Origin of the sequence: Streptomyces sp. Act143 (genome assembly GCF_003143935.1) — a bacterium.
Classification (GTDB): domain Bacteria; phylum Actinomycetota; class Actinomycetes; order Streptomycetales; family Streptomycetaceae; genus Streptomyces.
The window spans coordinates 8,333,507-8,448,849 of record NZ_QFRX01000001.1; the positions used below are offsets into that span (position 1 = coordinate 8,333,507).

General features: G+C 70.8%; 98 protein-coding genes and 2 pseudogenes (1 of these 100 cut by a window edge). 59 read left to right on the top strand and 41 right to left on the bottom strand.

Annotation, left to right across the window (positions count from 1 at the left end; genetic code table 11):
• A partial coding sequence (locus DI272_RS44960) for a hypothetical protein (RefSeq protein ID WP_219933869.1) occupies positions 1–339 on the bottom strand: 339 nt, incomplete at its 3' end.
• A gap of 302 nt (positions 340–641) precedes the next feature.
• A complete protein-coding gene (locus DI272_RS38105; protein ID WP_109499736.1) occupies positions 642–1,328 on the bottom strand; it encodes a DUF4097 family beta strand repeat-containing protein in 687 nt (228 codons plus the stop codon).
• A gap of 399 nt (positions 1,329–1,727) precedes the next feature.
• On the opposite strand from DI272_RS38105, the gene DI272_RS38110 reads away from it, so the two are divergent.
• Positions 1,728–2,351, top strand: coding sequence for a hypothetical protein (locus DI272_RS38110; RefSeq protein WP_109499737.1), 624 nt, complete (start codon positions 1,728–1,730; stop codon positions 2,349–2,351).
• Between the two features lie 103 nt (positions 2,352–2,454).
• Here the strand turns inward: DI272_RS38110 and DI272_RS38115 are convergent, their stop codons facing one another.
• Entirely contained in the window at positions 2,455–3,459 is a 1,005-nt protein-coding gene (locus DI272_RS38115) for a hypothetical protein (RefSeq protein ID WP_109501257.1), read from the bottom strand.
• Between the two features lie 387 nt (positions 3,460–3,846).
• Here DI272_RS38115 and DI272_RS38120 point away from each other — a divergent pair, with 387 nt between their 5' ends.
• From DI272_RS38120 to DI272_RS38155, 8 genes are all read left to right on the top strand, one after another.
• A complete protein-coding gene (locus DI272_RS38120) occupies positions 3,847–5,895 on the top strand; it encodes an AAA family ATPase (protein WP_181387448.1) in 2,049 nt (682 codons plus the stop codon).
• A gap of 114 nt (positions 5,896–6,009) precedes the next feature.
• Positions 6,010–7,641 carry an FAD-dependent oxidoreductase gene (locus DI272_RS38125; protein WP_109499739.1) on the top strand — a complete coding sequence of 544 codons (1,632 nt, stop codon included), beginning with the start codon at positions 6,010–6,012 and terminating at the stop codon, positions 7,639–7,641.
• Positions 7,634–9,655: an ATP-binding protein gene (locus DI272_RS38130; RefSeq protein WP_219933870.1), complete on the top strand. Its 2,022-nt coding sequence runs from the start codon at positions 7,634–7,636 to the stop codon at positions 9,653–9,655. Before DI272_RS38125 ends, DI272_RS38130 begins: the two co-directional genes overlap by 8 nt.
• A 407-nt stretch (positions 9,656–10,062) precedes the next feature.
• Positions 10,063–11,901 carry an MFS transporter gene (locus DI272_RS38135; protein WP_109499741.1) on the top strand — a complete coding sequence of 613 codons (1,839 nt, stop codon included), beginning with the start codon at positions 10,063–10,065 and terminating at the stop codon, positions 11,899–11,901.
• A gap of 61 nt (positions 11,902–11,962) precedes the next feature.
• Positions 11,963–13,315 carry a carotenoid oxygenase family protein gene (locus DI272_RS38140; protein WP_109499742.1) on the top strand — a complete coding sequence of 451 codons (1,353 nt, stop codon included), beginning with the start codon at positions 11,963–11,965 and terminating at the stop codon, positions 13,313–13,315.
• 152 nt (positions 13,316–13,467) lie between these two features.
• On the top strand, positions 13,468–14,025 hold the full coding sequence (locus tag DI272_RS38145; RefSeq protein ID WP_109499743.1) for a hypothetical protein: 558 nt from the start codon (positions 13,468–13,470) through the stop codon (positions 14,023–14,025).
• Positions 14,025–14,405: a hypothetical protein gene (locus DI272_RS38150; RefSeq protein WP_109499744.1), complete on the top strand. Its 381-nt coding sequence runs from the start codon at positions 14,025–14,027 to the stop codon at positions 14,403–14,405. The genes DI272_RS38145 and DI272_RS38150 overlap by 1 nt, the downstream gene beginning before the upstream one ends.
• Positions 14,402–15,961 carry a multicopper oxidase family protein gene (locus DI272_RS38155; RefSeq protein ID WP_109499745.1) on the top strand — a complete coding sequence of 520 codons (1,560 nt, stop codon included), beginning with the start codon at positions 14,402–14,404 and terminating at the stop codon, positions 15,959–15,961. Before DI272_RS38150 ends, DI272_RS38155 begins: the two co-directional genes overlap by 4 nt.
• A gap of 184 nt (positions 15,962–16,145) precedes the next feature.
• Here the strand turns inward: DI272_RS38155 and DI272_RS38160 are convergent, their stop codons facing one another.
• Entirely contained in the window at positions 16,146–17,027 is an 882-nt protein-coding gene (locus DI272_RS38160; protein WP_109499746.1) for an SDR family oxidoreductase, read from the bottom strand.
• A gap of 88 nt (positions 17,028–17,115) precedes the next feature.
• On the opposite strand from DI272_RS38160, the gene DI272_RS38165 reads away from it, so the two are divergent.
• Positions 17,116–17,694: a TetR/AcrR family transcriptional regulator gene (locus tag DI272_RS38165; protein WP_109501258.1), complete on the top strand. Its 579-nt coding sequence runs from the start codon at positions 17,116–17,118 to the stop codon at positions 17,692–17,694.
• A gap of 448 nt (positions 17,695–18,142) precedes the next feature.
• Here DI272_RS38165 and DI272_RS38170 read toward each other — a convergent pair whose 3' ends face one another.
• Positions 18,143–18,451, bottom strand: a complete 309-nt coding sequence (locus tag DI272_RS38170) for a hypothetical protein (RefSeq protein WP_375138091.1) — start codon at positions 18,449–18,451, stop codon at positions 18,143–18,145.
• Between the two features lie 249 nt (positions 18,452–18,700).
• On the opposite strand from DI272_RS38170, the gene DI272_RS46095 reads away from it, so the two are divergent.
• Entirely contained in the window at positions 18,701–19,396 is a 696-nt protein-coding gene (locus DI272_RS46095) for a CBS domain-containing protein (RefSeq protein ID WP_309221687.1), read from the top strand.
• Between the two features lie 501 nt (positions 19,397–19,897).
• Complete coding sequence (locus tag DI272_RS38180; protein WP_109499747.1) at positions 19,898–20,671, top strand: calcium-binding protein; 774 nt, start codon at positions 19,898–19,900, stop codon at positions 20,669–20,671.
• Between the two features lie 122 nt (positions 20,672–20,793).
• On the opposite strand, the gene DI272_RS38185 is transcribed toward DI272_RS38180, so the two are convergent.
• The 3 genes from DI272_RS38185 to DI272_RS38195 form a co-directional block, all read right to left on the bottom strand.
• Entirely contained in the window at positions 20,794–23,865 is a 3,072-nt protein-coding gene (locus DI272_RS38185; RefSeq protein ID WP_109499748.1) for an FG-GAP-like repeat-containing protein, read from the bottom strand.
• A 213-nt stretch (positions 23,866–24,078) separates the two neighbouring features.
• A complete protein-coding gene (locus DI272_RS38190; protein WP_109499749.1) occupies positions 24,079–24,798 on the bottom strand; it encodes a response regulator transcription factor in 720 nt (239 codons plus the stop codon).
• Entirely contained in the window at positions 24,795–26,039 is a 1,245-nt protein-coding gene (locus DI272_RS38195; RefSeq protein WP_109499750.1) for a sensor histidine kinase, read from the bottom strand. Before DI272_RS38195 ends, DI272_RS38190 begins: the two co-directional genes overlap by 4 nt.
• Positions 26,040–26,215: 176 nt before the next feature.
• Here DI272_RS38195 and DI272_RS38200 point away from each other — a divergent pair, with 176 nt between their 5' ends.
• Both DI272_RS38200 and DI272_RS38205 read left to right on the top strand, forming a co-directional pair.
• Complete coding sequence (locus tag DI272_RS38200; RefSeq protein WP_109499751.1) at positions 26,216–28,717, top strand: ABC transporter permease; 2,502 nt, start codon at positions 26,216–26,218, stop codon at positions 28,715–28,717.
• A gap of 271 nt (positions 28,718–28,988) precedes the next feature.
• Positions 28,989–31,163 carry an MMPL family transporter gene (locus DI272_RS38205; RefSeq protein WP_109499752.1) on the top strand — a complete coding sequence of 725 codons (2,175 nt, stop codon included), beginning with the start codon at positions 28,989–28,991 and terminating at the stop codon, positions 31,161–31,163.
• 409 nt (positions 31,164–31,572) lie between these two features.
• Here DI272_RS38205 and DI272_RS46325 read toward each other — a convergent pair.
• A pseudogene (locus tag DI272_RS46325) lies at positions 31,573–31,811 on the bottom strand (hypothetical protein).
• A gap of 180 nt (positions 31,812–31,991) precedes the next feature.
• Between DI272_RS46325 and DI272_RS38220 the strand changes: the two are divergent.
• Both DI272_RS38220 and DI272_RS45760 read left to right on the top strand, forming a co-directional pair.
• Entirely contained in the window at positions 31,992–32,585 is a 594-nt protein-coding gene (locus DI272_RS38220) for an SMI1/KNR4 family protein (protein WP_109499754.1), read from the top strand.
• A 135-nt stretch (positions 32,586–32,720) separates the two neighbouring features.
• Positions 32,721–33,251 carry a hypothetical protein gene (locus tag DI272_RS45760; RefSeq protein WP_258314796.1) on the top strand — a complete coding sequence of 177 codons (531 nt, stop codon included), beginning with the start codon at positions 32,721–32,723 and terminating at the stop codon, positions 33,249–33,251.
• Between the two features lie 121 nt (positions 33,252–33,372).
• On the opposite strand, the gene DI272_RS38230 is transcribed toward DI272_RS45760, so the two are convergent.
• The 3 genes from DI272_RS38230 to DI272_RS38240 form a co-directional block, all read right to left on the bottom strand.
• Complete coding sequence (locus DI272_RS38230; RefSeq protein WP_258314797.1) at positions 33,373–33,813, bottom strand: hypothetical protein; 441 nt, start codon at positions 33,811–33,813, stop codon at positions 33,373–33,375.
• Positions 33,814–34,026: 213 nt separating this feature from the next.
• A complete protein-coding gene (locus DI272_RS46330; RefSeq protein ID WP_109499756.1) occupies positions 34,027–34,218 on the bottom strand; it encodes a KOW motif-containing protein in 192 nt (63 codons plus the stop codon).
• A gap of 375 nt (positions 34,219–34,593) precedes the next feature.
• Entirely contained in the window at positions 34,594–35,475 is an 882-nt protein-coding gene (locus DI272_RS38240) for a helix-turn-helix domain-containing protein (RefSeq protein ID WP_109499757.1), read from the bottom strand.
• Between the two features lie 178 nt (positions 35,476–35,653).
• On the opposite strand from DI272_RS38240, the gene DI272_RS38245 reads away from it, so the two are divergent.
• Positions 35,654–36,430, top strand: coding sequence for an SDR family oxidoreductase (locus DI272_RS38245; protein ID WP_109499758.1), 777 nt, complete (start codon positions 35,654–35,656; stop codon positions 36,428–36,430).
• Positions 36,431–36,558: 128 nt separating this feature from the next.
• Here the strand turns inward: DI272_RS38245 and DI272_RS38250 are convergent, their stop codons facing one another.
• Together DI272_RS38250 and DI272_RS38255 are read right to left on the bottom strand one after the other, a co-directional pair.
• Positions 36,559–37,290: a nuclear transport factor 2 family protein gene (locus DI272_RS38250; protein WP_109499759.1), complete on the bottom strand. Its 732-nt coding sequence runs from the start codon at positions 37,288–37,290 to the stop codon at positions 36,559–36,561.
• 126 nt (positions 37,291–37,416) lie between these two features.
• The gene (locus DI272_RS38255; RefSeq protein WP_109499760.1) at positions 37,417–38,106 is read right to left on the bottom strand and encodes a hypothetical protein; all 690 of its coding nucleotides are present in this window, start codon (positions 38,104–38,106) and stop codon (positions 37,417–37,419) included.
• A 380-nt stretch (positions 38,107–38,486) separates the two neighbouring features.
• Between DI272_RS38255 and DI272_RS38260 the strand changes: the two genes are divergently transcribed.
• Together DI272_RS38260 and DI272_RS38265 are read left to right on the top strand one after the other, a co-directional pair.
• Positions 38,487–39,053, top strand: a complete 567-nt coding sequence (locus DI272_RS38260; RefSeq protein WP_258314798.1) for an ester cyclase — start codon at positions 38,487–38,489, stop codon at positions 39,051–39,053.
• A 228-nt stretch (positions 39,054–39,281) separates the two neighbouring features.
• Complete coding sequence (locus tag DI272_RS38265; protein WP_109499762.1) at positions 39,282–40,430, top strand: glycosyltransferase; 1,149 nt, start codon at positions 39,282–39,284, stop codon at positions 40,428–40,430.
• Here DI272_RS38265 and DI272_RS38270 read toward each other — a convergent pair.
• The 3 genes from DI272_RS38270 to DI272_RS38280 all read right to left on the bottom strand — a co-directional run bounded on the left by DI272_RS38270 (position 40,424) and on the right by DI272_RS38280 (position 42,639).
• The gene (locus DI272_RS38270) at positions 40,424–40,879 is read right to left on the bottom strand and encodes a MarR family winged helix-turn-helix transcriptional regulator (RefSeq protein ID WP_109501261.1); all 456 of its coding nucleotides are present in this window, start codon (positions 40,877–40,879) and stop codon (positions 40,424–40,426) included. The genes DI272_RS38265 and DI272_RS38270 overlap by 7 nt on opposite strands.
• A gap of 169 nt (positions 40,880–41,048) precedes the next feature.
• A complete protein-coding gene (locus DI272_RS38275; protein WP_109499763.1) occupies positions 41,049–41,654 on the bottom strand; it encodes a hypothetical protein in 606 nt (201 codons plus the stop codon).
• A gap of 184 nt (positions 41,655–41,838) precedes the next feature.
• On the bottom strand, positions 41,839–42,639 hold the full coding sequence (locus DI272_RS38280) for an MBL fold metallo-hydrolase (protein WP_109499764.1): 801 nt from the start codon (positions 42,637–42,639) through the stop codon (positions 41,839–41,841).
• Positions 42,640–42,974: 335 nt separating this feature from the next.
• Here DI272_RS38280 and DI272_RS38285 point away from each other — a divergent pair, with 335 nt between their 5' ends.
• Entirely contained in the window at positions 42,975–44,006 is a 1,032-nt protein-coding gene (locus DI272_RS38285) for a nitronate monooxygenase (RefSeq protein WP_109499765.1), read from the top strand.
• Positions 44,007–44,088: 82 nt separating this feature from the next.
• Here DI272_RS38285 and DI272_RS38290 read toward each other — a convergent pair whose 3' ends face one another.
• Both DI272_RS38290 and DI272_RS38295 read right to left on the bottom strand, forming a co-directional pair.
• Complete coding sequence (locus tag DI272_RS38290) at positions 44,089–44,802, bottom strand: SDR family NAD(P)-dependent oxidoreductase (protein WP_109499766.1); 714 nt, start codon at positions 44,800–44,802, stop codon at positions 44,089–44,091.
• 190 nt (positions 44,803–44,992) lie between these two features.
• The gene (locus tag DI272_RS38295; protein WP_109499767.1) at positions 44,993–46,009 is read right to left on the bottom strand and encodes an alcohol dehydrogenase catalytic domain-containing protein; all 1,017 of its coding nucleotides are present in this window, start codon (positions 46,007–46,009) and stop codon (positions 44,993–44,995) included.
• A gap of 316 nt (positions 46,010–46,325) precedes the next feature.
• Here DI272_RS38295 and DI272_RS38300 point away from each other — a divergent pair, with 316 nt between their 5' ends.
• The 6 genes and pseudogenes from DI272_RS38300 to DI272_RS38325 all read left to right on the top strand — a co-directional run bounded on the left by DI272_RS38300 (position 46,326) and on the right by DI272_RS38325 (position 50,685).
• Entirely contained in the window at positions 46,326–46,898 is a 573-nt protein-coding gene (locus DI272_RS38300) for a TetR/AcrR family transcriptional regulator (RefSeq protein WP_109499768.1), read from the top strand.
• A gap of 123 nt (positions 46,899–47,021) precedes the next feature.
• A complete protein-coding gene (wrbA, locus tag DI272_RS38305; protein WP_109499769.1) occupies positions 47,022–47,636 on the top strand; it encodes an NAD(P)H:quinone oxidoreductase in 615 nt (204 codons plus the stop codon).
• Between the two features lie 181 nt (positions 47,637–47,817).
• Positions 47,818–48,111 (top strand): muconolactone Delta-isomerase family protein, encoded by a 294-nt coding sequence (locus tag DI272_RS38310; RefSeq protein WP_109499770.1) that lies wholly within the window; start codon positions 47,818–47,820, stop codon positions 48,109–48,111.
• A 34-nt stretch (positions 48,112–48,145) separates the two neighbouring features.
• Positions 48,146–48,517 (top strand): SgcJ/EcaC family oxidoreductase, encoded by a 372-nt coding sequence (locus tag DI272_RS38315; protein ID WP_109499771.1) that lies wholly within the window; start codon positions 48,146–48,148, stop codon positions 48,515–48,517.
• Positions 48,518–48,601: 84 nt separating this feature from the next.
• Positions 48,602–48,880 (top strand): annotated as a pseudogene (locus DI272_RS38320) (formate dehydrogenase); the annotation flags it as partial.
• Positions 48,881–49,017: 137 nt separating this feature from the next.
• Positions 49,018–50,685, top strand: coding sequence for an MFS transporter (locus tag DI272_RS38325; RefSeq protein WP_109499772.1), 1,668 nt, complete (start codon positions 49,018–49,020; stop codon positions 50,683–50,685).
• A 161-nt stretch (positions 50,686–50,846) separates the two neighbouring features.
• Here the strand turns inward: DI272_RS38325 and DI272_RS38330 are convergent, their stop codons facing one another.
• Together DI272_RS38330 and DI272_RS38335 are read right to left on the bottom strand one after the other, a co-directional pair.
• On the bottom strand, positions 50,847–52,283 hold the full coding sequence (locus DI272_RS38330; protein ID WP_109499773.1) for an NAD(P)/FAD-dependent oxidoreductase: 1,437 nt from the start codon (positions 52,281–52,283) through the stop codon (positions 50,847–50,849).
• A gap of 222 nt (positions 52,284–52,505) precedes the next feature.
• Complete coding sequence (locus DI272_RS38335) at positions 52,506–53,123, bottom strand: TetR/AcrR family transcriptional regulator (RefSeq protein WP_109499774.1); 618 nt, start codon at positions 53,121–53,123, stop codon at positions 52,506–52,508.
• 296 nt (positions 53,124–53,419) lie between these two features.
• Between DI272_RS38335 and DI272_RS38340 the strand changes: the two genes are divergently transcribed.
• Together DI272_RS38340 and DI272_RS38345 are read left to right on the top strand one after the other, a co-directional pair.
• Positions 53,420–54,565: a YbfB/YjiJ family MFS transporter gene (locus DI272_RS38340; RefSeq protein WP_109501262.1), complete on the top strand. Its 1,146-nt coding sequence runs from the start codon at positions 53,420–53,422 to the stop codon at positions 54,563–54,565.
• 257 nt (positions 54,566–54,822) lie between these two features.
• Complete coding sequence (locus DI272_RS38345; protein ID WP_109499775.1) at positions 54,823–55,374, top strand: YbhB/YbcL family Raf kinase inhibitor-like protein; 552 nt, start codon at positions 54,823–54,825, stop codon at positions 55,372–55,374.
• Between the two features lie 78 nt (positions 55,375–55,452).
• Here DI272_RS38345 and DI272_RS38350 read toward each other — a convergent pair whose 3' ends face one another.
• The 6 genes from DI272_RS38350 to DI272_RS38375 form a co-directional block, all read right to left on the bottom strand.
• Positions 55,453–56,106, bottom strand: coding sequence for a DsbA family protein (locus DI272_RS38350; protein WP_109499776.1), 654 nt, complete (start codon positions 56,104–56,106; stop codon positions 55,453–55,455).
• Positions 56,107–56,155: 49 nt separating this feature from the next.
• Positions 56,156–56,995 (bottom strand): oxidoreductase, encoded by an 840-nt coding sequence (locus DI272_RS38355; RefSeq protein ID WP_109499777.1) that lies wholly within the window; start codon positions 56,993–56,995, stop codon positions 56,156–56,158.
• Between the two features lie 118 nt (positions 56,996–57,113).
• On the bottom strand, positions 57,114–58,454 hold the full coding sequence (locus DI272_RS38360) for an MFS transporter (protein WP_109499778.1): 1,341 nt from the start codon (positions 58,452–58,454) through the stop codon (positions 57,114–57,116).
• A 300-nt stretch (positions 58,455–58,754) separates the two neighbouring features.
• Entirely contained in the window at positions 58,755–60,140 is a 1,386-nt protein-coding gene (locus DI272_RS38365) for an NAD(P)/FAD-dependent oxidoreductase (RefSeq protein ID WP_109499779.1), read from the bottom strand.
• 254 nt (positions 60,141–60,394) lie between these two features.
• Positions 60,395–61,726: an epoxide hydrolase family protein gene (locus DI272_RS38370; RefSeq protein ID WP_109499780.1), complete on the bottom strand. Its 1,332-nt coding sequence runs from the start codon at positions 61,724–61,726 to the stop codon at positions 60,395–60,397.
• Between the two features lie 52 nt (positions 61,727–61,778).
• Positions 61,779–62,399, bottom strand: coding sequence for a redoxin domain-containing protein (locus tag DI272_RS38375; RefSeq protein ID WP_109499781.1), 621 nt, complete (start codon positions 62,397–62,399; stop codon positions 61,779–61,781).
• 591 nt (positions 62,400–62,990) lie between these two features.
• Between DI272_RS38375 and DI272_RS38380 the strand changes: the two genes are divergently transcribed.
• The 3 genes from DI272_RS38380 to DI272_RS38390 all read left to right on the top strand — a co-directional run bounded on the left by DI272_RS38380 (position 62,991) and on the right by DI272_RS38390 (position 65,463).
• Positions 62,991–63,755, top strand: coding sequence for an SDR family NAD(P)-dependent oxidoreductase (locus DI272_RS38380; protein ID WP_109499782.1), 765 nt, complete (start codon positions 62,991–62,993; stop codon positions 63,753–63,755).
• A 185-nt stretch (positions 63,756–63,940) separates the two neighbouring features.
• Positions 63,941–64,636: a type 1 glutamine amidotransferase domain-containing protein gene (locus tag DI272_RS38385; protein ID WP_109499783.1), complete on the top strand. Its 696-nt coding sequence runs from the start codon at positions 63,941–63,943 to the stop codon at positions 64,634–64,636.
• A 221-nt stretch (positions 64,637–64,857) separates the two neighbouring features.
• Positions 64,858–65,463 (top strand): VOC family protein, encoded by a 606-nt coding sequence (locus DI272_RS38390; RefSeq protein WP_309221688.1) that lies wholly within the window; start codon positions 64,858–64,860, stop codon positions 65,461–65,463.
• A 99-nt stretch (positions 65,464–65,562) separates the two neighbouring features.
• Here DI272_RS38390 and DI272_RS38395 read toward each other — a convergent pair whose 3' ends face one another.
• Entirely contained in the window at positions 65,563–68,340 is a 2,778-nt protein-coding gene (locus DI272_RS38395) for an AAA family ATPase (RefSeq protein ID WP_258314799.1), read from the bottom strand.
• 259 nt (positions 68,341–68,599) lie between these two features.
• On the opposite strand from DI272_RS38395, the gene DI272_RS38400 reads away from it, so the two are divergent.
• On the top strand, positions 68,600–69,625 hold the full coding sequence (locus DI272_RS38400; protein ID WP_109501263.1) for an alcohol dehydrogenase: 1,026 nt from the start codon (positions 68,600–68,602) through the stop codon (positions 69,623–69,625).
• Between the two features lie 102 nt (positions 69,626–69,727).
• Here the strand turns inward: DI272_RS38400 and DI272_RS38405 are convergent, their stop codons facing one another.
• Together DI272_RS38405 and DI272_RS38410 are read right to left on the bottom strand one after the other, a co-directional pair.
• Positions 69,728–70,198, bottom strand: a complete 471-nt coding sequence (locus DI272_RS38405; RefSeq protein ID WP_109499786.1) for an SsgA family sporulation/cell division regulator — start codon at positions 70,196–70,198, stop codon at positions 69,728–69,730.
• Complete coding sequence (locus DI272_RS38410; RefSeq protein ID WP_258314800.1) at positions 70,195–70,494, bottom strand: WhiB family transcriptional regulator; 300 nt, start codon at positions 70,492–70,494, stop codon at positions 70,195–70,197. Before DI272_RS38410 ends, DI272_RS38405 begins: the two co-directional genes overlap by 4 nt.
• 226 nt (positions 70,495–70,720) lie before the next feature.
• Here DI272_RS38410 and DI272_RS38415 point away from each other — a divergent pair, with 226 nt between their 5' ends.
• The 3 genes from DI272_RS38415 to DI272_RS38425 all read left to right on the top strand — a co-directional run bounded on the left by DI272_RS38415 (position 70,721) and on the right by DI272_RS38425 (position 77,973).
• A complete protein-coding gene (locus tag DI272_RS38415) occupies positions 70,721–73,513 on the top strand; it encodes an AAA family ATPase (RefSeq protein WP_258314801.1) in 2,793 nt (930 codons plus the stop codon).
• Positions 73,514–74,114: 601 nt separating this feature from the next.
• Entirely contained in the window at positions 74,115–77,006 is a 2,892-nt protein-coding gene (locus DI272_RS38420; RefSeq protein WP_109499789.1) for a LuxR family transcriptional regulator, read from the top strand.
• Between the two features lie 199 nt (positions 77,007–77,205).
• Complete coding sequence (locus tag DI272_RS38425) at positions 77,206–77,973, top strand: SDR family NAD(P)-dependent oxidoreductase (RefSeq protein WP_109499790.1); 768 nt, start codon at positions 77,206–77,208, stop codon at positions 77,971–77,973.
• 86 nt (positions 77,974–78,059) lie between these two features.
• Here DI272_RS38425 and DI272_RS38430 read toward each other — a convergent pair whose 3' ends face one another.
• On the bottom strand, positions 78,060–80,867 hold the full coding sequence (locus DI272_RS38430; protein WP_109499791.1) for an AAA family ATPase: 2,808 nt from the start codon (positions 80,865–80,867) through the stop codon (positions 78,060–78,062).
• Between the two features lie 369 nt (positions 80,868–81,236).
• A complete protein-coding gene (locus tag DI272_RS38435) occupies positions 81,237–83,996 on the bottom strand; it encodes an AAA family ATPase (RefSeq protein ID WP_109499792.1) in 2,760 nt (919 codons plus the stop codon).
• A gap of 504 nt (positions 83,997–84,500) precedes the next feature.
• Here DI272_RS38435 and DI272_RS38440 point away from each other — a divergent pair.
• Positions 84,501–85,997 carry an MFS transporter gene (locus DI272_RS38440; RefSeq protein ID WP_109499793.1) on the top strand — a complete coding sequence of 499 codons (1,497 nt, stop codon included), beginning with the start codon at positions 84,501–84,503 and terminating at the stop codon, positions 85,995–85,997.
• Between the two features lie 142 nt (positions 85,998–86,139).
• Positions 86,140–86,784, top strand: a complete 645-nt coding sequence (locus DI272_RS38445; RefSeq protein ID WP_109501264.1) for a DsbA family oxidoreductase — start codon at positions 86,140–86,142, stop codon at positions 86,782–86,784.
• Positions 86,785–87,040: 256 nt separating this feature from the next.
• On the opposite strand, the gene DI272_RS38450 is transcribed toward DI272_RS38445, so the two are convergent.
• Positions 87,041–87,454, bottom strand: a complete 414-nt coding sequence (locus DI272_RS38450) for a nuclear transport factor 2 family protein (protein ID WP_181387450.1) — start codon at positions 87,452–87,454, stop codon at positions 87,041–87,043.
• A 263-nt stretch (positions 87,455–87,717) separates the two neighbouring features.
• Between DI272_RS38450 and mraY the strand changes: the two genes are divergently transcribed.
• The 8 genes from mraY (at position 87,718) to DI272_RS38490 (ending at position 94,922) form a co-directional block, all read left to right on the top strand.
• Complete coding sequence (mraY, locus tag DI272_RS38455) at positions 87,718–88,773, top strand: phospho-N-acetylmuramoyl-pentapeptide-transferase (RefSeq protein ID WP_109499795.1); 1,056 nt, start codon at positions 87,718–87,720, stop codon at positions 88,771–88,773.
• Between the two features lie 203 nt (positions 88,774–88,976).
• Positions 88,977–89,726 carry a 1-acyl-sn-glycerol-3-phosphate acyltransferase gene (locus tag DI272_RS38460; RefSeq protein WP_109499796.1) on the top strand — a complete coding sequence of 250 codons (750 nt, stop codon included), beginning with the start codon at positions 88,977–88,979 and terminating at the stop codon, positions 89,724–89,726.
• Positions 89,727–90,045: 319 nt separating this feature from the next.
• Positions 90,046–90,807 (top strand): SDR family NAD(P)-dependent oxidoreductase, encoded by a 762-nt coding sequence (locus DI272_RS38465; protein ID WP_109499797.1) that lies wholly within the window; start codon positions 90,046–90,048, stop codon positions 90,805–90,807.
• Positions 90,808–90,828: 21 nt separating this feature from the next.
• Positions 90,829–91,239: a VOC family protein gene (locus DI272_RS38470; protein ID WP_109499798.1), complete on the top strand. Its 411-nt coding sequence runs from the start codon at positions 90,829–90,831 to the stop codon at positions 91,237–91,239.
• Positions 91,240–91,363: 124 nt separating this feature from the next.
• A complete protein-coding gene (locus DI272_RS38475) occupies positions 91,364–92,128 on the top strand; it encodes an SDR family NAD(P)-dependent oxidoreductase (RefSeq protein WP_109499799.1) in 765 nt (254 codons plus the stop codon).
• A 136-nt stretch (positions 92,129–92,264) separates the two neighbouring features.
• Positions 92,265–93,245, top strand: a complete 981-nt coding sequence (locus tag DI272_RS38480) for an aldo/keto reductase (RefSeq protein WP_109499800.1) — start codon at positions 92,265–92,267, stop codon at positions 93,243–93,245.
• A 118-nt stretch (positions 93,246–93,363) separates the two neighbouring features.
• The gene (locus DI272_RS38485) at positions 93,364–94,191 is read left to right on the top strand and encodes an NAD(P)-dependent oxidoreductase (RefSeq protein ID WP_109499801.1); all 828 of its coding nucleotides are present in this window, start codon (positions 93,364–93,366) and stop codon (positions 94,189–94,191) included.
• A 143-nt stretch (positions 94,192–94,334) separates the two neighbouring features.
• Complete coding sequence (locus DI272_RS38490) at positions 94,335–94,922, top strand: TetR/AcrR family transcriptional regulator (RefSeq protein WP_219933872.1); 588 nt, start codon at positions 94,335–94,337, stop codon at positions 94,920–94,922.
• A 55-nt stretch (positions 94,923–94,977) separates the two neighbouring features.
• Here the strand turns inward: DI272_RS38490 and DI272_RS38495 are convergent, their stop codons facing one another.
• Positions 94,978–96,096 carry an aminotransferase class V-fold PLP-dependent enzyme gene (locus tag DI272_RS38495; protein ID WP_109499802.1) on the bottom strand — a complete coding sequence of 373 codons (1,119 nt, stop codon included), beginning with the start codon at positions 96,094–96,096 and terminating at the stop codon, positions 94,978–94,980.
• A gap of 421 nt (positions 96,097–96,517) precedes the next feature.
• Entirely contained in the window at positions 96,518–96,622 is a 105-nt protein-coding gene (locus DI272_RS44965; protein ID WP_146238422.1) for a carboxypeptidase-like regulatory domain-containing protein, read from the bottom strand.
• Between the two features lie 198 nt (positions 96,623–96,820).
• Between DI272_RS44965 and DI272_RS38500 the strand changes: the two genes are divergently transcribed.
• Both DI272_RS38500 and DI272_RS38505 read left to right on the top strand, forming a co-directional pair.
• Positions 96,821–98,002: an amidohydrolase family protein gene (locus DI272_RS38500; RefSeq protein WP_258314802.1), complete on the top strand. Its 1,182-nt coding sequence runs from the start codon at positions 96,821–96,823 to the stop codon at positions 98,000–98,002.
• Positions 98,003–98,249: 247 nt separating this feature from the next.
• Positions 98,250–99,431 (top strand): MalY/PatB family protein, encoded by a 1,182-nt coding sequence (locus DI272_RS38505; RefSeq protein WP_109499803.1) that lies wholly within the window; start codon positions 98,250–98,252, stop codon positions 99,429–99,431.
• Positions 99,432–99,779: 348 nt separating this feature from the next.
• Here the strand turns inward: DI272_RS38505 and DI272_RS38510 are convergent, their stop codons facing one another.
• Positions 99,780–100,898, bottom strand: coding sequence for a pyridoxal phosphate-dependent aminotransferase (locus tag DI272_RS38510; protein ID WP_109499804.1), 1,119 nt, complete (start codon positions 100,896–100,898; stop codon positions 99,780–99,782).
• 333 nt (positions 100,899–101,231) lie between these two features.
• Between DI272_RS38510 and DI272_RS38515 the strand changes: the two genes are divergently transcribed.
• The 4 genes from DI272_RS38515 to DI272_RS38530 all read left to right on the top strand — a co-directional run bounded on the left by DI272_RS38515 (position 101,232) and on the right by DI272_RS38530 (position 104,800).
• Positions 101,232–101,783, top strand: coding sequence for a CD3072 family TudS-related putative desulfidase (locus tag DI272_RS38515; RefSeq protein ID WP_109499805.1), 552 nt, complete (start codon positions 101,232–101,234; stop codon positions 101,781–101,783).
• A 533-nt stretch (positions 101,784–102,316) separates the two neighbouring features.
• A complete protein-coding gene (locus DI272_RS38520) occupies positions 102,317–102,787 on the top strand; it encodes an SsgA family sporulation/cell division regulator (protein ID WP_109499806.1) in 471 nt (156 codons plus the stop codon).
• A 121-nt stretch (positions 102,788–102,908) separates the two neighbouring features.
• On the top strand, positions 102,909–103,757 hold the full coding sequence (locus tag DI272_RS38525; RefSeq protein WP_181387451.1) for an enoyl-CoA hydratase/isomerase family protein: 849 nt from the start codon (positions 102,909–102,911) through the stop codon (positions 103,755–103,757).
• A gap of 53 nt (positions 103,758–103,810) precedes the next feature.
• Positions 103,811–104,800 (top strand): MIP/aquaporin family protein, encoded by a 990-nt coding sequence (locus DI272_RS38530; RefSeq protein ID WP_109501267.1) that lies wholly within the window; start codon positions 103,811–103,813, stop codon positions 104,798–104,800.
• A 7-nt stretch (positions 104,801–104,807) separates the two neighbouring features.
• On the opposite strand, the gene DI272_RS38535 is transcribed toward DI272_RS38530, so the two are convergent.
• Entirely contained in the window at positions 104,808–105,182 is a 375-nt protein-coding gene (locus DI272_RS38535; protein ID WP_181387452.1) for a nuclear transport factor 2 family protein, read from the bottom strand.
• Between the two features lie 337 nt (positions 105,183–105,519).
• Between DI272_RS38535 and DI272_RS38540 the strand changes: the two genes are divergently transcribed.
• The 3 genes from DI272_RS38540 (at position 105,520) to DI272_RS38550 (ending at position 108,226) form a co-directional block, all read left to right on the top strand.
• Complete coding sequence (locus tag DI272_RS38540) at positions 105,520–106,716, top strand: cytochrome P450 (RefSeq protein ID WP_181387453.1); 1,197 nt, start codon at positions 105,520–105,522, stop codon at positions 106,714–106,716.
• An 82-nt stretch (positions 106,717–106,798) separates the two neighbouring features.
• Positions 106,799–107,569: an aldo/keto reductase gene (locus tag DI272_RS38545; RefSeq protein ID WP_258314803.1), complete on the top strand. Its 771-nt coding sequence runs from the start codon at positions 106,799–106,801 to the stop codon at positions 107,567–107,569.
• A gap of 96 nt (positions 107,570–107,665) precedes the next feature.
• A complete protein-coding gene (locus DI272_RS38550; RefSeq protein ID WP_109499810.1) occupies positions 107,666–108,226 on the top strand; it encodes an NADPH-dependent FMN reductase in 561 nt (186 codons plus the stop codon).
• 278 nt (positions 108,227–108,504) lie between these two features.
• On the opposite strand, the gene DI272_RS38555 is transcribed toward DI272_RS38550, so the two are convergent.
• Complete coding sequence (locus DI272_RS38555; protein WP_109499811.1) at positions 108,505–108,978, bottom strand: MarR family winged helix-turn-helix transcriptional regulator; 474 nt, start codon at positions 108,976–108,978, stop codon at positions 108,505–108,507.
• Positions 108,979–109,099: 121 nt separating this feature from the next.
• Between DI272_RS38555 and DI272_RS44765 the strand changes: the two genes are divergently transcribed.
• From DI272_RS44765 to DI272_RS38565, 3 genes are all read left to right on the top strand, one after another.
• On the top strand, positions 109,100–109,276 hold the full coding sequence (locus tag DI272_RS44765) for a hypothetical protein (protein WP_181387454.1): 177 nt from the start codon (positions 109,100–109,102) through the stop codon (positions 109,274–109,276).
• Complete coding sequence (locus DI272_RS38560) at positions 109,269–110,300, top strand: LLM class flavin-dependent oxidoreductase (RefSeq protein WP_109499812.1); 1,032 nt, start codon at positions 109,269–109,271, stop codon at positions 110,298–110,300. The genes DI272_RS44765 and DI272_RS38560 overlap by 8 nt, the downstream gene beginning before the upstream one ends.
• Before the next feature lie 160 nt (positions 110,301–110,460).
• Entirely contained in the window at positions 110,461–111,270 is an 810-nt protein-coding gene (locus tag DI272_RS38565; protein ID WP_109499813.1) for an enoyl-CoA hydratase/isomerase family protein, read from the top strand.
• A 263-nt stretch (positions 111,271–111,533) separates the two neighbouring features.
• On the opposite strand, the gene DI272_RS38570 is transcribed toward DI272_RS38565, so the two are convergent.
• The 3 genes from DI272_RS38570 to DI272_RS38580 form a co-directional block, all read right to left on the bottom strand.
• On the bottom strand, positions 111,534–112,352 hold the full coding sequence (locus DI272_RS38570) for an enoyl-CoA hydratase/isomerase family protein (RefSeq protein ID WP_109499814.1): 819 nt from the start codon (positions 112,350–112,352) through the stop codon (positions 111,534–111,536).
• Between the two features lie 78 nt (positions 112,353–112,430).
• Complete coding sequence (locus DI272_RS38575; protein WP_146238423.1) at positions 112,431–112,748, bottom strand: hypothetical protein; 318 nt, start codon at positions 112,746–112,748, stop codon at positions 112,431–112,433.
• 100 nt (positions 112,749–112,848) lie between these two features.
• Positions 112,849–114,084 (bottom strand): MFS transporter, encoded by a 1,236-nt coding sequence (locus tag DI272_RS38580; RefSeq protein WP_109501268.1) that lies wholly within the window; start codon positions 114,082–114,084, stop codon positions 112,849–112,851.
• A 313-nt stretch (positions 114,085–114,397) separates the two neighbouring features.
• On the opposite strand from DI272_RS38580, the gene DI272_RS38585 reads away from it, so the two are divergent.
• Complete coding sequence (locus DI272_RS38585) at positions 114,398–115,015, top strand: ester cyclase (protein ID WP_109499816.1); 618 nt, start codon at positions 114,398–114,400, stop codon at positions 115,013–115,015.
• Positions 115,016–115,124: 109 nt separating this feature from the next.
• Positions 115,125–115,343 carry the 5' portion of an SDR family NAD(P)-dependent oxidoreductase gene (locus DI272_RS38590; protein ID WP_109499817.1) on the top strand. 546 nt of this gene lie beyond the right edge of the window, so only the first 219 of its 765 coding nucleotides appear in the window; the start codon lies at positions 115,125–115,127; its stop codon lies off the right edge, out of view.

Consider the following 115,343-nt stretch of genomic DNA (forward strand, 5'->3'; position numbering starts at 1 on the left):
GTCTCGTTCTCCCACGTCGGTCGTGTAGAAGTGATCCCCGCTGGCCGGACTGAACATCCGGAACAGAGCGGTATGGTCTATTCCGGTGGCGGCGCTCGGCGTCCAGCAGGCTATGCCTTCATCTACGTATCCAAGGCTGGATACGGCATTGGCGCGCTCCGCTGCAGACGTGGTATAGAAATGATCACCCAAGGAACGCATAGCAGGACCTCCCCCTGAGCTCGTCAGGAGGAGGATGGTCGCGATATTCATATCGCGCAAGAGGGCGGGGAGACTCACATCTTCTTCCCCGGGTGGATCATTGATATTGAGTCTGAACGGTTGACTGGCATATCTCATTGAGGGCTTATTGGGCCAGCTCGAACAACCTAGGATTGGGTTACTTAAACGGCGTAGACGTATCAGCGTTGCGCTGGGTGGTGACGGAGTGAATCTGCCTACACCGATGTCTCCGGTCGAGACCTGAGTGTCTGCTTGCGCCGGTGGTCGCGATAGTCACCGTCGCCACGTTGAACATCGTTCGCGACCAAGGCTCCAGCCATATCAACGCGCAACGGACGGACACTGGCGGAGTTTCACGGAGCGTCACAGATCACCGGTTCTGACACAGCTTCTCAGAGTCGCCAGGCGCGTGCTCCTTGTCAGAGGCTGCGGGCGGTGATGTCGCCGTAGGACGTGGTGGCGCGGATGGTCAGGCCGGCACCGGCACCGTTGCTGAGGCTGTTGCTGACCCGGCCGTAGGAGGTGCCGGCGTCGAGCGCGGCGGAGATGCCGCGGGCGGCGCTGACGGTGATGTCGCCGTGCTGGGTGGTGAGTTCGACGGCACCCTGGTGGGCCTCGGCGATGGTCAGGTCGCCCCGCTGGGTGCTGATCTTCGCGTCACCGACCAGTCGGCCGAGGAGGACGTCCCCGTCGAGGACGGTGAGGCGTGTGTCGCCGGCCTCGTCGATCTTGACCTGCCCCTGCCCGCCGTCGAAGACCACGTCGCCGAGCCGCCCGACCCCACGGAACTCGGCAGCCGCGGCCTTGGCCTCGACGCGCGAACCGGCGGGCAGCTGAACGGTGACCTCGACGGCTCCGGAGGGGCCGAGGTACTGGTTCTTCGCCGCCGGCGCCGTGACGCGCAGGACGCCGTCTTCGTACCCGACCTGGATCTGCCCGGCCGCCTTCACGTCCCGGCTCTTGCCGGGGTGCACGGGCCGGACCTCGACGACGGTGTCGGCACGCTCGGCGGCGATGACCTGGATGCGCCCGGCGGGGATGTCCAGGAGGGCCGCGATGGGGGCGGGGGTGTCGAACTTCTGCGCGGTGCTCAGCTTCTGCTGCATGTCGTCATTCCTTCGACTCGTTGTTTCTGATGAAGGAAACGCTACGTTGCATTCAGGAAATCGGCTACAGAGAAGTTGCGCAGAAACCCAATCTGTGCAGCTCAAACCCTATAAATCGTTGCAACACCTATAGATAGAACGCAACGAACCAGACAACAAGTGTTGCAATGAGATGAAAGTGAACGCAAGAGCGCACGCCCGGAGCGGCTATCCCAGGTACTGGATATACGTGCAGGTCAGAGGGGGTGGGATGGTTCCACCCTGTCTGATCGGCCGTAGGTTGTTGCGCCCGGCTGCTGTGATCGCTGATGCTCTGGGTGTCGCCCCGACAGGCCCGCACTGACCAGCCGGCCTCGCCGCGGCATCCGCATCCACGCACCTACGTACGGGGGAACACCCATGTCCATGCGCATCCGAGCGAACGCCCTCACCGCACTCACCGTCGCCGCCCTCGCGGCGGGCACCCTGCTGACCGCACCCTCCGCGGGCGCCGCGCCGAAGGCCGCCGCGCCGAAGTTCCTGTCGGCGTCCCAGCTGCCGCCGCACCCGTCGTCGTCGTGGACGGCCGGGCCGGTCACCGAAGGGTTCCCGGAGGAACTCGGCTTCTGTGTGAGCACGGAGGGCGTGCTCTCCTACGACTACCGGCACCGCACCTTCCGCACCGACCTGGACGCCAGTGCCGTGCAGTTGACGGTGGTGACGGGCACGGCCGCCCAGGCGAAGGCCCTGGCGAAGCACTACGACGACCTGATCCGCACCTGCGCCGAGCGCATCGAGAAGGCCTCGCCGGACACCAAGGCCGAGGGCCGGGACTACGGGAAGCTGAAGGTCGAGGAGGGCGCCCGCGTCCGCGGCCTGCACACCGAGACGTCCTGGGGCGCGAACGACGTCGACCTGCTGTCGGTCGGGCGGGACGGCAGGACCGTCACTGTCGTGCAGTGGGGACAGATGGGCGACTTCAAGGGCGCGCCTGTGACCGCGTTCAAGAAGACCACGACCACGGCGGTCAACAAGCTGTACTGAGCGGGCGGCCGGCCGCGCCCGAAGCGCGGCCGGCGGCGCCCCTACAGAGCCAGCCGCCCCCTACGGCCCTCCTATGACCCCCTGTAAGGCCCCCTACGGCCCCTTACAGGGCAGTGTCCTCGTCAGCGAGATCGCTCATGCCGAGCCCGGCATCGCCATCGGCCATCGCCGGCCCGCCGAGGAAGCCGTTCATGAGCTCGTCCAGGTCGAGCGTCGTGGCACCGGCCGGGGCGGTGGGCCTGGCGCCCTCGCGCATCCGCAGGGTCAGGCCGAACTTCTTCACGTCGGCGTTCTCGGCCAGCTTGGCGAGGTCGACGTCGACCTGGGCCAGCTCACCGTTCTTGAGGGTGAAGTCCGCCGTGACCTTGGCGTTGGGAGCGTCCTTCAGGTCCTTGTCCGTGGGCAGCTCCATGCCCGGCGGCAGGTCCTTGACCACGGGCCGGATCTCACCGAGGAGTTCGGTGATCAGCGTGCGGAAGGGAGCGGTGGCGGTGACGTGCTCGGTGCCGTCCTCGCCACCGGTCGTCTTGAACTCCACCTTGCGGGCGATGACTTCGCGCAGGGCTTTGACGAGCTTCTTCTGCGTCTTGGCGTCGAGGGACGCCGCGGGACCGCCCCCGGCCTCCTCGCCCCCGCCGCCGGCGGCCCGGTCCATCTCCTTGGTGTTGAACTTGACCCACTTGCCCTCGATGACGTCCTTCATCGCCCCGGCCTCCGGGGGCAGGTCGTCAGGGTTCGGCAGGGGGATGGGCATCGTCTTGCCCAGGGCGTCCATGTCGGCACGGATGTAGGTGTAGTCGCCGATCACCCGGTACTCGACAAGGTCGCCGTCCGGGGTGCTGACCTTCACGGCCGTGCCGACGAGGTCCTTCTCCCCGGACTTCTCGAGCGGCTTCTTCGACTGCACGGTCACCGCGATCTTCGCGCCGCTGAGCAACTCGGCGACCTCGTCCGGGATCTCCTCCCCGGGCTCGGGGTCGGACGCGGCGTCCAGCGCCTTCAATGACGCCACGTCCGTGTTCAGATCGACCTCGAAGGAGAGCGTGTTCTTCGCGCCGAGCTTGTCGAAGGCCTGGTTGAGCTTCCTGCCGGCAGACAGCTGCTCCACCGTTCCGCAGGCGGCGGAGCCCGCGAGGACGGCACCGACGACGGCGGTGGCGGTCAGGGTCTTGCGTAGGGCGTTGATGATGTCTCTCCTCGTGGCTGCGATCACAACGTGATCGATCAGAAGACTCACCACCCACTCACAGGGTTGCCCTGCCCGCCGCACATCCCCTGCCCGTCTCACACCGCCTGACCAGGCCGGTCGCCCAGGTGATGGCCCTGCCGCCGCTCAGGGGCAGCGACATCCGCCTCGTCGTCCACCCAGCTCTTCCGTGATGCCGCGCCCGAGACTGCGATGACTCCCGTTGGCCGTGCTGGCCTGAGCCTGGAGCGAGGACTCCTGACGGGGCAGCAACTATGTGGGCGCGTGGGCTGCTCCTATATTGCTGCAGTGAGCAAGGATTCGGGGAGTTTGGCGGACCGTCTGAGATGGGCGCGGGAACGCGCCTTCGTGGGCCGGTCCGAGGAGATCGCGGTGTTCCGCAGGGCTTTGGCCGGTGAGGCGGATGCCGCTGCGGTCATCTACGTGCACGGTCCGGGCGGGGTGGGCAAATCGACACTGCTGCGGCGCTTCGCGGACGAGAGCCGGGACGCGGGCAGGCCCGTCGTCGAGGTGAACGGCCGACTCGTCGACCCCTCTCCCGCGGGATTCGAGTCCGAGACCGCCGGGTCGCCGGTGGACGCGGTCCTGCTCATCGACGCGTTCGAGCACTGTCAGGGGCTGGAGATGTGGCTCTACGAGCGGTTCCTGCCCTCGCTGCCGCAGCAGACCCTGGTGGTGGTGGCCGGCCGGGAGGGGCCGAGCCCGTCCTGGACCTCCCAGCTGGCGTGGAGCGAGCTTCTGGCCGTCGTACCGCTGGGCGACCTCGACCCGTCGGACGCCGAACGGCTGCTGGAGCTGCGGGCCGTGGCACCGGCCGTGCGGGCGCAGGTGCTCGCGTTCGCGGGCGGTCATCCGCTGGCTCTCAGCCTGGCCGCCAGCGTCGCGGCGGACGGGTACGGTGCCCGCTGGGCACCGACACCGGACGTGCTGACCTTCCTGCTCTCGCAACTGGTGGGGGAGGTGCCCACACAGGTGCACCGGCTCGCCCTGGAAGTGGCGGCGCACGCGATGACCACCACCGAGGGGCTGCTGCGCGCGGTGGTGGGGGAGGACCGGGGCGCCGAGATGTTCACCTGGCTGCGCCGCCTGCCGGTCGCCGACTGGGGCCGGCAGGGGATGTTCCTGCACGACCTGGTGAGTGACGCGATCGACACCGACCTGCGCTGGCGTGACCCGCAGGGCTACGAGGAGATGCACCGGCGGGTCGGCCACCACCTGCTGGAACAGGCCCGTACCGCGTCCCCGGCGGCGGCAATGGTGGCGATCCGCGAACTGAGCTACATCAAGAGGTACGGGTCGATGGGCTCGTACTTCCAGATGCGCCGCGAAGGCGACTTCCACGAGGACACGCTGCGCCCGGGGGACCACGACGCCGTCCGGCGGCTCATAGTGCAGGCGGAGGGGCCCGAATCGGCGGCGATCGTGGACTTCTGGCTGGAACGGCAGCCGGAGGCGTTCTGGATCTACCGGGAGACGGTGACGGGCGAGCCGGTCGCGTTCATGACGTGGCTGCGCCTGTCGGAACCACGCGCCGACGAGACGGCCGCCGACCCGGTGCTCGCCCAGATGTGGGAACACGTGGGCCGCACGAGCCCGTTGCGTGCGGGCGAGCACGCCATGCTGGCCCGGTTCTTCATCTACCCGCCCGCCTACTACGAGATCTCCCCGGTACTGCACCTGATGCAGCTGCGCGTCTGCGCCGACTGGATCCGCTCGGCCGGCCTGGCCTGGTCGTTCATCATCAGCCCCTACCCGCGGCTGTGGGAGCAGCTGATGGAGCACCTCGGCCACGAGGCGGCCACCGCGCTGGACTGGCCGAACGGGCACACCTACACGCTGTTCGCGTGCGACTGGCGTACCACGCCGCTGTCGATCTGGTTCGACCGGACCCAGCCCGGGGGCCTCACCGACGAGGCGTCCACGCCCACGACCGGCGCCCCCACCGCCACGCTGACGCGCGCCGAGTTCGATGCCGCCGTACGCGACGCGCTGCGCGACTGGCACCGCGAGGACGCCATCGCGGCCAGCCCGCTGTGCCGCGCGCGGATGGTCACCATTCAGCCGGGCTACGTCGCCGAGCACGCCGCGCAGATGCTGCGTGAGCTGCTCACCGATGCCGTGGACTCATTGAGCGTCGACCCGCGCGAAGCCAAGCTGCACCGCGTTCTGGCCACGACCTATTTCCACCGGGTGCCCAACCAGATGATCGCGGCCGAGCGGCTGAGCCTGCCCTACAGCACCTACCGCAGGCACCGCCAACGCGGGCTGGAGCGCGTGTGCGAACTGCTGTGGAAGCGCGAGACGGCCGAGCGCTCACTACCCGTCTCCCACCTGTGACACCACGTGGACCGACCGTGAAGTGAGCACCAGGTGAGCAGTCACCGGTCTCGTAGGTGAGCACCACCGCGGCCGAGAGTCACCTCCGAAGGACGCAGAGTCCAGGAGGTCGACATGACGCAGAGACAGACACAGACGCAGACGCAGACGCAGACGCAGACGCAGACGCAGACGCAGACGGACGTGATCGTGATCGGGGCGGGCCCGGTCGGCTTGGCGGCGGCGATGCTGCTGGCCGGGCGCGGGCTGGTCGTGACCGTGCTGGACAAGGACGGTGCGCAGCCCGGCGGTCCGGATGCCGTCGGGCGGGCGTGGCGGGAGTGGCACAGACCGGGGGTGAACCAGTTTCGCCAGCCGCACGTCCTGCTGCCCGCGGGTGCCGCCGTGCTGCGCTCTTCCCTGCCGAACGTGGTCGCGGAGTTGCGGGAGCTCGGTGCGCTCTCGCTCAACATCCTCGAGGGGGCCTGGCGGTTGCCCGCGCTCGGGGGGCGCCGCCCCGGCGACGAGCGCTACGACACACTCACCGCCCGTCGGCCGGTGCTGGAGGCCGCGTTCGCCGCGGCCGCCGCGCGGACCCCCGGAGTCACCGTCCGCCGCCACATCGCGGTGAGCGGTCTCCTGGCGGGCGCCGAACGGATACCCGGACGCCCGCACGTCGTCGGCGTCACCACGCAGGACGGCGAGGAGATCCACGCACCGCTGGTGGTGGACGCGGGCGGCAGGAACACACCCGTGGGCGCGCTGCTGGCACGGCTCGGCGGACCACCACCCGTCAGCGAACAGGCCGATGCCGGGTTCGTCTACTACTCGCGTTCCTTCCGCAGCGCCACCGGTACGCCACCGCCTCCGGCCGCCTGGCCACTGGTCCACCACGACGGACTGTCCAGCATCGTGCTCCCGGGCGATGACGGCACCTGGTCGCTGAGCCTGGTCGTCTCCAGCCGGGACCGGGCCCTGCGGGCCCTGCGCGACCCAAGGGCCTGGGAACGGGCCGTGGCGCTGTTCCCGACACTGGCCGGGCGGACGGACGGCGAGCCGCTCACCGGGGTCCAGGCGATGGGAGGCCTGCACAGCCGAAGCCGGCGTACGGTCGTCGAGGGCGTCCCCGTGGTCACCGGTCTGCTCAGCGTGGGAGACGCCCGGGCGGCCACCGACCCGCAGTTCGGGCTGGGCCTGTCCCTGGGGCTGACGCATGCGCGCGTGCTGAGCGAGGTGATCGGCGCAGCCGGCACACAGGACCCGGTCGGGCTCGCACTGCGCTTCGACGAAGCCACCGAGCAGACGGTCATGCCGGTCCACCAGCGGCTGCGGCACTGGGACACACACCGGCTGGCGGAGATCGACGCGCTGCTCGCCGGCCGGCGTTACGAGACCGAGGACCCCGGTTGGCACCTCGGCAATGCCTTGGACGCGCTCAAGCTGTCCGACCCCGACGTGCTGCGCGCGATGGCCGACGTGGCGTGCGGACTGGCCGCCCCCGAGGCCGCGTTCTCCGCTCCCGCGGTGTCGGGCAGGGCAGCGGCCCTGATGAGCGCGAACGGCGCGAGCAACGGGTACGGGACCCGGCCGGGACCGGCCCGCGCCGAGGTACTGGCCGCTGTGGGCGCCGTGGAACGGTGCTTCACCGATTCCGGCGGCACCGCCGCGGCGGGCGCAGCGCCCGGAACCGTGAAGGTGACAGGAACGAGCATGACGGCCGGTCAGACCGGTTTCGGCATCGACGGCGGTCACGATGACGGTGAGTGAAACGCCCCTGTCGGACCGGTCCTGGAAGGGGCGGCTCAGCCGTGCGAGGGAGCGCGCCTTCGTCGGACGGGTCCGCGAGCTCCAGCGGTTCGAGGCCGCGCTCGGCGGCGACGAGGAGGGGCCGCTGGCGTTCTACCTCTACGGCGCCGGCGGGATAGGGAAGTCGGCGCTGGTGCGGCGCATGGGCGACTTGGCCGCGGACGCGGGCCGGCAGGTCGTGCAGCTCGACGGGCGCTTCGTCGACCGGGACCCGGCCGCGTTCGAGCGCGCCGCCGCCCCTTTCGTGGCCGTGCCCGGCACGGTGCTCCTCCTCGACTCGTTCGAACACTGCCAGTGGCTGGAGGACTGGCTGTGGCAGAGGTTCCTGCCGCGGGCGGCCGACGGTGCGCTGGCCGTGGTGGCGGGCAGGTTCGCGCCGCAGCCGCAGTGGATGGCCGACCCCGCCTGGTCGGGACTGCTCGCCGTACGGGAGTTGGACGTCCTGTCGGAGCGGGAGGCCCTGGATCTGCTGGCCGCGGCGGCCGTCCGGCCGGAGCGGCTGAACCAGGTGCTGCGGTTCGCGGGCGGCAACCCGCTGGCGCTCACACTGGGCGCCGCGGATGCGGCGGCCGGGAGCACCTCCGCCGACGGCACTCCGTCGGCGGACGTACTGCGCACCCTGCTCGCCGGGCTGATCGGCGAAGTCCCCACCCCGGCGCACCGGCGTGCACTGGAAGTGGCGGCCCAGGCTCCCTGCACCAGCGAGGAACTGCTGGCCGCCGTCCTCGCCGACGAGGACGTCGGTGACCTGTTCACCTGGCTGCGTGACCTGCCGTTCATGGAATCGGCGGCGGCGGGCCTGTACCCGCACGACGCCGCCCGCGGAACCCTCATGGCCGACCTGCGGTGGCGGGCCCCCAACGCCTTCAGCGCGATGCGGCACCGGCTGGCCGAGGAATACCTGCGGCTGCTGCGCGAAGCACCGGAGGAACGGGTCCGTGCCATCACCGACGAGCTGTTCTACCTGTTCCAGGATGTCGAGGTGCTGGCGCGGCTGCGCGTGCGGCCGACCATCGACAACGAGGTGCACGAGAGCGTCCTCGACCCTGCCGACCACGCGCTCGTCCTCGGCATGGCCGAGGAGACCGAGGGGCCGGAGTCCGCCGAACTGGTGCGGTTCTGGCTGGCGCGGCAGCCGGAACGGTTCAGTGTCTACCGGCTCATCTCCACCGGCCGGATCGTCGCCTTCACCGCCCATCTGGTGCTTCCGTACCCGCCGGACGAGACCGAGGTGGCCCGCGATCCGGTCGTCGCGGCGGCCTGGCAGTACGGCGAGCGGACCTCGCCCGTCCGGGACGGGGAGCACATCGCCGTCACCCGCTTCTCGATCTATCCGGAGCTGTACCAGGTCCGTTCACGCGTCGTCGACCTGGCGAACTCGCGAGTCCAGGCGGAGGCCGCCCGCGCCCGCGGCAGGACACACGGATTCCTCGTCTACCACGATCACGAGGCATGGGCCGAGCAGTTGCGCGGCGTGCTGGCCGACAGCGGCGAACGGCCTGTCGTCGGCGGCCGTACCTACGGCCTGTTCACCATCGACTGGCGCAAGATCCCCGTCGAGTCATGGCTGCGGCACCTCATCAACGCCACCGAGATGCCTGCCCTGTCGGGGCCTTCGGGCGTCTCCCGCACCGTCTTCGAGCAAGGGGTCCGCGAGGCGCTCAGGCACTGGCGTTCACCGTCGGTGTTCGGCTCCTGCGCGCTGCTGCGCAGCCGGCTCGTCGCCGACTCGGCCGAGCCGGTGGAGGACTTGCGGACGCTGCTGCGCGACGCCGTGGAAGCGGTCGCGGCGAACCCGCACGGGGCGCGGGCCAGAGATGTCCTGGCCACCACCTACTTCTCCGGCGCGCCCACCCAGGAGGCCGCCGCCCGGCGGCTGAGCCTGCCGTTCGGCACCTACCGGCGCCACCTGCGTCAGGGCCTGGACCTGCTGTGCGAGGCGCTGTGGCAGCGGGAGATGTACGGCCCGCACTGAACGGTCCGCACTGAACGGCCCGCCCCGCGGCGGACGGTGGCCGCGACCAGCGGCGAAGTGCCGCGTACAGCGAGGGACACGCGTCGACAGCCGTGGACAGAAGTGGACGGTTCCCGGACCGGACCGGGCTGGGAACCGGACACCGATCAACGGCACGGTGACGGCCATGCAGAGATCACCGCCGCACCGGCCCGGACACCTGGACACCCGGGCGCACGAGCCCACACGACGCTGCCGAGCAGGCGGACGTCCACCGATTCCTCCCTGCTGCGGAGTCCGGCGACCGGCCGGAGAGCAGTGACCGGCCGGAGAGCAGTGACCGGCCGGAGAGCAGTGACCGGGCGCACGCGCCGCTCTTCCTCTCGCACCGAAGCGAGTGTTCCACCACCCACCTACGGAGTTCAGTCATGCGCAAGACAGCCACGGGCACAGCGCTCGCGGCCTTGGCCGCGGCGCAGTTCCTCGTCGTGCTCGGCAACTCGATCGTGAACGTGGCGCTTCCGCAGATCCGGACCGGCGCCGGCCTGTCGGACGGAGCGACGACCTGGGTCGTCAACGCCTACGGCCTGGCCTTCGGCGCGCTGCTGCTGGCCGGAGGGCGCGCCGCCGATCTGCTGGGGCACCGCAGGAGTCTGCTGGGCGGTCTGGCGGTCTTCGGGACGGCCTCCGCCGTGGCGGGCGCGGCCTCGTCGGCGGGCGTGCTGATCGCCGCCCGGGCCGTGCAGGGTGTGGGCGCGGCGGCCGTCGCGCCGGCGGCACTGGCCGTGCTGCTCGGACTCTTCCCGCCAGGGCCCGGGCGGGGCAAAGCGTTCGGGGTGTGGGGCGCGGTCTCGGGCGCGGGAGGCGCCGCCGGGGTGCTCCTGGGCGGGCTCCTCGCCCAAACCTGGGGCTGGCGTGCCCTCTTCTTCACCGTCGCCGGCGGAACCTTCGCCGTCCTGCTCGCCGTCGCGGTCCGCACTCCGCGATCCCGGGACCGCGGAGGCGGACGATTCGACCTGCTCGGCACCTTCACCGTCACCCTGTCCCTGACAGCCCTGGTGTGGGGACTGGCCGGGGCACGCGAGCAGGGCTGGACCGACGGACGTGTCCAGGGCGCCTTCGCCCTGGCCGCGGTCCTCGGCGCCGTGTTCGTGCTCGCCGAACGACGCCACCCCGACCCGCTGGTCCCCGCGCGGCTGTTCGAGGGCGGCCGGGTGGCCGCGGCCAACGTCCTGATGGCCCTGTTCGGATCGGTGTGGATCGCACTGTTCTTCTTCCTGCCGCTCTATCAGCAGGAAGTGCTGGGCGCAGGACCGCTGCTCACCGGTCTCGGTCAGCTCCCGCTCGCCGGCGCCGTCATGCTCGGCTCCGCCCTGGCCCCCCGGATCACCACCCGGATCGGCGTCTCCCGTGCCCTGCCGGCCGCAGTGCTCGTCGAGGCCGCCGGAATGCTGTGGCTGTCGCGGATCAGCGCCGACGGCTCCTACCTCGCCGACGTGCTCGGCCCGAGCGTCCTGATCGGGCTCGGTCTGAGCATCGCGTTCATCCAGCTCACCGACGTGTCCGTCGACGGCGTGGCCAAGGCCGACTCCGGTCTCGCCGGCGGACTGGTGAACACCACCCGGCAGGTCGGCGGGGCCGTCGGCCTCGCGCTCCTGGCCACCCTCGCCGGCTCCCTCACCGCCCGCTCCTCCCTCCCGCACCCGGAAGCCCTCACCGACGGCTACCGCGCCGCCTTCGCCGTCTCGGCCGCCGTCCTCCTCGCCACGGCCCTCCTGGCCGTCCCCCTGACCCGCACCACCCGTTCCCCCGAAAGGAAGTCCGCCATGCGCACCATCGACGAATCCGCCCCCGTGGTCGTCCGCCTGTCCACCGTCATCGACGCACCGCTGGAGAAGGTCTGGGCACTGCACACCGACATCGACGCCTGGCCGAACTGGAACGCCGACATCGACCAGGCCGTCCTGACCGGCCCCGTCGCGCCCGGCAGCTCCTTCCGCTGGAAGACCCACGGTCTGGACATCGACTCCACCGTCTACGAGGTCGTCCCCGGCGAGCGCATCGTGTGGGGCGGTCCGTCCAGCGGCATCGACGGCATCCACGTCTGGTCCTTCACCGCCGACGGCGACCGCGTCACCGTCAGCACCGAGGAGTCCTGGAGCGGCGCCCCCGTCGACGCCGCCACCGAACAGCTCGGCCAGGCCCTGCACGCCTCCCTCGAGAACTGGCTCGCCGCCCTGAAGGGCCGCGCGGAGCAGACCGCCTGACCATGCCCCGTCTGCCCGCGCGCCGACCGCAGGTGGCGCGGACAAGGAAGAGGAATCCACCATGAGCACGAACGACAAGCCCTATCTGATCGGCCACTACGCCCCGGCCGTGGACGAGATCACCGCCACGGGCCTGACCGTCGAGGGCCACCTGCCGCCGGAACTGAACGGCCGGCTCGTCCGCAACAGCCACAACCCCAAGCCGGGCGTCACCCCGACCCACTGGTTCAAGGGCAGCGGCATGGTCCACGGCGTCAGGCTGCGTGACGGCAGGGCCGAGTGGTACCGCAACCGCTGGGTCCGCACCCCCGCCCTCGACGGCGCCCCCTACATGACCGAGCACGGCCCCGACCTGACCGCCAGCCCCGCCGGCACCCACGTCATCGAGCACGGCGGACGCCTCCTGGCGCTGTGCGAGGCGAACTTCCCGTTCGAGCTGAACGCCGACCTGGAGACCGTCGGCGCCTACGACTTCGACGGCACACTGCGCAGCGCGATGACCGCCCACCCCAAGACGGATCCGGTCACCGGCGAACTCCACTTCTTCGGCTCCTCGCCGTTCCCGCCGTATCTCATCTACTACATCGCCGATGCCAAGGGCCAGATCATCCACAGCGCCGAGATACCCGGTGCCACCGCCTCCCTCAAGCACGACTTCGCCCTCACCCGCCACCACGTGGTGTTCGTCGAAGGGTCGGTCACCTTCGACCCCACCGAGCACTCCGGCATCCCCTACGCGTGGAGCGACGAACAGCCCTCCCGCATCGGTGTCATGCCCCGTACCGCCGACGGCGCCGGCCGGATCCGGTGGCTCTCCATCGAGCCCGGCAACATGCTCCACGCCTCCAACGCCTACGAGGACGCCCACGGCCGCATCGTCCTGGAAGGCCCCACCGTCGACCGGGAAGGCTTCCAGCTGTCCTGGAACTGGTGGGTCGGCGCTCCCGGCCGCGGAACCGAGCCCAACACCCGCTCCTACACCCGCCGCTGGGTGATCGACCTGGAGCGCGGCAGCGTCGACGAGCAGATCATCGACGACCTCGCCGTGGAGTTCCCGACCCTCAACGAGGACTACCTGGGCGTCGAGAACCGCTACCAGTACGCCGTCTCCTTCCCCGATCAGGACGGCAACGGCGGCTACGGCATCGTCAAGTACGACCGCTCCACCGGTGCCCGCCGCGTCCACCAGGCCGGCGACGCCCGCCTGCCCAGCGAGGCGGTGTTCGTGCCCGCCGCCGGCGCCACCAACGAGGACGACGGCTATCTCCTGACCGTCGTCTCCGACCTCAAGCAGGACTCCTCCCGCCTCCTGGTCCTGGACGCCTCCGGACTCGACCAGGTCGCCGCGGTCCACCTGCCGCGCCGTGTCACCGGAGGCATCCACGGCTCCTGGATCCCCGACGCCGACCTGTAGTCCGCCCCGGGGGCGGCCCTCGCGGGCCGCCCCCTCCCCGAGAAAGCCACCCCGAGAAAGCCACCCCGAGAAAGCCACCCCGAGAAAGCCACCCCGAGAAAGCCACCTCGAGAAAGCCACCCCGAGAAAGCCACCCCGAGAAAGGACCTCGCATGTCCCTGGACGCCATCCTCCTCGCCGTCCACGTGCTCGCCGCTGTCACCATCCTCACCGCCCTCGTCACCGACTGGATCGGAGTGCTCGCGCTACGAGGCGCCGGCACCACCCAGCAGGCCAGGGAGGGACTGAAAGCCCTGGAGGCGTCGGCAGTTTTCGGCGTCTGGGGCAGGCTCGCCTCCCTGGCCGCCGGTCTCACCCTGGCCGTCACCGCCTGGTCGTGGGAGGGCTGGATCATCACCGGGATCGTCGGCTGGGTCGTACTCGTCCTCCTCGGCGAACCCCTGACCGGCAAGGACCTGCGCCGTATGGTCGCGGGCGCCCGCGAGGCCGGGGACGAACTCCCCGCCGGGCTCGCCGCCCGTATCCACGACCCGCGCCTGTGGAACTCCGTCCTCACCCGGACCGGCATCCTCGCGGCCCTCGCGGTGTGCATGTTCGGCAAGCCCGGTCTGCTCACCGGAATCGCCCTGCTGATCTGCGGACACCTGGCCGGACTGGCCGCGGCCCGACTCACGGCCCGCCACCCGCTGAGCCCGAGCGGAGCGCACTGATGCTCATCGCCCTGCGCGTCACCGCCGTCCTCCACGCGGTCGCCTACGCCGTGCAGCCGATCCTCGCCGGCATGTTCCTGTCCGGACGCGACAACGCCATCGGCAGCCACGGCGACAACGCCGCCATCGTCAGCACCCTCGCCCTCGTGCTGGCCGTCATGGCCGCGGTCGCCCGGCGCAAGCGCCTGGCCGGACCCTACGTCCTGCCCATCGCGGCCACCGTCTTCGTGCTGGAGATCGTGCAGCTGACCGCCGGTATGGACCACGTCATGTGGCTGCACATCCCGCTCGGCGTCGGCCTGTTCGCCGCCGTGATCGCCACATTGCCTCTCGTCCTCGCCGCCAAGTCCGTCAAGTCCGTCCAAGAGGACCGCACATGACCAGCCTCACCCGCCGCAGCCTGCTCAAGGGCGCGGGCCTCGCCCTGGCCCCCACGGTCCTCAGCGCCTGCGCGGGCAACGGGGGCTCCATCGGGCCCGGCACCCTCACCAGCGCCGCCCGGCTCCCCAAGCCCTACACGGTGCCCCTGCCCGTCCCCACCCCGGCCAAGCCCGTCCGCTCCTCCGCCGCCGGCGACCACTACGACATGACCCTCAGGGAGTCCACCGCCGAGATCCTGCCGGGCTACGCCACCACCATCTGGGGCTACGACGGAACCTTCCCCGGCACCTGTCTGACGGCCCGGTCCGGCACCCCGTTGGTCCTGCGCCAGACCAACCTGCTGCCCGTCCCCACCGCCACGCACCTGCACGGCGGGATCACCCCACCCGCACAGGACGGCTTCCCCACCGACCTGCTCTACCCCCGAAGCCTCGCCCGTCTCGCCGCCGGTCACCGCGGCGGCGGCCACCACTCCGGGCACACCACGATGCACGACCCGCTCGCCCAGGTGAGCACCCACCAGCGCACCTACACCTTCCCCATGCGGCAGCGCGCCGGCATGCTCTGGTACCACGACCACCGCATGGACTTCACCGGAGCTCAGGTCTGGAAGGGACTTGCCGGGATGTGTGTCGTCCGCGACGAGGAGGAGGACCGGCTCCCCCTGCCGCGCGGCGACCAGGAGATCCCCCTGTTCCTGTGCGACCGGGCCTTCGACGCCGACGGGCAACTCGCCTACCCCGCCACCGATCCGACCCTGCTCGGTGCCCCGGGCACCGACGAGTCCGTCATGGGCGGTGCCCAGGGCGACGTGATCCTCGTCAACGGCGCCCCATGGCCCTACCTGGAAGTCGCGGCCGTCCGCTACCGGCTGAGGCTGGTCAACGCCTCCAACGCCCGCCGCTACGAACTGCGCCTCGACGGCCCCGCGGACAGCCGGTTCCTCCAGATCGGCGGGGACGGTGGCCTCCTCGAAGCGCCCGTGCGCCACACCACGCTGCGGATCTCGCCGGCCGAACGCTTCGACGTCGTCGTCGACTTCTCCCGTTACGCCGTCGGCTCCACCGTCACTCTCGTCAACCTCGCCGACACCGGCCGGGCCGGCCGCGTCATGAGGTTCCATGTGACCCGCAAGGCCGCGGACGACTCCGCGATCCCCGAGCGGCTGTCCGACGTCCCTCCGCTCACACCGGACGGCGCCCACCGCCAACTGGTCTTCTCCCGCAACGGTTCCCAGTGGCAGATCAACGGCAGACCCTTCGATCCTGCCGTCCCGCACCTGCGGCCGGCTTTCGGCACCACCGAGCACTGGACTGTCCTCAGCGTCGAGCGACACCCCTTCCACCTGCACGGAGCCTTCTTCCAGGTGCTCGGCCGCGGCTCCGCGGGGCCGGGCCCCTACGACGGGGGCTGGAAGGACACCGTGGAACTCTCACCCGGCGCCGAGATCCACCTCGCCGTCCGCTTCGACGCCTACCGAGGCCGCTACCTCGCCCACTGCCACAACCTCGAGCACGAGGACATGGCCATGATGGCCACGCTCCAAGTCGCCTGAGGCGGGCGCCGGCGTGATCACCCACGGTGATCAACGGGCTGCTGCCCCGGATCCACACCGGCACCCCCTGACGGGACCTGCCCGACCGGCTCTGGACGAGAAGGTGGCGTCGGGGGATGGGCGGGACCGGTTCGCAGCGGGCCGTCGGCTTGGCGGGCTTCGATCGAACCGGATGCGTCGCCGATCAGGGCTGGACGTTCTCCAGATCCTCCAACAGGCTGGGATGCTTGGGCTCCCAGCCGAGTGCCTGCCGGGTGTACGCGCTGGACGAGGGCTGGTCGCTCGCGAAGATCTGGCCGAGGGGACCGTAGGTCTCCGCCGGCACCGACTCCACCGGCACCCCCAGCCGCCGGCCGATGACCGCGGCGATGTCGCGAACCGCGTCCCCTTCGTCGGCCACGGCATGCCAGGAGGTACCCGCTTCCGCCCGTTCCAGGGCGAGCCGGAAGAGGACGGCCGCGTCGAGCGCGTGCACGGCCGGCCAGCGCTGCGCGCCGTCACCGGGATAACCGGACACCCCACTGCGGCGAGCGATGTCCGTCAGCAGCCCGGCGAACCCGCCGAACCCCTGGTTGTGCACGGTCCGCGGCAGCCGTACGGCACTGCTGCGGACTCCGCGCGAGGACAGCCCCAGAACCGACATGACGGAACGCCCGCGACCGCCGACCGGCCCCTCGGTCATCAGCGGGTCGGCCTCGGTGGAGGCGCGGCCGGGGACGTGGGGCGTACCCGAGCAGGTGACGAAGGGACGGCCGGTGCCGACGAGCGCATCGCCGAGAGCCGCGAGGGCGGCACCCTCCTCCGCGACCGACTTCGCGACGGCGTCGGCGCTGCTGAAGTCGTGGCCGAAAGCGAGGTGGATCACCCCGTCGGCCCGGGCGGTACCGGCGCGCAGACTGTCCAGGTCGGCGAGGGACCCCCGCAGGGCCTCGGCACCGGCCGCCTCCACGGCCTGCGCGGATGCGTCGGAGCGAGCGAGTGCGAGGACGGTGTGACCGTTGCCGAGCAGTTCGGCGACGACGGCGGAACCGATCAGACCGGTGCCACCGGTGACGAAAACGCGCATGGGAAAGCTCCCCAGGAGTGATGGGACTCTTGTCCCATCACCCTACTCCAGTGACGGGACAAGAGTCCCATCACTTAGGATGGCGACCATGGCCAGATGGGAACCAGGCGCCCGCGAACGCCTCGTAGTGGCTGCCGTCGACCTGTTCACCGAGCAGGGGTACGACGCCACGACGGTCGCGCAGATCGCCGAACGCGCAGGAGTCACCAAGAGCACCTTCTTCCGGCACTTCCCCGACAAGCGCGAGCTGCTGGTGGCCGGCCAGGAGACCCTGAGCAGACTGCTGACCGAGGGAATCGCCGAAGCCCCCGCCGACGCCAGCCCACTCGAAGCGGTCGCCGCCGGCCTGGAACGCGCATCCAGCGCCATGGGCCCCATGAGCCGCGAACTCGCCCCGCGCCTGAAGGCAGCCGTCGCCGCCAGCGCCGAACTCCAGGAACGCGACGCCCTCAAGAGCGTCAGCCTCGCAGCCGCGATGACGAACGCCCTGACCGCCCGCGGCACCCCCGACCCGATCGCGGCCCTGGCGGGCGAACTGGGCGTCCTCGCCTTCAAACGCGGATACGCCCAATGGTCCGAAGCCGACCGCGACGACAAGGACGAGCTCGCCGTTCACACCCTGGCGGCCCTGAACGAACTACGCGCAGCAAGCACCTCACTGGGCTGACCGACCCCAGGTCACCGGCATCAAGCCGCCCTCCTGGAAACACCGGCACCACCGTCTCCGACGAGGCCCGAGCCCGAGCCCGTGCCTTCTTGCAGCGCCTCGGACAGGAACAGCAAACCGAGTGATCCGCGTCCTGCTCGACCCCACTTGCATCCAGGCCCTCACCGAGGGCGACGAACTCCTCAACGGCCCGTACGGCGACGCCAGTTACGGCTACGCCGCGATCGTCCTCCCCGCCCCTGCTGCCCGCCACCGTCACCGAACGCAAGAACCCAGGCGCAGGCCAGGCGACCCTCGGCCGCCGTTTCACCACCGCCACCGACTTCACCCCCGCGCACGCCCTGGTGACCGGAACATTGCGACAAATGCGACCATCTAGGCCCATGGATGTGAAGTGGCGGGCTGGGCCGGTGTGAGGGGCCAGTTGCCAGCAGACGGCGGGCTTCTGTCACGGTGAGCGAAACCAGGGTGGAACCGCTTCTGCATCCCCCTTTGCCACTGCCTGTGCTGCCATGTCCGCGATGAAGGCATGCGCAATCATGGCCAGGGTGATGTGCCTCATCCAGCCGACGTAGCGGCGGACTTCGTACTGGTCCAGGCCGCACTCGTTCTTCGCGGCCTGGAAGCCTTCCTCAATCGCCCACCGACGCCCGGCAATGCGCATGTTCGGGCGGCAGGCGCGTCGCGCTGGCGGCGCCGCCCTATCCTCGGCGGACGCGTAGTGCAGTCCGTCGTAGGTCTTGAGTCGAACGAACATCGTTCCCCTCTTCTGCACAGGAGGCACAGGACGTGTTGCGCTCCCGGCGTCCCATCCCATGCGACTGCAGTGCCCTCCCCGCCTCAAAGGGCCCTTTGCCCACACGAAAGGGCCATTCGGCCCTGGAAACAGGGCCCTGTGCCCACCCGGCGGACCCCGCGGTGCCCTAGCTGCCAGCCCCGCTCCGTGCAGACAGTGGTAGCGAGCAGACTCACCTGCCCGTACTAGGGATCGGAAGGATGACCTGCCATGCCTGAACCCAACCCCGCCAGTGGCGATGGCCTCGTGCACCGCTGGCTGGCGAAGATCGGCAACACCATGCTCGGCACCTTCCTGCGCGCCGCCGTCGCGACTTTCCTCGGCCTGATGCTTGCCGACCTGGCCGCCGGCGGCAGTGCTCACTACGGCAACTGGCAGATGTGGCTATACGGGGCACTCGCCGCCGCTGCCGCGCCGTTGCTGCGCTGGATCAACCCCTCGGACCACAGCTACGGTCTCAAAAGCGAGCGGAGGGTGAAGAAGACGGCAGCACGGGACATCATGCACCTGGGCGCCGAGTGCGTCGGCGAGCAGGAGACGCTGCTGAACGCCGCACAGCGCATGGCAGACCAGGAGATCGGCTCGCTGCTGATCTGCGGGAAAAACCAGCACGTCCGCGGCATCGTTACGGACCGGGACATCGTGGTCGAGTGCGTGGCGCAGGGCCGCGATCCGCAGACCATGACTGCAGGGGAGCTGGCCGAGGATCAGACGTTGTTCAGTGTCGGGCCCGCGGCGGACGTGAGCGAGGTGCTGGAGGCCATGGAGGACCACCTGGTGCGCCGACTGCCGGTGGTAGGGAAGAGCGGGCAGCCGGTCGGGATCATCAGTGAGGCCGATCTCGCCCGAAATCTGTCCGAGGAGGAAGTAGGGCACTTCGAAAAGATCATCCTTGCCGCCCTGTGACACACGGCAGGATCATCGCCCGGGGGCTCCCGACGATCGAGCCCCCGGCCTGAGGCCGCCGGGTACCGGAAGTTGCGGTTACGTCTTCCGAGGCGGCGGGTGTTGGCGGTGAGTCCGGCGAAGTGCGCCTCGAACCGGTCGCGGGCGGATTGGGCGATTGTGGCCAGAGTGCCGGGCTCGCTGAAGAGGCGGGTGGTCTTGGGGGCGATGGCGAGCTGGTGCTCGCGCGCCACCACGACCGGCACCGTCTCCGGATGCGCAAGCCTTCTGTGAGTACCGCACTGCCAACGGAGTGCCGCCAGGCGCCCACAGCATCTGACGACCCATGCAGCAAAGACGCACCCGAAGAAGCACGCAAGCTGCCGGTCACACACGGCCACACGCCACTTCCCGGCAGCATGCGGAGATTGGGCCGACCTGCGGGTGGGCCTCTACACTCCGCACACCTGTTCTTCCCACCGTCGACACGCAGGACGGTGGGCGTGCCCTGTGGGGGATTACATGCGCAAGCTTGCCGTCGGCATTTTGCTGCCCAGTACGGTGGCGCTCTCGGCTCTGACCGGACCGGCCGCCGAGGCCGTGACCGGTGACGGAGACCTGAAGATCACGAACGTGTCGATCAACGGCGGTAAGTCCGTTGTCGTCGGTACCACGACGATGAAGACCTTCATCCTGGCAATCACCGCCACGGACAGCTCCGGCATCAACGGGGCCTACTCCGACGTGTGGAGCACGACCACCGCTACCGGCTTCGGGTACCACGAAAACCTGGGCTGCAAGGCCGTCAACGCCACCACCGCCACCTGCTCGATGAGCTATGTCATGGACCCGGGATCCGCGGAGGGCCGCGTCGGGCTGGACAACGCGCAGGCGGGTGGTTGGAACGCCTACATGGAGATCAGCTCCAAGGACCATGACGTCGTGACGCGGAACAACCAGGACAAGTTCTACGTCAAGCGGTACGCCAAGCTCACGACCGACGCCTCGCCCGAACCGGTCCGCAAGGGCGGGACCCTGACCGTGACCGGCAAACTCAGCCGTGCCAACTGGGACGACAACGCGTACCACGGATACGCCGGTCAGTCGGTGAAGCTGCAGTTCCGCAAGGCGGGCACGAGCACCTACACCACCGTCAAGACCATCACCACCAGCAGCACTGGCAGCTTGCGCACCACGGTGACCGCCTTCTCCGACGGCTACTGGCGCTACGCCTTCGCGGGCACCACCACGACAGCCTCCGCAAAGGCCACCGGCGACTACGTCGACACCAAGTAGTCAGTCGACGCCCGCTTCGGCCGCGGTCAGCGCCGGCCGGAAACGGGCTCGCCCCCACGGCTTCAGCGGCCTGGCGGGCCTTGGATCGAGGCCCGCCAGGTGTGTGAGTGCCGCGGCGGAGCTCAGAACACCCCTTTGTACGCCTGCCAACCGCTTGCGATCTTCGCGCGGGAGCCGAACGACCCCTTGCCGTTCCCGTTGTTGCGCCACACGTTCCCGGAGGTGTCGCGGGAGATGATGTCGGCCTTGCCGTCGCCGGTGATGTCCCCGACGCCGACGACCGCGTTGTAGGAGCCGCCCCAGGCCGTGAACAGCTTCACGCGCGCCTTGAAGCTGCCCTGGCCCGTTCCGGTGTACCGGTACAGGTTGTTGGACTTGTCCTGGGCGATCAGGTCACCGATGCCGTCGCCGTTGAGGTCGCCGACGCCCACGATCTTCTTGTACGTCTTCCAGTTGTCGTAGAGCTTCACGCGGGCGGAGAGCTTGCCGGTACTGGTGCCCTTGTAGAGATAGACCGCTCCCGTCGACGAGTTGCGGGCGATCAGGTCCGGGCGGCCGTCGCCGGACACGTCACCCGGCGAGGTCAGCAGGTCGTACTGCTTCCAGCCCTTGCCGAGCGAGGTGTGCGGGGTACCGGTGATGAACGCCTGGCCGCGCATCGTCCGGTACACGCGCAGCTCGCCGCTGCTGAACCGGACGAGGACGTCGTTGCGGCGGTCGCCGTTCAGGTCGCCGAAGGGGACCAGAGTTACGGAGGAGGGCCAGCCCGAGGCGGACATGGGCTTGCCGAGTGCTCCCGTCCCATTGCCGGGCCGGTAGCTGATGACGCCGGAGGAGCTGAGGGTCACGGCGTCGCCGATCCCGTCGGGCGCCCAGGTGCCGCTGTTGGTGAAGTCGTGGCGTACGGCGGCTCCGACGGACACCTGCACCGTCCGGGACACCGTCAGCGCGGGCCCCGAACCGTCGGCGGGCACAGCCGTCAGCGTGAAGGCGTACGTGCCGTTGGGGACGAGCGCGCCCTTGCTGTCGCGCATGTCCCACCGTGCGCTCAGGTTGCCCTGCACCGCGCCGCCGGACAGCGTACGGACCACGGCGCCGGTGGTCTGGCTGGTGAGCGTGGCTGTCCAGGAGGCGGCGGGCTTGGAGAGCAGCCCGCGCCACTGCCACCACGGGCTGCTCGCCGAACTGCTCTCCGACGTGTTGTCGGTCGCCTGTGACTCGATGGTGGCAAGGCTCTGGGTGGCGACCCCGCTGGGTACGAGGTGGATGCGCCGATCCGCGTCGACGTAGGCCACCGGTCCGCCGAACTTGTCCACGGTCCACGTCACCCCGCGCAGGCGGGCCGTGCCCGCCGCGAGGTCGCCTATCTTGCGGGTGGTCGCGGTGCCGTCGGCGAAGGCGGTCAGCAGCAGCGCGCTGGCCGAGGTGTCGTGCCGCACGACGAAACCGTCGCCGAGCAGGGCCTCGCCGGACGGCACGGCGACGCTCTTCTTCGCCGTACGGTCGTACACGCCCGCCGCCGCGGTCGGCCCGCAGGACCAGTAGATCCAACGGCCCACCGTTTGCAGCTCCTTGGGGGCGCACGGGGCGCCGGTGCTGACGTTGTCGGTCGTCTTGCCGGTCTTGAGGTCCTTGGCGGTGACGACGCCGTTGCCGGAGCCCGGCGTCCACAGCTTGGTGCCCCAGACGGAGGCGGCCGTGACGGAGCGGGTCACGATGGGCTGCAGATCGGAGTAGACGCCGAGGTCGCCGATGTACTGCTGGGTGGGGGAGGAGCCGTTGACGATCGCGTAGCGGCCGGTGATGTCGAGGACGATGCCGGCGGCCGAGGGCACGAAGAAGCCCGACTCGTTGTCGAGGGACTGGACGATGGAGCCATGGGGGTCGGGGTCGGCGGTGAACGTCACCACCTTTCCGTCGCCGGTGGTGTAGGGGCCCGCTCCGCGGTTGTTCCAGGTCTGCCAGGTCGGCGCGCCCGGTGTTCCGTCGACGGCGATCCGGCGGGTGTAGTAGGCGCCCATGAAGCTGCTGTCGGCCTCGTCCGTGGCCAGGGTGCCGTTCTGCAGCGACAGCCGTTCGATCTTCGCGGCCACGGGCGGTACTGCGGTCAGCTCCGTCAGCGTCGGGGTGCCGGCCCCCGTGTCGGCGACCCGGCGGGCCGCCCAGTGCCCGGCGTCGGCGCCGCCGACGGCCAGCAGGCTGCCGTCCGGCGCGGTGACGAGGGACGTGTTCGCGTGCCGGAGCAGGGTGATCGGGTCGCCGCCGGTGAACGGGACGGCCATCAGCCGCTCGCCGGACTTGTCGACCCAGTCGCCCGGGTCCGCCGGGACGGAACGGGCCACCACCAGCCACCGCCCGGCGATGCCCACCGACGGGGTGCCCTCCGTGCCGGGCAGCGGCACGGTCGTCTCGGCGGCGGAGAGGTCGGCGCGGTCCAAGACGTGCGCCGTCTTGAGGTCGGACCACCACACCAGCCGGTCGGCGCTCAGCGCGACCCCGGTCGGTGCGGCGGGAACGGTCACCTCGCCGGTGACTTTCGCGGTGGCGAGGTCCACGAGCGCCAGACGCCGCTCGCCGGTTCCCAGCCGGTAGCCGATGACGGCGGTTCTGCTGTCGCCGCCCAGCACACTGAAGCCGGACGTGAGCCCGGCCGGCCATCCGTCGACGAGGGTGCCATCGGCTGGAGCGCCGTCGCCGTAGAGCCACAACACACGGTAGCCGTCGGCGTCCTGAGCCTGCGTCAGCACATGGGTGCCGAAGGTGGCCCGGTACGTGCCGTGGGTGAGGGCGACGTCCGTGGCGGTACCTGCGGACAGGTCCCGGAGGACCACCTTCTGGGTGGCCGAGACCACCTCGGTCACGACATCGGACGAGGACCCCAGGTACCCGGGCAGTTCCAGCCGGGCCAGCTCGCCCAACTCCGTTGTCGTACCGGTGTCGTACGACGTCCACAGATAGCCGGTACGGCCTTCTCGCACATGCAGGTAGCCGCCGGGGCCGGCGCTGTGAATGCGGTCCCCGCGCGGTAGGTAGCGGTCCGCCTGGAAGACCTTCTCCGTCGCCGGGGCAGTGCCCGCGGCGCGGTCGTCCGCACCGGCGGCGACCGCAGATGGTCCGGGACCACCGATGACGGCGAGAACCGTCAACGCGGCGATGCCTTGGGCGGTGGTACGGACGCTGATACGACGGGCCATCGTCGCCTCCTGGGCCTCTCGACAGAAAAGGCGTGACGGAACGGCGGCGACCCATCAGACGCACGTCGACGATGCTGTGAAAATGTCCAGCCCCCGAGCTGCCCCCCACGCACAGCGCCACGACCATAGCAGCAGGCACAGGCACATCAGGAGTAGTCCGGAAAACGCTTTCGGCCCTGGCTTGCCCCGGAGTGTCCGACCGAGATCTCTTGGTCAGCCTGACATCCTGCCGGGTGTGTCCCGGGTGGTGCAGATGCCGTTCTCCCAGGCCCAGGCGGCGATCTCGACCCGGTTGCGGGCGGCGAGTTTGCGTTGCACGTTGCCGAGGTGTGTTTTGACGGTGGAGAGGGTGACGTGGAGTTCGGCGGCCAGTTCCTCGTTGGTGCGGCCCCGTGCGAGGAGCCGTACGACATCGAGCTCGCGCGGCGTCAGGGGAGGTTCGGGCAGCGCTGTCGCCGTGCGCGGTCCGGTCGCGCGTTCCTGCCGGGTGGTGCGGTGGGTGGCCGCATCCGCCATGTGCTGCAACAGGCGGACGGTGACCGCCGGGGAGATCATGGCGTTGTCCGCGGCCACGGCCCGGACGGCCTCGACGAGCAGAGTGGGGGAGCCGTCCTTGAGGAGGAAGCCGCAGGCACCGTTGCGCAGCGCCCGGTACACGTATTCGTCCAGGTCGAAGGTGGTGGCGATGATCACCTTCAAGGGGTCGGAGGCCTCCGGGCCGGCCAGCAGGCGGGTCGCCTCCAGGCCGTCCAGGCCCGGCATCCGGATGTCGAGCAGGCACACATCGGGGCGCAGCCGCCGGGCCTCCCGCACGGCCGTGGCCCCGTCGGCCACCGAGGCGACGATCTTCATGTCGGGCTGTGCGCCCAGGATCATGCCGTAGGCCGTCCGGATCATCTGCTGGTCGTCGGCGATGAGGATGCTGATCGTCATGCGCCCAGGGTGGCAGTTTCCGTGTCGTCCCCGAGCGGGGGGAGCGGCCCGGGCAGCGGGATACGTGCCTCGACCGTCCAGCCGCCGCCCGCCACGGCACCTGCCTGGAAGGTGCCGCCGACCAGCGCGGCGCGCTCCGCCAGACCGGTCAGGCCGTAGCCGGTGCGCGGTGCCGGTGCCGCCTCGCTCGGGCCGGCGTCCGGGCCGTCGTCCGTGACCGACGCCAGCACGGCCGGGTGGGCGGTGTCGCCGTCCAGGCGTACGTCGACGGTGACCGTCTTCGCGCCGCGGGCGTGTTTGCGGATGTTCGTCAGTGACTCGCGGACGATGTGGTGCACGGTGGTGGCGACGCCGGGCGGCAGTGTGCCGGTGGCCAGGCGGGGGTCGAGGGTGAGGGTCGTGGCCGGGCCGGTGGCCGCGAACTGGTCGGTGAGGGTGCGCAGTTCGGTGAGGGAGGTGCCGGGTGCGCCGGCTGGGCCATCCGAACCGTCCAGGGGAGTGCGCAGGACGGCGACCATGCTCCGCATCGACTGCATGGCCTGCGCGCCGGCCTCCTCGACGGCCGCCAGCATGCCGTCGAGTTCCTCGGGCGACGGCGGCACGCCGGCCGCGGTCGCGTAGCGCACGGCTTTGGTCTGGGCGATGATCGCGGTCACGTGGTGGCCGACGAAGTCGTGCAACTCGCGTGCGTAGTCCAGGCGTTGTGCCTGCAGTCCCACCGCGTGCTGCTGGGCCCGGTACCGGTCGAGGAGCCGGAGGTACAGGCCCAGCGCCGCCGCCAGAGCGGTCGCCAGCCAGAAGAACGGGACCACGAACGGCACCAGCGGTGTGTACTCCGACGCCGGCAGCCGCAGCGGGATCACGGTCAGCGCCACCAGCGCCGCACCGGTCAGGGCGGCTGCCCCCACCGGCCGGCACCGGCGCGTGGCGCGGACGGTGACCAGGAGCAGGGCTGCCGATTCGACGAGACCGAACGTCGCCTCGGCACGCGCGTCCGTCCAGATGCTGAAGCCGGTGACCAGGCAGGAAGCGGCGATCCCGGCGGCGGCCACCAAGGCGAACCGGTCCCGGCGCACGGCGAGCGCGGCCAGCAGCATGGCCCCGGACAGGATCCAGGCGACGGTGGCCGGCGCGGAACCGGTGTCCGCGCCCTCGGTGCCCACCGCGGCCAGCAACAGCACCGCCCCGCACACGGCCGCGATCCGCCGGCCCCCCGCCGGGATGTCGAAGAACTGGGTCATGTCTGCGGAGGCTACGTGGCCAGCACCCCGCCGCGCCTCAACCGTTCGGCCGAGAGGGCGCGGTGCGCGGCCGGACGGTCGGTCGTTCGGTTGATCCGCCCGGCCCGCTGCCCCGACCAGGATCGGAAGCGTCCCTGCTCGGCCTGCCCGGCCTGTCCGTCGTGCTGGAAGGTCTCATGTTCCGTTCCGTCCTACGCTCCGTGCTCCGCGACCGCCACAGGTTCGCCCTGCCCGCCCTGGCCGTGCTGATCGGCGTGGCCTGCGTCAGCGGCTCGCTGCTGTACACCCAGTCGCTGGCCCGGGGCGCTGCCCAGGTGCAGCGGGCCTCGCGCCCCGACGTGTCGGTGGAGGTACGCCCGATCGCAGGGGGTACACCCCCCGGCGAGGCATTGCTGCGGCGGCTCACCTCACTGCCCGGCGTCGAAGCTGCGCGGGGCACCCTGCGCGGGCGCGCCTTCCTGGTGGCGCGCGACGACAGCCTGGTGGGCACGCCGTCGGCCGACGCCGGAGTCAACTTCGTACCCGACACCCACGGTGTCGACCCGCGCTACCCGATCACCGAGGGACACGCACCCGACAGGCCCGGGGAGGCCGCCGTCGACCAGTGGTCGGCACGGAAGGCCGGGTACCGGGTCGGCGACCGGGTGCGGCTCGTCGCCGCCGGCGAGGTCCACCAGGTGAGGCTGACCGGGGTGTTCACGGTCCACGACCCCGCGACTGCCGCCGGCGGCACGCTCACCGCGTTCGACGCGGCCACGGCACGGGCCCTGTTCGCTCCGGCACCCGGCCGGTACACGTCACTGACCCTGACCGCCGCCCCCGGCATCTCCTCCGCCGCGCTCGCCGAGCGGGTGACGCGAGAGCTGCCGCACGGCCTGCAAGCCGTCACCCGCGCCCAGCTGGACGCGGAGGCCGCCGCAGCACCCGACCGGGAGAAACTCGGCACGCTGCTGCTGCTGTTCGCCGGGATCGCGCTGTTCGTCTCCGCATTCCTGGTGAGCAACACCTTCACCATGCTCAGCGCCGTACGCGCCCGTGAACACGCACTGATGCGCGCGGTGGGCGCGAGCCGGCGCCGGGTGCTGGGCATCGTGCTCACCGAAGCGGCCGTCGTCGGCACCGTGGCAGCCGTCGCCGGATACGGGCTCGGCATCGGCGTGGCCGCGCTGCTCACCCGCCTGTTCGGGGCCGTCGGCGGCCCCGTCACCACGGCCGCACCGGACGTCCTGTCACCGCCCGTGCTGCTGGTGGCCCTGTGCGTGGGCGTGGGCTTCACGGCCGCCGCCGCGTTCGTCCCCGCCCTGCGGGCCTCCGCCGTCGCACCGGTCGCGGCGCTGCGCACCGACACGCCGGTCGCGGCGCTCTCCCTGCGGCGCCGCAACCGCTACGGAGTCGCGGTGACCGCGGGCGGTGCGCTGCTGATGACGGCCGCGGGCGGGGATCTCGGCGTGCTGTGTCTGGCCACACCCGTGCTGCTGGCCGGACTGATCCTGCTCACCCCGCAACTGGCGAACGGGGCGACCCGGGCCCTGCGCCGGCCGGCCGGCCGTCTGTTCGGGGTGCGAGGAACCCTCGCCCTGGCCAACACCCGCCGCAATCCGCGGCGCACCGCCGCGACGGCCGGGGCGCTCACGGTGTGTCTGGCCCTCGTGAGCGCGGTCACCGTGGCACTGGCCTCGCTGAGTACCACCGCCGGACGCGAGGCGAGGGCCGACATGCCGACGGACCTGCGGATCACCGCGGTCGACTACGCGCAGATCGGCGCCCACACCGCGGCGCGGGTGTCCCACCTGCCGGACGTCGCAGCGGTCAGCTCGGTGCGCGAGGCCGGAATCCGGCTGGGCGACGGCTCGGTGGTGTGGAGCGCCGTCGTGGACCCGAAAGCGGTGAGCCAGGGCCACCTCGCGCCCCTCAGCGTCCGGACAGGCCGCCTGGACGACCTCTCCCAGGGCATCGCGGTCACCCGTTCCCTCGCTGCGGAACACGGCTGGCGGCTGGGCGACCGGATCACCGGCCGACGGTTGTCGGACGCGGGCGACCCGGTCGGAAAGGGCCTACGGCTGAAGATCGTCGCGGTGTACGACGGCCCCGACGCCCTGGGTCCGGCCCTGCTGCCCGAGAGCGCGGTCGCCGGAAAGGGCGACATCACCTCGGTGCTGATCCGGGCCGAGCCGGGCCGGACGGCGGCCGTGAAGGAGGAGATCCGCCGGACCCTGCACGATCCGCTGCTGGTCGTCGAGGACCGGGCGGACGCGGGAAGGGACGCCGAGCAGGGTTTTGGCCAGTTGCAGTCCGTCCTGTACGCGATGCTGAGCATCACGGTCACGGTCGCGGCGCTGGGCGTGGCCAACACCATGGGCATGGCGGTCTTCGAGCGCAGGCGGGAATTCGGCCTGCTGCGCGCGGTCGGCCTCGACCGGTCGGGGGTGCGTTCCATGCTGCGCGTGGAGTCCGTCGTGGTGTCGGCGCTGGGCGCCGCTCTCGGCATCCTCGCGGGCGGGGCGGCGGGGGCGGCGGCGGTGGTCGGCCAGCACGGGGCGGTACTGGAGGTGCCCTGGACGGCCCTGCTGATCCTGTTCGCCGGCGCGGCCGTCGTGGGGGTGCTCGCGGCACTCGGCCCGGGGGCGCGTGCGGCGGCGGTGCCGGTACCGCAGGCGGTCGGCGGTGAGACGGGTTGAGCCGGGGCGTCGAGGAACGGCCTGCTGGAGCGCTCCGCCAGACGCTGCACCAGGACGCGGACACACGGACCGCCTCCGCCGCTTCCGGCCGGCGTCGCGTGGCGCGCCGGCCGTAGCTCCCGGCCTCCCGCAGACGCTCGATGCGGCCCGGGCGCGACCGCTGTACGTGGCGTGTACGTGGTGTTGCTCATGACCTTTGCGATACCCCTAGGGGTATCGAGTACTCTGGGGCCGAGATTTACCCCCCGGGGTATCTGAAAGGGAGATGAGCATGACCACTGCCCAGTTCACACGGGAGACGGCGGACGCCTCCGCCGAGCCGGCGCCGCCCGGCCCACTGGGGCGCCTCGGCGTCTGGGCCACCACTCACCTGCGCCTGGTGCTCGTGCTGTGGCTGGTCCTGGTGGCCGGTCTCGGGGCATTCGCGCCCCAGGTGACCTCGGCGCTGGCGGGAGCCGGCTGGCAGGCCAACGGCTCGGAATCCGTGCAGGTACGCGAACTCGCGCAGCAGCACTTCGGGGGCAACGCCTCCTCCGCGCTCCAGGTCGTCGTCACCTCCGAGAAGTCCGAGAAGCAGGTCTCCGACCCCGCGATGAAGAAGGTGATCGCCGAGGCGACCGCCCTGCTCGAGGCCGACGCGCGCATCGCGACCGTCGTCCAGCCGCAGCCCGGCGCGACCATCAGCCGTGACGGCAGGACAGCCGTCCTCCTGGCCGGAGCCGGCGCCGACACCAACGACATGGTCAGAGCCGCCGACGACCTGAAAAAGCCCCTCGCCGCACTGTCGGGCGACGGCGTCGCGGTCCACGCCACCGGGGCGTCGGTGATGTGGAGCGACTTCAACACCGCCAACCACGACTCCATGATGAAGTCCGAGATGGTGTCCTGGCCGGTGACGATGGCCATCCTCGTGCTGGCCTTCGGATCCCTGGTCGCGGCCGGACTGCCGCTGCTGCTGACCATCGCCGGCCTCGCCGCGTCCGCGGGCGCGCTCGTGCTGCTCAACCACCTCACACCGACGTCGATCTGGGCGATGAACTTCGCCATGATGTTCGCCCTCGCGCTCGGCATCGACTACGCCCTCTTCCTCGTCGTCCGCTTCCGCGCCGCGCTGGCCCGGCACGGCAACCCGGTCCGCGCCGTCGCCGAGACCATGGACACCGCGGGCAAGGCGGTCGCCCTGTCCGGACTCACCGTCCTGGTCAGCCTGTCGGCCGTGATGCTGGTGCCCGCCCCCGCGTTCCGGTCCATGGCGCTCGGCATCATGCTCGCCGTCGTCTTCGTGCTGGCCGCGACACTGACCCTGCTGCCCGCGGTACTCGGCCGACTCGGCACCCGGATCGACGCGGCCGCCCTGCCCTTCGCCCGCGCCACCCCCACCGATGACGGCTCCTCGCCACGCTTCACCGCCTGGGGCGAACGCCTGTGGCGCCACCCCTACCGATACGGCGTTCCCGCACTGCTCGTCCTGGTGGCACTCGCCGCCCCGGTCATCGGACTGCGCACCGCGATGCCGTCCATCACCGTCGTCCCCAAGGACGATTCCTCACGCGTCGGCTACGAGGCCGTGCAGCAGGCGTTCGGCGACGGAGCACCGGGCACCCTGCAGATCATCACCCCCACCGCCACGGCCCCCGCGACGGCGAAGGAACTCGCCGCGAACCAGGGCATCGCCGGCGTGCTGCCCGCCCAACCGGCCGCGGACGACAGCGGGTTGTCCCTCATCCAGGCCGTCCCCGCCGTCGACCCGTCCGACCCCGCACTGGCGCAGACCGTCGACCGACTGCGTCACGACCTTCCCGATGAAGCGCTCGTGGGCGGCGCCGCCGTGGAGAACCTGGACCTGCAAACCACCCTCGACGCCAAGACACCCCTCGTCATGGGCGTGGTCCTCGCACTCGGCTTCCTGCTGCTGCTCATCGCCCTGCAGGCACCCCTGGTGGCACTGATCGGCACGGTGACCAACCTGCTCGCCACGGCCGCGGCCTTCGGCACCGCCCGGCTGATCTTCCAGGACGGTCACGGAGCCGGCCTGCTCGGCTTCACCCCCCAGGGCTTCCTGGACGGCTGGGCGCCCGTGTTCTTCTTCGCCATGATCTTCGCGATCGCCATGGACTACACGGTCTTCCTCCTCTCCACTGCCAAGGAGCACTACGAGAAGACCGGCAACCCCCGCACCGCCGCGGTCGCCGCACTCGGCCACTCCGGCCGCGTCATCTTCGCCGCCGCGGCCGTCATGGTCGCCGTCTTCTTCACCTTCGCCCTCTCCGGCCCCCTGCCCCCCAAGGAGATGGGCATCGTCCTGGGCATCGCCGTCCTGCTCGACGCCGCCCTCGTCCGCCTCGTCCTGCTGCCGGTCCTGCTCCGCCTCACCGGCACAGCCGCCTGGCACACCCCGGGCTGGCTCAAGCGCGTCCTGCCCGACATCCACTTCAACCACAGCTGAAAAACCGACAACGACAACAGAAGGAGAACACCCATGTGCCAACGAGCCGTCTGCCGCACCTGCCAAGGAATCACCTACCGAGGCTGCGGCATGCACGTGGAACAAGTGCTCGCCGGAGTCCCCAAGTCCCAGCGCTGCACCTGCGACCCGAAGACCCCGTCCACCGGAGGTCTTTGGAAGCGCCTGCTCGGCCGCTCCTGACCCTCGGCCTCTCCCACCCGACCAACAGCGGGGCCCCTCTGCGGGCCCCGCCCGCACCATGCCGGACCCCCGCACCACGGAACACACCGAGACGACCAAGACGCCTCCCTACCCCTCCTCCTCCCCCTCCCCGTCTCCGCCGACCTGCGCCCTCAGAGCGGATTCCGAACACCGGGCACCGAGCCGCAACCCCGAAAACACCAGCAGGTCAGGCCACGTTCCAGGCACGCAACCGCCGACCCACCAGGCCAATTACCATCGCACCGGAAGCCGCGCCCCGCACCAGGGCGACCGCCTCATCGCGCTTTAGAGTCCTGGCATTGATCCGGGCGACACCGCGTACAAAGGGCCGTAGTCGTCCACCTGCGGGTCACCGGGCAGCAACTCGGCAGCATGCAGCAGATAGCTCACACCAACAGGGTGAAGCGGTTCGTGTTGCTGTGTCACAGTGCTTCTCCACCGCGGTGGCCCGGTCGTAGGCGGCGGACAGGATGTACTCCTGCAAGCTCACGCCCTCCTGCCGTTTTGCGGCCTCGATCGCGGCGCGCACAAAGAGCAGGCCCTAGTCCCCTTTGGCGGTTGCCCAGGGGCGTGATGGCAGGAGCGGCGCTGTGGCAGTCTGCTCGCGTGGACGATCTCGTAGGCACACAGGCCCCGGGCTGCCGCCTGACCGACCCCGCTGAGTCGGTTGCGGAACTCGAACGGGCGCTGCCCGGTCTTGAGCCCCATCGTCTGCCGACACCGGCGAGTATCGACTGGCCACGGCTGGAGGGCGTGCTGGGTACGGCTCTGCCCGCCGACTACAAACTCCTCTGTGAGCTCTACCCGGCGTTCGTGCTCAGTGACTTCATACTCGTCAGCGGCCCGGCACCGGGCGCCGAAGTCACCTGGGCCGAGGACACTGAGGACTTGGAGATCGTCGCTGAGTGGTGCGAGGACGCTGACTTGGCCATTCCCATGCATCCGTACCCCGCGGCGGGCGGCCTGCTTCCCTGGGCCACCTCCAACCAGGGGGACTACTTCTTGTGGACCACCAGCCCCGACGGACCGCAGGAATGGATGGTCACCGTCGCCTCGCGCAATGGCGCATGGTGGCACTACGCCGGTGGGGCGGTTCAGTTCCTGGCCGATCTGGTGAGCGGTGTCCTGGAGCCCTGGGCGCTGCCGCCAGTCCGACCGGAGATCACCTGGGTCCAGCAACCAGGCGGTGGCAGCAGATGACTGTCACCGCCATGCCTGCGACGGCGAAGAAATGCCCGTTTCCTGTGCCGTCGATGCGGGCGGCGGAACCCCGATAGCCAGGACACGTGCGTTCGACGCCCTGGCGGACCAGGGCCTGTACTCCGTGCACTTGAGATGCGGCAGCCCTCCACCCGCAGCGACGGTCGACCCGCCCTCGACACACTGCAACCCGACGATGCCGGGCACACCACCACCATCACCGTCCCCTCCCACCTCCGCGTAGCAGCCGATCAGAGTCGGCTGCGCACAGCAGTCGGCGAGTTCTTCGACGCGCCGGAGCCGGAAACCGAGCTGTTCAGCCCATGCTCTGTCAGTGGTCTGTGGTGGGATGACCAGACTTTGTCGGTGATCTGCTGGGAGACCATCATGACCTCTTCGTATCCGTCCCTGACGCGCGCCTTGGGCGAGGCTTTGGTCGATGTCCTGTGGTTCATAGAAGGCAGCGAGGACGAGCAGATGGATGAGGACGACGCGGTCAAGGTGATGGAGGGGGTCGCGCACGCATTCAGTACGCTGACCGATGACCAGCGGCAGGAACTGATCGAGCTGGTGGGGGAGATGGCAGCCGCCGAGACCGACTCGGCTCGCCGCGAGTTCCTGGAAGAGTTCCCGGACGGGTTCGGGCTGGTCGATGACGAGTCCTGAGCAGCAGCCTTCCCAGGAGTGAGCAGGACGCGCGTGCGAGGGAGTCCGAAGCCGACGCGGGGGAACATCTGGCGCTTGCGCATCGTGATCGTCCACCCGTGATCGGCGCTGGGCGCTGGTCTCAGTCGGTACCCCCGGCAGGAGCGTCCTGCCAGCCAGGCAAGGTCAGCTCGTCGTCGCGCAGCGACCAGAACGGCGGCTGATCGGACGGCGGTCCAGCAAGGACCCGCAACTCCTGCGGCCGGTATTCGTCACGTGCGTCCTCGACACTGAAGCCCGCCGAGGACAGCACCGCGGCCATCGCCTGCAGCATTGCTGCCCGGACCGCACTGGAGTGCCGCAGGACCGGCTCATCCAGTTGCTTCAGCCCGAACGCACGGCTCGCGCAGGCCTGCAGGCGAGGGCTCGCCTGCCAGCCCACGAACACTCCGCCCGCCGCGTCGGCCCCGTCATCGACCTCCACCTCGGCGCCACCGGCCAGCACCGAGTTGATGCCCGGCGCAAGCACGGGCAGCCCCGCGGCCGCCAGCTCGTTGCGGACCTTCCAGGAGAGCGCCTCCAAGGCCGCGAACTCCTCAGCACTCACTCGTTCGAACACTCTCTCAATCCAATGCGTGTGACAGAAGGCTGTGACCGTGCAGGTCATGTGCGTGTGATCACCCTGCCAGGACAAGGTTGCACATGTGGACCGTTGTCGTGATGCCGTGATGCCGCGTTGTCGGCAGTCGCGGGGGACCGCCGCATCGTGAGGTTGGCTGACGCGACAACGCCGAGGTCAGTCGGTCCTCACGACATCCGACAGGGGCACGTCGACAGTGCTAGGGTCACCCAGGATGTCGACGGCCAACTGCACGCGTCCACGACCGAAGTCGACGGCTCGAACAGGGCCCCTGAAGCCTGCGAATGGCCCATCGGTGACCCGCACAACATCACCTGTCTGAACCTGTGCCTCTTCCGTCACGTCCACCCACCCCCCTTACTGGTGACAACCAGATTCCACGATCGCTGCCCACGAGTGCATGGTGATCCGTCAGCGGGCTCGCTATCCCGTGTCACTGTTCCTCCGCAGCCCCCCAACGGACATCACGGCAGCCACGCACCGAACCCATCAGTCCATGACGAGCGACATCAATGTGTCCCAGATGGCGAACACAGTCCAGATCAACGCAATTTTTCTGCCCTAGGTTCGGTTCAAGATCTGGCATGTACTCCCTCACCGGCGATCAGGCCTGACGCGAAGCCAGGAGTCGGAGCCGTACCGGGAGGCATGACCATGGCCTGCACCAAGGCCGTCGAGGAGGCTCGCCCTCCTGCATGTTTGTGAGCGCGGACGTTCGGCGCGTCAGACCGCGGGTGGCGCGGAGCGGACCGATTCCCCGCCAAGGGCCGGCGCGGTCCAGGACTCGAGCAGGCGCAGCGCCTCTTCGGTCGGTGAGCCTGGTTCCACGTTGTAGACGTACAGGGTCTGGTCCACGTCGCCGGGAACCGGGAAGGACTCGAAGACGAAGTCCAGGTCACCGACGACGGGGTGATGGTGGAGCTTTGCGCCGTGGGTGCACCGCAGCACCCGGTGGTCGCTCCACCAGGTGGTGAACTCCGGCGACCGCAACATGAGTTCGCCCACCAGGTCGGCGAGTTGCCGGTCGTGGGGCCGGCGTCCGGCCTCCAGGCGGAGAATCCCCACCGTTTCGGCAGCGGCGCGCTCCCAGTCGCCGACGGTCTCCCGGGCGGAGGGGTCCAGCAGGTAGTAGCGCGCCAGGTTGCGAGCCGGTACGGGCAGCGCGTCGAAGTCGGTGAGGACGGCCCGGGCCAGTCGGTTGGAGGCCAGGACGTCGGTTCGCCGACCGAGGACGTATGCCGGCACATGCTGGAGTGTCTGCAGCATCAGGTGCAGACCCGGACGGACCCGCTGCGGCCCGGTGGGAGTGCGGCGAGTGGCGGCGTTGGGCCGGGTCAGCAGATCCCGCAGGTGTTCCGTCTCGGACGCGTCCAGGTGCAGGGCCTGGCTCACCGCGTCGAGGACTTCCGGTGAGGGGTTGCTGGCTCGGCCCTGTTCGAGCCGTGTGTAGTACTCGGTGCTCACCCCGGCGAGCCGGGCGACCTCGTCGCGACGCAGTCCCGGTACCCGGCGTGCCCGACCGTCCTCGGGCAACCCTGCCTGGTCCGGGGTCAGGCGGTTGCGTCGGGTGCGCAAGAAGTCTGCGAGCTCGCTGCGGCTGTCCATGCGTCAAGTGTGCGCCTTCGCCGGGCGGCGTTTACCGTTCTGGGTAGCCCTGTCGGTACCAGTCTCAGCAGGGTATGGCAGGCGCCCCCACACATGTGTCCTGAGGTGTTCTGCTGGATGAGCGGCCCGGACGAGCAGGCCGCCCCCCTTCGAATGTTTCACGGAAGGTACCTCCTCCATGACCTCGCAAACCTCTGTCGCTCCCCTTGCCGGACGTGTCGCTGTCGTCACCGGTGCTTCCAGCGGTATCGGCGAAGCGACCGCTGAACACCTGGCGTCGCTGGGAGCGAAGGTCGCCGTGCTTGCCCGGCGCGAAGACCGACTCGCCGAGTTGGTCTCCCGCATCGAGAAGAACGGCGGCACCGCACTGGCGATCGCCGCCGACGTGACCGACGTCCAGGCCCTGCGCACCGCCGCCGACCGGGTGCAGAGCGACCTGGGCGGCGCGGACCTGCTCTTCAACAACGCAGGTGTCATGCTCCCCGCCCCGATCGAGGAGCTGGCCACGGGGCAGTGGCAGCACCAGATCGACCTGAACATCACGGGTCTGATGAACGCCATCGGCGCCTTCGTTCCCCAGCTGGTCCAGGCGGCCGCCGAACGCGGCGTCGGCGACCTGATCAACACCTCCTCGATCGCCGCGCAGAACCTCTTCCCGAACTTCGCCGTCTACGCGGCGAGCAAGGCGTACGTGACGCACCTGTCCCGGCACCTGAGGATGGAGCTGGGCCCGAAGAAGGTGCGAGTGTCGGCGATCGAGCCGGGCATCGTCGGGACGGAGCTGCAGGGTCACGTCACCGACGCCGGGGCCCGGGAGTGGCTGGAGGGCTCCAAGGAGACGATGGAGTGGCTGACGGCGGAGGACATCGCCCACACCGTCGGGTTCCTCGCCTCCCAGCCGGCACGCGTCAACCTTCAGCAGGTCACGATCATGCCTACCGGCGAGGCCAGCTGATCACACACCCGGCACCACCGTCCTGATCCAGGCCGGTGGTGCCGGCCCGGATCAGGACACCATTTCCGACGGAACCTCATCCCGGACGGCCCGCCGCAACTGCGGCGGGCCGTCCGGGATGATCTCGGCTACTGGAGCTTTTCGGTGACCACCTCGTGGTCCGGGCTGAAGATGACGATCTTCTCGATCAGGTCACCGGTCGTTTCGATGACCTCCCATCCCACCGCGGTCTTCTCGGGGGGAAAGACCGCGTCCCACCGGAAGTGCACGAACTCCCGGTTCTTGTAGTAGCTCTCGACCTCGATGCTGACGGGCGGGGCCTGCTGCTGCACGACGCCGATGTAGTCGTTGAGGGCGGCGCGGCCGACGTAGATGTTGTCGGGCTCGGGCTCCATGAACGTGATGTTCTCGGCGTAGGTCTCCTCGATCGCCTTGGCACGCTCGATCGGGTCCCTGACCGTCCAGACCTGGAGGTGCTTGGCGGTGATGAGCCTGGCGCGCTCCGAGGAACCGGTCAGGGTCAGGCTGAGGAGGGAGATCCGCCCCACTCCGTCCAGGACGGCCGTGACTTCGCCGTTCGCGGAGAACTCGTCGCCCTGGAGGTCCAGTCCCGCCTCGCTCCACTGTGCGGTGACGGACTCGTCGGTCTGCGCGGAAACGGTCAGGGAGTGCTTGATCTCCTTGCGCTTGGCGGCCTTCCGCTGGTGGAAGGCGATGGCCCTTTCCCGGCCCTGGACGAATTCGCCGCAGTGCAGCAGCACGAATTCCTCCGCGAAGAGGTCGCGAAGGCTGTCGAGGACGGAGTGGTCACTGACTGCCGAGTCGACGATCTCGAAATAGCGAGCGAGTGGTGTGGTCATGATTGGCTTCCTGTTATCGCGCCGGGACGGCTGTGCCGCCACTTGTATCGTGACGCCTACCTTGTTGACTGGTCAAGTATGTGTTTATATCTGTGGTGGTGCTCACCTCGGCCCGGGGGTGATGAGTCAGAGGCGGCGATCGGTTCCCCGCCGGCCGCGGAGACCCAGGTCGTCCAGGGGGGTACCGTCCGCCCAGCGCTGGAGCCGGCGGCCGTCGAGAAGGCGGACACCGCTCTGGTCGGCGGCCCACCGTACGTCCGCGCGGCTGAACCGGGCCCGGCTGACCAAGATCCGGATCAGCCCGTCGGTTGCGGTGTGCTCCGCCCTTTCCAGAGGGGCGCGGACAGCCGGGAAGCTCCCGCTCGTCGCCTCCTCGGCCGGGCAGAAGGACACCTCGAGCATGCGGCCGCTGCCGTCGCGAGCGTAGAGGCGAGGCCGCCGCCGGGCCGGGAGGGAGACGACGTGCCAGCCGTCGCGCCGCAGTATCCGTTCAGCGGCGGCCAGCAGGCCGTGGTCGTCGAGCAGTGCGAGTTCGGCCCGGGTGTAGATGCCCGCGCGTCGGCGGACCGCCGCGCGGCGCCAGCGCACCCCTATGACGGTGACTGCGACGAGCAGGCCCAGGCTCAGGGCCTGGCCGACGAAGCCCATCACGTGGTGGAGCCACACCAGGATGAGGGTCAGCCCGGCCACCGCCGATCCGACGACGGCGAACGCGGGCAGCACCTCGCGCAGTTCGGGGCCGTAGCGCCCCTGTTCCCGCAGTTCGGCAAGCGCACGCCGCCTCCGCGACTGCCGTGAATCCGACCCCCGGCCCATCGGATCCAGGACCCCCCGCCCCGCTTGTGCGTCCGCGCCCACGCCCGTTCGCTTGAGCTGTCCCCTGGTCAACGCCCCGAGACGTTCCATGAGTTCCGCCCAGTGCATTCCACAGTAAAATGGACAGGTAATTGATATGTCAAATATGTCAAGTGAATGGTGCGCGCGGGGCATCTCTCGTGGCTCCCAGCGGGCGGCGCTGGTCGGCGGGTTCCGCCCCGGCCAGGTAAACTTGAGCAGTCAAGCGACTCGGTCGGCGGAGAAAACACGTTCGGCCACGGTTGCTCCGGTGAGGCGGCCGTCCCGCCGGTGCGCGTGCCGCGGAGGACAGTCCCGCTGACATATGCCGAAAACCCGGATGGAGCCTCTACACCATGGGAATGACTGCCACGGACCTGGCCACCTCGCTCTTCACAGTCCTTGAGACAGGTGATCCCGCGCTGGCCGCTCAGGTGGTCCACGAAGAGTTCCGCAACCGCGAAGCGGCCGTGGCGCCTCCGGCGTGCCGCGTCGCCGGGCCGGCCGGCGTGCTGGCGTCGAGTGCGTGGATGCGGTTCGCGTTCGAAGGGCTGCGGCTGCCCTTCCTGGAGACCGCCCGCAACGACGACCAGGTGTGGGTGCGGCTGCGGATGCAGGGCCGGCACACCGGCGCCTTCGTCCTGTTCAAGGACGGCGCCGTCGACCAGGTGGTGCCCCCCACCGGCCGGGAGATCGACTTCGAGCAGATACACGTGCTCGATCTGCGGGACGGCAAGGTGGTCCGGCACGAGGCGGTGCGTGATGACATCACGATGCTGGGGCAGCTGGGCGTCTTTCCCCCCACGCCGGCGGCGGGAATGCGCATGCTCGCCTGGAAGACCACCGGACGCGCCTCCCGGGCTGCCGCGGAGGTCACGGCCCGGGCTGCCCAGGCGGCCGGGGCTGCGGTGAACACGCCGGCCGCATGAGTTCGGCTTCAGCAGGGTGACCGCTGTCGCATGCAGGGCGGCGGCGGTCGCGTAACGCGCACATGCAGGGGGCATCGCACACATATACTTGACTAATCAATTAAATGGGGATAGTTTCTCGGTGATGCTGCCGGCATGGGTATGTCGTCGGCGGCAGGTCGTCACGTCCTCGCAGACCGGCCGTAGGCCAGTGCAGCCTGTCGCGACGTCAAGTCAGAAAGCCCCGCTGTGCGCATCCTCTTCTTCAGCACTCCCGTACGCCAACGCCTCATGCCCATGGTGCCGCTGGCGCGTGCGCTACGCCGACACGGCCACGCGGTCGCCTTCTCGACCGCCGCCGAGGCGGCCTGCTGGCTGGAGCCGGAGGGCTTCGAGGTGCTCCCCTCGGGCCCGGACGCGCATCAACTGACCGCCGAAGTCGCCCGTCGGCTCGGCTCCGACATCCTGTTCAGCTCGGACAAGGACCTCACGGCGGAACTCTTCGCCGGCGCACGAGTCGACCTCATGGCCGACGAGGCGCTGGAGCGTGCGCAGCGCTGGGCGCCCGATCTGATCGTCTGTGAGGACCGCGACTTCGTGGGTCCTCTGGTCGCGACCGCTCTCCGGGTGCCGTCCGTGGTGGTCGTCGCGGGCCTTGTGCCGGAGGCGGAAGAACTCGGCGCCCTCGCCGCTGCGGTCCGCTCGCGCTATGTCGCGCGCGGCCTCCAGCCCCCCGCCCGGGTGCCCGCCGGGGATCGGCTGCTGGATCTGTGTCCGCCGGGTTTGCAGCGCGAGGGCGGGCGGCCGTCCGCCGACCGCCTCGCGCCGAGGGCGGAACCACTGGTGGACGTGCAGGGCGCGGCGACGTCCCGTCCCGCCCACGACGGCAGACCCGGCGTGCTCGTCGGCCTCGACGCGGCAGCAGGGGCGTCGCTGACGCTCAGCCAGGTGCTCCGCGCGTTGAGCGCACTGGATGTCGACGTGATGGTGGTGGCGGGGGAGCGGGCGAAGGATCTCGGAGCGGGTCCGGGCCAGGTCCGATGGTGCTCCCGCTTTCCTGCGGGCGATTGGGAGGGCGTTCGCGCGGTGGTGCACTCCGGCGACCGGGAGACCACCCTCGCGGCTGCCGCGCGCGGTGTCCCGGCCGTCGTCGTTGCGCAGTCCCCCGGCCAAGAGGAATGGGCGGCACGGCTCGCGGCGGCGGGAGCGGGTATCGCGCTGCCGGCCGGGAGCGCTGACCCGACCAGGGTCGCGACGGCCGTCGGTTCGCTGCTGTCGGACTCGCGGTTCAGCCAGGGCGCATCCCGGCTCCGGGCCGACATCGACGCCATGCCGGACGCCACCCAGGTGGCCCGGGAACTGGTGGCGTGGGCGTCCGCCTTCAGCAGGTGTCAGTAGTTGGGCGCTATGCGCTCCAGCACTTGCGCCGCCGCCGCGATGTCGCAGCCCTCCAGGCGGGAGAAGATGTGACGTCGTACGCTCGCGAGGTTGGTGGGCCACGCCTGTTTCAGCTGGGCCCATCCCGCATCGGTGAGGACGGCCAGCCACGCCCTTCCGTCGTCCGGTGCCTTCTGCCGGATCACCAGGGACTGCGACTCCAGTCGGTTCACGACCCTTGTCATGCCACTCAGCGACAGCCCGCACATATTGGCAAGCTCACTCATCCGCATCTGGTTGTGCGGCACCTCGGACAGGTGCACCAGAACCGTGTACTCGGTGCTGGTAATCGGATGCTCTTCGAGCATGTCCGCGTCGACGACTCGGGGCAGGAGTGTCATTACTCTGCCGAGAGCCCGCAGGAACGCCTCCTCGTCGTGGTCGAGGGGCTTGATGGTCGGGTCTGCCATGAGCACAGTGTAAATGGCGGGAAATCGGCTTCGCTGCCCTGCGCATCGATGAAAGTCAGGATGCGCGGAGAGCGATGAATCGACGGAATATGCGGCCAGTCACCCTAGTACTTGCTTGATAAACTAAAAATGTACGGAATTCGAGAGCCCGCGTGGACCGGCCCGCCGGTCAGTGGACGTCCGCCGTCGCTTCAGCGGCGGCAGTCCCCTCGGACTCGACGAGTGTGTACATCACCGAACGCTGCTGGCGGTGCCGCTGGACGCGCCGCTTGGCCACCAGTGACTCAAGCGTGTTGCGCACCACCTGGGGTGTCGGAGCGCGGTCCGGGTGTTTCTCCAGCAGCTCGTCGCGCAACTCCTTCGCCAGGCGCGGTTCTTCGTGACCGCGCAACAGGTCGACCAGGACGTCCCCCAGCAGCGGGTGCCGCGACTGCCTGCTCGCGCCGGACCCCGCCGAGCTCATCGCCTTGCGCCGCATGGCGACCCCGGCCGCCACCCGGCGCGGTTTCCGCGTGGACGCGACCTGGGCAGCTTCCCTGACCTGCGTCCTGCCGAGCACGGGTTCATCTTGGCCCTGGTCGGGCAGCGGCGACGCATCCGACATGCCTTCGTACCGTTCGGCGAGGGCCAAGATCTCCACCAGCAGGGTCTCTTCCTGCTGCAACAGCCTCATCCTGTCGGTCAGTTCCCGTTGCCGTCGGCGGTTCTCCTCAAGGTCCGACGCGGCCTGCTCGACGTACCGCGATCGGAGCGTGGCGGCTGACTGGCTGGTCACAACCGTTCACTCCCTCTCATCCATGGTGCTGCGCATGCTACCCAGACCTGTACGGAGCCCCCACCGGCCCTGGAGACACGGAGAGGGAAACGTGGCCGGGGGCCGGTGCCAGGACATGCGGGTGTGCGCAGCGCGACGGGCGACGACAGAGCCGCGTGCCTGTGCCCCGCTGACCGGGTCACGGTCACAAGGCGACCCACGAGCCGTGCGGGGGAGTGTGCAGGAGTGACGACAGTCCCGCTTCGCGGAAGGCCGTCCGGATGTCGTCGAGCCCCTCGGAGAAGTGGGTCCAGCCGTCGTAATGCGCAGGCACGACGACGTCCGCGCCCAGCACCGCTGCCGCCGCCGCGGTACGGCGGCCGTCCATGGACAGCGGGCGCCCGTCGAACTTCGCCGGCACGCGCGCCGCACCTGCGTGCAGCACCGCGGCGCTGATGTCCGGCGCCCGGCGGGACACCTCCGCCACCGTGCGGATGGAGGCGTTGTCTCCGCTGATGTAGACGGTGGGCAATCCCTGCCCGGACAACACGAACCCGGTGACCTGGCAGTTGACGTAGCCGTCGGCGTCGCGCTCCCCGTCCTCCGGTCCGTGTACCGCCGGGACCGCGAGGACGGTGAGATCGCCGGCGCCGTCCGGGCGCGGTACGAGGTGGCTGCTCCACGGGGACAGGCCGACGGCCCGCTCGCCGAGCCGCGCCGCGGAGACGGGCGTGGTGAGGACCAGAGGCGCGGCCTCGGCGAACGCCCGGCCGCGCACGTCGAGGTTGTCCGGGTGCTGGTCATGGCTGACCAGCACCACGTCGACGGTGCCCAGCGCGCCTTCCTCGGCAGCAGGCCCGGCCGTCTTGGTCAGATACCCGCTCGGGCCGGGCTCGTCGAACGTCGGATCGCTGACGAACCGCAGGCCGCCCATGTCGATCACGGCCGTCGGGCCGCCCAGTACGGTGACCGCGCACTCCTGGCGGAACAGCTCCGAGCTCGTCATCGTCACCCTCACCCATCTGCTTTCCTGGTCCGGATCCGCACACCGGTCCTGTGGTGGCGTGTGCGGGACATCCTCGGCTCAACATCCGTGCCGGCCAGGCAATGAGGTGGCCCGCCCCCCTCATTTCCGTCAGCGTCCCTCGGTGTGTCGATGCCCGCTGTACATGGAGCCAGCCTAGTCGGCAATTGTCTCGCTCGCCTTCTAGGCTGGCTTCATACGTATGGCCCCGGAGGAGGACGCACACAGGCGCGTCGGCGCCGACCGCGCCGCCTTCGCCGACCGGGGCCGGACCTGCGCGCGCTCGCTGCCTGCCGGAGCGAAGTGAGGAGCCCACCATGAGCCGTCTGCTGTCCGACAGCGGAGTCGAACTCCCGGTACTGGCCGCACCAATGGCCGGTGGCGCCGGCACGACCGGACTCGTCACGGCCGCAGGCCGTGCGGGCAGCCTCGGGTTTCTCGCGGGCGGGTACAAGACCGCGGACGCGCTGGCCGACCAGATCCGAACCCTCCAGGCGGCAGACCTCCCCTTCGGGGTCAACCTGTTCGCGGGCGATCCGGTGACCATCTCGGTGGAGGAGTACCGACGTTACGCGGGCCTGTTGCAGGCCGAGGCGGACCGCTACGGACTGAAGCTCAACCACGAAGCACCGGTGGAGGACGACGACGGCCTGGCGGAGAAACTCGACCTGGTAACGGCAGCGGACGTGCCGTGGGTGTCGTTCACCTTCGGCATCCCTGACAGCGCGGCCGTCCAGGCGCTGCGCAGGTCGGGGACCACCGTGCTGCAGACCGTCACGTCGGCCGAGGAGGCACGCCTGGCGGAGGAGGCGGGCGTCGACGGCCTGATCGTGCAGGCGTCCTCCGCCGGCGGCCATTCGGGCACACTCACCCCGCACCTCCCGCTGAGCCCGGCCGCACTGCCCGACCTGGTCTCCAGCGTGCGGCACACCACCGCGCTGCCACTCATCGCGGCCGGCGGCATCGCCACCTCCGCCGACGCGGCGGCGGCACTGCGCGCGGGGGCCGACGCCACGATGATCGGCACCCTGCTGCTGCGCACCGACGAGAGCGGAGCGTCCGCCGTCCACAAGCAGGCGCTGGTGGACCCGGCCTTCGACAGCACCACCCTGACGCGCGCCTTCACCGGCCGCCCCGCCCGCGCGCTGCGCAACCACTTCGCGGACCGCTACGATCCCGTGGCTCCCGCGGGGTATCCGGCCGTACACCACCTGACTGCCGAGCTGCGCAAGGCGGCCGCCTCGGCGGGCGACGCGCGGCTGGTCCATCTCTGGGCCGGCACGGGGTACCGCCAGGCGAAGGAGGAACCGGTCGCCCGGACGTTGCAGCGGATCAGCGCGGATCTCTGAGGCCCGGCAGGTGCGCGGGGCGCACACACATGTGGGTGGCGCGCCGCGATCCGCGGCGCGCCACCCACATGTGTGTGCGATGTCAGTTGCCGGCGCTCTGGCCACCGTCGACGTGCAGGGTCACACCGGTGACGAACGGCGCCTTCTCGAGGTAGAGAACGGCGTCGACGACGTCGCTCATCTCGCCCATGCGGCCGACCGGGTGGAGGGTACCCAGGGCCTCGTGGGTCTCCTCGGGGTGCATCGGCGTCTTGATGACACCCGGTGCGACCGCGTTGCTGCGGATGCCGCGGGTGGCGTACTCGATGGCGAGGCTCTTGGTCGCGGCCTGCAGGCCGCCCTTCGTCAGCGAGGCCAGCACGGAGGGCAGGTCCGAACTCGCCTTCTCGACAAGGCTGGTGGTGATCTGGACGATGTGTCCACCGCCCTGCTCCAGCATGCGCTCGACCGCGAGCTGGGTGATGCGGAAGAACCCGGACAGGTTCACGCCCGTCACCGCGTCGTAGTCCTCCCGCGTGTACTCGTGGAAGGGCTTGGCCACGAAGATGCCGGCGTTGTTGATCAGGGTGTCGATACGACCGAAGTTCTCGATCGCGGCGCTCGCCACGCGCTCGGCGGTGGCGGGGTCGGCGATGTCGCCCTGGACGGTGATGACGTCGGGGTCGTCCGAGGGGGCGATGGTGCGAGAGGTGGCGACGACCGCGTAGCCCAGCTTGCGGTAGCCGTCGACCACGGCAGCGCCGATGCCCTGGGACGCGCCGGTGACGATGGCGACCTTCTTCGCGGGGGTGCTCATGATGTTCTCTCCAAGTGGCATTCGAGTTCGTCCTTCACGCCTGCTGAGGTCCAAAGTAGATGACCGGTCGACAATATTCCAGCAGTGGCGTATCGAGTGGTCGGCTTCACACACCTGAGCTCCGTCGTGGCCTGACAAGCGGGAGGGCGGCAGCGCACGACACGCTTGCCGCCCTCCCGCCCCGTCGGCCTCAGGCCGCGGTGTCGAGCACGACGCGGAAGCGGGCCTCGCCGGAGAGCATGCGGGCGTACGCCTCCGGGGCCCGGGTGAAGGGCATGACCTCCACGCTGGGACGAATGCCCTGGGCGATGCTGAAGGCGAGGTTGTCCTCGTTCTCGATGGACGAACCGGTCAGGCTGCCGACGATCGCGCGCGTGCCGAAGATCAGGTCCGGGGTGGCGACCGTCAAGGGGTCGGGCGCGGCACCGACCACCACGAGCCTGCCGTTCGGAGCGAGGCCGCGGACCAGCGGGTTCATGGAGGAACCGCTGGAAGCGGTGGCGACGATGATGGCCGCCCCGCCCAGGGCGCTCAGCGCGGCGCCGGGGTCGGTGCTGCTGCTGTCGATGTACTCGTGGGCGCCCAGCTTCCGCGCGTACTCCTCCTTCTCCGTGCCCCGCGCCACGGCCGCGACGCGGTAACCGAGGCTGCGCGCGTACTGGAGGGCCAGGTGGCCCAGGCCGCCGATGCCCTGCACGGCGACCAGTGCGCCGGCCCGGGTCGGGCCCTGCTGGAGCGCCTTGAAGGTCGTCAGGCCGGCGCACAGCAGCGGAGCGGCGTCGATCGCCGAGATGCCGTCAGGGACTCGGACCAGGCCGCTGGCGCGAGCGTAGGCCACCTCCGCGTATCCGCCGTCGGTCGAGGTTCCCGTGTGTGCCTGGTCGGTGCAGTTGACGAAGTCGCCGCGACGGCACGGCTCGCACTGGCCGCAGTGGCCGTTCAGGAAACCGACGCCGACCCGGTCGCCGGGCTGCCAGGCGGTGACGCCCGCTCCGACCGCGTCGATGACACCGACGATCTCGTGGCCCGGAACGATGGGCTGGGACGGGTCCGCGCGCAGTCCCTCCACGGCCAGCACGTCGGTGTGGCAGACACCGCATGCCTCGACGCGCAGGCGCACCTGCCCCGGTGCCGGCTCGGTCAGCTCGCGCTCCACCAGGCGCAGGTTGCGCGTGCCGGTGGCTTCGAATGCCTGATAAGTGGACATGGCTGCTCCAGGAGTGGTTTCAAAATGACCGGTCGTCTCAAAAAGGCTATCCCACCCCGCGCTCAAGCACGGCATGCCCGCTCGCGACAGAGTTCCAGAGGGTTCGTTGCGGCCGTTGTGGCGGCTGGGACCCTGTGACGGCGGAGTGACGGCGCGGCGGCCCGACGGCCGACGGGTGCGTGCGGTATCGGGTGGGGTGTCTATGATATGTCCGGTCGTCTCATGTCCGAGGCGCTCGCGGTCGTACCGGCCGCACGTGGGTGAGGGTGTGTGACCGCTCGCCAGTGCGCCGACACACGTGGGGAAGGCGGGAGAGATGGGACGAGCGTCCAAGCGCGAGGAGATCGCGCAGGCGGCCCTCCAGCAGTTCCACGAGAACGGGTTCAACGCCACCGGCGTGAACGACATCACCACCGCCGCGGGAGTCCCCAAGGGCTCGTTCTACAACCACTTCTCCAGCAAGGAAGACAGCGCTCTGGAGGCGCTGAGCCGGTATGCCGCCACCCTGCGCTTCGAGATGCTCAGCACACCGGGCGTGCCCCCGCTGGAGCGGCTTCGGGCCCACTTCGAGTTCCTGAGCAGGGACACCGTGGACAACGGGTTCGTCCGCGGCTGTCTGGTCGGCAACTTCGGCGCCGAGGTGGCCGACCACAGCCCGGAGATCCGGGCCGCGGTCAAGGGCGGCTTCGACGCGTGGGCGGAGCGGATCCGGCAGGTCCTCGGCGAGGCCCGGGACAACGGTGACGTGGATGCCGCTCTCGATGTGCCGGCCACCGCGTTGTTCATTCTCAGTGCCTGGGAAGGGACGCTGATCACGGCACGGGCCGACAAGTCGACGGCGCCCGTGGACGCGTTCTTCCGCACCGTCTTCGACGTGATCCTGCGCTAGACCGGCTCGGTCCGGTGGTTCCGGGGCCGATCGCTGTTTGACATAAGACGACCGGTCATCTAAATTAGGCGACCGGTCGTCTAGTACGGACGACGGAAGCTTTCCTCTGAAACGGAGCCCCCCGTGTCCACCACCCCCGTCAAGCTCGCGATCATCCACTACTCCTCCACCGGCACGATCACGGAGATCGCCAAGGAGCTGCACGACGCAGCCGTGAAGGCGGGCGCAGAGGTCCGCCTGCTGCGGGTCGCCGAGCTCGCTCCGCAGGCCGCGATCGACTCCAACCCGGCGTGGGCCGCTCACCAGGCCACCATCGCGGACATTCCCGAGGCCACCGTCTCGGATGTCGAGTGGGCCGACGCGGTGCTGTTCGGCACGCCGACCCGGTTCGGCAACGTCTCCGCGCAGCTGAAGCAGTTCATCGACACCCTCGGCGGCGTGTGGGCCGAGGGCAAGCTCGTGGACAAGGTCTTCAGCGGCTTCGTGTCCTCCGCGACGGCGCACGCCGGCCAGGAGGGGACCCTGCTCTCCCTGTACACCTCCATCCACCACTTCGGTGGCATCACCGTCACCCCCGGCTTCACCGACCCGCAGAAGTTCGTGGACGGCAACCCCTACGGCACCTCACACGTCGACGCCCAGGGCACCGCCCCGGTGGACGACACCACGCGTGCCGCCGCGCGTATCCAGGCCGAGCGCGTCGTCCGGGTCGCCGGAATCATCAAGGCCGCCGCCTGACGGACGGTCTGCCCCGGCCGGCGCCTGCCGGGCACCGGCGCGCCGCGGCGGCTCGCCCTCCGGCGAGGACGAGCTGATCATTGGCGTCGGGGTCGCGGACCCGGCCCCGACGCATCGCAGACGACGTCCGGGAGCGGCGGCGCAGCCGCCTCCCAGGCCCTCGTCGAGAGGAGATGAGGTCATGAAGGAGTTCCTGGTCGAGCTCACCACCACCGTGCCCGAGGGCACCGACCCGGCCGAGGTCGACCGGATCCGGGCCGCCGAGCGGGTGCGAGCCGCCGAACTCGCCGCTCAGGGCCACCTGTTCCGGCTGTGGCGGCCGGTCGGAGAGCTGCGCAGCATCGGGGTCTGGTGCGCGGACGACGAGGCGGAACTGCGTGAGAAGGTCCTCGGGACCCTGCCCCTGTGGCGCTGGATGACCGCGGTGATCACCCCGCTGCAGTCGCACCCCAATGATCCGGGCCGCGCGAACTGAGCCGCGGCGCGATGGCCGAGTGGAGGAACAGTTGATGGACAGCACCGAAACACAGCGGACCGCCCTGCGGGACGTCATGGACCGGTGGAAGGCCGCGGTCGACGCCCATGAACCGCAGCAGGTGGCAGCGGTGTTCACCGAGGACGCCATCTTCCAGGGGCTGCGCCCCTACAGCGTCGGGCGCCCCGGGGTCGCGGAGTACTACGACTCCCAGCCGCTCGGACTGGTGGCGGACTACGAGGTGCTCGAGGTCCGGGCGCTCGGCGAGGAGGCCCTGCTCGGATACCTGAGCGTCGACTTCTCCTTCTCCGACCGGCCCACCATTCCGGTCACCCTGACGGTGGTGCTCCGGCGGCTGGACGGTGAGTGGTACATCGCCCACTACCAGGTCTCCCGGCGCGACTGACGCGCCTGCCCGTACGAGGAAACTGAACGGCTGATCCGGTGTGCTCCCTGTGGCACACCGGTTCCGTTCTTTGGCATGTGCTGTCTGCTGATGTGGTTCATGGGCCTGCTGCCCGCCATCTCCCGCACCAGCGCGATCTTCGTCCACGACCTCCTGGCCTGGGCCATCACCTTCGTCCTGATCGGACACATGCGCAGGGCCTTCGAGGACCCCGAGGCACGGCTGGGGATGCGTACCGGATACGTAAGCCGGTCGTGGGCCGACCGGCAGCACTCGCGGTGGCTGCGTGAGGAACAAGCCGGCGACGGCGGCCGACCCGACCGCGGTACCTCGCGAACGGCCCGGCAGAACCGGGACGCATGACGTCGAGAGGCATGTTCGGTCACGTACCACCGACCTCCCGCACCAACATCAGCGTGCGTCCGTGGCGGTGACCGGCGAAGCTTGATGCCGTTCCCCCCTCATGCACACGTATTTCCGACTGCTCAAAGGTGTGTTCCATGGCCACCGTGTCAAACCCGTCGTCCGATTCCCCGTCCTCACAGCCGGCCGGCGACGCCGGCACGCGTCGGCAGGCGCTGAGCGTGGCCGCCGCGTGTCTCGCCATCTTCTGCGCATACGTGCCGCTGACGGCGGTGTCGGTGGCCTTGCCGTCCATCCAGGCCGACCTCGGTGTCACCACGAGCGAACTGACCTGGGTGCTGGACGCCTTCGTCCTCGCCATGGCCGCCTTCATCCTGCTGTCCGGGACGCTGGGAGAGCGCTACGGGCACAAGAAGGTGCTGCTCGCGGGACTGTCGTTGATCTGCCTCGGGGCGGTGCTGGGCCTGAGCTCGGGTGCGTCGGTGGAGCTGCTGTGGACGGCTCAGACGGTCCTCGGACTCGCCGCCGCCTCGCTGCTCGCCTCCTCGCTCGCCGTGGTCTCGCACGCCGTGCCCGACCCGCGGCGACGCGCACACGCCATCGCCGCCTGGGCCTCGTCGCTGGCACTGGGCCTGGTGGTGGGGCCCTGGCTGAGCACCCTGGTGATCGACGCCGCGGACGCCCACTGGGTGTGGCTCTACTTCACCGTGGTGCCCTTCGCGCTCCTGGGCATCGCCCTGGCGAGCCTCGGAGTCGCGGAGACGCAGCGCCACGCCGCCCGTGCCCTGGACGCCCCGGGGCAGATCACGGCCGTTCTGGCGATCGCCCTGCTGGTGTTCGCGGTGATCGAGGGCCCGAACAGCGGCTGGGGCTCGACACGTGTGGTGACCGCGTTCGTGCTGTCCGCCCTCGCGCTCGCGGGGTTCGTCCTGCGGGAGAGCCGCACCTCCTCGCCCATGCTGGATCTACGGCTGTTCCACAGCCGCCAGTTCACCGCCACCACCGTGGTCGCGATGCTGGTGATGTTCGGCCTGGTCGGCACGTTGTTTTTGCTGAGCCTCTTCTTCGGCGGCGTGCAGCACCGGACGGTGGGTGCCGTCGCCCTGCGGTTCCTGGTCGTCACCGGCCCCATCGTCGTCACCGGTCCACTGGCGGCGCGCATCGCCCACCGCTCGCATCCGCGGGTACCGCTGATCATGGGCCTGGTGCTGGGGGGCGCCGGCATGCTGAGCTTGATCGGCCTGTCCACCGGCAGTGGCCTCGGCGAGCTGTGGTGGCGTCTCGCCGCGATCGGGGCGGGTTTCGGCCTCGTGCTGGCCTCCATGACCGCGATCGCCGTGGGCTCGGTGCCCGCCCCGCTCATGGGCGTGGCCGGCGCCGCGATCAACACCCTCCGGCAGACCGGGGGCGCGCTCGGCCCGGCCGTTCTGGGCGCCGTGGTCACTGGACGGGTCGCCGCCACACTGCCGCACGAGTTCGCCGCGCGGCGGGTGCCGCCGGAGACCGCGGTGCAGGCGCACACCCTGCTCAGCCGGGGCGGGCTGCGGGCGCTCGGCGAACTCCCGCCCGGACCTCAGAGCCGTGCCGTGCTCACCGCGGCGGGCCATGCCTTCACCAGCGGTATCCATGTCGCCGTGGCGCTGAGCGGCGGGGCACTCCTGGCCGCCGCCCTCCTCGCGCTCGTCGTCCTGCGGCCCACCCGGCGCACCGCCTCCACGAAGGTGGCGACCAACCTTCCGGCGCAGGGCGGCGAGGCCCGGACCCACACCGCGGACCGGGACACGGAACGACCGCTGTCCACGTGACGACCGGGGCCGGTCCGCGGAGAACCCGGCTCTGCGGCACGGGCGTAAGGCGTCCGTCCGCAGCAGTCAGGTCGCACCGCCTCCCCGGCCCCGTGCGTCCCGTCCTCCTCAGCTCGTAGTCGAAGTAGCCGAAGTAGCCGAAGCATGAGGAAAGGCCCACATCAGCCTCGGCACGTCTCCAGCAGCCGCAGCCAGACCTCGCTGATGGTGGGGAACGCCGGGACGGCATGCCACAGCCTGCTCACCGGCACCTCGCTGACGACGGCGACGGTGGCCGAGTACAGCAGCTCTCCGACACCGGGGCCGACGAAGGTGACGCCGACCACGGTGTCCCGCTCCTCGTCGAGCAGCATGCGGGCCGTACCGCGGTAGCCCTCGGCGTACTGGCGCGCACCCGCGACGCGACCGATGTCGTAGTCGACGACCTTGATCCGCCGCCCGGAGCGCTCGATGTCGCGCGTGGTCAGGCCGACCGACGCCACCTCGGGATGGGTGAACACGACCTGCGGTACGGCCTCGGCGTCAGCGGTCGCCACATGTGCCCCCCACTTGCCGTCGTCGACCTGCTCGCCGTTGGCGCGGGCCCCGATGACGGCGCCCGCCATCCGTGCCTGGTACTTGCCCTGATGGGTCATCAAAGCGCGGTGGTTGACATCGCCCACGGCGTAGAGCCAACCGTCGGGAACGGAGGTGACCCGGCAGGTGTCGTCCACGGGCAGCCACTCGCCGGGCGTGAGCCCGATGGTCTCCAGCCCGAGGTCCTGCGTCTTCGGCGTGCGTCCGATGGCGAACAGGATCTCGTCGGAGACGATCTCGTCCCCGTCCGACACCTGTGTGCGTACCTTGTCGGCCGCGTCCCGCTCCACCGAGAGCACCGAGGTCCCGATGCGTACGTCGACGCCCAGTTCGCGCAGGCCCTCGGCGACGAGTTCACCGGCGAACGGTTCCATCCTGGGCAGCAGACCGGCCTCGCTGCGCACCAGCAGCGTCACCTGGGAACCCAGTGCCTGCCACGCCGTGGCCATCTCCACGGCCACCACACCGCCGCCGACCACCGTGAGACGGCCGGGGACGCGGTCGGCGCTCGTCGCCTCGCGGCTGGTCCAGGGCCGTACCGAGTCGAGGCCCGGCAGATCGGGCAACGCGGCGCCGGTGCCGGTGGCCACGACGACCACCTGCCGGGCCGTGAGCTGCACGGTGTCGCCGTCCGAGGTGCGCACCTCCACCTGCCGGGGCCCGGTGAACCGCCCATGACCGCGAATCAGGTCCACCGAGACGGAGTCCAGCCAATCGACCTGGTCGTCGTCCTTCCAGTGCTCGGCCATCGTGTCCCGGTGCGCCAGGACCGCGGGGACGTCGAGCGGGCCCTGCACGGCCTGCCTCAGCCCGGGCACCCGAAGGGCGTCGGCGCGCGCGATCACCGGTCGCAGCAGCGCCTTGCTCGGCTCGCAGGCCCAGAACGAGCACTCGCCGCCCAGCAGTTCATGCTCCAGGATCACGGTGCTCAGCCCGGCGGAGCGGGTGCGCTCGGCCACGTTCTCACCGGCCGGCCCGGCTCCGATGACAATCACGTCGTACGTGCGAGAGGCGTCGTCCATCGCTGCTCCTGTGAGCCGGTCGCCTCGTCGGATCACCGGTGTGCACGGACGCTCCTGTACCCGACAGCGGCCGCGGGGCCCACGGTCGCCGTCACCCCCGTACACCGATGGCGAGAGGCGGCAATTGGTGAATGGTGGCCACCTTAAGCCCTTGGTGCAGAGCGCGCAGAGTAAGTGCTTTCGGCCGCGGCCTCACACCTGACGGGCCCTCGCGGGGACCGGTCAGGCGTGAGCGGGGACCTGGGGCTCTGGTACGCCCAGCAGCGCGCGGCAGCTCGTCCAGAGCGTGCTGAGCTGACTGGGGTCGTTGTGCAGTTTGGCGAAGAGCACCTGGCCCTCGGCCTGGGCGACCATCGACCGGGCGACGGCGCGGGCGTCGGCCACGGTCACCTCGCCGCTCTCCTGGGCCTCGGCGACGACTGCGGTGACCAGGTCCACCTGGGCCTCGAAGATCCCCTGCAGACGCTCGCGCACGGCGTCGGCCTGGACGCTCATCTCCAGGGAGAGGTTTCCGAACATGCAGCCCACGACCGAGCCGCAGCTGTCCTGACCGGCCCGCTGCTGCGTCTCCATGGACTCGAACAGCCGCTGCAACCGCTGCACGGGCCCGACGTCGCCTTCCAGCGCGCACTCCCACTCGCGCCGCTCGGCCGCCCAGTGCTCGTCGATCACGGCGAGCGCCAGCGTCTCCTTGGACTCGAAGAAGTAGTAGAAGCTGCCCTTGGGCACACCGGCCGACTTGCAGATCTCGGCGACGCCCAGAGCCGAGTAACCGCGCTGTTCGATCAGTGAGTGAGCAGCGGTAAGGATCTTGTTCTTGGCATCACTCGTCCGTCCCATATCACAAGTATACGACCGATCGACTACTTTGCGGGTGAATGAATCTGTGATGTTCCGGCCCCGGGCCGGTAGGAGGCTGAGGTTCGCAGCAGGGAGGAAACCGGTCGTGGCATCCGGCGGGCCGGTTTGCGCAGGCTGGCCCCATGGCAGGCAGGCGAAACAACAACTCGACGCTGCCCGGCACCGGCCGGGAACGGCTCACGGTGTCCGCCGACGGCGCGTCCTCGGCAGGCAGGGACGCGCGGTGGTCGCCCTGGATCCACGTACTGCAGGCCGCGGCGGCACTGGCGACGGGAATGGGGGTCGGCCGCTTCGTCTACACCCCCGTCTTCCCGCTCATGCACGCCCAGGCCGGCCTGTCCGCCGGATCCGGAGCCAACCTGGCGACCGCCAACTACGTCGGCTATCTGATCGGAGCCCTGGCCGGCACCGTCGTCCCCCGGCTGGTGCGCTCCCGAGCCGTACTGCGCAGCTGCCTGTCGGCCCTGGTGGCGACCCTGGCCGGCATGCCCCTGACCCACGACGCCACCGCCTGGCTGCTGCTGCGCCTCGCCGCGGGCGCCTTCAGCGCGCTGATCTTCGTGATCGCCGCCGGCTCCCTGCTCAGCCACTTGCGTGAGCACCCGGCCCACCTGCCCGGCTGGGCCTTCGGCGGAGTCGGGGCGGGCATCGCGCTGTCCGGCGTCCTCGTCCTCGGCCTGCGTACGGTCGGCAACTGGCAGGCCGCCTGGTGGGCCTCGGCGGTGCTGGCCACCGCACTCACCCTCGGGGCCTGGGGCCTGCGTCCCGAACCCGCCCCCCGGCCGGCCCCACGACCGTCCCCCTCAGCCGCTGCCACCACCGGCGGAGGGCCGCGGACCCACCGCTGGTTCAGTGCCCTGTTCGCTTCCTACACGCTGGAAGGGGTCGGATACATCATCGCGGGCACCTTCCTCGTCGCGGCCATCGACCAGACGTCGCCCGGCTGGATCGGCAGCGGCGCCTGGGTGCTGGTCGGGCTCGCGGCGATTCCGTCCTCCGCTCTCTGGGCGGGGCTGGGGCGCCGCTGGTCCCGGCCGGATCTGCTCCTTGCCGCCCTCGCCGTCCAGGCCGTCGGCATCGCCCTGCCCGCACTGCTCGGGGGAGTGGCGGCCGCGCTCCTCTCCGCGGTGCTGTTCGGCGCCACCTTCATCGGCGTGAGCACCCTGGCCCTGAGCACGGGGACACACCTGCGGTTCCCGCGCGCCGTGGCCCTGCTGACCGCCGGGTACTCGGTCGGTCAGATCCTCGGTCCGCTCGTCGCGACGCCGTTGCTGCACCACGGCTACCACCGTGCTCTGCTCCTGGCCGCCGCCCTGGTCGCGACCGCCGCCGTGGCCGCCTTCGCACTGCGGATCAAGTTCCCGCACACCATGCCGACGGCGTACGCGGCCTCGGAGCCGGGCAGCGGACCCACGCGGTGATCTGCCGGACCGCGCCTCTGCCGACGCGGCCCCGGGGAGCGCACCGACCGCGGTGAACCTCCGAGAACCCGTGGTGACCGGACGTGGCGGCGGCGGGCCCAGGTGGGCCCCTGTTTGCCGTGCGCCCCGCCGCGGCCACACCTAGCCTGTTCAGGCGTCGCGGCCTGCCGACCGGGTCGGCGGGGTTTGTCGTCCCCGGGCCACGGCGGTCGCTGTCCGGTCCGATCGTGAACACGTGGAGCAGACGGAGGACGAGCATGCCGCACCCTGTTGACCCCTATGACGCGCTTCCGGCTGTGCCGGCGTTCACACTGCGCAGCGACGACATCGCTGACGGGAAGACCCTGGACGTGGCGCAGACCAGCGCGATCTTCGGCGGCCCCGGCCAGGACCGCTCACCGCACCTCGCGTGGCACGGGCATCCGGAGGGGACGAGGAGCTTCGCGGTCACATGTTTCGACCCGGACGCGCTCACGGTCAGTGGTTTCTGGCACTGGGCGGTCCACGACATCCCCCCGTCGGTGACCGGACTCGCCGCCGGAGCGGGCGACCCCGGCGCGGCGCTGCTGCCCGCCGGGGCGAGAACGCTGACCAACGACGCCGGTCGGCCGGGCTTCCTCGGCGCCGCACCACCGCCGGGGGAGGAGCCCCACCGGTACATGTTCGTCGTCCACGCCCTCGACATCCCGACCCTCGACGACGTGACACCGACCGCGAGCCCCGCCTGGCTCGGCTTCCGGCTCGTGGCCCACGGGCTGGCACGGGCGAGGCTCACACCCGTCTACGGGATACCTGCCGCAGCCGGGTGATCCCCGCGTGACCACCCGGGGCGGGCCCGGCCGCGCGCCGGCTCCCGCCGCGCGGCGACAGGACACGTGTCAGGTGTGTCAGCCGAAGTCGGGGTCACCCGTACGCGTGCGCTTGATCTCGTAGAAGTTCGGCGTGGAGGCCACGGCCAGTACGCCGTCCCAGAGCCGGGCCGCGTCCTCGCCCTTGGGGGCGGGGTTCACCACAGGGCCGAAGAAGGCGACCGGATCGCCGCTCGGGTCGGCGCTCGGCACGGAGATGATCGGGCTGCCGACATCCTGGCCGACCAGGGTGATCCCGCGGGAGTGCGAGGCCCGCAGCTCCTGGTCGTAGCGGTCGGTGTCGCCCGCGGCGGCCAGGTCGACGGGCAGTCCCACGTCCCGCAGTGCCGCTTCCAGCGTGGCCCGGTTCTTGGGCTGCTGATGCAGGTGGTAGCGCGTGCCCATGGCCGTGTACAGCGGTTCGAGCACCTCGGGCCCGTGGGCGAGGCGGGCGGCGGTCAGGACGCGCACCGGCGCCCATGCCTCGCCCATCAGCACGCGGATGCGCTCGGGCAGCTCGTCCAGCCGGTTCTCGTTGAGCACGGACAGGCTCATGACGTGCCAGGACACCTTCAAGGGACGGTGCCGGGCGACGTCCAGAATCCAGCGGGACGTCAGCCAGGTCCACGGACAGACGGGGTCGAACCAGAAATCCACGGGGGTCGGGGACCCGGGGGAGGCGGATACGGCCATGGGAACTCCTCTTGCCATTGCTGCGGGTGTGGTCGTGGGCCGGAAAAGGTCAGTCGTCGGTGCGGAAGTCGGTGTTGGCCGACAGCTCGGACCAGGCGGCGAGATCGTCGGCGAGTTGCCGCTGCCCCTCCGCCACCAGGCGCAGGGCGTCGGCGCCGAGCACGAGATGAAGGGGCGGCTTCTCGCTGTCGAGGACCCGCAGCACGGCCTGGGCCGCGCGCGCCGGATCCCCCGTCTGGTTCCCGTCCCTCGCCTGCCGGGCGGCGCGGACCGGGCCGAAGACCTCGTCGTAGTCCGGCACGGTGCGCGGGGCGCGGACCATGGAACGGCCCGCCCAGTCCGTCCGGAAGGAACCGAGTGCCAGCGAGGTCACGTGGATGCCGAACCCCGCGACCTCCTGTGCCAGCGAACCGGCGATGCCCTCGATGGCGAACTTGCTCGCCCCGTAGAAGGCCACCCCGGGCAGTGCCGTCAGCCCCGCCATGGAGGACACGGTGAAGATGTGGCCGCGGCGGCGGCGCCGCATGTGGGGGAGGACCGCCTTGATGACGGCGACGCTGCCGAAGACGTTGACGTCGAACTGCCGCCGCGCCTCCGCCATGCCGGTCTCCTCGACGGTGCCCTCCAGCCCGTATCCGGCGTTGCTGATCAGTACGTCGATCGCGCCGACGGTGCGTTCTATGTCTTCGACCACCGCCGTCACGGCGCGGTCGTCGGTCACGTCCAGCAGCCGTGCGACGGCTCGTCCGGGGGCCAGCGCCTCGAAGGCGTCGGCCTGCTCGGGGCCGCGGACGGTGCCGACGACGAGGTGTCCGGCGTCCAGTGCGGCCTGGGCGAAGGCGCGGCCCAGGCCGCTGCTGACGCCGGTGATGAGAAATGTCCTGCTCATGAGAGCCTCCTGGCAGCCGCTGAATAGCTGACCGGTCGTCTACATTATCAGAACGGGGCACGGCAGCCCCGCCGGGTGCCCGGTGTACGTCACTCCGCCGCGGCGGCGGCCTCGCCGGTCACGCCTCCTGCGCCGCGGTCACGGCTTCGGTGCGGGGCCCGGTCTCCGCCGGCCGGAGCACCGCCACCCGCTCCGCGCGGCGGCCGCTGAGCAGCAGGCCGGTCAGCGCCACGAGAGCCAGGGCGACGACCGCGACGCCGTACTCCCTGGCGGTCTGCACCAGTCCGCCACCGTGCACGACCAGGACGCCGCCGATGACCGCGGGCACACCCAGGCCGAGGTAGCACACGACGTACAGCAGGGACAGCACGCCCGCGCGCTCGTGCGGTGCGACCAGCGGGATCACCATCCGGATGCCGCCCTGGAAGCCACTGCCGAAGCCGAAGCCGGAGATCGCGGCACCGAGGAAGAAGCCAGCCGCCGGCAGCGCACCGCCCGAACCGGAGCCTATGGACACCAGGCTGATCGTCACACCGGTGATCAGGGTGGCGATGCCGGTCAGCATCAGCTCGCGCGTTCCGGCCCGGTGCAGGAGGAGAATCGCCAGGCCCGCGAAGCCGGCCAGCACGAACAGCGGCAGCCCGCCCCACACCACGGAGTCGGAGTGCTCGAGGGTCCGCGAGATGGCCGGTCCCAGAGCGCCGTAGAGGCCGGTCAGCGACCACACCGCGAACAGCACCGGGGCGGCGATGGCCACCGGGGTGCGGGCGGCGGCGGGCAGCTTGATCTCCGGCGCCAGACTCGCCACGGCCCCCGGCTTGCGGCTGACCGTCTCCCGCAGGGCGAGCACGGCGAGCGCCTGCGCGACGAAGACGCCGAGCAGCAGGAAGTAGACCAGGTGGGTCGGTTCGGGCAGATACTGAACGATCAGGCCGGACAGCAGCGCGCCGGCCGCCGTGCCGACGGTGGGGGCGAAGGAGTTCAGGAAGCTTCCGCGCCGCGGGTGGACGTCCAGCATCGCGGCGCCCAGCGCGCCGACGGCCGCACCCGTGCTCAGGCCCTGGATGACGCGGGCTGCCAGCAGCTCGTGCACCCCGCCGGCGGTGATGAACACGCCCATCGCCGCGGCCTGGCCGAGCAGCGCCACCAGGAGGACCGGGCGGCGGCCCACGTGATCGGAGACCTTGCCGAAGATCAGGAGGGAGACGAGCACGGCGACGGCGTAGACGCCGAAGACGACCGTGACGGTGATCGGTGAGAAACCCCAGTGCTGCTGGTAGACGGCGTAGAGCGGAGTGGGCGCGCTCGACGCGGACAGCAGCGAGACAAGGATCGAGGCCAGCAGTCCGACGGAGGCGATCGGCCCCAGGAGGGGGCGCTTGGGGGCGGCGTGCGCGGCAGACCGTCTCGCCGGGCCGCGCGCCTGGGTTGTTGTGTCTGTGATGGGTGCGGAGCTCATGGGTCACTTTCTGAGCCGATAGGAGCCTTCTCCGACACTAGACAGGTCTGTCTAGTGTCGGCGCAACGCCGATCACGGAGCAGCTATTCCGGGTCCGTCGGCCGACACTCCGCACGACATGTGATCGACCGGTCCGGCACACCCGCCCGCGGACGGCTCCGGGCGGGTGTGTGGGCCTGTGTGTGACCAGCTCGGCAATCGACCCGAGGTTCCGGCTCGCCCGCCTGGACGGGGCTGCCCCGCTCGTGCCGTACACCAGCGGGGCAGCTCCTGCTGCGGCAGGCACCTGTCGACGGGCCGCTACTTCCGGGTGCCGGACGCATGCGTCGGGGCCGCCGCGGGCCTGTCGGCGGCTATGGCGGCGCGCAGTTGCTTGAGCGCGGCCACGAACAGTTCGGAGAAGGTGGGGAACGGCTGGATGGTGTCGCTCAGCACGCCGATCGGGACCCCGGCGCGGATCGCCAGGGTTGCCTGTTGCAGCCACTCACCGGCCTCGGGCGCCAGCGCGTGGGCGCCGGTGAGCCTCGCACCGTCGGAGACGAGAGCCAGGTGGCCGTTGAAGTCGGCGTAGTCGCGGGTGTACGTGGCGAGCTTCGCCACTCCGTTCACCGGGACGACGGCGGAGAACCGGTCCTCGGCGAGCCCGACGGACGCGGCCTGCGGGTCCGTGTACACCACGTGCGGGACGGCGTCGTAGTGCGCCTCGACCTCCTCGCCGGCCAGATGGGCCGCGAGGACGTCGCCCTGGTACTTCCCCACGTGGGTGAGCGGCGAGACACCGGTCACGTCGCCCACGGCCCAGACACCGTCGCCCGCCCGCAGGTGCTCGTCCACGTCGATGCCGCGTTCGGTCACGCTGACGTCGACGTTCTCCAGACCGATGCCCTGCACGTTGGGGCGGCGGCCGGTGGCGACGAGCAGCTTGTCCCCGCGCGCCCGGGTGCCGTCGTCGAGGTCGAGCACGTAGTCCTCGCCTTCCTTGCGGGCGGCGGTGGGCCGGGCGTTGAGGACGACCTCGATGCCGTCCCGGCGCAGGCACTCGCCGAGGCCCTCACCGAGCGCTCGGGGTTCGTGCGGGAGCACCCGGTCGGAACCGGAGACGAGGACGACCTCGGCACCGAAGCGGCGAATGGCCTGCGCCATCTCCACCCCCACGGGTCCGGCGCCGAGCACGACCAGCCGCCGCGGCACGGCTTTCAGCCCGGTCGCCTCCCGGTTGGTCCACACACCGTCCAGTTCGCGCAGACCGGGCACGGGCGGGATGTACGAGGACGATCCGGTGGCGACGACGATGTGCTCGGCGGTGTACGCGGCTCCCTCGACCTCGACCACCCCGGGTGCCTTGATGACCGCGGTGCCGCGGATCAGATGGATGCCGGCCCCCTTCAGCCAGGCTTCCTGCCCGGCGTCGGAGTAGTCCGAGACCATGAAGTCGCGCCAGGCGAGCGCCGCGGCGACATCCACCTCGGCGCGTGCCAGGGCGCCCCGGGCCGCGTGGACGGCCTCCCCGGGGCGCAGGAGCGTCTTGGACGGGACACAGGCGTAGTACGAGCACTCGCCGCCGGCCAGTGCCCGCTCGACGACGGCGACCCGGAAGCCGCGTTCGGCGATCTCTCCCGCGGTGTGTTCACCAGGGGAACCGGCGCCGATGACGATGACGTCGAAGTCGGTCTGGGTGTGCGCCATGTCGGTGCCTCCCTCAGTACGAGGTCGCGAGCCGGCGTCCCCGGCTTCCGATGACTGGTCGAGCCGGCGTCCCCGGCTTCCGATGACTGGTCGAGCCGATGTCGCGCCCGAGGAGTCCTTGCCCATGGTCCCCGGGCCGACGGGGCCTCGCACCCGTGTCGGCCACGGGGCAGATCCCCGGCCGTGGTCACCGGGGACCCGCGTCGGCCACGGGGCAGGCCCCCGGCCATGACCTCGCCGTGCGCCCCAGCGCCCTACCGCAGGGACCTGAACGCGGCCCGTACCTCCTGGGTCAGCAACTGCGGCTGCTCCCAGGCGGCGAAGTGGCCCCCCTTGTCGACCTCGTTCCAGTGGATGATGTTGCCGAAGGTCCGCTCGCCCCAGCTGAGCGGGGCGCGGTAGATCTCGGCGGGGAAGACCGTGACCGCGACCGGAAGGCTCGGGATGGCGACGGCGTCGAACGGCCCGCCACCGGCCTGGGCGCCCTCCCAGTACGACCGCGAGGACGAGGTCCCGGTGTTGGTCAGCCAGTACAGCGAGATGGCGTCGAGCATCTCGTCCCGGGTGAGGACCTTCTCGGGCTCACCGCCGCTGTCGGTCCACTCGGCGAACTTGTCGTAGTAGTAGGCGGCCATGGCGACCGGGGAGTCCGCCAGCGCGTAGCCGATCGTCTGCGGGCTCTGGTTCATCATCGCCGCGTAGCCGAAGCCGTCGCGGTAGAAGTGCAGCAACCGGTCGTAGGCGATCTTCTCGCGGGCCGAGAGGCCGGCGGGGGCCGGATCGAAGTTGCGGAGGTGGCGGAGCACGTCCTTCGGCACGGTTCCGGGCATGTTGACGTGGATGCCGAGCAGTCCCTTGGGCTGCTGCACCGCGAGCAGCTCGGAGATGATCGCGCCCCAGTCGCCGCCCTGGGACACGTACTCGGGATAGCCGAGTCTGAGCATGAGCGTGTGGAAGGCGCTCGCCATGTGCGCGGGGTTCCAGCCGACCGCCGTCGGCTTGCCGGAGAAGCCGTAGCCCGGCATGGTCGGCAGCACCAGATGGAAGGCGTCCTCGGCACGGCCACCGTGCGCCGTCGGGTTGGTGAGCGGGTCGATGACCTTCAGCAGCTCGATGATCGAGCCCGGCCAGCCGTGCGTCATCAGCAGCGGCAGGGCACCGGAGTGCGGGGAGCGGATGTGGGCGAACTGGATGTCCAGCCCGTCCACCTCGGTGATGAACTGCGGCAGCGCGTTGAGCCTCGCCTCGATCCTGCGCCAGCTGTAGCCGGTGCCCCAGTACTCGACGAGCGGGCGCAGCTTCGCCAGCTGGGCGCCCTGGGACCGGTCGCCGACGGTCTCCTCGTCCGGCCACCGCGTCGCCCGCAGCCGCCGCCGGAGGTCGGCCAGGTCGCGCTGCGGGACCTTGATGCGGAAGGGCCGGACACCGGCGCCTCCGTGAGCGGCGGTGCCCGTGGCCGTGGTGCCGCCGGTCGCGGCGCGCGCCTGGCCGGGCAGGCCGATCTGTGCGCCGGCGGCGACGCCTGCCGCGAGGCCCAGGAACCGGCGCCGGCCGGGACCGTGATCGGTGGTTTCGGTCGTGCTCATCCAAACTCCTTCTGATCGGGTCGGGTCTGCTGGGCACCGCGGACAAGGTGGGTCACGGGTCCGCCGAAGCCGTGTGCTGCGGGGCGCGCGGTGTCTCCCGCAGGCCGCGCTTGTTCCAGCCGTGGAAGGGGGAGAGGTCGCCCGCGTCCCACCTCTCGCGCAGCCCCGGGGTGGCGAGATCCCAGTCCGGGCGGACCTCGCTGCTGACCTGGCGCAGGTCCTGCCAGAGATCGGTCAGCGACGGCCGGCCCCAGAACCAGTAGCCGTTGTAGACGCGGTGAACGATGAGCCCGGGCTTGAGCACGAGGGTGTGCGGGATCATCGGGTCGTGCTCCGGGTCGGTGTACTCCTGGATGTCGAGATCGCGCTGGACGATCCGCCCGGGATCCGACAGGAAGGGCCAGAAGGCTCCCACCGAGGCGCGGAACTCCTGGAGGGTGTGGTGTTCGTCGGTGGCGATCGTCGCGATCTGCGTGTAGGCGACGGCGATCTTCGTCTGGAACGACGCGAGATCCTGGTGCTGCTGGTGCTCCTTCGGGCAGTAGTGGCCGCGGGCCAGGGTGAGGATCATCGGGTCCTCGCCCTGAAGCTCGCTGAGCCGCCTCAGGACGCCGGTGTGGTCGGGCAGCTCGTAGTCGGGAAACGTGGCACCGGGAACGATGTCGGAGCGCATGGCATGCCTTTCGCGGTCGGCGAGGAACGGAGCGGCAACACCTGCTGGGACGTGCCCGGCCGGTCGGCCGGGCGTGAAGGACCTGGACGGCACCCTCGGCCGGGTCACGGCAGGGCGAGCACGCCCGGGCCACGCTCGCGCGGTCACGTCGCACGAGTCGACGGGCGACCTGTCGCTACGGCGCCGCCGGCTCGCTGTCTCTCGCCATCGGTACGAAGTCGTGGTTTCTCGCGATCGGTACGAAGTCGTTCAACAGTCTGTGCTCCGCACCCGGCGCTCGCACCCGTGGGCCACCCCGGTCGGCACACGGGCGCACACATGTCGAGCGCGGGCTGCGCGCACCCGGGGTGCCCGGATGCGGCCCAGGGACGGCACGGAGGTATCCCGCCCCAGGCTGCCGCGAACATGATCCATCTCGCTGGACCCGGTGGCTTTGCGGGACAATCCTGCACAACTGCTGCAGAGCGCTCACTTGATCCGCACCACGCCGGTGGCAAGCCCTTCTGACCGGTGCTGATGCGAGGCCCGCCGCACACCTACACCGACGGCCGGCTCCGCACGCGGTGAGCACGGCGGACGGAGGAAGACGACATGACCGGACGGCTCCACGGCACGGTGGCACTGGTCACCGGCGCCAGCAGCGGCATCGGCGAGGCCACCGCCCGCAGCCTCAGCGAGCAGGGCGCGACGGTCGCCCTGCTCGCACGACGCCGCGAGAGGCTGACGAGCCTGGCGGAGAAGATCCGCGCCGCCGGCGGCACTGCCCTCGTCGTAGCGGCCGACATCACCGACCAGCCCCAGGCCGCGGCCGCCGTCGACCAGGTGGTGGCCGAACTCGGCCGCCTGGACACGCTGGTGAACAACGCCGGTTTCATGGGGCTCGGGCCGGTGCTGAACGCTCCGCTCCAGGAGTGGGAGCGCATGCTGGAGGTCAACGTCCAGGGCCTGCTGTACGTCACCCACGCCGCCCTGGCGCATCTGGTGCGGGCCGCGCAGGACTCCACGCGGCAGGTGGCGGACCTGGTCAACATCAGCTCCACCGCGGGGCGGGTCGCCCGGCGCGGAACGGCCGTCTACAACCTCACGAAGTTCGGGATCAACGGATTCGCCGAGGCGCTGCGGCAGGAGGTCCTGGCCAAACACGTGCGTGTGAGCGTGGTGGAGCCCGGCGCGGTCGACACCGAGCTGAGTTCGCACCTGCGGGACGGCGTACGGCAGTCGATCGAACGGCAGGTGCGGGGTCTGGAGCTGCTGCGGCCCGAGGACATCGCCGACGCGGTGACGTACATCGTCACACGGGACCGGCGGGTGGCCGTCAACGAGATCCTCGTACGTGCCGCTGACCAGACCTGGTAGCGGCGGTCGGCGCCGTCCGGCGGCCAGTGACACGTTGCAGCGGACGGATGACAGGTGCCACGGGCCGGGAGGACCAGGGTGTCTCACGGGGGCGATCGTGGTGCTTTTCCGTAAAGGTGGTCCGAGGAAGTGCTTCTGCGACATGGGCAGAGGCCGCCTACCCTGAACAGCGGGAGTGATCGAAGATGGCGAAGATCCTGTTCGTGATGACGGGGGCGTCGTACTGGGTTCTCAACGACGGCACCAGGTACGCGACGGGTTACTGGGCCGAGGAGTTCGCGGCCCCGTACAAGGCGTTCACCGAAGCCGGTCACGAGGTCGTGGTCGCCACGCCCAACGGCGTGACACCGACCGTCGACATGATGAGCCTTCGTCCCTCGATGGCCGGTGGCGAGCAGGTGGCTCTCGACCTGGAGGCCGTCATCCGCTCCGCGGAGGTGATGCGCAGGCCGCTCCAGCTGTCGGACGTCCGGCTGGAGGACTACGACGCGGTGTACCTGCCCGGCGGACACGGTCCGATGTCGGACCTGTGGCTGGACGCCGACGCGGGCCGCATCCTGACGGCGCAGCTCGCCTCCGGGAAGCCGCTGGCGATCGTGTGTCACGCGCCCGCCGCGATCCTGTCCACCAGGATCCACGGCGAGTCGCCCTTCAAGGGCTACCGGATCACCGCCTTCACCAACGAGGAGGAAGAGGCGGTCGGGCTGGCGTCGAAGGCGCCGTGGCTGCTGGAGACGGAGCTGAAGGAGAAGATCGGCGTCGAGTTCAGCGGGGGCGGGCTGTGGCAGCCGTACATGGTGGAGGACCGCAACCTGATCACCGGGCAGAACCCGGCGTCCGCCGCGGTCGTCGCGGAACGGCTGCTGAAGGTGCTGGTGTAGCCGCGGCCGCCCGGACGGAGCGACGACCGGCAGGTCTCCCCACGGTTTCGAGGGCCTCGTGCGCTGTCCGGCGTATCGGTGCGGCGTCCCAGGCCCTCCTCCGCCCGACCGGTGGGTGACGTGCCCAGGCCGAGCCCGTCGCACTGACAGCAGACACCAGGCCGCGCTCGTTTGCGTGGCGCCGGCATTCGGATACGCACACAGGATGGTGGGCCATGGACATGAAGCTCGAAGTCGTCGTGGTACCGGTCTCGGACGTGGACCGGGCCAGGGACTTCTACACCAGGCTGGGCTGGCGGCTCGACGCGGACCTCGCCACCGACGAGAAGTTCCGCGTGGTGCAGGTGACGCCGCCGGGCTCCCCGGCGTCGGTGATCTTCGGCAGCTCGGTCACCGATCAGGCACCGGGCTCCGCCCAGGGGCTGCATCTGATCGTGAGCGACATCAACGCCGCACACGACGAGCTCAAGCGCCTCGGCGCCGAACCGAGCGAGGTCTTCCACGACGAGGGCGGCGTCTTCCACCACGCCGGGACCGAGGCGCGCGTGCCGGGCCCGCACCCGCAGCGCAACAGCTACGGCTCGTTCCTGTCGTTCAGCGACCCGGACGGCAACGGCTGGGTCCTGCAGGAGATCACCACCCGGCTCCCGGGACGCCTGGACACCGAGGCCACGACCTTCTCCTCGGTCGGCGACCTGGCGGACGCCCTGCGCCGCGCCGCAGCCGCGGAGGGCGGCGCGGCAGGCACCGCGAACGACCAGGACTGGCCGGAGCGGTACGCGCGGTTCCTGGCCGGCGAACAGGCCGGCACCGAACTGCCCGCATAGGCACGCCGCGCCCCGGCCGGGTGCCGGCACCGGACCCCCGCGAGCGCGAGCCCCCCGCGTGCGCGCCGCAGCGGGGGCCCGGTGCTTCGACTATTTCAGTTACTTCAGTGTTGACTCGTACTCGCTGAGCGGCAGGGCGTCACGCAACTGCCGCCGCGAGGTGATCGACAGCTTGGCGAAGACCTTCCGCAGGTGCCACTCGACCGTGCGGGGGCTCAGGAACAGCCGGGCCGCGACCTCCGAGTTGGAGAAGCCGTCACGCGCGAGCACCGCGATCTGTCTCTCCTGTGGCGTCAGTTCGTCACTCGACGCCGCAGCGGTCTTGGCCCGGCGTACGGACTCACCCGAGGCGAGCAGCTCCCGGCGGGCCCGCTCGGCGAACGCCTCCATCCCGATGGAGACGAACATCTCGTACGCCGTGTGCAGTTGTTCCCGCGCCTCGGACCGGCGCCGCATGCGCCGCAGCCACTCCCCGTACAGCAGGTGCGCACGCGCCAGTTCGGGGCGCAACTGCGTCCTGGCGAACCGCTCGATGGCCTCGCGGTAGAGGTCGTCGGCGAGCTGGTCGTCGCTCAGCAGCGCCCGGGAGCGGGCGAGGATGCCCTGCGCCCAGTCGGTGTCGCACATTCCGGCCGCGTCCATCAGCCCCTGGAACGCGTCCTGGGCTGCCGTCTCCTGTCCGACGCGCACCGCCGCTTCGACGAGTTCGGGCAGCACCCACATCGCGACGAACACCTGGGCGATCCGCGTGCTGGCCTGCGCCGCCGGGAGCGCCTCCTCGTACCGGCCGAGGCCGTTGTAGAGGATCGCCGCGGCCCAGTGCGCGCAGGTGACCGCGTTCAACTGGCCGTCCGCGGTGGCCCATTCGATGGTGTCGTCGATCAGCTCCGACGCCTCGGCCGGCCTGCCCCGCACGGCCGCCAGGAGGAGCTTGGTGTGCTGCGCCATGGGCATGCCCGTCGCCGCGGAGACGGTCTCGGATTCGGCGACGATCTCGTCCGCTGTGCTGAGGTCGCCCGCCAGCACGGTGGAGATCCCCAGGGACGCGAGGTAGATGGGCAGTTCGGTGAGGGCGCCGGCGGCCCGTACCACCTCGACCGCTCTGGCGTAGGTCTCGTGCATGACCCGGTCGTCCCAGATCGCGCAGCTGACACCGCAGGTCGCCCAGCCCCAGGCCAGGAGCTCCTGCACGGGGTAGTCGACGAGCGCCTCCATCGCCCTGCGGAACGTGGAAAGCGCGGCTTTGTGGCCGTCGGTGACGAGGAGTGCGTAGCCCTCCAGCACGAGATCGAGGGTGCTCGGGCCGCCCTCCGGCGGGGGGAGCTCCCGGATCGCCCGGGAGACCGCCTTGAGGGTGTGCTCGTCCGAGGCGGCGAAGGTCGCGGTGGCCCAGGCCAGGAGGTAGGTCTCCCGGGCCATCTTCATGTCGAACTGCTCCAGGCGCTTGGCCGCCTTCAGCAGCATCGGCGGGGCCTGGTCGTTGAAGCCGGCCGCGAAGGTGATGTGGCTGCGCAGCAGATAGGCCCGTGCGCGCTGGAAGTCGTCCTGGGCGTCCTGCTCGACGATGCCGACGAGCTCCCGCGCGGCGTCCAGGTCGCCGGCCCGGAAGCTGGCGTTCGCCGCCGCCAGGGCGCGTTCGGCACGCTGCACGGTGTCCACGGTGAGGGCCGCCGATCGCCGCAGGAAGGCCGCGGCGGCGGCCGGCCCGCCGCGGGCCTGCGCGCGGTCGGCGGACCGTTCCAGTTCCGCGGCGACGGCCTCGTCGGGTGCGGCGGCCGCGGACGCCAGGTGCCAGGCGCGGCGGTCCGGGTCGGTCCCGGCGTCGGTGGCCTCCGCCAGCGCCTTGTGCACCGCGCGGCGGTCGTCCGCCTTCGCCGAGCGGTACACCGCCGAGCGCACCAGCGGATGACGGAAGATCACACGTGTGCCGAACGTCAGCAGCCCGTCCGTGCCGTTCACCAGGGCGGTCTCCGGCCTGGCACCGAGCTCGCTGGCGGCCTGCCAGACCAGGGCGGGATCTCCGGTCGGCTCCGCCGCGGCGACCAGCAGCAGCAGCCGGGTCTGCTCGGGCAGCTCGGCGATCCGGGCGAGGAAGCTCTCCTCGATGCGGGCCGGCAGCAGGTCGGCGTGGACCAGGCCGAAGCCGCCCGCCAGCTGAGTCACCGTCAACCTGCTGGGCAGCTCCAGCAGGGCCAGGGGATTACCCCTGGTTTCAGCCACGAACCGGTCACGGATGCGCTGGTCGAGCCGGACCCGTGTCACCGAGTCGAGCAGCGCGTGCGCGTCGGCTTCCTGCAACCCCTCGACCAGCAGGTCGGGCAGTCCCAGCAGCTCCTGCGGCCGTTCGCGGGCACCGAAGATCAAGCCGACCGACTCGGCCTGCGAACGGCGGGCGACGAAGCCGAGCACCTGCGCGGAGACCCGGTCCATCCACTGCGCGTCGTCGACGAAGCACAGCAGAGGGCGCTCCTGCGTGGCCTCCGACAGCAGGCTCAGGACTCCCAGTCCGACGAGAAAACGTTCCGGCGGCGGTCCCGCTCGCATTCCGAATACGGTTTCGAGTGCATCGCGCTGCGGGGCGGGCAGGTATTTCGTCCGGTCCAGCAGCGGCGAACAGAAATGATGCAGCGTGGCGAAAGGAAGCTCCATCTCGGATTCCACGCCGACCGTGCGCAGGACCTGCATATTCGTCGCCGACTGCTCCGCATATTCCAGCAGCGTCGACTTGCCCACCCCCGGCGGGCCGTGCACCACCAGCACATGACTCTCGCCGCCGCGCACATCCGCGATCACCTGGTCGAGACGGGCACATTCCGGTCCGCGTCCGAGCGGTCCGGTTCTTTCCCCGTTCCCCTGACCGTTTCCCGGATGCGTCACGGCCCCCCACCCCCATCGCAAGCGCATTCCACCTCGACACCGTACAACAGGGGCCGAGGCCCAGTGAATGGCTGGTTTTCGATGCCTTTTGCCAATATCGGCGCCAGACAGCGCGGACCTCTCCTCGTGTCCCGGCGGTCCCGAGCCTTTCCACATCAGCTCCGTGCAGGTCAAGTGGCCTTCGAAGTGCGCCCACGGACCACCGGTGCTGTGCTGTGCAGGCCAGAGAAACCTGCACGTCGACGGGAGAGGGATGCGGATGAGCGAGACCTACCGCGCTGCCCAGATCGCCACCGCCGGAGGAGCGTTCGAGATCGTCGAACGCGACGTGCCCCGGCCGGGCCCAGGGCATGTGCGGATATCCATGGATGCCTGCGGGATCTGCCACAGTGACGCAGGCATGGTGAACGGGATCTTCCCCGGCCTTAGCTTCCCGCTGGTCGCGGGCCACGAGATCGCGGGCCGCATCGACGAGATCGGCGAGGGCGTCGTCGGGAACTGGAACGTGGGGGACCGGGTCGCGGTGGGCTGGTTCGGCGGCAGCTGCGGCCACTGCGAACCGTGCCGGCAGGGCGACTTCATCGTCTGCGACAACCTGAAGGTGCCCGGCTGGGCCTACGACGGCGGGTACGCCGAGAGCGTCGTGGTGCCCGTGGATGCCCTGGCCCGGATTCCCGACGGGCTGTCGGCGACCGACGCGGCGCCACTGGCCTGCGCGGGTGTGACCATGTTCGACGGGTTGCGGCGCAGCCCCGCCCGCCCCGGCGATCTCGTGGCCATTCTCGGCATCGGCGGGCTGGGACACCTCGGCATCGCCTACGCGGTCGCCATGGGCTTCGAGACCGTGGCCATCGCCCGGGGTGAGGCGAAGGCGGACCTCGCCAAACACCTCGGCGCGCACCACTACGTCGACAGCACCGCCGCCACCCCCGTTGCCGAGGCGCTCCAGGCGCTCGGCGGTGCCAAGGTCGTCATGGCGACCGCGGCGAGCTCCGAGGCCATCACGGCCACCATCGACGGTATGACACCGCGCGGAGAGCTCGTCGCCATCGGCGCGACGTACGAACCGCTGGGCATCAATCCGCTGCAGTTGCTGCTGCGCGGCCGGGTCGTGCGAGGGCACCCGTCCGGCACGTCCAAGTCGGTGCAGGACACGATGGAGTTCAGCGCCCAGCACGGGATCACGCCGATGAACGAGGTCGTACCGCTGAGCGAGATCAACGAGGCGTACCAGAAGATGATGTCCGGTGCCGCACGGTTCCGGATGGTCGTCTCGCGTGAGTGAGGCCCGTGCGCCGGCGGCCTGGGACGGCCCCCGTCGCGCGGGCCGCCGCGCCTGCCGACGGGGACTCCGCCGGATCGCCGGCAGAACGTCGGCAGAACGCCGTCACTGCTCGTCGAGCAGCCTCGCCAGCACCAGGTCCCAGTCCATCCACTCGTGCTCCTTGCCCAGCGGGACCTCTTTCCAGGTCCGCTCCAGCCACGCGCGCACCGGCGGCACGGGGGCCTCCAGCAGGGCGACGGCGCCGAGGCCGCCGAGCTGGATGCGCATCCTCGGCTCGCCGTCGTCGTCGTTCGCGGACACACACAGGGGCCAGATACGTACGTCCCCGCGTCCCATGAGCGCGTGCATGCCTGCCGCGAGCAGGTTCCGGGCGAACACCCACTCCCGGATGCTGTCCGCGTGCTCGGGAAAGTCCAGGCGCGCCGCCAGCGGGTCGTTGCGGTCGTAGGTCAGACGGGCCGGGAGGGGGAGCTTCTCGCCGGAGCGCAGCACCAGTTCAAGGAGGAGCCGCTGTTCCACGAGTACGGTTTCGTGCTGCCGGGCGTTGTCGCCGGCGGGCGGCCAGGCGGTCATGACGGCTCCAAGAGGGCGATCGACTTGTCGTTGTTCGGGTCACGGCTGTGCCCGGGAGTGCGGTCGCTCTCGGTCAGGCCGCCCCACACGCCGTAGTCCTGCTGTGTCGCGAGGGCGAAGCGGCCGCACGGGACGCGGACCGGACAGGCGTCGCAGACGGCGCGGGCCCGCGCCTCACGCCGGTGCCTGGCTTCGCCGCGCTCGTAGGGCGGAGAGAAGAAGACGGAGAGGTCCATGCCCCGGCAGGCGGCCTCCTGCTGCCAGTCCCACAGGTCGGTCAGGGGCTTCACACGCATTTTCATGAGACCTCCGGTATGTGCGCTCAGTGGCCTGCGGCCGCCCCGCGAGCGGCGTCATGCAGCGAGCATGCGTCCGGCGGCGGTGTCCTCGAATCGGCCATATGACCGCATTGAGCCGGGGGACGGCTGCGGCAAGGACCCGCGCGGAACCCGGACGAGGCGTAGGCTTTTCGGATGTCCTCGAGCGGCCTTTCAGGGACCGCCGCGAAGCGGAGGAGATGCGTTGCGCGAGCGTGGGCCGGTCCACACCGAGGTGGCCGATGGCCTGGTAGGGCGGGAAGAAGCCCTCGGAGCCGTCGGGCAGTTCCTCCACGCGGCCTCGCAGACGGGGGGAACACAGCTCCTCATCGGTGACGCGGGCATCGGCAAGTCCGTGTTGCTCCACCGTGCCGCGGAGATGGCCCGGGCCGCCGGATCATCCGTCGTGCACAGCGCAGGTGTGGAGTTCGAGGCCGATGTCTCCTATTCGGGCCTCCACCAGATCCTGCTGCCTCTCGAAGGTGACTTCGACCTGCTGGACCCCGGACCGCGCAAGGCACTGGAGGTCGCGCTGGGGTTCGGCGTGGGCCCCCACCCGGAACGCGCGCAGGTGTCGGAGGCGGTGCTCGACCTGATCAGCCGGGCCGCCGCCCGCCGGCCGCTGCTGGTCATCGTGGACGATGTGCAGTGGCTCGACCGGGCCAGCGCCGGTGTGCTGAGCTTCGTGGCACGTGGGCTCGGGGGGACCCGGGCCGGGTTCCTGGCCGCTGCCCGCCTGGGGCTCGAGAGCCATTTCGAACAGGTCGGCCTGCCCCAGCGCGTGCTGGGGCCGCTCGACGACGAGGCCGCGGCAGTGCTGCTGCGTGCCCGGTTCCCGCAACTCACCCCCGGGGAACGCGCGCAGTTGGTGACGGAGGCGCAGGGCAACCCGCTGGCCTTGCTGGAGCTGGCCGACGACGTGGCGAGCGGTGCGCAGAGCGCCATGGCGCCCTCGGCGGTCGTCTCCCCCCTCCGCCGCCTCCAGACACTGTTCACGGCACGGCTCAACGGCCTTCCGGCCCCCACCGTCCGCCTCGTCCTGCGCGCGGCCCTGGACGCCACGGGCGACCCCCGCATCCTGCAGTCCACCGGACCGGGCTCACCTGGCCCCGGCGACCTGGCCCCGGCCGAGCAGGCCCGGCTGATCCGCGTCGACGAGGACGCCCGCCGTATCGTTTTTGCACATCCGCTGATCCGCTCGGCGGTGGTACGTCAGTCGACCAGCAGCGAGCGGCACACCGCCCACCGTGACCTCGCCGATCTCCTCGCCGACGAACCCGAGCGCAGGGCGTGGCACCTCGCCGAGGCGACGGTCGAGCCGGACGAGTACGTGGCCGGGCTCCTCGACGACGTCGCCCAGCGGGTCCTCAGACGCGGCGACGCCGGCGGAGCGGTCTCGGCACTGGTGCGGGCCGCCGAGCTGAGCCCCCTCGGCAGCGACCGGAGCCGCCGGCTCTCCGAGGCCGCGTACATCGGCGCGGACGTCACCGGCCGGCTGCGCGACACACCGCAGCTGCTGGCCGCCGCCCGCGCCGCCGACCCCGGGAGCGACGAGCCCTTGCACGCGGCAGTGGCCGCCGCGTACATCCTGCTCACCGGAGAAGGCGACATCGACACGGCCCACCGGCTGCTGGTCGGGGCCCTGAAGGCGTTCCCGACGAGGGGCGAGGCGCGCGAGCGGGTCGTGAACGAGGCATTCCGCTCGTTGCTGCTGGTGTGCTTCTTCGGCGGGCGCCCCACGCTGTGGGACGCCTTCCACGATTTCCTCGCGAGTTCCGAGGGCGACGGGCTCGTCGCCCTGTGCGGCGTCACTTTCTGCGACCCGGCCCGCACCGACCCGGACACGTTGAAACGGCTCGACAGCCTGATCGCCGACAACGACGAGGAACGGGACCCGACCCGGATCGTGTGGCTGTCGATCGCCAGTGTCTTCGTCGACCGGCTCTCGGGTCTGCGCCAGGGACTGTGGCGCACGGTTCGCGACGGACGCGAGGGGGGTGCCGTCGGCTCCGCCATCAACTCCATGCAGCTGCTGGGCATCGACGACTTCCTGACCGGCCGGTGGGACGAGTCGCAGCGGCTGATCGACGAGAGCGTCGACCTCTGCGACGACCTCGGGTACGAGATCATCGCGGTGCCGGGACGATGGGGCCAGGGTCTGCTCGCCGCCGCCCACGGCGACTTCACCCGCGCCGAGACACTGGCCGACGAGATCACCCGGTGGGGAGCCCCCCGGGGTGTCCGGGTCGCTCAGATCTACGCGTGGCAGATCCGGGCCCTGGTGGCGCTGGGACGGGGCGACTACGACGAGGCGTACCAGCAGGCCGCAGCCATCAGCCCGGCAGGCGAATTCGCCTTCCGTACCCCCATCGCGCTGTGGGTGTGCATGGACCTCGTCGAGGCGGCTGTGCGCAGCAACCGCCCCGCGGAGGCCGCGGCACACGTGGCTGCCATGCGCGACAACGACATCGCCGCCCTGTCGCCCCGGTTGGCGCTGCTGGCGACGGGTTCGGCGGCCATGGCCGCCTCCGACAGCACGGCCGCCGCGCTCTTCGAGGAGGCGCTCGCGCTGCCCGGTGCCGACCGCTGGCCCTTCGAACTGGCTCGTGTGCGGCTGGCCTACGGCGAGCATCTCCGGCGCGCCAGGGCTGTCACCGCCGCCCGTGAGCAGCTCAGCGCGGCGCGCGACGCCTTCCAGCGGCTGGGTGCCCGCCCCTGGGCTGCGCGGGCCGAGAGCGAACTGCTGGCCACCAGCCAGACCAGGTCACGCGTGGGGAAACAGGGACCGGACGCGCTCACGTCCAGGGAGCGCGAGATAGCGATGCTCGCGGCTTCCGGACTGAGCAACAAAAAGATCGGGGAGCGGCTGAACCTCTCCTCCCGGACCGTCGGCGCCCACCTGCGCCACGTCTTCCAGAAACTCGGCATAGCGTCCCGCGCCGCACTGCGCGACGCACTCGGCCCGGCCCCGTCCCCACCGCACAACCCGGCGGAATGATTCCGGTGCCGGCCGCCGTCGCACCGGGCGGCCGTGCGCTGACGAACCGGACCCGGGCCTGCCGCGCACACCTGCTCCGCGCATTTGCGATACAGGGCTGCCGGTTCGGCGTCCGAAAGGGCCGCCGGCATCACCTCGAGGCGCCCGCCGCCCGACGCCGCGGCGCCGGACCGTGGCCGCCCGCCGACGCGGGCCGTCGGCCGTCCGCCACAGACGACGTCGCCCTGATGCCGGCCCTCCAGCGCCGCATGCGCCCGCCACCGGCCATCTGACCCGGCCGACCGGGGCCCGCGCCCCATGCCGACCGGGGCCCGCGCCCCATGCCGACCGGGGGGCCCGCACCCCATGACCGCCAGGCCCGTCAACCCGCAGCCCCCCATGACCGCCAGCCCCGTCACTCCACGGCCCTCTCATGACCGAGACGGCGTTCCACGCCCTCACCACCCGCCCCGGAGATGCCCTCACCACCCGCCCCGAAGATGCCCTCCCGGCCCGCGCAGCCAGATGACCGATGTAACGGTTTCGGTCGGGAGACATCGTGTAAGGACGCCCCCGCCGGCTCAAGGCGGAGGAAGCGTCCGGCAACGTACGGGAGTACCCCATGCCACTCGGCTCTCTTGCGGAAACCGACAACGCGGCCCTCAGCCGCCTGTCCGACTCGCCCGCCGAGCTGTACGGACGACGACGCGAGTGCACGACGCTCGGCGCGCTGCTGGAGGAGGTACGCGGCGGACACAGCGCGGTTGTGGTGGTGCGCGGTGAGGCGGGCGTGGGCAAGACCACCCTCCTCGACCATGTGCTGCGCTCCGCGGCACAGGACCTGCCCGTCATCCGGGCCGCGGGCGTGCAGGCGGAGCGGGACGTCGGTTTCGCCGCCCTGCACCAGCTGTGCGGATCGCTGCTGGACCGGCTCGACCGTCTTCCGGACCCGGAGCGCCATGCGCTGGAGAGCGTCTTCGGGCTGCGGACCGGCCCGGTACCGGACCGCCTCCTGGTCGGGCTCGCCGTGCTGGACCTGCTGTCCTCGGTGGCCGGCGAGCGGCTGGTGTGCGTGGTCGACGACGCGCAGTGGATCGACCGGCCGTCGGCCCAGGCGCTCGCTTTCGCGGCTCGCCGCCTGCGCTCGGAGTCGATGCTCATGGTGTTCGTCACCCGCGAGCAGCGCATGGAGTTCCACGGCTTGCCGGAACTGGTGGTCGGCGGGCTGCGGGAGGCCGACGCGCGCAAGCTGCTGGAGAGTCTCGTGGACTGGCCGCTGGAGGCGCGGGTGCGCGATCGCTTCCTGGGTGAGGCACGCGGCAACCCGCTCGTCCTGCGGGACTGGGCACGGGAACTCACCGCCGAACTCGCCGGCGGCTACCAGGTGCCCGTGGTGGCACCGCCGTCGACCCGGCTCGAACTGGGCGTCCAGCGGCAGATGGCAGCTCTGCCGGAACAGACCCGGCGGCTGCTCGTGGTCGCCGCGGCCGACCCGACGGGCGACTCGGCCCTGGTGTGGCGCGCGGCCGCGCGGCTGGGCCTCATGCCCGACGCCGTCACGCCGGCCTGCGAGGCAGGTCTGCTCGCGCTCGGTGTGCAACTCCGCTTCCAGCAGACCGCGTTGCGGTCGGCCGTGTACCGGGCGGCGCCGCTGGCCACCCGACAGGAGGCACACCGGGCCCTGGCCGACGCGACCGATCAGGACAGCGCGCCCGACCGCCGGGCCTGGCACCGGGCCCTGGCGACCCCGGCACCCGACGACGCGGTAGCCGCGCACCTGGAACGCTCGGCCGACCAGGCACAGGAAGGCGGGAACCTGGTCGCGGCGGCAGCTCTCCTGGAACGTGCCGCCACCCTGACACCGGACCCGGTCCTGAGGGTCGAACGAGCCCTGGCAGCGGCCCAGGACAAGATCCTCACGGGCGCATACACCCCGGCACGGGGCCTGCTGGCGCTCGCCGAAGCCGGCGCCACGGGGCAGCCGCAGCGCGACCGCGCCTTCCAGCTGCGCGCCCGCCTGGCACACGTCTTCGAATGCGACGACAGCACACCCTCAATGCTCCTTGAGGCCGCACGGCGACTGGAGAAGAGCGCCACGGCCGTCGCCCGCCCGGCCTATCTGGAGGCGCTGACCGCCGCAATGTCCGCGGGCCGGCTCGCCGGTGAGGGCTGGTCGGCCGAAGAGGTGGCGCGGGCGGCACGCCGTGCGCCCGGGACAGCCGGACGGTCGGCTGCTGACCTGCTCCTGGACGGCTTCGCCGCACACTTCACCGAGGGGTACGCCGAGGGAGCCGACCGTCTGCGACCGGCCCTGGACGCCTTGGGCCCCGGCATGCCGCCACGGGAGGAGCTGCGCCGGTTGCGACCGGCCTGCATCGCCGCGCTGCACCTGTGGGACGACCGTGCCTGGGACGACCTGTCCCGGCGCCATGTCACGCTCGCCCGCGCCACGGGCGCGCTGGGCGAGCTGCGGCCTGCTCTCGGCATGCGCTCCCTGGTGCTGCTGCTCGCCGGCGAACTGGACGCGGTGGCGGCGGCTGAGCAGAGGCGGGCGGCGGCCGACCCGCAGGCCGATGGCTTCTCGTCGTACGGCGAACTGGGCCTGGCCGTGCTCCAGGCCAACGAGAGCCGGGCCCGGGAGCTGATCGGCGCGCTGGCCGAGCGGGCGGCAGCGGGCGGCCAGGGGACGACGATCACCTTCACCAAGTGGGCCCAGGCGGTGCTGTGCAACGGGATCGGCGCTTACGACCAGGCCCTGGCGGCGGCGGAGCACGGTGAGGCGTACTCGCAGGAAGTGGGCGTTTGCGCATGGCTGTCGGCCGAGTTGGTCGAAGCCGCCGTCCGGACCGGAGCGCCCGGACGCGCGAGCAGCGCGCTCACCCGCCTCTCCGAGACGGCTGTGGCCAGCGGCAGCGACTGGGCCGCGGGGATCGAGGCGCGCTCCAGGGCGCTGTTGAACGAGGGGGACGCGGCCGAGTGCCTGTACCGCGAGGCCGTCGAACGGCTGGGCCGTACCCGGGTACGGCTGGAGCTGGCCCGCGCCCATCTGCTGTACGGCGAGTGGCTGCGTCGGGAGGGGCGCCGTACCGACGCACGGGAGCAGCTGCGGACCGCACACGAGATGCTGTCCGCCATGGGAGTGCAAGGGTTCGCCGCGCGTGCCGGACGCGAACTGCTGGCCACCGGCGAGACGGTGCGCAAACGCACGGCCGACACGGCCAACCAACTCACCGCTCAGCAGGCGCAGATCGCCCGGCTGGCTTGTGACGGGCTGTCCAATCCGGAGATCAGCGTTCAGCTGTTCATCAGCCGACGCACGGTGGAATGGCACCTCAGCAAGATCTTCACCAAACTCGGCATCACCTCCCGCAAGCAGTTGCGTCTCGCCCTGCAGAGCACCACTCGGCCCGGTCGCCCTCATCGGCGCGCGTTCCGCCCCACCGCGCGTCCGCTGCCCGGGCCGGAGGGGCGGCAGTGTGCCGCGGAACTGCCCTCGACGGCCCGTCCGGCGTAACCCGCTCAGGGGCGAACCAGGGAATCTCCCTGGTTCGCTCACGCCCCGAACGGACCAGGGTGGGTGGGGCGGTTGCAGCGGGCGTGAGCCAGGGGTACCGGGGCATAAGCCTACGGTCGGCACACCGGCGAGCGTCCCGTCCCAGGCGGCGAGGGCACCCGAGGACGTGGCAGAACCTGAATTGAGGGAGTCGGACAGCATGGCGGAGAAGGCGTTGTACGGAGCCGTCGCGCTCGTGACGGGCGCCAGCAGCGGCATCGGCGCCGCGACCGCGCGTCGGCTCGCCCAGGACGGTGCCTCGGTCGCCCTGCTCGCGCGCCGCCGCGAGCGCTTGCTCCAGGTGGCGGACGACATCGTGGGGATCGGTGGTGAAGCCCATGTCATCAAGGCGGACATCACCGAGCCGGGGGGCGCGTCCGCGGCCGTCCAGGACACCCTGGACCGGTTCGGGCGTCTGGACATCCTGGTCAACAACGCCGGAGTCATGCTGCTCGGCACCGCGTTGCACACCAGGATCGAGGAGTGGGACCGGATGGTCGCGCTCAATGTGGCGGGCCTGCTGCACATGACGCACGCCGCCGTGCCGTATCTGATCGACGCGGCGGCGACGTCCCCGAGGGAGGTCGCCGACATCGTCAACATCGGCTCGACCGCCGCGCGGACCGCCCGGCCGGGCAACAGCGTGTACAGCCTGACCAAAGCCGGTCTGAGCAGCTTCACCGAGTCCCTCCGGCAGGAGCTCCTCACCGAGCAGGTGCGGGTCAGTCTCGTCGAGCCGGGCACGGTGGCCACCGAGCTCATGGACCAGCTGAGCGAGGCAGCCGGCGATGTCGCGTGCTGGCAGATGGACGGCACCGAGCCGCTGCGGGCCCACGACGTCGCGGACGCCATCGGCTACATCGTGACGCGTGAGCGGCGGGTGGCGGTCAACGAGCTGCTGCTCCGCAGCGGCGCACATAACTGGTAGCCGCGTCCGCGCGGATGCCGCGCGTCCCCAGGAGCGCCGGCGACGTCGTCCGTCCCTGCCGGGGGTCTGCCGTTCGCGCGCTCCGGTCAGCTCTCGGTCGCGAACCGTCCCCTGAAGGACGGCAGCGTGGTGAGGGCCGCGCCGAGGGTGACCCGGGAAGAGACGCCGAGTTTTGGATAGATCCGGTACAAGTGGGCTGCCACGGTCCGGTGGGAGAGGAAGAGCTTCTCCCCGATCTGCTTGTTGGTCAGGCCCGAGGCGGCGAGCGTGGCGATCCGGTGCTCCTGCGCGGTGAGGGCGTCGGCCTGCGATCCCCGGCTCGCCCAGGCGGTGGTGTGACCGATCGCCCGCAGCCCCTCCGCCGCCCGTGAGGCCCACGGAGCGGCCCCCAGATGACGGAACGTGTCCAGGGCCCGCTCCAGATGCACCCTGGACTCCTTCGCCACCCGGACGCGACGCAGGTGCTCGCCGTAGGCGAGGTGGACGCGGGCCAGGTCGAAGGGCCAGCGCTCGGCGTCCGCAACGGCCAGAGCCTCCTCGAAGTACGCGCCCGCCCGCTCCTCACCGACGGTCAGGGCCGTCGACGCGGCCGTGATCAGCGCCAGGCGGGGGGAGATGCCGGGCAGGTTCGTCGCACGCATCGCGGCCACATGGGAACGCGCTTCGGCCAGCCGTCCGGTGCGGACGGCGGCCTCCACGAGATCCATGGCGACCAGGAGCGCCAGAGGGGTGTGCGGCGCCAGCACACCCGCCGGGCTGATCGACGAACCGGCGCGGTAGGCGTCCTCGTAGTCCCCGCGGCCCAGTGCGGACAGGCCCAGGGCGTACTGCGCGAGGTGCTCGATGGCGTGCGCACCGCGCGGACTGGCCCACTGGATGGTGTCACCGGCCAGTCGCTGTGCCCGGGAGGCATCGCCCCGGACCCCCGCCAGCAGGCCCGTCATGGTGCCGAACTGATGGCCGGAGAACGCGTAGCCGTGCGCCTCGGCCATCGCCATGCCCTCCGCGGCCAGGCGACCGGCCTCGTCCCACTGACCGGTGAGGAAGTCGTCCAGACACAGCACCATCAGCGCCACCAGGGCGGAGGCGACCGCCCCGCCTCCGCGCCCGTCGTCGACGACCCGCCACAGGGCGGCACGGCAACCGGTCGCCCGGTCGACCAACAACGCCGCCGCCGAGATCCGCTCGATCCACACAGGGTTGGACTCGTGGTGCAGGTCGTAGATCTCCGCGTCGAGCCGGCGCAGGCTGTCCGCGGTGGCGCGTGCCGGGTCGGCGTACACCTCGACCAGCAGCTTCATCCGTGGCGGCAGCGGCACCGGCATCTGCTCGACGGCCGTGTCGAACGCCTCCCACAGCTCCGGCCGGCCGGCGCACACACAGGTCCTGTGCAGGGTGCGTACGGCCTCGAAGAGCGTGGGGTCGTCGTCGGCGTGACCGGCGTAGCTCGTCAGCGCACGGATCAGCAGGCGGTGCGCGGCGGCGACGTCGCCGTCGCGGTTCAGCAGCACGTGCGAGGCCGCGACGGCGGCCGGCAGCGATCCGCGCAGCTCCGGGTCGGCGCGGCGGGCCTCCACGAGCAGCTGCGCGGACGCGCGGAGTTCACCGGCGACCTCCGAACCCACACAGGCCGCCTCAGCCAGGCGCCTGCCGCGGTCGGCGGGTTCGGGGCTCAGATCGGCGGCTCGCACCAGGGCGTTGAACGAGCCGACGGCGTCACCGCGGCGGCGTATCCGCAGGGCGGACTGCTCCAGCAGGTCCGCCACCTCCTCGTCGCGGTCGGGTGCCGCCTCGGCGAGGTGCCAGGCCCGGCGGTCGGGTTGATCGGTCAGCGCACCGGCCAGCGCCCGATGCGCCTCGGCCCGCCGGCCTCTGGTCGCTCCCGAAACGATCGTCGCCCGCACCAGTGGGTGCCGGAAGACCAGACGCCCCAGGCCGCCGTCCTCGATGTGGACCACTTGGGCCAGTTCCGCCGGTGCGAGGACGCGGAGCACATCCTGCTCCGGGGTGGCGGCCCGCAGCACCGGCAGGTTCCCGCCGCCCTCCAGCGCGGCCAGGAGCAGCAGCCAGCGGGTGGGTTCGGGCAGCTGTGCGATCTGGGAGGCGTACAGGTCCTGCAGGCGGCGGCTGAGCGGCAGTACCTCGGAGCGGCCGCCTGCGCCGTCGCGTTGCGAGGCGGTCAGTGAGCTCGGCAGTTCCAGCAGGGCCAGGGGGTTGCCCTGGGCCTGCGCCAGAACCCGCTGCATGTCCCGGGCGCCCAGCGCCGGGAACCGGCTGTCGACCAGGACGGATGCCGCTTCCTCGGCCAGGGGGCGGACCGGGAGCTGAGGGAAGTCCGCCCACATGGCAACGCTGTCATGACCGGGTCGTGAGCCGCCGAGGAAGCCCACCCGGCTCCCGCCGAGCCTGCGCGCGACGAAGGTCAGCGCCTCCGCGCTGGCCCGGTCCACCCACTGCAGATCGTCCACGATGAGCAGCACCGGGCGGTCGCGCGCGGCCAGGCGCAGGAGTGCGAGAGCCGCACCGTAGACCGTCAGACGGTTCAGCACGGCGCCCTCGCTGAATCCCAGGGCCACCAGCAGCGCATCGCGGTGCGGCGGGATGAGGGCATCGACCTCATGGCGCAGCGGTTCGAACACGCGTGCGAGACCTGCGAAGCTGAGATCCGTGAGGTACTCGACGCCGTCGAAGCGCAGCACGAGCGCCCCGGCCGCCGAAGCGGCCTCCGCCGCGACCCCCAGAAGGACGGACTTGCCCACGCCGGGCTCACCCGAGACCAGTAGCGCCCCGCCGCCATCGACCGCCTTACCCACGAACGACCGCAGCAGCCTCACTTCCTCTTCGCGTCCTACCAGTCCCTCAGCGGGACTGCGCGACACCTGGCCCTGTTTCACCGTCCACTCCTCTCCCCGCTACCGACCAGATGAACGCACACCCACCGCCATGCGACTCGCGTCCATGGCGGCTTTCGGGCCACCCCCGCGTTCGGCCGTCCCCTGATACACCGTGTCAGCCAGGGACCCCGGGCGAACCGGTTGAACCCACTGGCCCGGGTACTGGCACGGGCCACGGGCGGCGACTGGTACGCGGTGCGCGCCGGAGGCCCCTCGAGAGAGCGGCGCGCTCACGCGCCTGCACGTCGAACTGAGCGTCTTCGCGGTGGCCGCCCTGCGATGCGGCAGCTCCGGAACGTCCTGCCGGAGAGCAGCACGCCGCTCACAGAGGCTTGGAACGCTGTTGGCAGGGGGTGCGTGGCCGCGGGCTCAGGTGTCGGCGGAGCGCAGGTCGTCGGGCAGGGCGGCACGCAGTTGGCGGCGCGAGGTGATCCCCAGCTTGGCGAAGACCTTGCGCAAGTGCCATTCGACCGTGCGCGGGCTGAGGAACAGCTCGGCGCCGATCTCGGGATTCGACCGCCCGCGGGCCGCGAGCCCGGCGATCTGGGCCTCCTGCGCGGTCAGCGCCTCGGTCTTCCCGGCCTTGTGCGCCCGCGCCGTCTCACCGGCGGCGAGCAGTTCACGGCGGGCGCGCTCGGCGAACGCCTCCGCGCCCATGGCGGCGAACGCCTGGTAGGCCGTGCGCAGCCACTCACGTGCCTCGATCCGCCGGCGCCGCCGGCGCAGCCATTCGCCGTACAGCAGCTGGGAGCGAGCGAGTTCCATCGACAGCTGGGTGCGCCCGAGGTGGTCGATGGCCGCACGGAAGTAGAGGTCCGCGTCGTCGTCGGCCAGCAGGGCACGCGACCGGGCCTCGATCCCGAGCGCCCACTCGGTGCCACTGGGACGTGTGGTCCGCACCAGTCGCTCCAGGGCGTCGATACCCGCCTCGCGCCGGCCGCAGCGAACGGCCGCCTCGACGAGCTGCACCAGCGCCCAGGTGGAGAAGGCGAAGTCCTGGCTGTCCGCGGCGGCCTGCTCCGCGCAGGCGAGCGCCTCCTCGTAACGGCCCAGGCCGTTGTAGAGCACGGCCTGCGCGTGCAGCGCGAGGGTCAGGCCGAGGCCCTCCCCGCGGCTGAAGGCGGCGTCGAGGGTCGCCTGCAGCAGCGGCGCGGCCTCCGCTTCCCGGCCCCGCCAGGCCGCCAGCGCCACGGCTCCGTATGCCGGCAGCCGGCTGTCGGTCGACTGGGTCACCGTGTCGACCTCCTCGACCAGGGCGGAGGCCAGCGTCAGCTCACCGGCGAACAGGTGCAGTCCGATACGGGTGCTGAGCGCGATGGGCAGGACGCCCAGCGCGCCGGCCTGCCGGGCGAACCCGACGAAACGCTCGCTGAGCACCTTCCAGCTGTCGTCGTCCCACAGGTCGTGGGCGGCGTTGCTGGCGAGCCAGAGCCAGCGCAGCGCGTCGGCCGGCGGCAGGTCGTGGTCGCGGAACGCGGCCACCGCCCGCTTCAGGTGCGGCGCCCCGGCCTCGTAGCCGTCGGCGAACAGCGCCGTCAGACCGCCGAGCAGCAGGTCGGGCGGGTTCGTGCCGGACCTGGCCGAGCCGCGGGCCGCCGCCGCGATCTCCACCAGCCCGACGTCGTCCCTGAGCCGGCCGACGAAGAGAGCCGCGGCGAAGGCGTCGAGATAGGTGTCCCGTGCGGTGGCGGGCTCGAACCGCTCCATGCGCTGTGCGGCCGACAGGAGCAGAGCAGGCGCGCTACGGCCCTGCGACGAGGCGAAGGCGAGCTGGCCCCGCAGCAGGCCCACGGTCGCCTGCTGGAAATCATCGAGCGGCCCGGCCTGTGCCACGGCGAGCAGGGCGACGGATTCCCCCGACGCACCCGCCTGGAGCTTCGCCTGTGAGGCCGCCAGCGCGCGAGCCACCTGCCGCGGCCGCTCGGGCGTGACCGCGACCGCGCGTTCGAGGAAGGCGGCCGCCGCGGCCAGCCCACCGCGGGCCTGGGCCCGGTCGGCCGACCGTTCGAGCTCGGCCGCCAGTGTCTCGTCGGGCTCCGTCGCCGCCTGGGCGCGGTGCCAGGCCAGCCGATCGGGGTCCAGCCCGGCATCGGTCGCCTGCGCGAGCGCCGAGTGCGCGTCCCGCCGTTCCTCCGCGGAGGCGGACCGGTAGGCCGCCGAGCGTACGAGGGGATGGCGGAAGCGGACGCGGACGCCGAACTCGATCAGGCCGGCCGTTTCGGCCGGGGCCGCCATGCTGACATCGATTCCCTGGGCCGCCGCAGCACGCCACAGCAGTCCGGGATCACCGGTCGGCTCAGCGGCCGCGGTGACCAGCAACTGCCGGGTCTGCCGGGGCAGTTGCTGCAACTGTCCGGCGAAGACCCGCTCGATCCGGTGCGCGGGTGGCATGGCGTCGAGCAGGGCGAATCCACCGGCGGCGTCAGCCGGGTTCCAGGCACGGGTCATCTCCAGCAGCGCGAGCGGATTGCCCTGGCTCTCGGCGATGATCTGGTCGAGCACCGCCGCGTCGAGCGGGCCGGGCAGCGCGGCAGAGACGAGTGCGCGGGCGTCGCTCTCACCGAGCCCCCCGAGGGCGAGTTGGGGGAACCCGTTCAGATCCCTCATGTCGTCGCCGGGGCGGCCGGCGAAGACGAACGCGATCGGCTCGGCCAGCAGCCGCCGGGCCATGAAGACGAGGGTGAGCACTGATGCCTGATCCAGCCACTGCAGGTCGTCGATCAGACACAGCAGCGGATGCTCCTCAGCCGTTCCGGCCAGCAGGTTCAGCGCCGCGAGGGCGACGAGGAAACGGCTGGGCGGTTCTCCGGCATGGAGGCCGAACGCGGTCCCCAGGGCGTCCCGCTGCGGGGCGGGAAGCCGGTCCAACTGATCGAGCGACGCTGCGCACAGCTGGTGCAGTCCGGCGAAGACCAGCTCCATTTCGGACTCGACGCCCGCCACGCGCAGCACCTGGAAGCCGTCTGCCCGGCTCGCGAGGTCATCGAGCAGGGCGGTCTTGCCCACCCCTGCCTCGCCGGTCATGGCCAGGACCTGGCTCTGTCCCGCGCGTGCCCCGGCCAGAAGCCGATCGAGCGCCTGACGCTCGGAGCGCCGCCCTCGCAGTTCCGGACCGGCAGTGCCCGGCATCGTCTCTACCCCCGACCGACGGGAAACTTGCTCGTGACCTGCACTATCTCCGCATGCGGGGCGCGACTCCCCGTGGTAACGGAGATGCTACACCGCGCGGCCTTGGCGCATGGCCGAAAATAAACGCTCAAAAGAGTTTTACAGCCCTATCGAGTGGATACAAGTCGGCACAATATTCACCTTTTGGCGTAACCCTACGGCTGGACCAGTTGATCTTCAGGTCCCCAGGAAGCACACGGCCGACGGCACCATCTCGCGCCCGGCATCGCACACCCGAGGTGTGCCCAAAGCCTTGCCATCAGCGTCACCCCCGCACCGGGATGACAGCACTCCGCACACCTTCCTAACAGCGCGCAACCCCAACACACCGAGCCGAGGCACCCCGGACACCCGCACACGCCCGCCGAACCGTCCCCGCTCCCGCGCGGGAATACATGTCAGCAGCTGTGGCCTTGTGCCGGTGACATCGCACGGTGACATCGCACGGTGACATCGAGGAAGGTCATGGACGGTTCCACCGAGGGCGGCCCGCGTAACCGACGGCAGCGCGCACTCATCCCGGTGCTGGTCTCGCTCGGCATGCTGGTCGCCGTGATCAGCAGCCTCGGCGCCCCGCTGGTCCCCACCATCGCCGCCGAGGAACACGTCGCCCTGCACGACGCGCAGTGGTCGGTCACGGTGCCTCTGCTCGTCGGGGCGGTGGTCACACCGGTGATGGGACGGCTGGGCGACGGTCCGCGGCGTCGCGCGGTGATGCTCGGGGCCCTGGCCGCGGTGCTGGCCGGCGGCATCCTCGCGGCGCTGCCGCTGGGCTTCGGCTCGCTGGTGACCGGCCGGGCGTTGCAGGGCATCGGACTGGGGCTCATCCCGCTGGCCATCGCCACCGCCCGGGACGCCCTGCCACCGCATCGCACGGGACCGGCGGTGGCCTCGCTGTCCATCACCACCGTCGCCGGGGTCGGCCTCGGCTACCCGGTCACCGGTCTGATCGCGCAGTCCTTCGGACTGCACGCCGGGTTCTGGTTCGGTACGGCGGCCGCCGCTGCCGCGCTGGTGGCCGCCGCCGTGGTGCTGCCGCCCTCCCCGCGCCGTGCCTCGGCACGGCTGGACGTCGTCGGTGCGCTGCTGCTCGGCGGCGCGCTCGCCGGGCTGCTGCTCGGTCTGAGCCGGGGCGAGATCTGGGGCTGGCACTCGCCACGGCTGCTCGTCCTGGCCGGGGCCTCGGTGCTGCTGTTCGTCGTGTGGGCCGGGCACGAGCTGCGGACCCCGCAGCCGCTGGTCGACCTGCGGCTGACCAAGGACCGGACCGTCCTGACCGCCCATGTCACCGCGCTGGTGGCGGGCGTCGGCATGTATCTGCTGGTGTCACTGGTCACCCGGTTCGTGCAGACACCGCGCACGGCCGGCTACGGCTTCGGCGCCTCGGTCGCCGTCACCGGGCTGGTGCTGCTGCCGTTCTCCCTCGCCGGCGTCGCCGCCGGGCGGGTGGTCCCGCTGCTGGCGCGGAGGGCCGGCAACGCCGTGGTCGTGCCGCTCGGCTGTCTGGTCTCGCTGGCCGCCGTCCTGGCCTTCGCGCTGGCCCACGACCGGCTGTGGGAGGTCTTCGCCGCCATGGCGGTGGCCGGCTTCGGCATCGGCTGGATGTTCGCCGTACTGCCCGGGATGATCGTGGGCTCCGTGCCCGCGCACGAGACCGGCAGCGCGATGAGCTTCAACCAGGTGCTCCGCTACGTCGGTTACTCCACCGGAAGCGTGCTGAGTGCGACCGTCCTCCAGGCGTACACCGCCGTGGGGCAGACCCTGCCCACGAGTGAGGGGTACCGGACGGCCGCGCTGCTCGCCTGCGGGGTGTGGGCGGCGATGATCGTGGTGACGTCGCTGCTGCCCGCCCGGCGCCGACCCGGCACGAGCCCGGTGGCGGGGGCGGCTGCTCGGCCCGGCGCGGCTCCCACGTCCCGTGAGCGGGCGGCGGACGAGGCCGCGCGGCGGGTGGCGCGCTGAGCTGTGGCACGGGCGGCGGGCACCTGTGCCGGAATATAGATGAGCGGTCGTCTATTATGTGAGGCACGTCGACTGTCCGATGCGTCGGGTGGCCGAGAGCAATCACGAACGGTTGTCGAACCGACGACAGGAGATGTCGAACATGCGCGTGGAAATCTGGACCGACATCGCGTGCCCCTGGTGCTACGTGGCGAAGACCCGCTTCGAGCAGGGTCTCGCCGCCTTCGCCCATCGCGACCAGGTGGAGGTGGTGTACCGGTCGTTCGAACTGAACCCCCAGGCCGAGAACGGCACGGTGCCGATCATCGACGCGGTGGCGGCGCAGTACGGGCGCACCCGCGAGCAGCAGGTCGCCAGGGAGGAGCAGGCCGCGGCCATGGCCCGTGAGGTGGGTCTGGGATTCCGTATCGGCGGGCGCGTCTTCGGCAACACCTTCGACCTGCACCGGCTCATCCACTTCGCCAAGACCCGTGGTCTGCAGAACGAGTTCATGGATCTCGCGTACCGGGCGAACTTCGCGGAGGAGCGGTCGGTCTACGACCGCGACACGCAGATCAGTCTCGCTGTCGAGGCGGGGCTGGACGCGGACGAAGCGCGAGCGGTGCTGGACGACCCGGACCGGTTCGCCGCGGAAGTGCGCGCCGATGAGCGCGCTGCGACCGAGGTGGGTGTCTCGGGCGTGCCCTTCTTCGTGCTGAACCGGCGCTACGGGGTGAACGGTGTTCAGTCCCCCGCGGCGTTCACCCGGGCTCTCGAGCAGGCGTGGGCGGATCGACAGGCAGCCTGACCCCCGGCCCCTCGCAAGCGGGCCACGCGGTAGCGCGGCCCGCGCACAGCGATGCGGTCCCGATCCCCGCACGTCTGGAGCAGGGATCGGGACCGCCGGAAGGGAGGATCGCGTGTCAATCGGGGGTGTTTGACCCGCGTTCACCCGCCGCCAATGGCGTGGTGACGGCAGGAGCCCCTTCGCTCAGGACAACGGATCGGACCGTGTCCCGCTTGCAGTGCTTCACCGCATACGTGCAACGCGGCGGAGCCCGGCGTCAGGAGGCGGTGTCCCGCCCCCATGTCTCCGGCTGGGTGTTGTAGAAGTAGTCCCGGTTCCAGGTGATCTTGCCGTTCTCGACCCTGCACAGGGCCATCACATCGAAGACGAGCAGGACGTTGCCGTCCTTGTCGAGGATCTTCTCGATGCGCTGGCTCAGTACGACATCCCCCTGCTCGGCCAGGTACTTCACCTCGAAGTGGTATCCCTCGGCCCCCAGGTCACGGCGTGCCCGCTCCAGGTCAGCCACCAGGTCGTCGAGGCTCCTGACCGGCCTGGCCTCCGCCAGGACCGACTCCCACGCCACATCCTCGTGGACCAGCCTCTTGCAGGTCGCGATCGCGTCGTCGCAGGTGGGACCGAAGCTCTCCCAGAATTCACGCACTACGGCGGCAGGTGCTGCGCTGCTCACGAGGCCTCTTTCGTCATGGATACCGCTCGACCGACAGGCCGCAGAAACAAGCTGCAAGCGGTCTCCGCAGGGAGCATCAGACTCTCAAGAGATGATTGCAGTGTCAATTATGTGACGTGGGGTGCGGATGGCACCGAGTGCGGACACACCAGCCGGAGCAACCTCGTGAGGCGATCAGGACTCTGCATGGGTGTGGGCTGCGACCGCTGATCAGGCAGGGCAGTCCCGCTCGGTGAAGCAACAGAGGGGAAGACCGCCGCCGTATGAACCAGATCCTGATCGCTGGGGCCGCAGGCCTCTTCCTGTCCCTCATCGGCACGCCGCTGCTGATCAGGCTGCTGGCCGCCAAGGGGTACGGACAGTTCATCCGCGACGACGGCCCGCGCGGCCACCTCGGCAAGAGCGGTACCCCCACCATGGGGGGCATCGCCTTCATCCTGGCCACCCTCGTCGCGTACGCCGTCACCAAGGCCATGTCCGGTGAAGGGCCCACATACCCCGGTGTGCTGGTGCTGCTGCTGATGACAGGCATGGGTGCCGTGGGTTTCCTCGACGACTACATCAAGATCGTCAAGCGGCGCTCGCTGGGGCTGCGGGCCGGCGCGAAGGTGCTCGGCCAGCTGATCGTCGGCACGCTGTTCGCGGTGCCGGCGATCCGGTTCGCGGACGGCCGCGGCCAGACGCCCGCTTCCATGAGACTGTCCTTCGTCACCGACTTCGGCTGGACACTGGGCCCGGTGCTGTTCGTGGTGTGGGCCCTGTTCATGATCATCGCCATGTCCAACGGGGTGAACCTGACCGATGGTCTGGACGGGCTGGCCACCGGGGCGTCGGTCATGGTCTTCGGCGGTTACACCTTCATCGGGGTGTGGCAGTTCCGGAACTCGTGCGCCAACGCGATGAACCTCCTGCACCCCGCCTCGTGCGTCGACGTGCGAGCACCGCTCGACCTCGCCGTCGTCTCCGCGGCGCTCATGGGCTCCTGCTTCGGCTTCCTGTGGTGGAACACCTCGCCCGCCAAGATCTTCATGGGCGACACCGGCTCGCTCGCACTCGGCGGCGCGCTGGCGGGCCTGGCCATCTGCTCGCGCACCCAGCTGCTGCTCGCCCTGCTGGGCGGCCTCTTCGTCCTGATCACCCTGTCCGTGATCGTCCAGGTCGGCTCGTTCAGGTTGAGCGGCAGGCGGGTGTTCAAGATGGCGCCACTCCAGCACCATTTCGAGCTCAAGGGCTGGTCCGAGGTGCTGGTGGTGGTCCGTTTCTGGATCATTCAGGGCGCCTGCGTCGTCGTCGGCATCGGCCTGTTCTACGCCCGCTGAGCCGTCCGGCCGCCCTGCATGACCGCGGCGTCGGACGGCACCGGCGAGGAACACACGTGCCCACCCCGGGCCGGGCGGCCCCGGACGAGAAAGTTGCAGGATCAAGTATATTGGGCCCGCGATCGGACGGCCGCGGCCTGCCGGGACCGGGGGGTCACGGGGCAGCGCCCGGATCGCGCTCCACGGACCAAGGAGGACCCGGAGTGCCCGGCAAGCCACGCAGCCCCTACAGCATCTGGTACCGGCTGGCAGCCGCCATCGTGAAGCCGATCCTGTTCGTGTTCGTCAGACGCCACTGGCGCGGGTACGAGCACATACCCGCCGAAGGCGGCTTCATCACCGTCGTCAACCACATCTCGTACCTCGATCCGCTCACCTACGGGCACTTCCAGTACCAGAGCGGCCGGCCGGCCCGGCTGCTGGCGAAGGCGTCGCTCTTCGGCATTCCCTTCGTCGGCCTGATGCTGCGCAGGACGGGGCAGATCCCGGTCCACCGCGGGACCGCCGACGCCGCGCTCGCGCTGCGTGACGCGGTGGACGCCGTCAGCCGGGGCGAGTGTGTCGCCATCTACCCCGAGGGCACCGTCACCCGGGACCCCGGGATGTGGCCGACGGCCGGGAAGACCGGCGCGGCGCGGATCGCCCTGACGACCGGTGTGCCCGTCATTCCGGTCGCCCAGTGGGGCGCCCACCGGATCGTCCCGCCCTACGCGCGCGGCGGCCCCGGTGACCGCCGGCTGCGGCTGGTTCCCCGTACGCCCGTCCATGTGGTGGCGGGCCCGCCCGTCGACCTCAGCCGTCACGAGGGCCGGCCCCTCACCTCGGACGTGCTCAAGGAGGCCACCGAGGACATCATGGCCGCCATCACCGCGCTCCTTGCCGACATTCGCGGCGAGGAGCCCCCCGCGGGCCACTGCTGCGCGCGGCGCTCCCCGCATGAACGCGCCATGTGAGCGCATCGGTCCGCCCGGCACGGGATGTGCCGGGCGCACCCGTCCCCCTGGTGCGAACGCCCGTCACAGGGTCACTTGCAAGCGGAACTGGTTCCGCTTACTCTGTATCCGGAACGGGTTCCGGATAAGGGTCGCTGTACTCCGGCTGACGCGGAGAGCGCCCTCACCGGCCGTTCGCTCGCCGTCGCGAGCCCAGGAGGGCAGACGCGCGGTCGTCACACAGCTGAGACGGCCACACCGCCCACCCCCCTCACCGGGCTCTGCACCGGCCTCACACCCCTCGAACAGCAACGAGCAGGGAAAGACAGGCAACAGAGCAATGGACCAGATCTTCGAAGGCACCACGGCTTTGATCACCGGCGGCGGAACCGGTATCGGCCGGGCCTCGGCACTCGCCCTGGCCGCCGCCGGCTGCACCGTGACGGTCGCCGGGCGCACGGTGTCCACGCTGGAAGAAACCGTCGGCATGATCACCGAAGCAGGCGGAGCGGCCCGTCTCGTGCAGTGCGACGTCGCCGACGAGAAGTCGGTCGCACACGCTGTCGAGGTGGCGGTCGGTGACTCCGGTCGGCTGGACTTCGGTGTCAACAGCGCCGGAATCAGCGGCGGTGACGATCTGCGCAAGCTGGCCGACTACTCGACCGAGGCGTTCGACCACATGATCGCCGTCGATCTGCGCGGCACCTTCCTGTCGATGAAGTACCAGCTGCGCCAGATGCAGACCCAGGGCTTCGGTTCCATCGTCAACGTCGGCTCCGGCGCGAGCATCGTCGGCGTGCCGGGCTTCGCCGGGTACACCGCGGCCAAGCACGGCGTCATCGGCCTGACCCGTACCGCCGCCCTCGACTACGGCCCGGACGGCATCCGCGTCAACGCCCTGGTCGTCGGCCTGGTCAACACCCCGCTGATCGCCGAGGGGCGGTCCCCCGAGGTGATGGCGGCCCGGGTGGCCGCGCACCCGATCGGCAGGATCGCCGAGCCCGAGGAGATCGCCGACGCCGTGGTGTGGCTGTGCTCCGACCGGTCCAGCTTCGTCACCGGCGCGGCCGTCCCGGTCGACGGCGGATACACCGCACGCTGACCCGGGAGAGGAACCCAGGCGATGTCCACGGTCACCTTCGATCACATCGGACTGTCGGTAGCCGACCTCGACCGCCAATGCCGCTTCTACGCCGCGGCATTCGGACTCCACGAGACGCACCGCGACGAGATCCCCGGCGCCGGCATCCGCATCGCCCTGCTCAGCGGCCCGGGCGCAGTCGCCGTCGAGTTCACCGAACGCGCGGGCTCGGTGCCGCAGCACTTCTCCGGCCCCCTGGAGGGGGCGGGTGTCCAGGGCTACTTCCACTGGGCCCTCACGGTCGACGACCTGGAAGCGGCCCTGGGCGCCGCCGTCGCCCACGGTGCCCGTGTCGTCTCACCGCCCGCGCGGGCCCGGCGGCCCGGGATCGGCTTCGCCTACGTCGCCGACCCCGAGGGAAACCTGATCGAGCTCATCCAGCACACCCACTGACCCGGCCCTCCCCGCCCCCCCCGGGCGCCCGCCCGCGGCGCGGGCGAGTCGAGCCGACGTACTCACCACCCCTACCACCCGCAGGCTGCGTAAGCCGCGGGCAGCACACATGGAGGAAAAGACAATGACCGCACGACTGCACGGCACGGTGGCACTGGTGACCGGCGCGAGCAGTGGCATCGGCGCGGCGACCGCGAGCGCGCTGGCCGCCGAGGGCGCCGCGGTCGCGCTCCTCGGGCGGCGCCGGGACCGGCTGGAGGATCTGGCGGGAAAGGTCCGGGCCGAGGGCGGGACCGCCCTGGTGGTCGAGGCCGACATCACCGACCAGCAGCGGGCCGCGGCGGCCGTGGAGCGTGTCGTGGCGGAACTGGGCCGCCTGGACACGGTCGTCAACAACGCCGGCTCCATGGGCGTCGGCCCGGTGGCGGACTCCCCTCTGGAGGAGTGGGAGCGGATGGTCGACATCAACGTGCGGGGCCTGCTCTACGTCACACACGCCGCCGTGCCCCACCTGCTGCGGGCCGCCGAGGACTCCCCGCGCAAGGTGGCGGACCTGGTCAACATCAGCTCGACCGCGGGCCGTGTGGCCCGTCCCGGCACCGCCGTCTACAACATGACCAAGTTCGGCGTCAACGGCTTCACCGAGGCCCTCCGCCAGGAGGTCATGCAGAAGCGGGTGCGGGTCAGCGTCGTCGAACCGGGCACCGTGGAGACCGAGCTCAGCTCGCACCTGCGCGACGGTGTGCGCGAGGCGGTCGAGCGCCAGGTCCAGGGCCTGGAGCTGCTGCGCCCCGAGGACATCGCCGACGCGGTCTCCTACATCGTCACCCGCGACCGCCGGGTCGCCGTCAACGAGATCCTCGTACGCGCCGCGGAGCAGACCTGGTAACGGCACGGACCAGCCCACGAGGCAGACCCCTGGTCCGTGACCCAACGACCGTGTCACGGACCAGGGGTGACACAGCATCAGAAGAGCAAGACCGGCGGTACGCCAGCGCCGGGACGACGCGGAGAGTGACGTCACCATGAAGTACGTGAAGCTCGGCCGGACCGGCCTCGACATCTCCCCCATCTGCCTGGGCTGTATGACCTTCGGCGAGCCGGAGCGCGGCTACCCGTCATGGAGCATGCCCGAGGACGACAGCCGCGCGATCCTCAAGCAGGCGATCGACGCGGGCATCAACTTCTTCGACACCGCCAACGTCTACTCCGACGGCTCCAGCGAGGAGATCCTCGGGCGCGCCCTACGGGACTTCGCCCGCCGTGACGAGGTCGTCATCGCCACCAAGGTCCGCGGCGCGATGCGCCCGGGGCCGAACGGCAGCGGACTGTCCCGCAAGGCGATCTTCACCGAGCTCGACGCCAGCCTCACCCGGCTCGGCACCGACCACATCGACCTCTACCAGATCCACCGCCTGGACCACGCGGTACCGATGGAGGAGACCCTGGAGGCCCTGCACGACGTGGTGAAGTCCGGCAAGGTCCGCTACATCGGCGCCTCCTCCATGCACGCGTGGGAGTTCAGCAAGGCCCTGCACCTGCAACAGGCCAACGGATGGGCGCGCTTCGTGTCCATGCAGGACCACTACAACCTGCTCAACCGCGAGGAGGAACGCGAGATGCTGCCCCTCTGCGCCGACCAGGGCATCGGCGTCATCCCGTGGAGCCCGCTCGGCCGGGGCCGCCTGACCCGCGACTGGGACACCGTCACCGACCGCTCCTCCGCCGACCCCATCGGCAACCGCCTGTACGACGCCACCGAGGCCGCCGACAAGGCCGTCGTGGAGAAGGTCGCGTCGATCGCCGCCGCCCGCGGCGTCTCCCGCGCCCAGGTCGCGCTCGCGTGGCTGCTGCGCAACCCCGTGATCTCCGCCCCGATCGTCGGCGCCGGCAAGCCCGCCCACCTCGACGACGCGCTGGCGGCCCTGGAACTCGGCCTGACCGACGAGGAAGTGGCCGAGCTGGAGACCCCGTACGTCCCGCACCCGGTCGTCGGGATCGCCTGACCGCACCTCACCGGCGCCCGCCCGCTGTCCTCCGGGGACGGGTCCGCCGGCGCCGCCGCAGCGCCGGGCACTCCTGCGGCGCACCACCCCACGCACCCCAACCAGGAAGGTGAGCACAATGACCGAAGACGACCTGCGCATCGGTTTCGTCGGCCTCGGCGCGATGGGCCGGCCGATGGCCGAGAACCTCCTCGCGGCCGGTTACCCGGTCACGGTCTTCGACGCCCGCCCCGAAGCCGTCGAGGCCGCGCGGACCTCCGGCGCCACCGTGGCGTGCTCGCCCGCGGAACTCGCGCAGACGGCGAACGTCGTGCAGATCGCCGTCCGTACCCAGGAGCAGGTCGAGGCCGTGCTCTTCGGCGAACCGGACGGCGGGATCAGCGCCCACCTCAAGCCCGGCTCGGTGGTACTCATCCACAGCACCGTCTCTCCCGGGGCCGTCGCCTCGGCGGCCCGGCGACTCGCCGACCAGGACATCGCGGTCCTCGACGCACCCGTGACCGGCTCCCTCAGGGCCGCGGCCGAGGGCACCCTGTCGTTCATCGTCGGTGGCGACGAGACCGCCGTCGCACGGTGCGCGCCCGTGCTGGAGACGCTCGGATCGCGGACGACACGGGTCGGGGAGCCGGGGGCCGCCCAGATCGCGAAGCTCATCAACAACATGCTCGCCGGCGTCAACAGCGTCGCCATCGCGGAGGGGCTGGCGCTGGCGTCCGCCGCGGGCATGACCGAGGAGGCGGTCCTGGAGGTGGTCAACGCGGGCACCGGAGCCAGCTTCATGAGCACCAACCGTGCGGCGGTCCTCGACATGGGGCAGCAGTCCGATCTGCCGGAACTCGGCTACAAGGACCTGCTCCTCGCGCTGGGGGAGGCCCACCACCGCAAGATCGTGCTGCCGGTGACCGCTCTGGCCACACAGTTCCTCACCGACTACCACGAGGTCTGAGCCGGCGGGCAGTGCCCGGGAGCGGTGCGCGCGTCCTCCGCTCGACGCGGCCACTGACTACCATGGCGCCTTATCCGGAACCCGTTCCGAATCTCTCTCGTAGCTGACCGCGGTTGCGAGCAGTCACGCGAAAGGAGTCTGCCTTGACCGACAGCAGCGGGGACACGGAGAGCCCCCGCAGGCCGCTGCGCGCCGACGCGCAGCGCAACGAGGACAAGGTCCTGGAAGCCGCGGCCGCCGCTTTCGCCCGCGAGGGCGCGGGAGCCTCCGTCAAGGACATCGCCCGGGCGGCCGGCGTCGGCGTCGGAACCCTCTACCGCCGGTTCCCGTCCAAAGAACTGCTGATCGCGGCCATCTACCGCCACGAGGTGCAGCGCCTGTGCGAGGCCGCCCCGCACCTCGCGGCCACACAAGCCCCGGTGGACGCACTGCGCACCTGGATGGAGCGGTTCATCGACTTCATGGCCGCCAAGGACGGGATGGCCGACGCCCTGCGCGTGGTGCTGACCGACGACAGCGAGAGGCTGCACACCCGCACCCTGCTCGCCGACGCCATCGAGTACCTGCTCGACCGCGACGGCGACCCGGCGCTGGCGCGACCGGAGGTCGAGGCCCAGGACGTGCTGATGGCCCTCGGCGGGATCAGCCTCATGGCCGCCAACGAAGACCGACGCGACCTGGCCTCACGCCTCATCGACCTGCTGCTGCACGGGACTGTCGCGACCGGCTGACCCCTCACCCCCCCCAACGCCCCGCGCGCGCCGGGCGATCCGTACGGCACGGGTGTCAGCGGCCGCCCGTCAGCGCGGACAGCGCGGCGGCGACCAGTGCGGCCGTCTGCGGTGGCGTCGAGGCATGCGGGGAGAACCTGAGCGAGTCGCCCCGCACCGTCGGGGTGACGCCCTCGGCGTGCAGCGCCTTCGCGACGACGGACGGATCGTGGTCCGGCAGGGTGAAGGACAGGATGCCCGCCCGCCGCGCCGGATCACCGGGGGACAGCACGAGACCGCCGGCACGCTCCACCACGTCCGTCAGCTCGGTCATCCGCGCGGCGATCGCTTCCTCGATCGCCGCGACCGTGTGCCGCTCGACCAGTTCCAGCGCGGCGGCGAACGCGGCGGCCGTCACCGGACTCAGGTGCGTGACCGACCATCGGCCCGCGTCCCGGGCGGGCGGGTGTTCCTCCCCGTCGAACACCCCCGCGTCCGCCACGCCCGTCCAGCCGGTGAGCACCGGCTCCAGCACTTCCAGCGCCCGGTCGGACAGCGTCGCGAACCCCGTGGCCCAGCCCGCGCGCAGCCACTTCTGGCCGCCCGCCACGAGCACGTCGGCCGCCTCCCAGGGCATCGTGACCGCACCGAACGCCTGGATACCGTCCACGATCAGCAACCGGTCCGCCCCGATCACCTCACGCAACGCCGCCAGATCGGCCCGGAACCCGGTACGGAAGTCCACGGCGCTGACGGACAGCGCCACGACGTCGTCGGTCAGCGCGGCACGCACCAGATCCGGGGTGACCCCGCCGCCGGGCAGCGGATCGAGCCAGCGCGGTGTGGTCCGGCCCAGTTCCGCGCTGCGGCGCCACGGATAGTGGTTGGCGGGAAAGTCGGTGCGCGGCGCGAGCACCACACCCTGCCGCAGGCCCAGCGCCGCGTGGAAGAGGCCGGTAGAGGCGTTCGGCAGCAGCACGGTGTGCCCGACGTCGCTCCCCGCGAGGCGGGCCGCCCTCTCCCGGGCGACCGCATCCGCCCGCATCAGGCCGTCCACGGTGGTGTGGCGGGCCAGGGCGGACTCCTCCATGGCGCCCGCCGTGGCCGCCACGACGTCGCGCGACGGCGGACCGAACCGCGCGAAGTCGAGGTACCCGGCGGGTGTGTCGAAACAGGCTGCGTACGACGTGAGCACAGGGCTCGTCCTTCCCACGGTGCACAGGGGCGGCACCGGGCACGGGGTGGCGGCGCCGAGGTGAGGACCGCGCCGCCCGCACCGGACCGACGACCCAGGTCGTGCCACCCACGGCCCGACTACGGCCCCACCCGCACGCACGCTACGCGCCCCACCGACCAGCCGCGCCCCCGGGGCCGCCGCCCGCCCCCGCGAGGAAGCAGGCGGCACCCCACACGCCACGGGCGAGGCGGGCAACCACCGCGACCAGCATGAGGACCCCACCCGGCGGGCCCGCGCCCCACCGCATCAGCAGATACACACCGCCCGACGGCCCGCGCCCCACCGCATCAGCAGATACACACCGCCCGACGGCCCGCGCCCCACCGTCGTAACTTCCGTGGCTGTCGGCCGGCACCGTGATCAGGTGCCGTCCCGCGTACTACAGGACGACCGCGGCCCCGGCGAGCGCCCTGCCCGTGCCCGCCTCGGTGACCGTGCCGGAGACGTGCGCCCAGGACGTCGGCGCCGTCGCCCGGAGGGACACCGGGACGGAGGGGGCCGGATGGGGGAGTCGCTGATCGGGGACAAGGCCGCCGCGTAACCGCCCGGAGCCGCGAGGGCACCGGCGTCTGCGGTGACCCGTATCCGGGCCGAGCGGCCGGCGCCAGGGTCAGCGTGGTCCGACGGACACGTAATATGTGACCACGCAAGTACATATACGTGTGACCAAGGGAATGTCGACGTGAGCTCTTACACCCTGCGTGCCGCTTCGATGTTCGACGGTCAGGACATGTCAGGACCGGTGACGCTCACCGTCACCGACGGCGTGATCAGCGACGTGGACCGCACGGGAACGGTGCCCGCCCCGGCCGCCGACGTCGTGGACCTCGGCCCGGACACCTGCCTCCTGCCGGGCCTGATAGACAGTCACGTCCACCTGGCCTTCGACGCCGGCCCGGACCCCATCGCCACACTCACGGCGATGGACGACACCGAGCTGCTGGCGCACATGAGGTCCGCCGCGCAGTCGGCACTGCGGGCCGGCATCACCACCGTGCGCGACCTCGGCGACCGGAACTATCTGGCCGTCGCACTCGCCGAGGAGTTCAAGGAGCAGCCGCACCTCGGTCCGCAGATCCTCTCCGCCGGCCCTCCGCTCACCACACCCCAGGGCCACTGCCACTTCTTCGGCGGCGAGGTACAGGGCACCGAGGCGCTGCGCGCGGCGGTACGAGAGCGACACGCACGCGGCTGCACCGTCGTCAAGATCATGGCCAGCGGCGGGAACATGACCCCGGAATCGGCCGCGCCGCACGTCTCCCAGTACGGCCTGGAAGACCTCCGCGCGGTGGTGGACGAGGCACACCGGCTGGGTCTGTCGGTCGCCGCTCACACCCACGGCGTGCAGGCCATCAGGGAGGCGGTGGAGGCCGGCGTGGACACCCTTGAACATGTGACGTTCCTGACGGCTGCCGGCAGCGCGCCCGAGCCTGACCTGCTCGCCGCCGTGGCCGACAGCCCGAGTTTCGTCAGCCTGACCCTGGGACGCGACCCCCGCCATCCCCTCCCGGACCACCCCGCCATGGTGTCGCAGATCGAGGTGATCCTGGGCGCGTTCCGCGACTTGTACAAACTGGGGGCCAAGGTTGTCGTCGGCTCGGACGCCGGTATCGCCCCCATCAAGCCCCACGACATCCTGCCCCACGCCGTGGCGGAGGCCGTCGCACTGGGTGTCTCCCCGCGCGACGCGCTCGCCTCCGTGACGAGCGTGGCGGCCAGGGCGTGCGGGGTCGAGGGCCGCAAGGGGCAGATCACGACGGGTGCCGACGCCGACTTCCTCGTGGTGGGAGGCAACCCGGCAGCCGACCCCGCGGCACTGCGCGAGGTCCGCGGCGTCTTCCGCGCCGGTGTCCGTGTGCGCTGAGCACCTCCGGGACGCGCGAACTTGACCGGGTCACCTCGACACAGGGCCGCGCGCTTCCCCGTTGCCGGTTACCGGTTGTCGGTTACCGGCCCGCCGGTGGTCGGTGGTCGGTGGTTGTGCGTCCCCGGTAATCGTCGTCCGCTGAGCCGTCATCAGCCGGCCGGCAATTTCCGGCCGTGCCCCGGGCCGGCCCCTCCGATCCCGTAATCAAGCCCCGCCGACCGCGGGGCCTATTGAAGGGAAGTCAATGAATACCGACGCCACCCGGGCGCACAATCCGCTTCGCCGATTCAGCATCGATGAACTGCGGCGTCGCAGAGGAATCAAGTGGCGCCGCTATCCGCAGGACGTTCTGCCCCTCTGGATTGCCGACATGGACGCCGAGCCGCCGGCCGCCGTGGTGGACGCCGTACAGGAGGCACTCGCCGTCGGAGACACCGGGTATCCGCCGTTCGACTCGGCGCTGGCCGAGGCCTGGGACCGGTTCGCCTCGCTGCGCTGGGACTGGCGGGTGGACCCGGCGTCGACCCTGGTCGTGCCGTCCGTCCTGACAGGTGTCAGCGAGACGCTCAAGGTGATCACGGCGCCCGGTGACTCCGTCGTCGTCAACACCCCGGGCTACGGACCGCACGGGCACATCGTCCGTCGGCTCGGGCGGCGGCTGATCGAGGTCCCGCTCAATGCCGACGACCGGATCGATCTGGAAGCGCTGCGTGCCGCCTTCAGCGGCGCGCCGGACGGCCACCGCCCCAGGGCCCTGCTGCTGTGCAGCCCGCACAACCCCACCGGTACGGTCCACACGGCCGAGGAGCTGTCGGCGGTGGCCGAACTGGCTGGCACCTTCGGAGTGCGGGTGGTGACGAACGAGATCCACGCGCCACTCGTGCCCGTCGGCGCGCGCCACGTGCCCTATTTGAGCCTGCCCGGCACGGAGGACGCGGTGTCGGTCTTCTCCGCCTCCAAGGGATGGCACCTGTCGGGCTTTCGCGGCGGGCTGCTGGTGTGGGGCGACGGGGCCGCCGCGGACATGCGGCGCATCCCCATGGACATGGCCCACGAGTTGAGCGGCATCGGCATCATCGCCCAGACCGCGGCACTGACCCACGGGACCGACTGGCTGGACGGGCTCCTCGCCGGCCTGGACGAGAACCGCCGGCTCCTCGGCGATCTCCTCGCCCTGCATCTTCCCGCGGTCCGTCACCGGCAGCCGCAGGGCACGTACCTGGCCTGGCTGGACTGCCGTGACCTCGGGCTGGGGGACGATCCCGCCACCGTCTTCCTCGACCGGGGCCGGGTCGCGCTCACTCCGGGCGCGGAATTCGGACCGGGCGGGGAGGGGCACGTACGCCTCAACTTCGCGACGTCACCGGACATCCTCACCGAGGCCGTCCGCCGCATGGGAACCGCTCTGGGTACTCCGGCGGCATAGCCCGCGGTACGTCGGTCACCGCGGGCGGCGACACGCCTGCGCCGCGGCCACGGCCTTCGGCGGCTGAGACCGGCAGGTTGCCGCCCCGGCCTTCGGCGGCTCAGACCGGCAGGCAGTATGCCGCCCCGGCCTTCGGCGGCCGAGACCGGCAGTACGCCGCCCCGGCCCGGCGGCAGCGGTGTCGACGAGGGGGCCGGGGAACGTCGGGCCGGCCGGCGCTCGGCGGCGTACGGTGTCGCATGGCGCCGGAATCCGGACCCGCGGCCACAACTCGCCGGGCACGGAACGCCGTTGGGCGGGCGGCCTGCCAGCCCGGTGGTCCGCCCACTCCGACCGGCAACGATGTCATCAACCGCTGCCGGTGACGGCCCCGCGTGCGAGCGCCGCGAGGAGCCTGCCGATCCGGTCCGCTCCCTCGGCGACGTCGATGGCGTCCCCCGCGCAGTTGATGCGGATGTGGCCCGCCCCGGCAGGACCGAACAACTCCCCGGGGGAGACGGCGACGCGCGCCGTGCGATCCAGCAGTTCGCTCACCGCGCGCCCCGACCCGCCCAGGCCCGAGACGTCCAGCCACAGGAACATCCCTGCCTCCGGCACCTCCACGTCGACGCCGTGGGACCGGAGAATGCGGGTGCACAGTGCCTTCTTGTGGGCCAGTTCCTCGCGTACGTCCGCCAGGTACCCCGGGCCCGCTTCCAGCGCGGCCAGCGCCAGCCGCTGCGACGGGACGGCGACGCTCATGCCCAAGGTCCAGTGCATCCGCGTGACGGGCGCGACCAGGTCGGCCGGGCCTGCCGCGCAGCCCACCCTGGTCCCCGCGAGCGCGAACGACTTGGAGACGCTGTCCAGCACCAGCGTCCGCTCGGGGGCCTCGGCCGCGACGGACGCGTAACCGTCTTCGACGAGGTCGGCGTGGATCTCGTCGGACACGATGAGGACATCGTGCCGGCGGGCCGCCGCGGCGACGCGGGAGAGCGCCTGCGGGGACAGCACCCTGCCGGTGGGATCGGACGGGCTGTTCACCACGACGAGGCGGGCGCCGCGCATGCGCGCGGACAGGGCCGTGGAGTCGGCCTCGCTGAGCCGGTAGCCGTCGGCCACCCGGCCCAGCGCCTCGACCGTGCTGCGGTACGCCGCAACTCCCGGGTCGGGAACGAGTATCCGGTCGCCCGGCGCGGTGAGCGCGGCGACGATCGACGTGAAGGCGAGGGAGGACCCGGCGGTCACGGTCGCCGTGAGGTCGGGGGAGTCCACGCCGCAGCGCAGGCGTACCCTGCGCTCGAACGCGGCGCGCAGGTCCGGCACTCCGCCCGGGAGGGCGTATCCGACGGCATCGGTGCCGGTGGAGGCCGGAGGCCGGTGCGACGGTGTCCCGAGATCCATGAACAGGGGACGCACGGTCATGCCATCGCCTCCACGGTCACGCAGCTCCAGCAGCGTCCGCTCGCTGTCCTCGCGTGGGCTCATGCGGCACCGTTCTCCTCATCCTCGTCGTGCCCATTACGGTCTCGGCGACGACGAGCAGCCGCTTGGGGTCCTCGGACGAGACCCACTGGTACTCGAAGCAAATTCGAGAAACGGCCGCGACAAATGGAACCAGCCGACGCCGCACGCTGTCGCGCCAAGCCTGCCCATTTTACCTTCCCTTTGCATCAAGGTGAAGTGTGTCCGAGATCTGCGGACAGATCACCTAGTTGTAGCGTCAACGTTTTTCAAGGTGGCTGTGGCCGCGTTCGGCGGCGGACGTCGGGACGCAAGGTGTGCACACATCTTTCCGCCATCACAGTTGAGGAGTGGCCGATGTACTCCGACGCGAGAAGCAAGCGGGTCGTACTCGTCTCGCACTGCATCCTGAACGCCAATTCCCTCTCGGACGGAACCGCCGACTACCCGGCGGTGAACAGCGACATCGTTCAGCTGCTGGCCCGCTCGGACATCGGAATCATTCAGATGCCGTGTCCCGAGCTCATGTGTCTGGGCCTCGACCGAGGCGATGTGCGCGGAGCCGAGCGGCATGTCGTGGTGGAGAACACCCGGATCCGGGCGGAACTCGAGAAGCCGTCGACCCACCGGATGCTCATGTCCTACGTCGACCAGGTCACGTTCCAGGCGGAACAGTACGTCACGGCCGGTTTCGACCTGCTGGGCATCATCGGCGTCGACCGGTCACCCAGCTGCGGCGTCAACACCACGTCGAAGGGCGGCCGAGAGGTGGCGGGCCAAGGGGTTTTCGTGGAGAGCCTCCAGGCGGCCCTCCATGAGAAAGGCATTTCGGTCCGTCTGGTCGGGACGAAAGGCCGCAGGACCGAGGAAGCCCTGCGGATGATCAAGGACATGATCGACGGAACCTGAGCCGGGCGGGATCTCCGCGCCCAGCGCGGTAAGAAACGTATCTCAATATATCCACTATGCTCCGTACCGTCGCGCGAACCAAGCCACACGTCACACCTCGCGGGTGTGAACCGGAACCGCGGTGCATCCGGTTGATGTGTGGCGGAGTACCGGCTTCACCGGAAAGGAATCCATGAAGCCACCCGGCGGAGGCGCCGAGCAGGCCCCTCTGCTCCCGCGGGGGCGACGCCAGCCATCTCCGACGACGCGGGTACCGCCGCGTCGCTTCGGCAGCCCGGCCGCCCCCGCTCGTCCGGCCGAGCCAGTCACATGGCTTAGGGTGGCCGACCCCCGGCCCCGCTGAGCCAGGCGGCAGCTTTTTCCGCCGAAACAGCAGCTCAGAGCCGCCGCCGTGGAGGCCCGGTGCGGAGCCTGGGCTGCGGTCGGCCGGGGGCGACGACACGCCCCACGATCCCGTCAGCTGACGGATGTCCTGAACGCCGCCATCCACAAAAGTGGATCCAGGACCTCGCGCTGCGGAAGGAGTTTCCGTCATGAACGGTGACCAGTCAGGTCTTCGGATTCGCGAGACGGCGCCTGAAGGACCGGCTCCTCTGCATCTGCGGCTCGGCCGCGTGCTGAGCGACGAAACGACGCACCCCATGCGGGCGGAGTTCCGTTTCGACCCCGGCGCACCCATGATCTGCTCCGTCACGTTCAAACCCGGGCCGGGGATGAGTGTGACCTGGAGGATCGGCCGGGAACTGCTCTACCGAGGCCTCTTCGAGGACAGCGGCGAATGGGACGTACAGGTGTGGCCCGCGGTGGACGACGAGCAGGGCCTGGCGTGGCTGATGCTCGACTCCAAAGGGCGCAACGCCCTGTTCCGGCTCCCCATCGCCCCCTTGGCCGCATGGCTGGAGGCCACCTACCAGGCTGTTCCGGCCGAGGAGGAGGGCCAGAGCCTGGACTGGGACTCCTTCATCGAGGAGTTGCTCGACACCCCCGGCCCCCCGGCCCAGTGACCGGCCCCGCCCCTGCGTAAGACCCGCCCGCGCGCCCACACCGCGTCCGACGGCGCCTCAAGCGGTGCCCCGTTCCGAGCCGGCCCGTCAGTCAACCATCGAGTAACACATGGGAGAAGTCATGGCCTCGCCGACCCGTTTCACCCTCACCGAGCACTCGCCGACCTTCTGGCGCGTCACGTTCGACAACCCGCCCGTCAACCTGGTCGACGGGACGATGACCCGTGAACTGGACGAGGTCTTCACCCGCGCGGAGAACAGCAACCGCGTCGCCGTCATCGTCTTCGACAGCGCCGACCCCGAGTTCTACCTGGCGCACTACGACCTGTCCGCGAAGGACGAACTGGATCACGTCCTCGCCCACCCGGACGAGGTCCACCCCTACACGGCGCTGCTGACGCGGCTCACCAAACTCCCCTTCGCGACGATCTCCTCGATCAGGGGCATCGCGCGGGGTGCGGGCAGCGAATTCCTGCTGGCCACCGACATCCGCTTCGCGAGCCGGGAGCGGGCCGTCATCGGCCAGTTCGAGATCGGCATGAGCGCCATCGCCGGCGGCGGCCCGGCCACCCGTCTGCCCGGACTCGTCGGCCGGGGCCGGACGTTCGAGATCCTCTACGGCGGCCTCGACATGGACGGCGCACGCGCGGAGAGCTACGGATACGTCAACCGGGCCTTCCCCGACGGCGAACTCGACGCCTTCGTCGACGAACTCGCCACCCGTATCTCCTCCTTCGATCTCCAGACGATCAAGGACATCAAGCATTTCGTCAACGTCGCCACCCTGCGGCCGGACGCCGAGTTCAAGGACCAGATGGACGCCTTCTGGGCCGCCGTGAACCGCCCGGCGCAGCAGCACGTCGCAAAGCACCTGTTCGATTCGGGACTTCAGCAGCGCAGCGATCTCGAGCGCGAACTCCCGCAGTGGGTGACGCGCTTCCAGTACAGGTCCGCCATCGACGGAAGCTGACCGCTCGCTTCCGGTGATGCCGTCCGAACTTCACTCAGTGCTCAGGAGTCATGATGGCTGTTGAAGTACCCCCTTTGATCAAACCCTCCGGGATCAGGCGCAGAGGCGGACTGCTGGGCGAATGCCTCGCGGAGTGTCTGGGCATGTTCGTCCTCATCTCCTTCGGGTGCGGAGTGGCGGCCATGGCCGTTGCGGCCCTGCCCGGTTCGGGCCGCACCGCGGGAGCCACGACGAGTTTCGTGGCGGCGGGCGACTGGGTCATGCCCGTGATGGGCTGGGGCCTGGCCGTCGCCTTCGCCATCTACGTGGCCGGCGGCGTCAGCGGCGCCCATCTCAACCCGGCGGTCACCCTGGCCTTCGCGATACGCCGCCGGTTCCCCTGGAGCAAGGTCGGCCCGTACGTGGTCGCCCAGGTCGTCGGCGCGTTCGCCGGTGCGGCGCTGGTGTACGCGGTGTACCACGACGCGATCAGCGCCCTCGACCACCAGGCGACGGGGCCCAAGACGAACGGCCACACACTCGGCACCTTCTCCATCTTCAGCACGTTCCCCGCCGCCTACTTCCACGGCGGCATCTGGGGGCCGTTCCTGGACCAGGTCGTCGGCACCGCGTTCATGCTCATCTTCATCATGGCGGTCATCGACCTGCGCAATCCGGCGGTCCGAGTCTTCCTGGGCCCCCTGGTGATCGGTCTCGGTGTCGCCGCCATCGGTCTGTCCTACGGTGCGAACGCGGGCTACGCCATCAACCCGGCCCGCGACTTCGGCCCGCGTGTGTTCGCCTGGGCCATGGGCTGGAACGAGCTGGCGCTGCCCGGCTCGTCACCGGGCTCCTTCAGCAACTACTTCTGGATCCCCCTCGTCGCGCCCCTCGTCGGCGGCGTGATCGGCGTCCTCGTCTACGACCTCCTGATCGGTGACGTCCTGCACGCGCGAACCCTCATGGCCAAGCAGCCGGAGGTCGGCTGCACCCGCCCGGTGACGAGCGAGAAGAAGACGCTGAGCCCGGTCGCGTCATCTCGGTCGCAGACCTCGTCCCGATAGAGCGGGCCTACCTTCCGCCCGGTACCTGCGGGAGGTCCCGGTCGAAGCGCTCCGCCTGCCGAGGCCGGGGCGCTTCGAAGGGCAGGATGCCGACGCGCGCGGCGGTCAGGGTGTCGGCGTGGGAGTGGATCCGGTCGATGTACCCGTCGCGTACGCGGTACACGAACACGTATTCGTTGACGTAGTCGCGCCCGTCGTGGGTCTGCGCCCGCATGCCCTGCAGCACGGCCGCCGTGTCGCCGTCGGCGATGACCCGGTGGACGGTGCGCCGTACCGACTCGACCCGGACGAAGCGGCCCGCGTGACCGTTGGTCAGCCAGCCCGCGACGACGTCTCGCCCGACGACCGGATCGGCCTGCTCGGAGGCGGGCGGCTGGAACACCACATGTGCGACCAGCAGCTACGGCCTGCTCATACATGGTGCGAACCCGCCTTCCTGTACTGCGCCCGGATGCCGGGCCTCCCGGTCTCGGGCACCACACACGTGCGCCCGCTTCCCGGGTACATATGTTGCCGTCCGGCCGCTACGGATGCGACACATGACATTGACTTGATTTGTCAAGTATCTGGTGGTTGGCTGAGCCCGGTGGGGCCGTGACCGCTCGTCGGCAATCCCGGTCCGGCGCGCTGCGCCCGTGGCCGCCGAAACGGACATTACCCGGCATCGGCCTTCGGTATCTGTCCGGCACCGCCCGTCCGGGCCCGTACGAGGAATGAAGATGACTGAACGTCTGACGCGCGGTTTCGCCGTGACGAACCGAGAGCCCAAGTGCCCGTTCGATCCGTCGCGCCGTCTCGCCGAGATGGGCCGGCAGGAGATCCCGCCCGTCGTGCCGATGTATGAGCCGCGGTTCGGCGACGCCGACGTCCACCTGGTGTCCCGGTACGCCGACGTCCGTGCGGTCCTGGCAGACCGGCGCCTGCGGTACAGCCACCTGCCCCAGGCCGACGGAAACCCCCGTACGTTCATGCCGGGCTTCCTGCCGGACTTCGACGGCGCGGAACACGTCCGACTGCGGCGCATGATCTCCGGGATCGTCGCGCCCAAGCACGTGCACCACCTCCGCCCGGTCATCGAGCAGACCGTCGAGCAGTGTCTGGACGAGATGGACAAGGCGGGGCCGGGTGCCGACCTGATCGCTGCGTACGCGCTCGCGGTGCCGTCGACCGTGATCAGCGAGGTGCTGGGCGTTCCCCCGGCGTTCCGCGACGAGTTCCACACCCTCAGCACACGGATCGTGAACTTCGCCAACGCCCCTGCCGAGTACTTCGCGCACCTCGCCAAGTTCGGCGCCTACATGACCGAACTCGTCGACGACATCCGCCGGCGCCCCGCAGAGGGGCTCATCTCCTCGCTGCTGCAAGGACACCACGGAGAGGTCAGCAACGCGGAGGTCATCGGCCTGTCCAGTGCGCTCGTCGTGGCGGGGCACGAGACGACCGCGTCGATGATCGGCGTGAGCGCACTGGCACTGATCCAGCAGCCCGAGCAGCTCGCGCTGCTGCTCGACGAGAACGTCGCCACGGCGGACGCCGTGGAGGAACTGCTCAGGTACATGAGCGTCTCGGGTGTGTTCCCCCGCGCGGCCACCGAGGACGTCACCTTCGACGGATGGCAGGTCAAGGAGGGGGAGCGGGTCCTGGTGTCGCTGCTGAACGCCAACCGCGACCCGGAGCTGCTGGCGGACCCCGACCGGCTTGACCTGTCGCGTGCGCCGGTCGCCCATGTGGCGTTCGGGCACGGCCCGCACCAGTGCCCGGGCCAGCAACTGGCGCGTATGGAACTCCAGTTGGCCCTGCCGGCCCTGTTCCGCCGCTTCCCCGCCCTGCGGCTCGCGGTCCCGGCGGAGGACCTGGTCTTCCACCGCGACGGGCCGAACGTGTACAGCGTGGCGGCCCTGCCCGTCACCTGGTGAGCACCGGCGGACACACCATCGGCCGCCCCATCCAGGCCAAAGACATGATCGCCGCCTATCTCGACCGGGGCGGCAGAACTCATTGCGCCGCCTGCGGACCGACTACGTAGACATCTACTGGCTGCACAACTTCGACCCCGTCACGCCCCTTGAGGAGACCCTCCGCGCCCTCGACGACCTGGTCGCAGCCGGCAAGGTCCGCTACATCGGGTTCTCCGACATCCCCGCCTGGGCGACCGCCGAGGCAGCCACCATCGCCCGCTTCCGCGGCTGGGCACCGATCACCGCGGTGCAGCTGGAGTACTCCCTGCTGGAGCGCACCTCGGAAGGTGAGCTGATCCCCATGGCAGAGGCCATGGGCATGGGGGTGCCGGCGTGGGGGCCGCTGAGGAGCGGCTTCCTGTCCGGCAAGTACTCCAGCGCCGCGACCGGCCCGGTGGACACCGCTCGCGCGAGCCTGGTGGGCGCCCCCAGCGCGTCCGACTATGCCGTCATCGACGCCCTCAACGACATCGCGGGCGAGGCCGGCGCCGGCCCCGCCGAAGTGGCCCTGGCCTGGGTGCGGGGCCGTGCCGGCATCACTTCCACGCTGATCGGCGCGCGTCGCCTGGCGCAGTTGGAGGCGCACCTCCGGGCCCTGGACCTCACTCTCACCCAGGCCCAGCGGGCCGGCTTGGACGAGGTGTCCGCCCCCGCGCTGCACTTCCCGGCCGACAACAACCGGATGCTGCAGTTCGCGGGAGCCACCGTGGACGGCACCCCGTCGGTGGTATCGCCACTGCTGCGCGCCCACAGCGCCCGCTACTGCCGGACCGGCCCTGCTCGCGGACGGCTCAAACCGACAGTTACTTGACGCGTCAAGCAATTAGGCGTTTACTTGACCCTGCAAGTACTGCATGGCTGGGCGAGCGCAGGTTCAGGCCCGGCCGACCGAGGAGAGAGCGTCACCATGACCAAGATCGGAATCATCATCGGCAGCACCAGGCCGGGTCGTAACGGCGAAGCCGTCGCTCGCTGGGTGCACGAGGTCGCTTCCGAGCGCACCGACGCCGAGTTCGAGCTCGTCGATCTGCTGGACTACAAGCTGCCCGTCCTGGACGAGGCGTACCCCGCCTCCCTGGGCAACTACACCCAGCCCCACACCCAGGCCTGGGCGGAGAAGATCGCGTCGTTCGACGGCTTCGTCATCGTCACGCCGGAGTACAACCGCTCCGTGCCGGGCGCGCTGAAGAACGCGATCGACTTCCTGTACGCCGAGTGGAACAACAAGGCCGTCGGCTTCGTCAGCTACGGCTCGCTCGGTGGCGCCCGCGCGGTGGAGCACCTGCGCGGTATCGCGGGCGAGCTTCAGTTGGCCGACGTCCGCTCGCAGGTCGCCCTCTCGCTGTTCACCGACTTCGAGAATTTCAGCGTCTTCAAGCCGGCCGACATCCAGCGCGACACGCTGGTCACCACGCTGGACCAGGTCGTGGCCTGGGCGAAGGCCCTCGCCCCGCTGCGCGCCGCCTGAGCCGACTGCCGCCGCTTTCCCCGACGTCGGGGAAAGCGGCGGAAGCCGGTCCGCCAAGGGACGGACCGACACGGCTCTGCGCCACTCCGGGCTCACCTTGTCCAGGTCGCGGTCGGTCTCCGTGTCACCCCGGGACCGAGTACAGCAGCCCTCCACACCCCCGGGTGAGGCTCGGGCCGCACACGGGAGCCCCTGGCCCAAGGCCGACCCCGAGGGGCGTGAACTCCTCGTGCGCTCCGTCCGTTTCCGGCGCTCCGACCCTGCCGGGGTATACGGGGTCAGCGTTCCCGCCGCGACTCCGTCGATGCGCGCAGCGCCGCCGAGGCATCGCCGACGGCGGCGATCTGCTCCTTTGTGAGCGGGTCGAGAAACAGCTCCCGGATCGCCCGCAGATGCGGAAGCGTCGCCCCCTGGAAGGCGTCGGCGCCCTCGTCCGTGAGCACCACCTCGGCGCCGCGGCTGTCGGCTGCGCATACCTCGCGTCGCACCAGCCCGCGGCGCTCCATGCGTGCGAGCTGATGGGAGAGGCGGCTGCGCTCCCACTCCAGTCTCTGGGCCAGGACCGAGGGGCGCAGCCGTGTGCCGTCCGCCTCGCTGAGGGTGAGCAGCACCGAATAGTCCGCGGCGGACAGCGAGGAGTCCCTCTGTAGTCGCGCGGTGAGCTCGGTGCGGAGCAGCTGCGCGGATTCGATGAAGTCCCGCCAGATCAGCAGCTCCTCGGTGGTGGGGTATGCCCTGCGCCGCCCGCCCATCACTCACACCCTTCGATTGACATGTCAATCATATCGCGCAATATTTGATGAGTCAATCAAAATCCGCACAGTCAGCCGCCCGAGAACCGGCAGAGGACGATCACCATGACGGCGACCACCTTTGAGATGGCACTCGACCGCCAAGACCACCCGTGACCTGCTCCTGAGCCGCTTCGACCGCACATACGACACCCTCCGCCCACCGCGCCAGGCCCGCGCCCGCACGATCGAACCACGCGGCCGCGAAGTGGCCTCGCCCGCGCGGGAACTGCTCACGAAGGAGCCCGCCCATGTCTGACCTCGTTCTCGGCCTGGACACGTTCGGAGACGTGCCCGTGGACGACACCGGCGCCCCGCTCACCCACGCCGGGGCGATCCGGCAGATCGTCGACGAGGCCGTGCTCGCCGACGACGTCGGCGTCGACGTCCTCGCCATCGGCGAACACCACCGCCCCGAGTGGGCGGTGTCGACCCCGGAGACCGTGCTCGCCGGCATCGCCACCCGTACCCGGCGCATCCGTCTGTCCTCCGGTGTGACCGTGCTCAGTTCCGACGACCCGGTCCGGGTGTTCCAGCGGTTCGCGACGGTCGACGCGCTCTCCGGCGGCCGCGCCGAAGTCATCCTCGGCCGCGGCTCCTCCACCGAGTCGTTCCCCCTCTTCGGCTACGACCTCGGTGACTACGACGTGCTGTTCGAGGAGAAGCTCGACCTGTTCGTACGGCTGCTCAAAGAGGAACCCGTCACCTGGAAGGGCACCGTGCGGGCCCCGCTGGACCACGCCGAGGTCTTCCCCCGGACCGAGTCCGGGCGTCTGACCACCTGGGTCGGGGTCGGCGGCTCACCCCAGTCGGTCATCCGCACCGCGCGTCACGGCCTGTCGCTGATGCTCGCGATCATCGGCGGTTCCTCCGAACGCTTCGTTCCCTACGTCGACCTATACCACCGCGCGACGGCCGAGTTCGGCACCCCCGCCCGCCCGGTGGGCATGCACTCGCCCGGTTTCGTCGCCGACACCGACGAGGAGGCCCGTGAGATTTACTGGCAGCCGTACCGGCAGATCCGCGACCGCATCGGAGCACTGCGCGGCTGGCCGCCGCTGCGCCGCGTCGAGTACGAGACCGAGATCGCTCACGGCTCCCTCTACGTCGGCTCGCCCGAGACGGTCGCCCGCAAGATCGCGGCTGCCGTCCGAGGGCTCGGCGTCGGCCGGTTCGACCTCCTCTACACCGCGGGAGCCCTGCCGGTCAGCGCCCGGCTCCGCGCGGTCGAGCTGTACGGCACGAAGGTCGTCCCACTGGTCCGCGACATGCTGGCCGACTGACCCGGGCGCCGAGAAAGCGGGCAACATCCTGCTGGACCGGTTCCCGCACCGCGAGCAACGAGCAACGAGCAACAAGCAAAAAGCAACAAGCAACGAGTAGCGAGCAGCGAGCAGCAAGCAACGAGCAACAAGCAACGAGCAATGGAGGTGTGCACCACAGATGCCGAACCCAACCCCCCAGTCACCCCTCAAGGTGGTGCGACGATCCCCGTCGTACTGGCGCGTGACGTTCGACAATCCACCGATCAACCTGGTCAGCTACGACGTCTTCGCGGCGCTCGCGGACCTCGTCGACCGGATGGAGGCGGACGAGGACCTGAAAGTGGTGGTCTTCGACAGCGCGGACCCGGACTTCTTCCTGGCGCACTTCGACCTGGTGCCGCCGAAGGAGCCGTACACGGGGCCGAGCTGGCTGGAGACCGCCGCGCGCATGGCCCGCTCCCGGGTCATCACCATCGCCTCCGTCCGCGGCCGGGCGCGCGGTGTGGGCAGCGAGTTCACGCTCGCCTGCGACATGCGGTTCGCCAGCAAGGAAAAGGCCGTCCTGGGCCAGCCGGAGGTGGGGGCAGGGATCACACCGGGCGGCGGGGCGACGGAGCGGCTCCCGCTGCTGGTGGGCAGAGGCCGGGCGCTGGAGATCATCGCGGCGGCCGACGACTTCGACGCGGAAACGGCCGAGCGGTACGGCTGGATCAACCGGGCGCTTCCCGACGCCGAACTGGACGCCTACGTCGACCGGGTCGCCACGCGCATCGCCTCCTTCGACCGTCGGCCGCTGGCCGAGGTGAAGTCCCTGATCAACCGGTCCACGCTGCCGTCCGAGACGGACCTGGAGGCCGGTCAGGACACCTTCCGCACGGCACTGACCTGGCCGGAGGCGCAGGAAAGGGTTCGCCGGCTCCTCCAGCGCGGCATGCAGCAGCGCGGCGACCTCGAGTACCGACTGGGCGAGGGGATCGCCGACGAGTGAGCACCGGGGCCGCGCACTCAAGCACGTGGCTGTATCGGCCTCCGCCGCCCCGCCCGCCCGCAGCCTGACAGCCCGCAGGGCAGCAGGTACCTGCCGCTTGCCCGGCCCTCGACCGTCGCGGCACCTGCCGCCACGGGGCCCCGCAGCCCGCCCGGGAGGCGACCGAAAAGGGACGCGGCGCACCAACGCCGCCGGGCGTCGGGACACGAGCACCGTGTCTGTCCCGACGCCCGGCGGCGTTGGTGCGCGATCCGGCGCGTCCCTCACTCGGCCACGCGACGGCCCAGGTCGAGTTCGACGCCGTCCGGCTGCTGCAGACCGGCGGCGAAGAGCCGCTTGATCCGGTCGGTGTTCTCCGGCCGGCCGGAGGTACGGAAGAAGGTCGTCAGCGCCGTCCCGAACTCCTCGACGGGAGGCTGGGTGACCGCGTCGACGAGCGCCTTCGCCTCGCGTACGGCCACCTTGTCGAAGCCGGCGATGCGGCGGGCGAACGTGTCGGCGAACTGCTCCAGTTCGTCCTCCGGCACGACGCGGTTGACGTAGCCGTAGGCCGCCGCGAGCTCGGCGGGGAAGTCGTCGGCGCCCAGCAGGATCTCCAGCGCGCGGCCCCGGCCGACCAGGCGCGGCAGCCGCCCGGTGGGGTTGCCGCCGGGGACCGACCCGATCCCGACCTCGAACTGCCCGAGGACGGCGCCCGGTCCCGCGAAGCGGATGTCGGTCGCGAGGACGAACTCGCTGCCGGCGCCCCGGGCCCGGCCGTTGATCTCGCTGATGGTGACGGCGGGGACCTTGCCGAGCCGGTACAGGTTGTCGGCGAAGGGATGCAGGCCGGACGCGGCCGGCTTCATCGCGGCCACCCGGGAGCGGTCCGCCAGCATGTCCCAGTGCGCCATGAAGAAGTCCGGATTGGCGCTGCGGAAGAGCACGACCGTCAGGTCGGGAGCCTGCTCGATGCGGGTGACCAGCTCAGCGAGCTGCTCGATGGTGTCCGGGTCGATGAGATTGATGTCGCCGTTGGAGAACGTCACCTTCCAGTAGGAGGGGGTGATCTCTTGCACGGTGAACTGCTCGGTGCTGCTCATCGGGAATGCCTTTCTGCGGGTGGGCGGGGTGTGCGGGGCGCGGGGCGCTTCGGCTCCGCCGGGACAGCGGTCGCCTTGTCAGTGCGCCTCGTGCAGGGTGTGGGTGTCGAGGGCCCCGAACTCGTCGCCGGTTCGGTGCTCCCAGCCGGGCACCGGGCCTTGGAGGTGTGTGGCCGACGCGCCGCGGTGGAGGCGGTACTCCGCGTACGCCGGGACCGGGACCGGAACGGGACGGGGAAGCCCGCGGTGCCGGCCGTGGCCCGGGCACGCGTCGCCCAGCACGGCTCGGCACTCCTCGTCGGCGCACTCGCCCCGATGGCGGCCGGTGCCCGGGCGGGCGAGGTCGCTCATGACCCAGGAGCGGACGGTCCGGATGTCGGTCATGACATGAGACATGTTTCTCTCCCTCTACAGGATGGCCCGCCGGTCGCCGGTGCGCCCGGTGCCGGGTGTCTCGGCTGACCACAGGGTGCGCGGGTGATCGATCCGGTAGCCGTCACCGCGTGATCCCGGCGGTCACGGCCGTACCTGCGGTGTGGCGGTGGGCGCGCAGGGCGTGCCAGAGCAGGGCGAGGGCCGCCAGGAGCAGGAAGCCCAGTCCGCCGGAGACCACGCCGGTCCACCCGAAGGCGGAGAACAGCACTCCACCGACGCCGGCGCCGGTCGCGCCTCCGGCGAACACCGTGAACATGTAGACGGTGTTGAGGCGGGCCCTGATCGCGGGCCGGGCGGCGAAGATGCGTGCCTGATTGGCGATCTGCCCGCTGGTGGTGCCGTAGCCGAGGAGGTTGCATCCGACGGCGAGCGCGATCAGGGACTGTTCGGCCAGCCCGAAGAGGGCGAAGGCCAGCAGCACCGAGATGAGGGACAGTGCGTTGACCCGCGTCGTGCCCCAGCGGTCGGCCAGCCGACCGGAATAGCGGGCGGCCAGGGCTCCCGGCACGCTGAACAGGCCGAAGAGCCCGATGACCGCGGGGCCCAGCGCGATCGGGGCGGCGGCGAGGTGGAAGGCGAGCGACGACCAGAAGGCGGAGAAGGCCGCGAAGACCGCCCCGCCGAGGGCGGCCGACAGACGCAGGGGAGCGTGCTCGGGTATCAGCCTGGGGAGCGATGCCAGCAGCCGCGGATAGCTCTCCGGCGCCCCGTCACGCGCCGGCCGATCGGCCGGCATGTAGCGGGGGAGGACCAGGAGCAGGGCGCCGGTGGCCACCGCGGCGACGGCGAACCCGGCTCGCCAGGTGCCGGTGACCTCCGCGATGAGTCCGGCGGCGGTGCGTGAGAGCAGGGCCCCGAGCGTCAGCCCCGTGCCCACCGCGCCCAGGACGCGCCCGGCGTGGCCGGGGGTCGCCATGGCGGCGACGGTCGGCATGATCACCTGCGGCAGCACGGTCGTGGCCGACATGACCAGGGTGACCATGCTCAGCAGGGTGAGCGAGGGGGCGAACGCGCCCGTGAGGAGGGCGGCGGAGGTCACCCCCAGCAGCAGTACCGACAGCCGGCGGAGCCGAGCGCCGTCGGCGAGCGGAACGATGGCGAGGATGCCCAGCGCGTAGCCGATCTGTCCGGTCGTGGCCACCAGTCCGGCAGCGGAGGGGGAGATGCGGAAGCTCCGGGCGATCTCGTCGAGGAGTGGCTGCGTGAAATAGATGTTGGAGACGGTGATCGCAGTCGCTGTGGCGAGGACCGGGATGGTGCCCCGTCTGACACCGGGGCGGGTGACTGCGGTGGTCATGAGGAACCTCGGATGGATCGAGACAATCTGGATGACGACTGTCATCCAGATTGAGGATTACTCTTGTCATCCACATAAGTCAAGCGCGCGTGCGTGGAAGTGACCTCCGCCGGTCAGATGGATGACGCCTTTCATCCCGGATTGGCACGCCTTTGCGATCACACGTGTTGCGCCCGTCACCCGCTGCGGAACGGTACGGCGCGACGGATCACCGTTGCCGGGAATGGCTTGACGATTCCCGGGGTTGAGGCAGATGCTTGACGCGTCAAGTAAATGGTGTATCGGCAAGCCGACCGTTCAGCAGGAGTGACCCATGCCTTATCAGCAGGACCCCGAGAGCGCCTCAGACCTCACGTACGCTTCCCCGCGCAGGTCCCGCAAGAAGCTCGGTGCCGTGACCGGCCTGGCCGTCGCCGCCGCGCTGGCCGCGGTGGCGGTCCCCGCGTCCGCGCAGGACCAGGCGCCGCGACCGGCGGCCTCGTCCGAGGCGTCGCAGGGCCGCCATCTCTCGCCGTTGCAGGTCACCTCGGCGTTCTACGCCAGCTACAACGGGGACCTGGCGGCCGGCTTCGACCGCTACATCTCCAAGAACCTCGTGCTGCACGGCTTCAACGGGCCCGAGGACCGGGAGGCCTGGCTCCAGGGCGACCTGAACATCAAGGCGGGACTCACCGGGTTCAAGATGACCGTCCTCGACCAGATCGTGGAGGGCGACAAGGTCGTCACCCGCTGGAGCTTCACCGGCGTCCACACCGGCACCGTCTTCGGCATCCCCGCCTCCGGTCGCGAGGTCACCCTCAGCGGCATCTCCATCGACCGCGTGATCCACGGTCAGTCGGTCGAGCACTGGTCGGAGGGGAACTTCGGCCGGTTCCTCGACGAACTCCGCGCTGACACGCCCCCCGAGACGGTCACACCCAGCGCCAAGTAGACCCGCGCCGCCCCGGCCCTGACGCCCTTCTGCCCAGGGCCGGGGCGGCGCCCTCGGGGGCATCCGCGGTGCGCTGCCCGCACCGCTCGTCAGAATCAGGAGCAATTCCATGGGAACACTCGACGGCAAGGTGGCGCTCATCACCGGCACCGCCGGAGGCATGGGCCGCGTCGCGGCACTCGTCTTCGCGCGCGAGGGAGCACGGGTCGTCGGCGCCGACATCCAGGTCGAGGCCAACAAGGAGACCGTCGAACTCGTGCGGCGTGCGGGCGGCGAGATGACGGGCATCGCGCCGGTCGACCTGACCGACCCCGACGCGGTACGGCGA

Excerpts from the sequence above, each read along its gene's own strand:
- DI272_RS38105 (WP_109499736.1), bottom strand. The coding sequence starts at position 1,328 with ATGCAGCAGAAGCTGAGCACCGCGCAGAAGTTCGACACCCCCGCCCCC.
- DI272_RS38110 (WP_109499737.1), top strand. The coding sequence starts at position 1,728 with ATGTCCATGCGCATCCGAGCGAACGCCCTCACCGCACTCACCGTCGCC.
- DI272_RS38125 (WP_109499739.1), top strand. The coding sequence starts at position 6,010 with ATGACGCAGAGACAGACACAGACGCAGACGCAGACGCAGACGCAGACG.
- DI272_RS38135 (WP_109499741.1), top strand. The coding sequence starts at position 10,063 with ATGCGCAAGACAGCCACGGGCACAGCGCTCGCGGCCTTGGCCGCGGCG.
- DI272_RS38140 (WP_109499742.1), top strand. The coding sequence starts at position 11,963 with ATGAGCACGAACGACAAGCCCTATCTGATCGGCCACTACGCCCCGGCC.
- DI272_RS38145 (WP_109499743.1), top strand. The coding sequence starts at position 13,468 with ATGTCCCTGGACGCCATCCTCCTCGCCGTCCACGTGCTCGCCGCTGTC.
- DI272_RS38150 (WP_109499744.1), top strand. The coding sequence starts at position 14,025 with ATGCTCATCGCCCTGCGCGTCACCGCCGTCCTCCACGCGGTCGCCTAC.
- DI272_RS38155 (WP_109499745.1), top strand. The coding sequence starts at position 14,402 with ATGACCAGCCTCACCCGCCGCAGCCTGCTCAAGGGCGCGGGCCTCGCC.
- DI272_RS38160 (WP_109499746.1), bottom strand. The coding sequence starts at position 17,027 with ATGCGCGTTTTCGTCACCGGTGGCACCGGTCTGATCGGTTCCGCCGTC.
- DI272_RS38165 (WP_109501258.1), top strand. The coding sequence starts at position 17,116 with ATGGCCAGATGGGAACCAGGCGCCCGCGAACGCCTCGTAGTGGCTGCC.
- DI272_RS38170 (WP_375138091.1), bottom strand. The coding sequence starts at position 18,451 with ATGTTCGTTCGACTCAAGACCTACGACGGACTGCACTACGCGTCCGCC.
- DI272_RS46095 (WP_309221687.1), top strand. The coding sequence starts at position 18,701 with ATGCCTGAACCCAACCCCGCCAGTGGCGATGGCCTCGTGCACCGCTGG.
- DI272_RS38180 (WP_109499747.1), top strand. The coding sequence starts at position 19,898 with ATGCGCAAGCTTGCCGTCGGCATTTTGCTGCCCAGTACGGTGGCGCTC.
- DI272_RS38185 (WP_109499748.1), bottom strand. The coding sequence starts at position 23,865 with ATGGCCCGTCGTATCAGCGTCCGTACCACCGCCCAAGGCATCGCCGCG.
- DI272_RS38190 (WP_109499749.1), bottom strand. The coding sequence starts at position 24,798 with ATGACGATCAGCATCCTCATCGCCGACGACCAGCAGATGATCCGGACG.
- DI272_RS38195 (WP_109499750.1), bottom strand. The coding sequence starts at position 26,039 with ATGACCCAGTTCTTCGACATCCCGGCGGGGGGCCGGCGGATCGCGGCC.
- DI272_RS38200 (WP_109499751.1), top strand. The coding sequence starts at position 26,216 with ATGTTCCGTTCCGTCCTACGCTCCGTGCTCCGCGACCGCCACAGGTTC.
- DI272_RS38205 (WP_109499752.1), top strand. The coding sequence starts at position 28,989 with ATGACCACTGCCCAGTTCACACGGGAGACGGCGGACGCCTCCGCCGAG.
- DI272_RS45760 (WP_258314796.1), top strand. The coding sequence starts at position 32,721 with ATGCGGCAGCCCTCCACCCGCAGCGACGGTCGACCCGCCCTCGACACA.
- DI272_RS38240 (WP_109499757.1), bottom strand. The coding sequence starts at position 35,475 with ATGGACAGCCGCAGCGAGCTCGCAGACTTCTTGCGCACCCGACGCAAC.
- DI272_RS38245 (WP_109499758.1), top strand. The coding sequence starts at position 35,654 with ATGACCTCGCAAACCTCTGTCGCTCCCCTTGCCGGACGTGTCGCTGTC.
- DI272_RS38250 (WP_109499759.1), bottom strand. The coding sequence starts at position 37,290 with ATGACCACACCACTCGCTCGCTATTTCGAGATCGTCGACTCGGCAGTC.
- DI272_RS38255 (WP_109499760.1), bottom strand. The coding sequence starts at position 38,106 with ATGGGCCGGGGGTCGGATTCACGGCAGTCGCGGAGGCGGCGTGCGCTT.
- DI272_RS38260 (WP_258314798.1), top strand. The coding sequence starts at position 38,487 with ATGACTGCCACGGACCTGGCCACCTCGCTCTTCACAGTCCTTGAGACA.
- DI272_RS38270 (WP_109501261.1), bottom strand. The coding sequence starts at position 40,879 with ATGGCAGACCCGACCATCAAGCCCCTCGACCACGACGAGGAGGCGTTC.
- DI272_RS38280 (WP_109499764.1), bottom strand. The coding sequence starts at position 42,639 with ATGACGAGCTCGGAGCTGTTCCGCCAGGAGTGCGCGGTCACCGTACTG.
- DI272_RS38285 (WP_109499765.1), top strand. The coding sequence starts at position 42,975 with ATGAGCCGTCTGCTGTCCGACAGCGGAGTCGAACTCCCGGTACTGGCC.
- DI272_RS38290 (WP_109499766.1), bottom strand. The coding sequence starts at position 44,802 with ATGAGCACCCCCGCGAAGAAGGTCGCCATCGTCACCGGCGCGTCCCAG.
- DI272_RS38295 (WP_109499767.1), bottom strand. The coding sequence starts at position 46,009 with ATGTCCACTTATCAGGCATTCGAAGCCACCGGCACGCGCAACCTGCGC.
- DI272_RS38300 (WP_109499768.1), top strand. The coding sequence starts at position 46,326 with ATGGGACGAGCGTCCAAGCGCGAGGAGATCGCGCAGGCGGCCCTCCAG.
- DI272_RS38310 (WP_109499770.1), top strand. The coding sequence starts at position 47,818 with ATGAAGGAGTTCCTGGTCGAGCTCACCACCACCGTGCCCGAGGGCACC.
- DI272_RS38315 (WP_109499771.1), top strand. The coding sequence starts at position 48,146 with ATGGACAGCACCGAAACACAGCGGACCGCCCTGCGGGACGTCATGGAC.
- DI272_RS38325 (WP_109499772.1), top strand. The coding sequence starts at position 49,018 with ATGGCCACCGTGTCAAACCCGTCGTCCGATTCCCCGTCCTCACAGCCG.
- DI272_RS38330 (WP_109499773.1), bottom strand. The coding sequence starts at position 52,283 with ATGGACGACGCCTCTCGCACGTACGACGTGATTGTCATCGGAGCCGGG.
- DI272_RS38335 (WP_109499774.1), bottom strand. The coding sequence starts at position 53,123 with ATGGGACGGACGAGTGATGCCAAGAACAAGATCCTTACCGCTGCTCAC.
- DI272_RS38340 (WP_109501262.1), top strand. The coding sequence starts at position 53,420 with ATGGGGGTCGGCCGCTTCGTCTACACCCCCGTCTTCCCGCTCATGCAC.
- DI272_RS38345 (WP_109499775.1), top strand. The coding sequence starts at position 54,823 with ATGCCGCACCCTGTTGACCCCTATGACGCGCTTCCGGCTGTGCCGGCG.
- DI272_RS38350 (WP_109499776.1), bottom strand. The coding sequence starts at position 56,106 with ATGGCCGTATCCGCCTCCCCCGGGTCCCCGACCCCCGTGGATTTCTGG.
- DI272_RS38355 (WP_109499777.1), bottom strand. The coding sequence starts at position 56,995 with ATGAGCAGGACATTTCTCATCACCGGCGTCAGCAGCGGCCTGGGCCGC.
- DI272_RS38360 (WP_109499778.1), bottom strand. The coding sequence starts at position 58,454 with ATGAGCTCCGCACCCATCACAGACACAACAACCCAGGCGCGCGGCCCG.
- DI272_RS38365 (WP_109499779.1), bottom strand. The coding sequence starts at position 60,140 with ATGGCGCACACCCAGACCGACTTCGACGTCATCGTCATCGGCGCCGGT.
- DI272_RS38370 (WP_109499780.1), bottom strand. The coding sequence starts at position 61,726 with ATGAGCACGACCGAAACCACCGATCACGGTCCCGGCCGGCGCCGGTTC.
- DI272_RS38375 (WP_109499781.1), bottom strand. The coding sequence starts at position 62,399 with ATGCGCTCCGACATCGTTCCCGGTGCCACGTTTCCCGACTACGAGCTG.
- DI272_RS38380 (WP_109499782.1), top strand. The coding sequence starts at position 62,991 with ATGACCGGACGGCTCCACGGCACGGTGGCACTGGTCACCGGCGCCAGC.
- DI272_RS38385 (WP_109499783.1), top strand. The coding sequence starts at position 63,941 with ATGGCGAAGATCCTGTTCGTGATGACGGGGGCGTCGTACTGGGTTCTC.
- DI272_RS38390 (WP_309221688.1), top strand. The coding sequence starts at position 64,858 with ATGAAGCTCGAAGTCGTCGTGGTACCGGTCTCGGACGTGGACCGGGCC.
- DI272_RS38400 (WP_109501263.1), top strand. The coding sequence starts at position 68,600 with ATGAGCGAGACCTACCGCGCTGCCCAGATCGCCACCGCCGGAGGAGCG.
- DI272_RS38405 (WP_109499786.1), bottom strand. The coding sequence starts at position 70,198 with ATGACCGCCTGGCCGCCCGCCGGCGACAACGCCCGGCAGCACGAAACC.
- DI272_RS38410 (WP_258314800.1), bottom strand. The coding sequence starts at position 70,494 with ATGCGTGTGAAGCCCCTGACCGACCTGTGGGACTGGCAGCAGGAGGCC.
- DI272_RS38420 (WP_109499789.1), top strand. The coding sequence starts at position 74,115 with ATGCCACTCGGCTCTCTTGCGGAAACCGACAACGCGGCCCTCAGCCGC.
- DI272_RS38425 (WP_109499790.1), top strand. The coding sequence starts at position 77,206 with ATGGCGGAGAAGGCGTTGTACGGAGCCGTCGCGCTCGTGACGGGCGCC.
- DI272_RS38435 (WP_109499792.1), bottom strand. The coding sequence starts at position 83,996 with ATGCCGGGCACTGCCGGTCCGGAACTGCGAGGGCGGCGCTCCGAGCGT.
- DI272_RS38440 (WP_109499793.1), top strand. The coding sequence starts at position 84,501 with ATGGACGGTTCCACCGAGGGCGGCCCGCGTAACCGACGGCAGCGCGCA.
- DI272_RS38445 (WP_109501264.1), top strand. The coding sequence starts at position 86,140 with ATGCGCGTGGAAATCTGGACCGACATCGCGTGCCCCTGGTGCTACGTG.
- mraY (WP_109499795.1), top strand. The coding sequence starts at position 87,718 with ATGAACCAGATCCTGATCGCTGGGGCCGCAGGCCTCTTCCTGTCCCTC.
- DI272_RS38465 (WP_109499797.1), top strand. The coding sequence starts at position 90,046 with ATGGACCAGATCTTCGAAGGCACCACGGCTTTGATCACCGGCGGCGGA.
- DI272_RS38470 (WP_109499798.1), top strand. The coding sequence starts at position 90,829 with ATGTCCACGGTCACCTTCGATCACATCGGACTGTCGGTAGCCGACCTC.
- DI272_RS38475 (WP_109499799.1), top strand. The coding sequence starts at position 91,364 with ATGACCGCACGACTGCACGGCACGGTGGCACTGGTGACCGGCGCGAGC.
- DI272_RS38480 (WP_109499800.1), top strand. The coding sequence starts at position 92,265 with ATGAAGTACGTGAAGCTCGGCCGGACCGGCCTCGACATCTCCCCCATC.
- DI272_RS38485 (WP_109499801.1), top strand. The coding sequence starts at position 93,364 with ATGACCGAAGACGACCTGCGCATCGGTTTCGTCGGCCTCGGCGCGATG.
- DI272_RS38505 (WP_109499803.1), top strand. The coding sequence starts at position 98,250 with ATGAATACCGACGCCACCCGGGCGCACAATCCGCTTCGCCGATTCAGC.
- DI272_RS38510 (WP_109499804.1), bottom strand. The coding sequence starts at position 100,898 with ATGAGCCCACGCGAGGACAGCGAGCGGACGCTGCTGGAGCTGCGTGAC.
- DI272_RS38515 (WP_109499805.1), top strand. The coding sequence starts at position 101,232 with ATGTACTCCGACGCGAGAAGCAAGCGGGTCGTACTCGTCTCGCACTGC.
- DI272_RS38520 (WP_109499806.1), top strand. The coding sequence starts at position 102,317 with ATGAACGGTGACCAGTCAGGTCTTCGGATTCGCGAGACGGCGCCTGAA.
- DI272_RS38525 (WP_181387451.1), top strand. The coding sequence starts at position 102,909 with ATGGCCTCGCCGACCCGTTTCACCCTCACCGAGCACTCGCCGACCTTC.
- DI272_RS38530 (WP_109501267.1), top strand. The coding sequence starts at position 103,811 with ATGGCTGTTGAAGTACCCCCTTTGATCAAACCCTCCGGGATCAGGCGC.
- DI272_RS38540 (WP_181387453.1), top strand. The coding sequence starts at position 105,520 with ATGACTGAACGTCTGACGCGCGGTTTCGCCGTGACGAACCGAGAGCCC.
- DI272_RS38550 (WP_109499810.1), top strand. The coding sequence starts at position 107,666 with ATGACCAAGATCGGAATCATCATCGGCAGCACCAGGCCGGGTCGTAAC.
- DI272_RS38555 (WP_109499811.1), bottom strand. The coding sequence starts at position 108,978 with ATGGGCGGGCGGCGCAGGGCATACCCCACCACCGAGGAGCTGCTGATC.
- DI272_RS38560 (WP_109499812.1), top strand. The coding sequence starts at position 109,269 with ATGTCTGACCTCGTTCTCGGCCTGGACACGTTCGGAGACGTGCCCGTG.
- DI272_RS38565 (WP_109499813.1), top strand. The coding sequence starts at position 110,461 with ATGCCGAACCCAACCCCCCAGTCACCCCTCAAGGTGGTGCGACGATCC.
- DI272_RS38570 (WP_109499814.1), bottom strand. The coding sequence starts at position 112,352 with ATGAGCAGCACCGAGCAGTTCACCGTGCAAGAGATCACCCCCTCCTAC.
- DI272_RS38575 (WP_146238423.1), bottom strand. The coding sequence starts at position 112,748 with ATGTCTCATGTCATGACCGACATCCGGACCGTCCGCTCCTGGGTCATG.
- DI272_RS38580 (WP_109501268.1), bottom strand. The coding sequence starts at position 114,084 with ATGACCACCGCAGTCACCCGCCCCGGTGTCAGACGGGGCACCATCCCG.
- DI272_RS38585 (WP_109499816.1), top strand. The coding sequence starts at position 114,398 with ATGCCTTATCAGCAGGACCCCGAGAGCGCCTCAGACCTCACGTACGCT.